At 45.0% G+C, this 113,700-nt stretch carries 128 protein-coding genes, 3 pseudogenes and 1 riboswitch (2 of these 132 running past the window's edge); of the genes and pseudogenes, 35 read left to right on the forward strand and 96 right to left on the reverse strand.

All coding sequences use genetic code 11. From position 1 onward, the window contains the following. Both metE and guaD read left to right on the forward strand, forming a co-directional pair. Positions 1-1,547, forward strand: the 3' portion of a protein-coding gene (gene metE, locus NZD81_RS08550) for a 5-methyltetrahydropteroyltriglutamate--homocysteine S-methyltransferase (protein ID WP_282374252.1). Its footprint begins 742 nt before the window's first position; the window shows 1,547 of its 2,289 coding nt (coding positions 743-2,289); its start codon lies off the left edge, out of view; the stop codon is at positions 1,545-1,547. Positions 1,548-1,720: 173 nt separating this feature from the next. Beyond that, positions 1,721-2,191 carry a guanine deaminase gene (gene guaD, locus NZD81_RS08555; protein ID WP_103748855.1) on the forward strand — a complete coding sequence of 157 codons (471 nt, stop codon included), beginning with the start codon at positions 1,721-1,723 and terminating at the stop codon, positions 2,189-2,191. 5 nt (positions 2,192-2,196) lie between these two features. Here guaD and NZD81_RS08560 read toward each other — a convergent pair whose 3' ends face one another. Both NZD81_RS08560 and ohrB read right to left on the reverse strand, forming a co-directional pair. Beyond that, positions 2,197-2,364, reverse strand: a complete 168-nt coding sequence (locus NZD81_RS08560; RefSeq protein WP_282374251.1) for a hypothetical protein — start codon at positions 2,362-2,364, stop codon at positions 2,197-2,199. Positions 2,365-2,514: 150 nt separating this feature from the next. Continuing rightward, positions 2,515-2,925, reverse strand: coding sequence for an organic hydroperoxide resistance protein OhrB (gene ohrB / locus NZD81_RS08565; protein WP_014663700.1), 411 nt, complete (start codon positions 2,923-2,925; stop codon positions 2,515-2,517). Between the two features lie 142 nt (positions 2,926-3,067). Between ohrB and ohrR the strand changes: the two genes are divergently transcribed. After that, positions 3,068-3,502 (forward strand): organic hydroperoxide resistance transcriptional regulator OhrR, encoded by a 435-nt coding sequence (gene ohrR / locus NZD81_RS08570; RefSeq protein WP_014663699.1) that lies wholly within the window; start codon positions 3,068-3,070, stop codon positions 3,500-3,502. Positions 3,503-3,542: 40 nt separating this feature from the next. On the opposite strand, the gene NZD81_RS08575 is transcribed toward ohrR, so the two are convergent. From NZD81_RS08575 to NZD81_RS08615, 9 genes are all read right to left on the reverse strand, one after another. After that, complete coding sequence (locus NZD81_RS08575; protein WP_014663698.1) at positions 3,543-3,968, reverse strand: organic hydroperoxide resistance protein; 426 nt, start codon at positions 3,966-3,968, stop codon at positions 3,543-3,545. 128 nt (positions 3,969-4,096) lie between these two features. Then, positions 4,097-5,344, reverse strand: a complete 1,248-nt coding sequence (proA, locus tag NZD81_RS08580; protein ID WP_282374250.1) for a glutamate-5-semialdehyde dehydrogenase — start codon at positions 5,342-5,344, stop codon at positions 4,097-4,099. An 11-nt stretch (positions 5,345-5,355) separates the two neighbouring features. Next, entirely contained in the window at positions 5,356-6,453 is a 1,098-nt protein-coding gene (gene proB / locus NZD81_RS08585) for a glutamate 5-kinase (protein WP_014663696.1), read from the reverse strand. A gap of 350 nt (positions 6,454-6,803) precedes the next feature. Continuing rightward, positions 6,804-7,706 (reverse strand): formyltetrahydrofolate deformylase, encoded by a 903-nt coding sequence (gene purU / locus NZD81_RS08590; protein WP_014663695.1) that lies wholly within the window; start codon positions 7,704-7,706, stop codon positions 6,804-6,806. A gap of 70 nt (positions 7,707-7,776) precedes the next feature. Continuing rightward, the gene (gene ykkD / locus NZD81_RS08595) at positions 7,777-8,094 is read right to left on the reverse strand and encodes a multidrug efflux SMR transporter subunit YkkD (RefSeq protein ID WP_014476583.1); all 318 of its coding nucleotides are present in this window, start codon (positions 8,092-8,094) and stop codon (positions 7,777-7,779) included. After that, positions 8,094-8,432, reverse strand: coding sequence for a multidrug efflux SMR transporter subunit YkkC (gene ykkC / locus NZD81_RS08600; RefSeq protein WP_014663694.1), 339 nt, complete (start codon positions 8,430-8,432; stop codon positions 8,094-8,096). The genes ykkD and ykkC overlap by 1 nt, the downstream gene beginning before the upstream one ends. A gap of 76 nt (positions 8,433-8,508) precedes the next feature. Continuing rightward, positions 8,509-8,620, reverse strand: a riboswitch (guanidine-I (ykkC/yxkD leader). Between the two features lie 32 nt (positions 8,621-8,652). Then, entirely contained in the window at positions 8,653-9,168 is a 516-nt protein-coding gene (locus NZD81_RS08605; RefSeq protein ID WP_040083338.1) for a GNAT family N-acetyltransferase, read from the reverse strand. Next, entirely contained in the window at positions 9,158-9,685 is a 528-nt protein-coding gene (locus tag NZD81_RS08610) for a DinB family protein (RefSeq protein ID WP_282374249.1), read from the reverse strand. The genes NZD81_RS08605 and NZD81_RS08610 overlap by 11 nt, the downstream gene beginning before the upstream one ends. A gap of 91 nt (positions 9,686-9,776) precedes the next feature. Continuing rightward, positions 9,777-10,508: a DUF421 domain-containing protein gene (locus NZD81_RS08615; protein ID WP_040083340.1), complete on the reverse strand. Its 732-nt coding sequence runs from the start codon at positions 10,506-10,508 to the stop codon at positions 9,777-9,779. A gap of 108 nt (positions 10,509-10,616) precedes the next feature. Between NZD81_RS08615 and NZD81_RS08620 the strand changes: the two are divergent. Then, positions 10,617-10,838 (forward strand): annotated as a pseudogene (locus NZD81_RS08620) (hypothetical protein). Between the two features lie 74 nt (positions 10,839-10,912). Here NZD81_RS08620 and hmpA read toward each other — a convergent pair. Together hmpA and NZD81_RS08630 are read right to left on the reverse strand one after the other, a co-directional pair. Further along, entirely contained in the window at positions 10,913-12,124 is a 1,212-nt protein-coding gene (gene hmpA, locus NZD81_RS08625; protein WP_345774690.1) for an NO-inducible flavohemoprotein, read from the reverse strand. 226 nt (positions 12,125-12,350) lie between these two features. Beyond that, positions 12,351-12,869: an acyl-CoA thioesterase gene (locus NZD81_RS08630; protein WP_003232595.1), complete on the reverse strand. Its 519-nt coding sequence runs from the start codon at positions 12,867-12,869 to the stop codon at positions 12,351-12,353. A gap of 159 nt (positions 12,870-13,028) precedes the next feature. On the opposite strand from NZD81_RS08630, the gene NZD81_RS08635 reads away from it, so the two are divergent. Together NZD81_RS08635 and pgl are read left to right on the forward strand one after the other, a co-directional pair. After that, positions 13,029-13,889 carry a dimethylarginine dimethylaminohydrolase family protein gene (locus NZD81_RS08635; RefSeq protein ID WP_069838906.1) on the forward strand — a complete coding sequence of 287 codons (861 nt, stop codon included), beginning with the start codon at positions 13,029-13,031 and terminating at the stop codon, positions 13,887-13,889. An 89-nt stretch (positions 13,890-13,978) separates the two neighbouring features. Further along, positions 13,979-15,028: a 6-phosphogluconolactonase gene (gene pgl, locus NZD81_RS08640; RefSeq protein WP_282374247.1), complete on the forward strand. Its 1,050-nt coding sequence runs from the start codon at positions 13,979-13,981 to the stop codon at positions 15,026-15,028. 35 nt (positions 15,029-15,063) lie between these two features. Here pgl and NZD81_RS08645 read toward each other — a convergent pair whose 3' ends face one another. From NZD81_RS08645 to proG, 10 genes are all read right to left on the reverse strand, one after another. Next, positions 15,064-16,053, reverse strand: coding sequence for an ABC transporter ATP-binding protein (locus NZD81_RS08645; RefSeq protein ID WP_136654606.1), 990 nt, complete (start codon positions 16,051-16,053; stop codon positions 15,064-15,066). Positions 16,054-16,065: 12 nt separating this feature from the next. After that, complete coding sequence (gene eepC, locus NZD81_RS08650; RefSeq protein WP_282374246.1) at positions 16,066-16,956, reverse strand: gamma-D-glutamyl-L-lysine dipeptidyl-peptidase; 891 nt, start codon at positions 16,954-16,956, stop codon at positions 16,066-16,068. Next, on the reverse strand, positions 16,953-18,053 hold the full coding sequence (gene ykfB / locus NZD81_RS08655) for an L-Ala-D/L-Glu epimerase (RefSeq protein WP_147771809.1): 1,101 nt from the start codon (positions 18,051-18,053) through the stop codon (positions 16,953-16,955). Before ykfB ends, eepC begins: the two co-directional genes overlap by 4 nt. Further along, positions 18,050-19,009 carry a S66 peptidase family protein gene (locus NZD81_RS08660; RefSeq protein WP_282374245.1) on the reverse strand — a complete coding sequence of 320 codons (960 nt, stop codon included), beginning with the start codon at positions 19,007-19,009 and terminating at the stop codon, positions 18,050-18,052. The genes ykfB and NZD81_RS08660 overlap by 4 nt, the downstream gene beginning before the upstream one ends. Positions 19,010-19,096: 87 nt before the next feature. Beyond that, the gene (dppE, locus tag NZD81_RS08665; RefSeq protein WP_282374339.1) at positions 19,097-20,746 is read right to left on the reverse strand and encodes a dipeptide ABC transporter substrate-binding protein DppE; all 1,650 of its coding nucleotides are present in this window, start codon (positions 20,744-20,746) and stop codon (positions 19,097-19,099) included. 2 nt (positions 20,747-20,748) lie between these two features. Further along, positions 20,749-21,756 carry a dipeptide ABC transporter ATP-binding subunit DppD gene (gene dppD, locus NZD81_RS08670; protein ID WP_289860099.1) on the reverse strand — a complete coding sequence of 336 codons (1,008 nt, stop codon included), beginning with the start codon at positions 21,754-21,756 and terminating at the stop codon, positions 20,749-20,751. Between the two features lie 4 nt (positions 21,757-21,760). Beyond that, the gene (dppC, locus tag NZD81_RS08675; RefSeq protein ID WP_014663678.1) at positions 21,761-22,723 is read right to left on the reverse strand and encodes a dipeptide ABC transporter permease DppC; all 963 of its coding nucleotides are present in this window, start codon (positions 22,721-22,723) and stop codon (positions 21,761-21,763) included. A 5-nt stretch (positions 22,724-22,728) separates the two neighbouring features. After that, positions 22,729-23,655, reverse strand: coding sequence for a dipeptide ABC transporter permease DppB (gene dppB / locus NZD81_RS08680; protein WP_014663677.1), 927 nt, complete (start codon positions 23,653-23,655; stop codon positions 22,729-22,731). Between the two features lie 16 nt (positions 23,656-23,671). After that, positions 23,672-24,496, reverse strand: coding sequence for a D-aminopeptidase DppA (gene dppA, locus NZD81_RS08685; RefSeq protein WP_040083350.1), 825 nt, complete (start codon positions 24,494-24,496; stop codon positions 23,672-23,674). 127 nt (positions 24,497-24,623) lie between these two features. Continuing rightward, a complete protein-coding gene (proG, locus tag NZD81_RS08690; protein WP_289860102.1) occupies positions 24,624-25,442 on the reverse strand; it encodes a pyrroline-5-carboxylate reductase ProG in 819 nt (272 codons plus the stop codon). 165 nt (positions 25,443-25,607) lie between these two features. Between proG and htrA the strand changes: the two genes are divergently transcribed. Beyond that, positions 25,608-26,978 carry a serine protease HtrA gene (gene htrA, locus NZD81_RS08695; protein ID WP_040083352.1) on the forward strand — a complete coding sequence of 457 codons (1,371 nt, stop codon included), beginning with the start codon at positions 25,608-25,610 and terminating at the stop codon, positions 26,976-26,978. A gap of 159 nt (positions 26,979-27,137) precedes the next feature. Beyond that, positions 27,138-27,314 (forward strand): hypothetical protein, encoded by a 177-nt coding sequence (locus tag NZD81_RS08700; protein ID WP_052438167.1) that lies wholly within the window; start codon positions 27,138-27,140, stop codon positions 27,312-27,314. A 182-nt stretch (positions 27,315-27,496) separates the two neighbouring features. On the opposite strand, the gene NZD81_RS08705 is transcribed toward NZD81_RS08700, so the two are convergent. From NZD81_RS08705 to NZD81_RS08720, 4 genes and pseudogenes are all read right to left on the reverse strand, one after another. After that, on the reverse strand, positions 27,497-28,468 hold the full coding sequence (locus NZD81_RS08705) for a glycosyltransferase family 2 protein (protein WP_095431466.1): 972 nt from the start codon (positions 28,466-28,468) through the stop codon (positions 27,497-27,499). Positions 28,469-28,479: 11 nt separating this feature from the next. Further along, on the reverse strand, positions 28,480-30,630 hold the full coding sequence (locus tag NZD81_RS08710; RefSeq protein ID WP_134975630.1) for a glycosyltransferase family 39 protein: 2,151 nt from the start codon (positions 30,628-30,630) through the stop codon (positions 28,480-28,482). Between the two features lie 7 nt (positions 30,631-30,637). After that, positions 30,638-30,783 (reverse strand): annotated as a pseudogene (locus tag NZD81_RS08715) (hypothetical protein). A gap of 84 nt (positions 30,784-30,867) precedes the next feature. Then, positions 30,868-31,818 carry a ring-cleaving dioxygenase gene (locus NZD81_RS08720; protein ID WP_134975631.1) on the reverse strand — a complete coding sequence of 317 codons (951 nt, stop codon included), beginning with the start codon at positions 31,816-31,818 and terminating at the stop codon, positions 30,868-30,870. A 387-nt stretch (positions 31,819-32,205) separates the two neighbouring features. On the opposite strand from NZD81_RS08720, the gene steT reads away from it, so the two are divergent. The 6 genes from steT (at position 32,206) to spoIISC (ending at position 36,679) form a co-directional block, all read left to right on the forward strand. Continuing rightward, entirely contained in the window at positions 32,206-33,522 is a 1,317-nt protein-coding gene (gene steT / locus NZD81_RS08725) for a serine/threonine exchanger (protein WP_014663668.1), read from the forward strand. A 276-nt stretch (positions 33,523-33,798) separates the two neighbouring features. Beyond that, complete coding sequence (locus NZD81_RS08730) at positions 33,799-34,416, forward strand: DUF47 domain-containing protein (RefSeq protein WP_003218470.1); 618 nt, start codon at positions 33,799-33,801, stop codon at positions 34,414-34,416. 12 nt (positions 34,417-34,428) lie between these two features. Beyond that, entirely contained in the window at positions 34,429-35,430 is a 1,002-nt protein-coding gene (locus tag NZD81_RS08735; protein WP_014663667.1) for an inorganic phosphate transporter, read from the forward strand. Positions 35,431-35,539: 109 nt separating this feature from the next. Further along, the gene (spoIISA, locus tag NZD81_RS08740) at positions 35,540-36,286 is read left to right on the forward strand and encodes a toxin-antitoxin-antitoxin system toxin SpoIISA (RefSeq protein ID WP_095431469.1); all 747 of its coding nucleotides are present in this window, start codon (positions 35,540-35,542) and stop codon (positions 36,284-36,286) included. Beyond that, on the forward strand, positions 36,286-36,456 hold the full coding sequence (spoIISB, locus tag NZD81_RS08745) for a three component toxin-antitoxin-antitoxin system antitoxin SpoIISB (protein ID WP_003239095.1): 171 nt from the start codon (positions 36,286-36,288) through the stop codon (positions 36,454-36,456). Before spoIISA ends, spoIISB begins: the two co-directional genes overlap by 1 nt. An 85-nt stretch (positions 36,457-36,541) precedes the next feature. Next, a complete protein-coding gene (gene spoIISC, locus NZD81_RS08750; RefSeq protein ID WP_136654612.1) occupies positions 36,542-36,679 on the forward strand; it encodes a three component toxin-antitoxin-antitoxin system antitoxin SpoIISC in 138 nt (45 codons plus the stop codon). Between the two features lie 37 nt (positions 36,680-36,716). Here the strand turns inward: spoIISC and NZD81_RS08755 are convergent, their stop codons facing one another. The 36 genes from NZD81_RS08755 to NZD81_RS08930 all read right to left on the reverse strand — a co-directional run bounded on the left by NZD81_RS08755 (position 36,717) and on the right by NZD81_RS08930 (position 64,148). Continuing rightward, the gene (locus tag NZD81_RS08755; protein WP_040083358.1) at positions 36,717-37,610 is read right to left on the reverse strand and encodes an N-acetylmuramoyl-L-alanine amidase; all 894 of its coding nucleotides are present in this window, start codon (positions 37,608-37,610) and stop codon (positions 36,717-36,719) included. A gap of 12 nt (positions 37,611-37,622) precedes the next feature. After that, a complete protein-coding gene (locus NZD81_RS08760; protein WP_003232653.1) occupies positions 37,623-37,886 on the reverse strand; it encodes a phage holin in 264 nt (87 codons plus the stop codon). A gap of 12 nt (positions 37,887-37,898) precedes the next feature. Continuing rightward, on the reverse strand, positions 37,899-38,168 hold the full coding sequence (locus NZD81_RS08765) for a hemolysin XhlA family protein (protein WP_003232655.1): 270 nt from the start codon (positions 38,166-38,168) through the stop codon (positions 37,899-37,901). 52 nt (positions 38,169-38,220) lie between these two features. Then, entirely contained in the window at positions 38,221-39,060 is an 840-nt protein-coding gene (xepA, locus tag NZD81_RS08770) for a phage-like element PBSX protein XepA (RefSeq protein ID WP_289860128.1), read from the reverse strand. Between the two features lie 44 nt (positions 39,061-39,104). Then, positions 39,105-39,269, reverse strand: coding sequence for an XkdX family protein (locus NZD81_RS08775; RefSeq protein WP_289860130.1), 165 nt, complete (start codon positions 39,267-39,269; stop codon positions 39,105-39,107). Continuing rightward, positions 39,266-39,595 carry an XkdW family protein gene (locus NZD81_RS08780; RefSeq protein ID WP_289860132.1) on the reverse strand — a complete coding sequence of 110 codons (330 nt, stop codon included), beginning with the start codon at positions 39,593-39,595 and terminating at the stop codon, positions 39,266-39,268. Before NZD81_RS08780 ends, NZD81_RS08775 begins: the two co-directional genes overlap by 4 nt. Before the next feature lie 11 nt (positions 39,596-39,606). Then, positions 39,607-41,670, reverse strand: coding sequence for a terminase (locus tag NZD81_RS08785; protein WP_289860133.1), 2,064 nt, complete (start codon positions 41,668-41,670; stop codon positions 39,607-39,609). Positions 41,671-41,672: 2 nt separating this feature from the next. Continuing rightward, positions 41,673-41,945 (reverse strand): hypothetical protein, encoded by a 273-nt coding sequence (locus tag NZD81_RS08790; RefSeq protein WP_289860134.1) that lies wholly within the window; start codon positions 41,943-41,945, stop codon positions 41,673-41,675. After that, a complete protein-coding gene (locus NZD81_RS08795) occupies positions 41,942-42,520 on the reverse strand; it encodes a YmfQ family protein (RefSeq protein ID WP_134975638.1) in 579 nt (192 codons plus the stop codon). Before NZD81_RS08795 ends, NZD81_RS08790 begins: the two co-directional genes overlap by 4 nt. Then, positions 42,504-43,550, reverse strand: coding sequence for a baseplate J/gp47 family protein (locus NZD81_RS08800; protein ID WP_015252271.1), 1,047 nt, complete (start codon positions 43,548-43,550; stop codon positions 42,504-42,506). Before NZD81_RS08800 ends, NZD81_RS08795 begins: the two co-directional genes overlap by 17 nt. Beyond that, positions 43,543-43,968 carry a DUF2634 domain-containing protein gene (locus NZD81_RS08805; protein WP_014663657.1) on the reverse strand — a complete coding sequence of 142 codons (426 nt, stop codon included), beginning with the start codon at positions 43,966-43,968 and terminating at the stop codon, positions 43,543-43,545. The genes NZD81_RS08800 and NZD81_RS08805 overlap by 8 nt, the downstream gene beginning before the upstream one ends. Before the next feature lie 57 nt (positions 43,969-44,025). After that, positions 44,026-44,292, reverse strand: coding sequence for a DUF2577 family protein (locus NZD81_RS08810; protein WP_040083365.1), 267 nt, complete (start codon positions 44,290-44,292; stop codon positions 44,026-44,028). Continuing rightward, complete coding sequence (locus tag NZD81_RS08815) at positions 44,292-45,269, reverse strand: XkdQ/YqbQ family protein (RefSeq protein WP_289860142.1); 978 nt, start codon at positions 45,267-45,269, stop codon at positions 44,292-44,294. Before NZD81_RS08815 ends, NZD81_RS08810 begins: the two co-directional genes overlap by 1 nt. Positions 45,270-45,284: 15 nt before the next feature. Beyond that, positions 45,285-45,944 (reverse strand): LysM peptidoglycan-binding domain-containing protein, encoded by a 660-nt coding sequence (locus NZD81_RS08820; RefSeq protein ID WP_014663654.1) that lies wholly within the window; start codon positions 45,942-45,944, stop codon positions 45,285-45,287. Then, complete coding sequence (locus tag NZD81_RS08825) at positions 45,937-50,349, reverse strand: transglycosylase SLT domain-containing protein (protein ID WP_483298464.1); 4,413 nt, start codon at positions 50,347-50,349, stop codon at positions 45,937-45,939. The genes NZD81_RS08820 and NZD81_RS08825 overlap by 8 nt, the downstream gene beginning before the upstream one ends. Before the next feature lie 681 nt (positions 50,350-51,030). Then, a complete protein-coding gene (locus NZD81_RS08830; RefSeq protein ID WP_003220596.1) occupies positions 51,031-51,171 on the reverse strand; it encodes a hypothetical protein in 141 nt (46 codons plus the stop codon). Positions 51,172-51,212: 41 nt separating this feature from the next. Continuing rightward, positions 51,213-51,659 carry a phage tail assembly chaperone gene (locus NZD81_RS08835; RefSeq protein WP_014663652.1) on the reverse strand — a complete coding sequence of 149 codons (447 nt, stop codon included), beginning with the start codon at positions 51,657-51,659 and terminating at the stop codon, positions 51,213-51,215. Positions 51,660-51,747: 88 nt separating this feature from the next. After that, positions 51,748-52,191 carry a phage tail tube protein gene (locus NZD81_RS08840; protein WP_003232677.1) on the reverse strand — a complete coding sequence of 148 codons (444 nt, stop codon included), beginning with the start codon at positions 52,189-52,191 and terminating at the stop codon, positions 51,748-51,750. Between the two features lies 1 nt (position 52,192). Beyond that, positions 52,193-53,593, reverse strand: coding sequence for a phage tail sheath family protein (locus tag NZD81_RS08845; protein ID WP_136654618.1), 1,401 nt, complete (start codon positions 53,591-53,593; stop codon positions 52,193-52,195). Beyond that, positions 53,590-53,808, reverse strand: a complete 219-nt coding sequence (locus NZD81_RS08850; RefSeq protein ID WP_289860154.1) for a YqzN/YkzM domain-containing protein — start codon at positions 53,806-53,808, stop codon at positions 53,590-53,592. Before NZD81_RS08850 ends, NZD81_RS08845 begins: the two co-directional genes overlap by 4 nt. Before the next feature lie 3 nt (positions 53,809-53,811). Beyond that, positions 53,812-54,252, reverse strand: a complete 441-nt coding sequence (locus NZD81_RS08855; protein WP_289860156.1) for a phage tail terminator family protein — start codon at positions 54,250-54,252, stop codon at positions 53,812-53,814. Positions 54,253-54,264: 12 nt separating this feature from the next. After that, positions 54,265-54,750, reverse strand: coding sequence for an HK97 gp10 family phage protein (locus NZD81_RS08860; protein ID WP_289860157.1), 486 nt, complete (start codon positions 54,748-54,750; stop codon positions 54,265-54,267). Next, the gene (locus NZD81_RS08865) at positions 54,747-55,103 is read right to left on the reverse strand and encodes a YqbH/XkdH family protein (RefSeq protein WP_289860160.1); all 357 of its coding nucleotides are present in this window, start codon (positions 55,101-55,103) and stop codon (positions 54,747-54,749) included. The genes NZD81_RS08860 and NZD81_RS08865 overlap by 4 nt, the downstream gene beginning before the upstream one ends. After that, positions 55,100-55,483: a protein YqbG gene (gene yqbG / locus NZD81_RS08870; protein ID WP_040083372.1), complete on the reverse strand. Its 384-nt coding sequence runs from the start codon at positions 55,481-55,483 to the stop codon at positions 55,100-55,102. The genes NZD81_RS08865 and yqbG overlap by 4 nt, the downstream gene beginning before the upstream one ends. 21 nt (positions 55,484-55,504) lie before the next feature. Beyond that, the gene (locus NZD81_RS08875; RefSeq protein WP_289860162.1) at positions 55,505-56,440 is read right to left on the reverse strand and encodes a phage major capsid protein; all 936 of its coding nucleotides are present in this window, start codon (positions 56,438-56,440) and stop codon (positions 55,505-55,507) included. 25 nt (positions 56,441-56,465) lie between these two features. Next, a complete protein-coding gene (locus NZD81_RS08880) occupies positions 56,466-57,293 on the reverse strand; it encodes an XkdF-like putative serine protease domain-containing protein (RefSeq protein WP_286314986.1) in 828 nt (275 codons plus the stop codon). A 19-nt stretch (positions 57,294-57,312) separates the two neighbouring features. After that, entirely contained in the window at positions 57,313-58,800 is a 1,488-nt protein-coding gene (locus NZD81_RS08885; RefSeq protein ID WP_286314985.1) for a phage portal protein, read from the reverse strand. A 3-nt stretch (positions 58,801-58,803) separates the two neighbouring features. After that, a complete protein-coding gene (locus NZD81_RS08890; protein WP_286314984.1) occupies positions 58,804-60,105 on the reverse strand; it encodes a PBSX family phage terminase large subunit in 1,302 nt (433 codons plus the stop codon). Beyond that, complete coding sequence (gene xtmA / locus NZD81_RS08895) at positions 60,102-60,899, reverse strand: phage terminase small subunit (protein WP_286314983.1); 798 nt, start codon at positions 60,897-60,899, stop codon at positions 60,102-60,104. Before xtmA ends, NZD81_RS08890 begins: the two co-directional genes overlap by 4 nt. Before the next feature lie 117 nt (positions 60,900-61,016). Further along, positions 61,017-61,526, reverse strand: coding sequence for a sigma-70 family RNA polymerase sigma factor (locus NZD81_RS08900; RefSeq protein ID WP_014663641.1), 510 nt, complete (start codon positions 61,524-61,526; stop codon positions 61,017-61,019). Positions 61,527-61,640: 114 nt separating this feature from the next. Then, entirely contained in the window at positions 61,641-61,847 is a 207-nt protein-coding gene (gene xtrA, locus NZD81_RS08905; protein WP_014663640.1) for a phage-like element PBSX protein XtrA, read from the reverse strand. Further along, positions 61,844-62,194, reverse strand: a complete 351-nt coding sequence (locus tag NZD81_RS08910; RefSeq protein WP_069149434.1) for a phage portal protein — start codon at positions 62,192-62,194, stop codon at positions 61,844-61,846. The genes xtrA and NZD81_RS08910 overlap by 4 nt, the downstream gene beginning before the upstream one ends. Before the next feature lie 84 nt (positions 62,195-62,278). Then, positions 62,279-62,446, reverse strand: a complete 168-nt coding sequence (locus NZD81_RS08915; RefSeq protein WP_014663637.1) for a hypothetical protein — start codon at positions 62,444-62,446, stop codon at positions 62,279-62,281. Continuing rightward, a complete protein-coding gene (locus tag NZD81_RS08920) occupies positions 62,446-63,246 on the reverse strand; it encodes an ATP-binding protein (RefSeq protein WP_282374224.1) in 801 nt (266 codons plus the stop codon). Before NZD81_RS08920 ends, NZD81_RS08915 begins: the two co-directional genes overlap by 1 nt. Further along, positions 63,146-63,982: a phage portal protein gene (locus NZD81_RS08925; protein ID WP_282374223.1), complete on the reverse strand. Its 837-nt coding sequence runs from the start codon at positions 63,980-63,982 to the stop codon at positions 63,146-63,148. Before NZD81_RS08925 ends, NZD81_RS08920 begins: the two co-directional genes overlap by 101 nt. After that, positions 63,969-64,148 carry a hypothetical protein gene (locus NZD81_RS08930; RefSeq protein WP_282374222.1) on the reverse strand — a complete coding sequence of 60 codons (180 nt, stop codon included), beginning with the start codon at positions 64,146-64,148 and terminating at the stop codon, positions 63,969-63,971. Before NZD81_RS08930 ends, NZD81_RS08925 begins: the two co-directional genes overlap by 14 nt. Before the next feature lie 178 nt (positions 64,149-64,326). On the opposite strand from NZD81_RS08930, the gene xre reads away from it, so the two are divergent. Further along, the gene (xre, locus tag NZD81_RS08935) at positions 64,327-64,665 is read left to right on the forward strand and encodes an HTH-type transcriptional regulator Xre (protein WP_014663633.1); all 339 of its coding nucleotides are present in this window, start codon (positions 64,327-64,329) and stop codon (positions 64,663-64,665) included. A 164-nt stretch (positions 64,666-64,829) separates the two neighbouring features. Further along, complete coding sequence (locus tag NZD81_RS08940; protein WP_041521305.1) at positions 64,830-65,426, forward strand: ImmA/IrrE family metallo-endopeptidase; 597 nt, start codon at positions 64,830-64,832, stop codon at positions 65,424-65,426. Between the two features lie 43 nt (positions 65,427-65,469). Here NZD81_RS08940 and NZD81_RS08945 read toward each other — a convergent pair whose 3' ends face one another. Next, positions 65,470-66,306 (reverse strand): manganese catalase, encoded by an 837-nt coding sequence (locus tag NZD81_RS08945; RefSeq protein ID WP_014663631.1) that lies wholly within the window; start codon positions 66,304-66,306, stop codon positions 65,470-65,472. A 76-nt stretch (positions 66,307-66,382) separates the two neighbouring features. After that, positions 66,383-66,985, reverse strand: a complete 603-nt coding sequence (locus NZD81_RS08950) for a poly-gamma-glutamate hydrolase family protein (RefSeq protein ID WP_040083381.1) — start codon at positions 66,983-66,985, stop codon at positions 66,383-66,385. A 104-nt stretch (positions 66,986-67,089) separates the two neighbouring features. Between NZD81_RS08950 and NZD81_RS08955 the strand changes: the two genes are divergently transcribed. Beyond that, on the forward strand, positions 67,090-67,467 hold the full coding sequence (locus NZD81_RS08955) for a PH domain-containing protein (RefSeq protein WP_014479546.1): 378 nt from the start codon (positions 67,090-67,092) through the stop codon (positions 67,465-67,467). A gap of 37 nt (positions 67,468-67,504) precedes the next feature. Here the strand turns inward: NZD81_RS08955 and NZD81_RS08960 are convergent, their stop codons facing one another. Next, positions 67,505-68,458: an N-acetylmuramoyl-L-alanine amidase gene (locus NZD81_RS08960; protein WP_282374221.1), complete on the reverse strand. Its 954-nt coding sequence runs from the start codon at positions 68,456-68,458 to the stop codon at positions 67,505-67,507. Between the two features lie 121 nt (positions 68,459-68,579). On the opposite strand from NZD81_RS08960, the gene NZD81_RS08965 reads away from it, so the two are divergent. Beyond that, positions 68,580-68,834: a YciI family protein gene (locus tag NZD81_RS08965; protein WP_136654632.1), complete on the forward strand. Its 255-nt coding sequence runs from the start codon at positions 68,580-68,582 to the stop codon at positions 68,832-68,834. Between the two features lie 30 nt (positions 68,835-68,864). Here NZD81_RS08965 and phrA read toward each other — a convergent pair whose 3' ends face one another. The 3 genes from phrA to yjoB all read right to left on the reverse strand — a co-directional run bounded on the left by phrA (position 68,865) and on the right by yjoB (position 71,541). Then, a complete protein-coding gene (gene phrA, locus NZD81_RS08970) occupies positions 68,865-68,999 on the reverse strand; it encodes a phosphatase RapA inhibitor PhrA (RefSeq protein WP_014663627.1) in 135 nt (44 codons plus the stop codon). Then, positions 68,989-70,125, reverse strand: coding sequence for a response regulator aspartate phosphatase RapA (gene rapA, locus NZD81_RS08975; RefSeq protein ID WP_134975775.1), 1,137 nt, complete (start codon positions 70,123-70,125; stop codon positions 68,989-68,991). The genes phrA and rapA overlap by 11 nt, the downstream gene beginning before the upstream one ends. A gap of 144 nt (positions 70,126-70,269) precedes the next feature. Continuing rightward, on the reverse strand, positions 70,270-71,541 hold the full coding sequence (gene yjoB, locus NZD81_RS08980) for an ATPase YjoB (protein ID WP_147771788.1): 1,272 nt from the start codon (positions 71,539-71,541) through the stop codon (positions 70,270-70,272). Between the two features lie 148 nt (positions 71,542-71,689). On the opposite strand from yjoB, the gene NZD81_RS08985 reads away from it, so the two are divergent. Next, positions 71,690-72,154 carry a DinB family protein gene (locus tag NZD81_RS08985; protein ID WP_040083385.1) on the forward strand — a complete coding sequence of 155 codons (465 nt, stop codon included), beginning with the start codon at positions 71,690-71,692 and terminating at the stop codon, positions 72,152-72,154. Positions 72,155-72,375: 221 nt separating this feature from the next. Continuing rightward, complete coding sequence (locus NZD81_RS08990) at positions 72,376-73,140, forward strand: sulfite exporter TauE/SafE family protein (RefSeq protein WP_282374220.1); 765 nt, start codon at positions 72,376-72,378, stop codon at positions 73,138-73,140. A 38-nt stretch (positions 73,141-73,178) separates the two neighbouring features. On the opposite strand, the gene NZD81_RS08995 is transcribed toward NZD81_RS08990, so the two are convergent. The 13 genes from NZD81_RS08995 to NZD81_RS09055 form a co-directional block, all read right to left on the reverse strand. Beyond that, a complete protein-coding gene (locus tag NZD81_RS08995) occupies positions 73,179-74,672 on the reverse strand; it encodes a UxaA family hydrolase (protein WP_282374219.1) in 1,494 nt (497 codons plus the stop codon). Beyond that, positions 74,669-76,111: a tagaturonate reductase gene (locus tag NZD81_RS09000; RefSeq protein ID WP_282374218.1), complete on the reverse strand. Its 1,443-nt coding sequence runs from the start codon at positions 76,109-76,111 to the stop codon at positions 74,669-74,671. Before NZD81_RS09000 ends, NZD81_RS08995 begins: the two co-directional genes overlap by 4 nt. Before the next feature lie 76 nt (positions 76,112-76,187). Beyond that, positions 76,188-77,189 (reverse strand): LacI family DNA-binding transcriptional regulator, encoded by a 1,002-nt coding sequence (locus NZD81_RS09005; RefSeq protein ID WP_282374217.1) that lies wholly within the window; start codon positions 77,187-77,189, stop codon positions 76,188-76,190. A gap of 87 nt (positions 77,190-77,276) precedes the next feature. After that, positions 77,277-78,545, reverse strand: a complete 1,269-nt coding sequence (locus NZD81_RS09010) for an MFS transporter (protein WP_282374216.1) — start codon at positions 78,543-78,545, stop codon at positions 77,277-77,279. Positions 78,546-78,592: 47 nt separating this feature from the next. Next, on the reverse strand, positions 78,593-79,429 hold the full coding sequence (locus NZD81_RS09015) for an SDR family oxidoreductase (RefSeq protein WP_282374215.1): 837 nt from the start codon (positions 79,427-79,429) through the stop codon (positions 78,593-78,595). Beyond that, positions 79,426-80,505, reverse strand: a complete 1,080-nt coding sequence (uxuA, locus tag NZD81_RS09020; RefSeq protein WP_069838948.1) for a mannonate dehydratase — start codon at positions 80,503-80,505, stop codon at positions 79,426-79,428. The genes NZD81_RS09015 and uxuA overlap by 4 nt, the downstream gene beginning before the upstream one ends. 24 nt (positions 80,506-80,529) lie before the next feature. After that, entirely contained in the window at positions 80,530-81,549 is a 1,020-nt protein-coding gene (locus NZD81_RS09025) for a zinc-binding alcohol dehydrogenase family protein (RefSeq protein ID WP_289860180.1), read from the reverse strand. Positions 81,550-81,554: 5 nt separating this feature from the next. Next, positions 81,555-82,568, reverse strand: coding sequence for an ureidoglycolate dehydrogenase (gene allD, locus NZD81_RS09030; protein ID WP_147771781.1), 1,014 nt, complete (start codon positions 82,566-82,568; stop codon positions 81,555-81,557). Between the two features lie 105 nt (positions 82,569-82,673). Continuing rightward, positions 82,674-84,053, reverse strand: a complete 1,380-nt coding sequence (locus NZD81_RS09035; protein WP_243571948.1) for an MFS transporter — start codon at positions 84,051-84,053, stop codon at positions 82,674-82,676. A 67-nt stretch (positions 84,054-84,120) separates the two neighbouring features. Then, complete coding sequence (gene uxaC, locus NZD81_RS09040) at positions 84,121-85,542, reverse strand: glucuronate isomerase (RefSeq protein WP_282374214.1); 1,422 nt, start codon at positions 85,540-85,542, stop codon at positions 84,121-84,123. 197 nt (positions 85,543-85,739) lie between these two features. After that, complete coding sequence (locus NZD81_RS09045) at positions 85,740-86,918, reverse strand: NAD(P)/FAD-dependent oxidoreductase (protein ID WP_014663611.1); 1,179 nt, start codon at positions 86,916-86,918, stop codon at positions 85,740-85,742. A 39-nt stretch (positions 86,919-86,957) separates the two neighbouring features. Beyond that, positions 86,958-87,380, reverse strand: a complete 423-nt coding sequence (locus NZD81_RS09050) for a DUF1641 domain-containing protein (protein ID WP_014663610.1) — start codon at positions 87,378-87,380, stop codon at positions 86,958-86,960. Between the two features lie 387 nt (positions 87,381-87,767). Beyond that, complete coding sequence (locus NZD81_RS09055; protein WP_040083395.1) at positions 87,768-88,265, reverse strand: cupin domain-containing protein; 498 nt, start codon at positions 88,263-88,265, stop codon at positions 87,768-87,770. 130 nt (positions 88,266-88,395) lie between these two features. On the opposite strand from NZD81_RS09055, the gene NZD81_RS09060 reads away from it, so the two are divergent. The 3 genes from NZD81_RS09060 (at position 88,396) to NZD81_RS09070 (ending at position 90,995) form a co-directional block, all read left to right on the forward strand. Beyond that, complete coding sequence (locus NZD81_RS09060; protein ID WP_040083396.1) at positions 88,396-89,370, forward strand: DMT family transporter; 975 nt, start codon at positions 88,396-88,398, stop codon at positions 89,368-89,370. A 120-nt stretch (positions 89,371-89,490) separates the two neighbouring features. After that, positions 89,491-90,243: an ABC transporter ATP-binding protein gene (locus NZD81_RS09065; protein ID WP_282374213.1), complete on the forward strand. Its 753-nt coding sequence runs from the start codon at positions 89,491-89,493 to the stop codon at positions 90,241-90,243. Next, entirely contained in the window at positions 90,243-90,995 is a 753-nt protein-coding gene (locus NZD81_RS09070; protein WP_040083398.1) for an ABC transporter permease, read from the forward strand. Before NZD81_RS09065 ends, NZD81_RS09070 begins: the two co-directional genes overlap by 1 nt. 45 nt (positions 90,996-91,040) lie before the next feature. Here the strand turns inward: NZD81_RS09070 and NZD81_RS09075 are convergent, their stop codons facing one another. Next, positions 91,041-91,853 (reverse strand): uroporphyrinogen-III synthase, encoded by an 813-nt coding sequence (locus NZD81_RS09075; protein WP_282374212.1) that lies wholly within the window; start codon positions 91,851-91,853, stop codon positions 91,041-91,043. A 171-nt stretch (positions 91,854-92,024) separates the two neighbouring features. Here NZD81_RS09075 and NZD81_RS09080 point away from each other — a divergent pair, with 171 nt between their 5' ends. After that, positions 92,025-92,213, forward strand: coding sequence for a DUF8096 family protein (locus NZD81_RS09080; protein WP_003232781.1), 189 nt, complete (start codon positions 92,025-92,027; stop codon positions 92,211-92,213). Between the two features lie 43 nt (positions 92,214-92,256). On the opposite strand, the gene NZD81_RS09085 is transcribed toward NZD81_RS09080, so the two are convergent. Both NZD81_RS09085 and yjiB read right to left on the reverse strand, forming a co-directional pair. Beyond that, positions 92,257-93,435, reverse strand: a complete 1,179-nt coding sequence (locus NZD81_RS09085; protein WP_014663604.1) for a glycosyltransferase — start codon at positions 93,433-93,435, stop codon at positions 92,257-92,259. Between the two features lie 22 nt (positions 93,436-93,457). Then, entirely contained in the window at positions 93,458-94,648 is a 1,191-nt protein-coding gene (yjiB, locus tag NZD81_RS09090) for a monooxygenase YjiB (protein WP_014663603.1), read from the reverse strand. Positions 94,649-95,038: 390 nt separating this feature from the next. Between yjiB and NZD81_RS09095 the strand changes: the two genes are divergently transcribed. Further along, positions 95,039-95,317 carry a hypothetical protein gene (locus NZD81_RS09095; RefSeq protein ID WP_014663602.1) on the forward strand — a complete coding sequence of 93 codons (279 nt, stop codon included), beginning with the start codon at positions 95,039-95,041 and terminating at the stop codon, positions 95,315-95,317. 30 nt (positions 95,318-95,347) lie between these two features. Here NZD81_RS09095 and NZD81_RS09100 read toward each other — a convergent pair whose 3' ends face one another. The 4 genes from NZD81_RS09100 to fdhF form a co-directional block, all read right to left on the reverse strand. After that, positions 95,348-95,974: an NUDIX hydrolase gene (locus NZD81_RS09100; protein WP_282374210.1), complete on the reverse strand. Its 627-nt coding sequence runs from the start codon at positions 95,972-95,974 to the stop codon at positions 95,348-95,350. Positions 95,975-96,046: 72 nt separating this feature from the next. After that, on the reverse strand, positions 96,047-96,691 hold the full coding sequence (locus tag NZD81_RS09105; protein WP_282374209.1) for a DUF4352 domain-containing protein: 645 nt from the start codon (positions 96,689-96,691) through the stop codon (positions 96,047-96,049). A 198-nt stretch (positions 96,692-96,889) separates the two neighbouring features. Further along, positions 96,890-97,450 (reverse strand): helical membrane plugin domain-containing protein, encoded by a 561-nt coding sequence (locus NZD81_RS09110; RefSeq protein ID WP_014663599.1) that lies wholly within the window; start codon positions 97,448-97,450, stop codon positions 96,890-96,892. Next, on the reverse strand, positions 97,443-100,400 hold the full coding sequence (gene fdhF, locus NZD81_RS09115) for a formate dehydrogenase subunit alpha (RefSeq protein ID WP_289860194.1): 2,958 nt from the start codon (positions 100,398-100,400) through the stop codon (positions 97,443-97,445). The genes NZD81_RS09110 and fdhF overlap by 8 nt, the downstream gene beginning before the upstream one ends. A gap of 145 nt (positions 100,401-100,545) precedes the next feature. Here fdhF and NZD81_RS09120 point away from each other — a divergent pair, with 145 nt between their 5' ends. Next, positions 100,546-101,121, forward strand: a complete 576-nt coding sequence (locus tag NZD81_RS09120; protein ID WP_289860195.1) for a YjgB family protein — start codon at positions 100,546-100,548, stop codon at positions 101,119-101,121. 101 nt (positions 101,122-101,222) lie between these two features. Continuing rightward, positions 101,223-101,621 carry a ribosomal maturation YjgA family protein gene (locus tag NZD81_RS09125; protein WP_134975757.1) on the forward strand — a complete coding sequence of 133 codons (399 nt, stop codon included), beginning with the start codon at positions 101,223-101,225 and terminating at the stop codon, positions 101,619-101,621. Positions 101,622-101,629: 8 nt separating this feature from the next. Here NZD81_RS09125 and NZD81_RS09130 read toward each other — a convergent pair whose 3' ends face one another. Then, on the reverse strand, positions 101,630-102,529 hold the full coding sequence (locus NZD81_RS09130; protein ID WP_147771772.1) for a DUF2268 domain-containing putative Zn-dependent protease: 900 nt from the start codon (positions 102,527-102,529) through the stop codon (positions 101,630-101,632). A gap of 125 nt (positions 102,530-102,654) precedes the next feature. Here NZD81_RS09130 and NZD81_RS09135 point away from each other — a divergent pair, with 125 nt between their 5' ends. Then, positions 102,655-102,822 carry a YjfB family protein gene (locus NZD81_RS09135; protein WP_069149408.1) on the forward strand — a complete coding sequence of 56 codons (168 nt, stop codon included), beginning with the start codon at positions 102,655-102,657 and terminating at the stop codon, positions 102,820-102,822. A 128-nt stretch (positions 102,823-102,950) separates the two neighbouring features. After that, positions 102,951-103,424: a YjfA family protein gene (locus NZD81_RS09140; protein WP_014663593.1), complete on the forward strand. Its 474-nt coding sequence runs from the start codon at positions 102,951-102,953 to the stop codon at positions 103,422-103,424. Positions 103,425-103,459: 35 nt separating this feature from the next. On the opposite strand, the gene pdaC is transcribed toward NZD81_RS09140, so the two are convergent. Further along, complete coding sequence (gene pdaC / locus NZD81_RS09145) at positions 103,460-104,866, reverse strand: peptidoglycan-N-acetylmuramic acid deacetylase PdaC (protein WP_289860202.1); 1,407 nt, start codon at positions 104,864-104,866, stop codon at positions 103,460-103,462. 253 nt (positions 104,867-105,119) lie between these two features. Between pdaC and cotT the strand changes: the two genes are divergently transcribed. The 4 genes and pseudogenes from cotT to NZD81_RS09165 all read left to right on the forward strand — a co-directional run bounded on the left by cotT (position 105,120) and on the right by NZD81_RS09165 (position 107,782). Further along, positions 105,120-105,365, forward strand: coding sequence for a spore coat protein CotT (gene cotT / locus NZD81_RS09150; protein ID WP_147771770.1), 246 nt, complete (start codon positions 105,120-105,122; stop codon positions 105,363-105,365). Positions 105,366-105,486: 121 nt separating this feature from the next. After that, positions 105,487-106,477: pseudogene (gene cyoE / locus NZD81_RS09155) on the forward strand (heme o synthase). 721 nt (positions 106,478-107,198) lie between these two features. Beyond that, positions 107,199-107,531 (forward strand): YjdJ family protein, encoded by a 333-nt coding sequence (locus NZD81_RS09160; protein WP_014663588.1) that lies wholly within the window; start codon positions 107,199-107,201, stop codon positions 107,529-107,531. Positions 107,532-107,587: 56 nt separating this feature from the next. Further along, positions 107,588-107,782 (forward strand): DUF4177 domain-containing protein, encoded by a 195-nt coding sequence (locus NZD81_RS09165; protein WP_003232825.1) that lies wholly within the window; start codon positions 107,588-107,590, stop codon positions 107,780-107,782. Between the two features lie 41 nt (positions 107,783-107,823). On the opposite strand, the gene ybaK is transcribed toward NZD81_RS09165, so the two are convergent. Beyond that, positions 107,824-108,303: a Cys-tRNA(Pro) deacylase gene (gene ybaK / locus NZD81_RS09170; protein ID WP_282374203.1), complete on the reverse strand. Its 480-nt coding sequence runs from the start codon at positions 108,301-108,303 to the stop codon at positions 107,824-107,826. A 229-nt stretch (positions 108,304-108,532) separates the two neighbouring features. Here ybaK and NZD81_RS09175 point away from each other — a divergent pair, with 229 nt between their 5' ends. Further along, positions 108,533-108,928, forward strand: coding sequence for a hypothetical protein (locus tag NZD81_RS09175; protein WP_069838970.1), 396 nt, complete (start codon positions 108,533-108,535; stop codon positions 108,926-108,928). A gap of 209 nt (positions 108,929-109,137) precedes the next feature. Continuing rightward, positions 109,138-109,644 (forward strand): GNAT family N-acetyltransferase, encoded by a 507-nt coding sequence (locus NZD81_RS09180; RefSeq protein ID WP_069149401.1) that lies wholly within the window; start codon positions 109,138-109,140, stop codon positions 109,642-109,644. 43 nt (positions 109,645-109,687) lie between these two features. Here the strand turns inward: NZD81_RS09180 and NZD81_RS09185 are convergent, their stop codons facing one another. The 4 genes from NZD81_RS09185 to manR all read right to left on the reverse strand — a co-directional run. Further along, positions 109,688-110,170: a YjdF family protein gene (locus tag NZD81_RS09185; protein ID WP_081483611.1), complete on the reverse strand. Its 483-nt coding sequence runs from the start codon at positions 110,168-110,170 to the stop codon at positions 109,688-109,690. A gap of 169 nt (positions 110,171-110,339) precedes the next feature. Further along, a complete protein-coding gene (gene manA, locus NZD81_RS09190) occupies positions 110,340-111,287 on the reverse strand; it encodes a mannose-6-phosphate isomerase, class I (RefSeq protein ID WP_282374202.1) in 948 nt (315 codons plus the stop codon). A gap of 15 nt (positions 111,288-111,302) precedes the next feature. Next, the gene (manP, locus tag NZD81_RS09195) at positions 111,303-113,261 is read right to left on the reverse strand and encodes a PTS mannose transporter subunit IIABC (protein ID WP_282374201.1); all 1,959 of its coding nucleotides are present in this window, start codon (positions 113,259-113,261) and stop codon (positions 111,303-111,305) included. A gap of 149 nt (positions 113,262-113,410) precedes the next feature. Then, positions 113,411-113,700, reverse strand: partial view of a mannose transport/utilization transcriptional regulator ManR gene (manR, locus tag NZD81_RS09200; protein WP_289860206.1) — the 3' end only. Its footprint extends 1,657 nt past the window's final position; the window shows 290 of its 1,947 coding nt (coding positions 1,658-1,947); its start codon lies off the right edge, out of view; its stop codon occupies positions 113,411-113,413.

Below are 113,700 nucleotides of genomic sequence, written 5' to 3' on the forward strand. Positions count from 1 at the left end.
AAGAGCTGATCTCTTACCCAGTTCAGGGAATTGGCCTTGATTTCGTTCACGATAAAGGGAGAAACCTGGAACAGCTTAAAACACATGGCTTTCCGACAGACAAAGTGCTGGCAGCCGGCGTTATCGACGGACGCAATATTTGGAAAGCAGATCTTGAAGAGCGTCTCGATGCCGTTCTTGATATTCTCAGCGTTGCAAAAGTTGATGAACTGTGGATTCAGCCTTCAAGCAGCCTGCTGCATGTTCCAGTAGCGAAACACCCCGATGAGCACTTGGAAACAGATCTATTGAACGGATTATCCTACGCAAAAGAAAAGCTGGCCGAGCTGACAGCTTTGAAAGAGGGATTAGTATCAGGAAAAGCGGCGATCAGCGAAGAGATTCAGCAGGCTAAGGCTGATATCCAGGCGCTTAAACAGTTTGCAACAGGCGCCAATTCTGAACAAAAGAAAGAGCTTGAGCAATTAACCGATAAAGACTTCAAGCGTCCTATTCCGTTTGAAGAACGTTTAGCCCTGCAAAATGAATCTCTCGGCCTTCCGCTTTTGCCGACGACAACGATCGGCAGCTTCCCGCAGTCTGCTGAAGTGCGGAGCGCGCGCCAAAAATGGCGGAAAGCTGAGTGGTCCGATGAACAGTATCAAAACTTTATCAATGCGGAAACAAAAAGATGGATTGATATTCAAGAAGAATTGGAGCTTGATGTCCTTGTTCACGGCGAATTTGAACGGACAGACATGGTCGAATACTTCGGTGAAAAGCTGGCCGGTTTCGCCTTCACTAAATACGCCTGGGTTCAATCATACGGATCACGCTGTGTCCGCCCGCCAGTCATTTACGGAGATGTTGAATTTATTGAACCGATGACAGTGAAAGACACAGTCTATGCACAGTCATTGACTTCCAAGCATGTGAAAGGAATGCTGACGGGACCTGTTACAATCTTAAACTGGTCTTTCCCTCGAAACGACATTTCGAGAAAAGAAATCGCCTTCCAAATCGGGCTTGCGCTTCGCAAAGAAGTTAAAGCGCTTGAAGACGCAGGCATCCAAATCATTCAGGTCGATGAACCAGCGCTGCGTGAAGGCCTTCCATTGAAAACCCGCGATTGGGATGAGTATTTGACTTGGGCGGCAGAAGCATTCAGATTAACCACTTCTTCCGTGAAAAACGAGACGCAGATTCATACACATATGTGCTACAGCAACTTCGAAGATATCGTTGATACGATCAATGATCTTGATGCCGATGTGATTACAATCGAACATAGCAGAAGCCACGGAGGATTTTTAGATTACTTAAAAGACCACCCGTATTTGAAAGGGCTTGGCCTTGGTGTATATGACATTCACAGCCCTCGTGTGCCGTCAACTGAAGAAATGTACAACATTATTGTTGAGGCGCTTGCCGTCTGTCCGACTGACCGCTTCTGGGTAAATCCGGACTGCGGATTGAAAACAAGACAGCAGGAAGAAACGGTTGCCGCATTGAAAAACATGGTTGAAGCCGCAAAACAGGCGAGAGCACAGCAGACACAGCTAGTATAATTTTTCAAAAACCATCTGCATTTAGCAGGTGGTTTTTTCTATAATACAGCCACAATCGGTTTCTCATTTTAGCAAATCCCCCAAATACTTTGTTTATTTTGCACTTATTTAAGAATGTTCTTTGCATTCTTTTCGGCTATACTAATAACACTCTATTGACAGGAGGGATTGGGATGAATCATGAAACGTTTTTAAAACGGGCTGTCACTCTCGCATGTGAAGGGGTGAATGCAGGTATCGGCGGGCCTTTTGGAGCTGTTATCGTGAAAGACGGAGCCATTATTGCAGAGGGCCAGAACAACGTCACAACAAACAATGATCCGACTGCCCACGCGGAAGTTACAGCTATTCGGAACGCCTGTAAGGTGTTAGGGGCATACCAGCTTGATGACTGCATTTTGTATACGAGCTGTGAACCATGCCCAATGTGCTTGGGCGCCATCTACTGGGCCCGGCCGAAAGCCGTTTTCTATGCAGCGGAGCATACAGACGCTGCCGAAGCCGGGTTTGATGATTCATTCATTTATGAAGAATTTGATAAACCCGCTGAAGAAAGAACAATTCCCTTTTATCAAGTGACTCTGACAGAGCATTTAGCCCCGTTTCAAGCATGGCGAGATCTTGCCAACAAGAAAGAATATTAAAAGGATCAGGCATGCACGGCCTGATTCTTGTTATTTCGCCAAGTAGCCTGCCCCAAAACAGCAGTCAAATACGCGCAATTCAGCACGGCAGACATCGCACCAGCCGCCCGCTTCACCTGTAACTTTTCAGGCTTCAAACGCTGTGATCGCTTCTCTGACATTTTATCAATCATCTGTGCCCCACCCCTATCCCGTTCCGCATCAATTCATCATGCATAAGTCTGAATCCATTTATAAGACATGTTTCAGACCTCGAGAAAAATCACGCCCACTCTGTTTGCTTCCACACAAAAAACATCCTGAGAGTCTCAGGATGCCGGTTATTATTTTAATTCTAGTTTCACATCAACATTTCCTCTGGTTGCCTTGGAGTAAGGGCAGAATTCATGAGCGGCGTTGACAAGCTCTTGTGCCTTTTCCCGGTCTAAATCTTTCGTGTTCACAACAAGTGTGACACCGATTTTAAAGCCGCCGTCGCTCTCATCCTTCATGAGGCTGACCTGCCCTTCAATCTCCGAATCAATTTCGATATTTTGCTCTTTGGCCACATGTTCGAGCGCGCCGCCGAAGCATGCAGCATACCCTGCCGCAAAGAGCTGTTCCGGATTGGTGCCGGTTTGTCCTTCTTTTTTCGCGTTTGGCATCACAATATCAAAATCAAGAACACCGTCATCTGACTTAATATGTCCTGCCCGTCCGCCTCGCGCGGTTACTTTTGCTGTAAATAATGCCATTTGTATTCAGCCTCCTTATTTATATCTAGTTGTTATATTTCCCTTTCTGATCTTTTTAAACATGCTATGTTTGCCGAGAATAGGAAAAGTGAAGTTTTTCAGATACAATAGAATCGAATGACAAAAAGAGTTGGTGAACAAAATGGAAAATAAATTTGATCATATGAAATTGGAGAATCAGCTTTGTTTTTTGCTATATGCGAGTTCGCGGGAAATGACAAAGCAATACAAGCCGCTGCTTGATAAGCTGAATGTAACATACCCTCAATATTTGGCTTTGCTTTTGTTATGGGAACATGAAACGCTTACTGTCAAAAAAATGGGCGAGCTGCTGTATTTAGATTCAGGGACACTTACTCCAATGCTTAAACGAATGGAACAACAGGGTTTGATTACGAGAAAAAGATCTGAAGAGGATGAGCGATCCGTGTTGGTCAGCCTGACAGAGGACGGAGCGTTATTAAAAGAAAAAGCGGTTGACATTCCAGAGACGATTCTAGGGCTCTCAAAGCTATCTGGAGAGGATCTAAAACAGTTAAAGTCCGCTCTATATACATTGTTGGAAACACTTCATTAAAAAAATTGAGGATGCCCTGTGCGGGGCATCCTCTTTTTATTTATTCAACAACTTCAAGCGTCACTTCAATATTTCCGGAGGTTGCTTTTGAATACGGGCAGACGCCGTGCGCTTTTTTCACAAGCGCCTCCAATTCTGATGCACTGACTCCTTCTCCTTTTACTTGCAGCGTCACACCCAGCTTATAGCCCTGGTCCGCTTCATCCTTTAACAGGCTGACATTCGCTGTAACCTCTGTCTCTACTTTTACCCGTTCTGTTCTTGCGACAAGCTGCAATGCACTGTCAAAGCAAGCTGCATAACCCGCTGCAAAGAGCTGCTCTGGATTTGTCGCTTTTTCTAATTTCTTTGCTCTTGGTGTTCCCGGCATTGCGACATCAAGCTCAAGAACGCGGTCTGATGAAATGACCTTTCCTTCTCTTCCTCCTACCGCTGAAACAGTTGCTGTAAATAATGGCTGACTCATTTTTTTATCCCCCTAATATCTTTTGTACAATTAAATTGTACACAACCTATTTTGTAATGTCAATTTTTTGCCGCATAAAAAAAGCTTATCCCGTAACGAGATAAGCTTCTGTATCAAATATTTCCCCGCTATTCGCGGATTTGCCCAGTTCCTTTAATGATGTATTTAGTAGAAGTCAGTGCAGGAAGCCCCATTGGCCCTCTTGCATGAAGCTTTTGCGTGCTGATGCCAATTTCGGCTCCATAGCCGAATTCAAAGCCATCAGTAAAACGGGTTGACGCGTTATGATAGACAGCGGCAGCATCGACAGCCGTTTGAAAATAAGCCGCGTTTTTGTCATTTTCAGTTAATATCGCTTCAGAATGATTGGTGCCGTATTGTTGGATATGCTTCACAGCTTCTTGGACGTTCTCAACCGTCTTTACGCTGAGGACAGGCGCTAAAAATTCAGTTTCCCAATCTTCTTTTGATGCTTGTTTGCTTGAAGGGTGAAGTTCACATACAAGTTCATCACCGTGAATTTCAACTCCCGCGTTTTCCAGCTGGGCCAGCAATTCTTTCCCGTGCTGTCTTGCCCATGCCTTGTGAATCAGCAATGATTCAATCGCGTTGCATACGGAAGGCCGCTGCGTTTTGGCATTTACGACAACCTTTTCTGCCATTTGCGGTTTAGCCGTTTCGTCGATGAATATATGGCAGTTTCCAGCTCCCGTTTCTAATACAGGAACTGTTGATTCTCTTACAACGAGATCAATCAGTTTCTTGCCTCCGCGCGGAATCAATACGTCTAAGCCATCATTTAACGTAAAGAGCTCTTTTGCTGTCTCTCTGCTCGTATCCTCAATCAGCTGCACAGCGTGAATCGGAAGCGCTGATTGCTCAAGTGCTCTGTGAATGACACTGACAAGCGCTTTGTTGCTGTGGATGGCTGAGGAGCTCCCCCGCAGAACAACCGCGTTCCCTGTCTTCAGGCAAAGGGTAGCCGCATCAACTGTGACGTTTGGCCTCGCCTCATAAATCATTCCTACGACACCAAGCGGCACACGGATTTTTTCAATAAACAGGCCGTTTTCTTTTTCAATCGTTTCAAGAGAGTCGCCGACCGGGTCCGCTAAGTCGATTAAGAGCTCCACCGCGTCCGCGATATCGCGTATACGTTTCTCATCCAGCGTGAGACGGTCAATGATGTCCGGTGTTAAACCATTCTCTTTTCCGTTCTCAATGTCTTTTGCATTCTCCGCCAAGAGAAAATCCAGTTCTTTACGGAGTCCGTTTGCAATGAGACTGAGCGCCTCATCCTTCTCGACTGTTGTTTTCATGATCATTTCGGCTGCTGCTTCTTTCGCCTGCTTCGCTTTTACAGAAACTTCACTCATTTTTCCGCCTCCTAGTCTTTTACATTGACCCAGTCATTCCTATGAATAACCTCAAACGTTTTCTCAAAATCAAGTTCGTCACTTCGTTTGCCTTTAGCCTCCATAATCTCCTCGGAGGAGTAATGAGTTTGGCCTTTGCCGATCACGCCGCCCGGTCCCCTGACTTCCACAACCGCCCCTTTCGGAAAACTTCCGTTAACGCCCACAACGCCAGCGGGCAGCAGACTGCTTCCGTTATGGATCATCGCCTCTTCGGCACCCGCATCAATGATGATTTCTCCAGATATCGGAGAGTGGAACTGAATCCACTGCCTCGTGTTGTTAACCGAAGACAGTTCTTTGTCTCCGATATAAGTGCCGTCTCCCCTCCCGTCTAAAATGTCCGCAAGTTTTTGCGCCCCGCTGCCTGTTCCAATGAACACTTTCACTCCCAGAGACAGCGCGGTTTGTGCGGCTAACAGCTTTGATTTCATTCCGCCGGTGCCGACCTTTGATCCGGCTGAACCTGCATATCCAAGCATTTCAGGTGTGATCTCCGGCAAATAATCAAATCGTTTCGCCTCAGGATTTTCATTCGGATTGGCATCATACAGTCCGTTGATGTCGGTGAGAATCATAAGCTGGTCTGCGTGAATCAATCCGCTGACTAATGCAGAAAGCATATCATTATCTCCGAAAGTCAATTCTTCAACAGATGTAGAATCGTTCTCGTTGATAATCGGAATGACGCCCCGTTCTAATAATTCCATTATCGTAGCATACGCGTTTCGATACCGTTCTCTTTTCGAAAAATCATTTCTCGTTAAAAGGATTTGTCCCGGAGTCAATGAGTATTGTTTAAATTGATTCATATATTGCTGCATTAACAGTGTTTGTCCGACCGCGGCTGCCGCCTGTTTTCCTTTGATGGTAACGGGACGGGACGGATAACCGAGGCTTGAAAACCCCGCCGCTACGGCTCCCGAGGTAATCAGGATCATTTCATGCCCCGCTTTTTTCAACACGGAAATGGCCTGAACATGCTCTCTGATTTTTGCCTCATCAATGCTCCCTTTGCTATTCGTGAGCGAACTGCTTCCTATTTTCACTACTATTCTTTGTTTTTTCATTTATTCTCCTCCGCGGCTCTTCTACAATAAAAAAACCCATTTCATCCTGATTCATAAGGACGAAATGGGTTTCCGTGGTACCACCTTGATTGAACGCGCTTGTGCACGCTCCGCTCTCCTGTAACGCCAGGTTATGCGCCTAGGTTTTCCCCCTAAGACTCCAAGGCAGGTTCGGCAGGTTTCATGCGGCAAAATGTTTCAGCGGGTCATTTTGCTCTCTGTCACAGAAAGGTCTGCTTACTAATCCTCTTCAACGCTCAATGATTTTTTTATATTATGCAAAGAAAAGAGACACTTGTCAAGGTTTTTTGTGATCAAAAATAGCCCGCATTGCGCGGGCATTTTGCGGTCTAGTTAAAGACGATTGTTTTATTTTCATGAACGATGACGCGGTCTTCCAAATGCCATTTCACAGCACGGGCAAGCACGCTGCGCTCAATTGTTCTTCCAATGTTTTTCAACGCTTCCGCATTATCGCGGTGGTCTACTCGCTCAATATCCTGTTCAATGATCGGCCCTTCATCAAGATCGTTTGTCACATAGTGAGATGTCGCACCGATCAGTTTCACGCCGCGCTCGTAGGCCCGTTTGTACGGATTCGCACCGATAAAAGCAGGCAGGAATGAATGGTGAATATTGATGATGCGATTCGGATGAGCCGAAACAAAATCAGGAGTTAGAATCTGCATATAGCGTGCGAGCACAATCACATCAATATCGTACTGCTCCAGCAGTTCAAGCTGCTTTTTTTCGACTTCCGCTCTGATGTCTTTGTTCGCTTTCATATAGTGGAATGGAATGTTCAGGCGCTCAACCAGCTCTCTCGCTTCCTCATGGTTACTGATGACAACAGCGATCTCAGCCATAAGGTTGCCGGTTTGCCATTCCCAAATCAGCTCATGCAGGCAGTGAAGCTCCTTTGAAACAAAGATGGCGACGCGCTTCAGCTCGCTTGCCAATGTTAAACTCCAAGTCATGTCGAATTTTTCCGCAACAGAGGCAAACGCCGCTTGAAGGGATTCTTTTTTCTCACGAATACCCGCACAGTCAAATTCGATTCTCAGAAAGAACCGCCCGCCTTCAGGGTCTGTCGTATATTGATTTGATTCTATAATATTAGCGCCGTGTTCAAATAAAAACGCGGAAACCGCGGAGACGATCCCCGGCTGATCGGGACAGCTGACCAAAAGGCGCCCTTTATCCTCATTTCCGTCACGGTAATCGTCCATCCGCTGAGTCATATATGATTTCATGAATAATCCCTCTTATCTTTGTAAGTCTAAACTATTTATCCATTATACTGAAGATTTGATAAAAATCAATTTATGACAAAATTTTTAAACCAACCGCTGAGCATAAAATCAACGCGATAAAGAAGATCCGTTTGGCGTCTTTTTGCTCCTTGTAAAAGAGGATGCCGACAAGCGCCCCGCCGGCGGTGCCAATCCCTGTCCAGACCGCGTAAGCCGTTCCCATCGGAATGGTTTCCATTGCGTACGACAGCAAGGAAAATGAAGCGGCAAAACCAACAATGATCAACAGCACCCATTTCACGCTTTTTTCCTTCGCATATTGATTCATAAGGGCCACGCCGGCCATTTCTAAACAGCCCGCGCACAGTAAACTGATCCAGTGCAGCATTATGCCCCTCCTCCTTTTTCCTCTGTCTCATCCTGTGTCACAAGCTTCAATCCGATGACACCGATTAAGAGCACGCCAATTAACAATAGCTTCGGCCATCCAATTGGTTCATGAAACAGAATAATTTCACTAAGTACCGTTCCCGCTGTGCCGAGTCCGGTAAAGACGGCGTATACAGTACCGACAGGCAGACTGTGAGTTGCTTTTATTAGAAGATAAAAGCTGAATATGATGCCGATGGCAGTGCCGCTCCATGTTAAGGCTGAGTCAGCGTGCTTTAAGCCTATCACCCAAACAACCTCGAAAACAGCGGCAAGCACGACCAATCCCCATTTCATTTGAGTCATTCCTTTCTATCTATTAAGATTCTCCGAAAACAAAAAAACCCCGGACAGTCGTCTCACATGAGATTGACTCTCCCGGGCTTTTTTCCCTCCGTGTGCATACGCGCTTCTATTTACGCGTATGTGTTTTCTCTCGGACCAGTCCATGTCCATTGACATGCGGAACCCTAGAAAACTTTACATGATATCATGATACTAAACTCAGCTCTATCTTTCAATTGTAAGATTTTCTTTCATAAACAGCGATCGGTTTATTCCATTTTCTGATCGTTTTGCTGTAATGCATGCCGATTTTCTCCGCTACCCGTATGGACGCTTTGTTACCCGGATCAATCAAAGCCGCCATTTTGCCGAACTGCCGCTCGTTAAAGCCATAGTCCAGACAGGCCCGAGCCGCTTCTTGTGCATAGCCGTTCCCCCAGTGGCGGCGGGCAAACATATAGCCAATTTCCATTACTGTTTGATTTTCGATCTGCTGTGGTACGATGCCGCATTGTCCCAAAAAATCCCCTGTCCGCTTATCTTCGGCGACCCACAGACTGACGCCGTACCCTTTTTCATTTCGTTTGTTCCAATTGATCCACTCGCGGGTTTGCCTCTTATCTTTTAAACCGGAGTAATATTTCATGACGTCAGGATCGTTAAAAAGTTCAAACAAATAAGCCTGATCCCGATCTTCCATACAGCGCAAACGAATTCGATCGGTTACAAGCTTCGTTTTAGCGCTCATATTTCGCCACATCCTGCTTCCATTCTTTTTTGAGGGCTTCAATATGTGCTTGATGATAGCGGCTATGATCTGACATATGCCAAATGCCCCACCGTATGGTCGCGGTGTCACCATCATAAGAAAGAGGCTGATGCAAATCATTTTCAGTTAAGGTGTAACATACCGATTTCAGCTCGTTTACCACATGCTGATGTCTTTTCAGGAGTTCATCTAATCCGGGTTGATTCTTCGGTTCAGGCAGCTGTCCGTTTTGATCTGTCATCGGGCCGTATGCCTGTTCAATATGATTCGGTATCCGATTCCCCTTGATCCGCCAGACCCATCTGATATCAACATTTGCGATATGGTGCAAAAGCTGAGCCGTGCTGTTTTTTGTTTGGCAGCGCCCCTTATAGTAAAGTTCACTGTGCGTCATGTGGCTTACGATAGAAGCCAGACGGAGACTGTTTTCTTCCACTGCGGAATATAGCAGACTGACCGTTGGTGCCATATCGTTTCTTATGAATAAGTCATTCATGTTCAGCTCCCCTCCTAACTAGGTACATTTGACACCAAACAAAAATTCCCTTTAAAAAAGAAAAAAGCTCTCATTGCAATAGAGAGCCATCTTAATTGTTATTTCCCGGTTTATATAAATAAGGATCATGCTGCGGTTCATTAGAGGTATTTAAATCAAGTGATATATCGCCGCGCGCATTCATCGTGCCAAGGGTGATTGAAGACAGCAGTTTCGGGCTGTACCCTTTTTCCTCAAGCTTCTCAAACAGCCAGGATCGGTTTTTTTGGAGATATTTCAAATTATGATCAAGGATTTCGCCGTCCAGTATGAGCGGAATCGGGATAAAATTCCGTTCAGCTTTCATATTCAAATCCCGCACCTGCACCGCTCTCGCTTCCTCTTTTGGGATGACGCTTACTTCTCCCGTTTCTTCAATGATGGCAAGATCAATGTCAGCCGGATCAGCATACCCCTTTTCCCTCAGCTTTCCGAGCAGTTCATTAACAGTCAGCCTTTCTTTACGGAGGCCGCGTTCATCAATATCCCCGTTTCGGATTAAGACAGTTGGGCTCACGACCAGGAGCCATCGCCATTTATTAGATAATGAGAGCTTGCTCATTATTAGATAAAGCACCAAAAAAGCGCCCGCATAATAAATTGACATCGGCAGCTTGGATGTTAGGATCGGCTCACTGATGATGGTTCCGATTGCGAAGGTCAAAAGCAGATCAAAATTGTTCATTTGTGACACAGCTTTTTTACCGGCAAGCCGAAACAAAATATATGCAATCGAAAATACGATAACTGGCTTCAGTAAAAATACCCATACCATCCATAACACCGATCTTTACCTCCATCCGCTGATCATATTGAGCCTATTGTGCCCAGTGGCAGACCCTCTATGCATGCCTTTTGTCCAATAGAAAGTGACACCGATTGGAGGCGCAATATGAAATATCAGAAGACGAATTCCCATTGGCCCTGCGATCTGCCATCGGCTCCCCAGCCCGCGAGCTATCAGCAACAGCAAACACTTGACAGGCTGGTCGGTTTAGAGTTAAGGATGGAGCAGCAGAGCGATTGAGGTAAACAATGAAGGCTGAGAACAATGCAAGAACAGCAAAACCGTGTATGCACAAACGGCGGCGGGTCAGTGATTGTCCGGATGTAAACCGGCGCTTGTCCGCCTTCTTCTCTCTCAATAAAAAACTCTTCTCTGAAAGGAGAAGAGTTTCATGTTTGTGTTTAAACGGACTGTGCCAAACTTAATTGCGGGCCGAATAGCTCGCAATGGATAGACTCCGGCGCTGATCCGAGCTCTGATACAAACTTATGCATTCCCGTAATAAACGACGGTGAACCGCAAATATAGTAATCCGCATCTGTGTTGGCAATCAGTTCTTTGAGGAATTGCTGATCAATCTGCCCTTCATGAAATTGAAGATCACCTGCACGGTCTTCCTCTGTCGGCTCGCGATACACAAATGCAGTTTTAACAGCAGAATGTTTTGCGGCTTCTTCTACCTCATGGCGCAAAGCGTGATATTCACTGTTTTTCGCCGCATGAATGAACAGAATTTGCCGTTCAGGCTGTTTGGAAACAGATGTTTTCAACATGCTGATCATTGGTGTAATGCCAACTCCGGCACTGATCAAAACGAGATCTTTCTGTGATGCAGGATCTAAAACAAAGTCCCCTGCCGGTGCGCTGATCTCTATTGAATCTCCCTCCTGAAGCCCATCATGTAGATAGGAAGACACGACACCATCTTTTTTTACTGAAATTCGATAATAGTCTTTTCCCGGCATATCAGACAGGCTGTATTGGCGGATATGCGTATATTCAGAATCAGGAATCCGAACTTTTAGGCTGATGTACTGCCCCGCTTGGAATTCAGGTAACGGCTTGCCGTCTTCTGATTTCAAATAGAAGGATGTAATTTCTTTGCTTTCCCGCTCTTTTTTCGCAATGACGAACGGCTTATACTCTTTCCAGCCGCCGGCTTGCTCTTCCGCCTGTTCATACATTTCTTTTTCAATTCCGATGAACACGTCAGCAATTACTCCGTACGCTTTCTCCCATGCCTGCATAATGTCAGGGGTTGCAGCATCTCCCAATACATCTTTAATGGCAATCAGCAAATATTTACCGACGATCGGGTAGTGTTCAGGCTTAATTCCAATACTGCGGTGCTTGTGGCCGATTTGTTTGACAACCGGAATAATATTTCCTAACTGATCAATATTTGCCGCAGCTGCAATAACGGCATTTGCCAATGCAGTTCGCTGTGTTTTTTTCTTTTGGTTTGTTTGGTTAAAAATGTTCAAAAGCTCTGGATGGTCTTGAAACATCCGATCGTAAAAACGGCCAGTGATTGTTTCTCCATGCTGTTGCAATACGGGTACAGTGCTTTTAATAATTTCGATTGTTTTGTTATCTAACATTGTATAAACAATCCTTTCGAAAAGATGTATTTATAATATATCTTTAAAATACATGATCTTACGAATAAAAGATATATCTAAAATGAATCTTTAATAAAGTTGTCACAAAATTATCAATTTAACATGACATTTGTTGCTTTTTTATAGAATCCCCTAGCAAAAACGGACTAACCATTGTAATAATCACCATTGAAAAGTACAAAAAAACCCAAAACAACTTATGTTTTGGGTTTAACGTTCACCAAGGCTTATCAGTTCCAAGCGCATTTGCAAGCGCCTGGCTGTGTTTCTTGCGGTTCTTTCGTTCATTAGCGCGCTGTACAGCTGTATTATGCAGCATGATTTCTTCTTCTGTTTCCGGTACAACTCTCGGTACAGGCACCGGCTTGCCATTTGAATCTAATGCGACAAATGTCAAAAAGGATGTGGCAGCGAGTTCCCGTTCGCCAGTCATCAAATGCTCCTTAATAACTTTCACAAATACTTCCATGGAAGATGTGCCGACCCATGTCACATACGACTCTAGGCAGACAGAATCCTTTTGCCCGATCGGTTTTAAAAAATCTACAGAATCCATTGAAGCTGTTACGGTTTCACGTCTGCAATGGCGCGCCGCAGAAATTGAGGCAATGTCATCGATGTAGCTCATTAATTTTCCGCCAAACAGCGTATTATGGTTGTTCGTATCAAGCGGGAACACCCTGCTGGTTTTTACAACCTTTGACTCTTTACAAAATCTTGTTTCCGGTGTTTCCATACCTTTCTCCCCTTTGATGTCTGATCTTTTAGCTAAATGCACTTATATTCTCCTATTAAACAATATTCTCTTCCATTTGTCTAAAATTTAAAATGGTTTAATGATTTTCATGATGAGGGAATAATAAATGTATTCTTCACACTTTAGGAGGAAAAACAAATGGACGTATCCATCCCGAAATCTCAGCACAAAACGGTATGCCGAACGGAATACGGCACACTTCAGAAAGTGGTTTTATGCAGACCTGAGCACATGACCATAAAAGATGTCATAAACGAAACACAAAAACATTTTGAAGATGACAATATTCATGTGAAAACCGCCAACGATCAGCATAGCCGCTTAGTGGAGGCACTCAGGTCACACAACGTTGAGGTCATCCTGTTGCCCGTTCGCGACGGACTCCCAGAACAGGTTTTTACTAGGGATATAGGGTTTGTCATCGGAGAAAAAGCCTTTCTGTCGAGCATGACTGAACCGATTCGCCAAGGAGAAGAAGCCGTTATAAAAGATTTTTTTCACAGCCAAGGTATCTCTTACACCCGTATGCTTGATACAAGCATTGAAGGCGGGGATGTCATTATCGATGGTGACACCGTATATGTCGGAATCAGCCAGCGCACCGACATTTCAGCCATCGGCCAGCTTGAAGAGGCACTTCCTGAGTACACGATCATTCCAGTAAAGCTGCATGAAAAATTTTTGCATTTGGACTGTGTTTTTAACATTGTATCTGAAAGCGAAGCGTTAATTTATCCTCAAGCACTTGAGCCAGAGGCAGCTGATATGCTGGCAAAACGTTATGACCTTATTGAAGTGCCCGAGGACGAACAATTTACGCTTGGCACCAACGTCCTTTCAATCGGGAGAAAAACGATCATCAGCCTCCCTGGCAACCAACATGTCAATCAAGAGCTATCAAAAAGAGGCTATCACATTATCGAAATTGACCTGTCAGAAATCATCAAATCAGGCGGCTCCTTCAGGTGCTGTACACTGCCGCTGATTCGCGGCGAATGAAGAATCTTCCCCTTTTTCATGTTTTGAACAGCTTATTTTATCAAGATACGTTAATATAGAGGTGACATCATTTTCAAGGGGGAAATCGCATGACAAAATACATAGGATATGTCGGAACATATACAAAAGGCGGAAGCGAAGGAATTTATTCATTTGAGCTTGATACTGAGAAAAAAGCACTCAGCGAGCCAAAGCTTGCCGCTAAGCTGGGCAACCCGACATATGTGACGTCGAATAAAAACAACACCATCCTTTATTCCATCGAAAAAGCAGACGGCCAAGGCGGAGTTGCTGCCTATCAAATCAATAAAAACAGCGGCGAGTTGACATTTCTGAATCATCAGTTAATTGATGGCCCTTCTCCATGCCACGTAAGTGTTGATGATCAAAATCAATTCGTACTGACTGCCAATTATCACAGCGGGAAGATACACGCGTTTCCGGTTCAGGAAGACGGCAGCTTGCAATCACCTGCTTCTGAAGCCGCTCACACAGGAAAAGGGCCGCACGAAAGACAAGAAAAACCGCATACACACTACGCAGGGTTCACACCTGAACACAATTATGTCGTAGCGGTTGATTTAGGTACAGATAAGCTGTACACCTATAAGCTGAAAGACGGCGTATTGGCTGAATCCGGAAGCCATTCCTTCGCTCCCGGTACAGGACCTCGCCATATCGCTTTTCATCCGAAAGAAAAATACGCTTATGTCATGACAGAATTAAGCAATGAAGTGATTGCGCTTGAATACAATCCGACAGCCGGTGAATTTAGAGAAATCCAGGTCGTTTCTGCCATCCCTGATGATTTTACGGATAACAGCCAGGGAAGTGCAATTCATGTCACACAGGACGGGCGCTTTGTTTACGTCGCAAACCGCGGCCATGACAGTATCGCCGTATTTGAAGTGAATCAATATTCAGGAGAGCTGGCTTTCATAGAAAGAATCTCGACAGAAGGAAACTGGCCTCGTGACTTTGTATTTGACCCAACGGAAGGGTTCCTCGTTGCCTCAAATGAAGAAACAGGCAGCCTTGTCCTGTTTGAAAGAGACAAAGAAACCGGCAGATTGACACTGCTTCCGTCAACTGTTTCTGTCCCTTACCCGGTTTGTGTGAAATTTTTACATCAAGCATAAAAGCAAAGACTGGCTCAGGAGCCAGTCTTTTTTGTCTATCTCACCTTTTCTCTCGTCTCAGCAGTTCGATACAAATGGCAAGCGACAAAGCGGCCGGGTTCGATTTCTTGAAGCTGGGGACGGGATTCCCCGCATTCAGGCATCGCCTCCGGGCAACGGGTCCGAAACACGCAGCCGCTCGGCGGATTGACTGGGCTCGGCAGCTCCCCTTTCAAGAGAATACGCTCACGCTTGTCCTCCAATTCGGGATCCGGAATCGGAATCGAGGATAAAAGCGCCTTTGTATAGGGATGTAGCGGTTCACGATACAAAGTGCCGCTCTCTGTAATTTCCATCATGTGCCCTAAGTACATGACACCGATCCTGTCACTGATATGCTTCACCATCGAAAGATCGTGGGCAATAAATAAAAATGTGAGCCCTTTTTCTTTTTGAAGCCGCTTCAGCAGATTGACCACCTGCGCTTGAACCGAGACATCAAGAGCAGAAATCGGTTCGTCCGCCACGATAAATTCAGGATTCAGCGACAGTGCTCTCGCAATCCCGATTCTCTGTCTTTGCCCGCCGCTGAATTCATGCGGATAACGGCTGCCAAAATCGGAGTGAAGCCCAACTGCCTCAAGGAGCTCGTCCACGACGAGAAGCCGCGCTTTATGGGTATTGTAGAGATTGTGAATCTCCATCGGCTCCAAAATAATTTCTCGAACGGTCATGCGCGGGTTCAATGAAGCATAGGGGTCCTGAAAAATCATCTGCAGTTTGCGGTTGAAGGCAAACTGCTCTTTTTCACTTAGTGCATGAAGATTTGTGCCGCGGTATACCACACTTCCTTCTGTTGGCTGATAGAGGCGCATCAGCACTCTCCCCAAGGTTGATTTACCGCACCCTGATTCCCCGACTAGCCCGAACGTTTCTCCTTCACGAATCTGAAAGGTAACCCCGTCGACGGCTTTGACTGTCCGCTTTTTCCCTGCGTCAAAATGCATTTTTAGCTTGCTGACCTCTAACAAAGGCAGTGGCGTCATTTGTCTCCCTCCTTATTCTGAAAAACAGCGGCGCACCGCACAAAGTTCTTTTTCATAGATTGTTTCTTTTAATGTAAGGATTTCGATTGATTTTCCCGTCTTTGGAGAATGAAGCATTTTCCCGCCGCCAACAGAGAGACCGACGTGATGAATCGCTCCTTTTCCTTCCTCATAAGCAAAAAACAGCAGGTCACCAGCCTTCATATCATCAAGCGGGACATCCTTCCCCCCCTTAGCCTGATCTCCCGCATCACGGGGGATGCGGTATCCATTGGCCTTAAATATACTGTACATAAACCCGGAGCAATCAAACCCAAACCCGCTGATCCCTCCCCACAGGTAGGGAAGGCCAAGAAAAAACGCCCCCGTTTGAATGATGTCTTCAGCAGTCCCTTTCTGTTCGCTGACAGGCACTGCATTACTTTGCTTCACAAACCTTTCCCCAAAAACGGTCGAAACCTTAAAATATCCGTTTTCTTCTGTAATGAGGGGGAGAACTGTCAAAAAGCTCAATTCGATCTCCTTTTCTCCATTGCTTTTGTACAAAAAGGCAGCAGGTTTGCTGATCATCACATCGTGTTGTGAATGGATGGGCGCAGATTTTTCCAGCTGGTTCTTTTTCATCCAGCCCGGGTATCCGCGCGGATCCTTTCGGGATGGCTGGCTAGGCACGATCACAGAAACCCATTCCCCCTGTTCTGCTGTCACAAGTACCTTTTCGCCAAAGAGAACTTGAGTTTGGATTACATTGTCTGTACATAATCCAAGCCGTTCATCATACGTCATGCGCTCCAGCCAGTCTCTGATCCTTACAGTCGGTTGAAGCATGAATTGATCAGACAGACGCGGTGAATCAGGCGCTGTCCAGATGTTGGCCACTGCTGATATGACGGTGTGCATCATTGCTCTGTTTCCCCTTTCAAAAGCGCAGCCCCGGTGATTCCGAGACCCGGTCTGCCAGGCATCGAAATCGTGCTGCCGCTGTATGTTATACCGCCTTTGATGACATCTGTTTTCAGCATCAGCGGCGCGTCAAAATCAAAGCGTGTGATGTTTCTTTTGCTTGCCGCAAAATGAGCCGCGGCCGTAATGCCCAGCTTTGTTTCGATCATGCTGCCGACCATGCACTCCACCCCGCAGGCCTCCGCTATGGCATTGATTTTCTCTGCTCCGCTGATGCCGCCCGCTTTCATCAATTTAATATTGATCAAGTCTGCGCTTCGGGTTTGCAGAATTTCGAATGCCTGCCGCGGTGTAAAAACACTTTCATCAGCCATAATCGGCGTATCTGTCGCATCTGTCACCCTTTTAAGCCCTGTGAGATCATCTTTATGAACAGGCTGCTCGACAAGCTCAATGCCAAGGCCCGCATCCTCCATTTTCCGAATCGCAGTTACAGCCTCCTTCGGCGTCCACCCCTGATTAGCGTCTAAACGCAGTTTCACAGCTGATCCGACACGTTTTCTGATTTCCTGGATGCGGGCGATATCTGTTGCGATATCATCTTTTCCGACCTTTATTTTCAGCGTTTGAAAGCCTTGTTTGAAATAATTCTCGGCATCCGCGGCCATCTCTTCAGGTGAGTTGACACTGACGGTATAATCTGTTTCAAGCGCATCCCGGTATCCGCCAAGCATTTGATAAAGCGGCAGTCCGCACATCTGCGCCCAGCCGTCGTATAGCGCCATTTCCACAGCAGCCTTCGCGCTCATATTTCCTGTAAGAAGATGCTGGATGTCGTGCAGAATAGCCTCATAGCCCGACAGGCTTTTTCCAAGCAATGCCGGCTTCAACACATGGTGGATGGCACTTTCAATGCTATCCATGCTGTCACCTGTAATCACGACCGTCGGCGGCGCTTCCCCCCATCCGATTGCGCCGCTGTCATAAGTGATCCTGACAATGACTGATTCAGCCGTATACACAGTGCGAAGCGCGGTTTTAAATGGCTTTGTCAGCGGAACGGCGATTCGGCTTGTTTCGATTCGAATGATTTTCATGTCTTCAGCGCCCCTTCTGAAACGCCTGCCTCTATTACGACTGTTTTTTCTGCTGTATTCATAGCAGCTTTCGCACCGATCGGAACGGCAATACTTGGCGAGCAGTGGCCGATTTTAAATCCTCTCAGAGCAGGCCTGCCCGCAGAAATAATATAGTCTTCCAGCACCTGCTCAAGTGAGAGAGACTTCTCTCGCTTCACCGGGACACAATTGTGAAAATCACAAACTAGAATTCCCGCCGCGTCCGTCAGCTTCCCCGCCATTTTCAACTGATTCAGCATTCGGTCGATTTGATAAGGCTCCTCGTCAATATCTTCAATAAACAGAAGCTTTCCTCTCGTATCAATTTCAAATGGCGTGCCCAGTGTAGACGTCAGCAAAGACAGATTTCCCCCGACAAGCTCGCCTTCCGCTTTTCCAGGAACAAGCGCGGTCAGCGGAGAAAGCTCTTCTGTATAGGTGAATTCCGTCTCCTGGAAGAGCTGCTTATATGACGCTTTTGTCAGCGGGTGAACGTCGTCAAGGCCAATATCCGTGCTGAGCATCGGGCCATGGAAAGTGACAAGACCTGTGTTTTGATGAATGGCAGTATGTAAAAACGTAATATCGCTGTACCCCCAAAAGATTTTAGGGTGTTTGCGGATCAAGCTGAAATCAATGCCCGCGGCGATACGTCCTGTCCCAAAACCCCCGCATGCGCACAACACTGCTTTTACCTCCTCGTCTCTGAACATCTCATGGAGATCCGCCAGCCGCTCATCATCCTGTCCCGCTAAATAACCGTGCTGGTTTTTCAGTGCCTTGCCCAGCTTCACCTGAAGACCGAGCTCTTCTAAAAATAAAAGCGCGGTGTCAAGTTTTTTAGGATCCGGCGGGCTTGCGGGCGCGATCACTCCGACTGTATCACCCTTTTTCAGCGCTTTCGGCTTGTGATTCAACGGAAACACTCCTTTCATTTTCTCTGCACCCTACGTATACGTGCAAGAAAGAGAAAAAATACCGCTCCTTCGCATAAAGAAGCAGTATTTCCTCAATCACCGCCATCAGTTTTTATCTGCCCATTTTAAATCGATATAGCCGACAGGGTGACGGACAATTCCCTTTACTTGTTCATTTTGCAGGTGAACCTGATTATAAAAATAAATTGGAATGATCGGCGCTTCATTGATGAGCAGCTTTTCAGCTTGATGCATAAGAGAGAAACGTTTGTTTTCATCGGCTTCATTTTTCGCCTTTTGGATCAGCTGATCGTATTCTTTATTGGCCCATCCTGTGCGGTTCATCGAATTTCCCGCTTGGAAGGCTTCCAGAAAACTGATAGGGTCCGCATAATCTGGTAAAAATGAGCTTTGAGAGAATTGGAATTTCAATGCTTTTTGATCCTCTAAAAATACGTTCCATTCCATATTGGCCAGCTTTACATCGACTCCAAGGGTATTTTTTATTTTTTGCTGGACAGCCTCGGCAATCTTTTTATGCTCCGGCTTTGTGCTGTAAGTAAGCGTGATCGCAGGAAGCTTATTATAGTTTTCTTCCTTCATCCCCTTTTCGAGCAGCTGCTTCGCTTTGCTTTCGTTAGGCGTGATCAGGTCTCCGCCCGCTTCACGGAAATCTTTGCCGTCGGGCTGCGTAAATCCAGGCGATACAAAGGCGCGCGCCGGTTTTTCATTATTTTTCGTGACGTACTTTACAATTTCGTCTTGATCCACAGCCATCGCAAAGGCTTTTCTGATGTTTTCATTTTGAAATGGCTCCATGTTCACATTAAACCGATAGAAATAGAGACCCGCCTGGTCAACAATATTGACGTTATCCTGATCCATCAGCTGGTCGCTTAACTCTGCAGGGACATAAGCAGTATCAAGTTCGCCTGATTGAAACATCTGATAATCTGTATTTCTGTCACTGACCATCGCCCATTTCACCTTATCAAGCTTTACGGTATCCTTATCCCAATACGTGTCGCTTTTCTCCATAGTGATGCTGTCATCATGCTTCCATTCCGTCAGCTTAAACGGACCGTTCCCAACAAAAGTATCCGCCTCAGCGAACCACTTTGGATTGTCTTTATCGACCTTTTCGTTTACTGGAAAATACGCTGGATTGGAGACGACGCTGAGAAAATATTTTTGCGGTGCTTCCAGCGTAACTTCAAGGGTTCGATCATCCTTTGCCGTCACCTTCACATCGTCTTTTTTCCCTTTCCCGCTGTTATACGCTTCGCCGCCTTCAATAAGATAGCCTAGGAATGCCGATGAAGCGCCTTTTTTCGGATCAAGCATCCGCTTCCACGCGTATTCGAAGTCTCCGGCTGTTACCGGATCTCCGTTTGTCCATTTCGCATTTTCTCGAATCGTAAACGTGTAGGTTTTTTTATCTTTTGATACAGACCACTTCTCCGCCATTGCCGGCTCGGGCTCATTCTCTTTGCCAAGACGCGTCAGCCCCTCCAAGATGTTATTTAACGGCTGCCATGACACATTATTGAAACCGATCGGCGGATCAAATGAAGTCGGTTCATTTTCGTTGTTTAAATAAAGCACCTTTTCTCCGCTGGTTTTTGCCTTATCATGACTGCCTTCTTTTCCGGCCTGTTCATTTGCTGTGCATCCCATCAGCGCAAACGAAAGTCCTAATGCAAGGCCCATACCCGATAGCTTTTTCACTCGTTTCATCCTCTTCCCCCTTTTCATGTTCAACCCTTCGCATCTCCTGACAGCACAGCATGCTCTGCTCGTTGATCCTGCAGCCAGCAGTTGACAGTATGCGAGTCAGATCTGATCGTCTGGGCCGGGTATACCCTGTCACACACAACCATCCTGTTCGGACAGCGGGCGGCAAACGGGCAGCCCGGCGGAGGCGAAAATAAATCCGGCGGCGTTCCGTCAATCGGAGTCAGCTCAGCGCCATCTAAATCCAGCCGCGGGACAGAGCCCAGCAAGCCTTTTGTATATGGGTGCTGCGGCTGATAAAAAATATCTTTTCTTGTGCCGATTTCCGCCATTTTCCCGGCATACATGACTGCGACTCTGTCAGCTACCTGGGCAACAACCCCTAAATCGTGCGTAATCAGAATGACAGACACATTCGTTTTTCTCTGAATCTCTTTAAACAGCTCTAAAATCTGGGCCTGAATGGTTACATCCAGGGCGGTGGTCGGTTCATCCGCAATTAAGATGTCAGGCTCGCAAATCAGCGCCATCGCAATGACAATCCGCTGTCTCATGCCGCCGCTGAATTGATGGGGATATTGCTTTAGGCGCTCTTCGGGATCTGGAATACCGACCAATGACAGCATGGAAAGCACCTCTTTCCGCACCGCTTTTTTGCCCATTTTTTTGTGGCGCAATAGCGCTTCCCCCAGCTGGTCGCCGACAGTCAGCGTCGGGTTTAACGCCGTCATCGGGTCTTGAAAAATCATAGAAATGTCGGCTCCCCTTATGCTTCTCATTTCTTTGTCAGAGAGACGGCAAAGGTCTTTGTTTTTAAATAGAATGCTGCCGTCTGTCACCTTCGCCGAATAAGGCGGAAGCAGGCCCATGATGCTTTGGGAGGTAACGCTTTTGCCGCAGCCGGATTCGCCGACGATCGCAAAGGTTTCTCCTTTATACAAATCAAAGCTCACCCCTCTGACCGCCTGAACCGTCCCGCCGTAAGTCGTAAAAGACACGTGCAGATTTTGGACTGACAGAACTTTTTCCATACAGCTACCTCCTCAGCTTAGGGTCAAGCGCATCCTGCAATCCGTCCCCCAGCACATTAAACGCATACATCGTCAGAGATATGAAAAAGGCCGGAAAAAACAGGCGCCACCAATGCCCAGATAAAATCGTAGGCAGGCCGTCATTCGCCATCACGCCCCAACTTGCAAACGGGGCCTGTATGCCGAGGCCGAGAAAGCTTAAAAATGATTCTGCGAATATAGCGGCAGGTACGGTTAATGTCATTTGTACGATGATCGCTCCCATAGTATTCGGCAGCAAATTCTTCCGTATGATGCGAAACGTTTTCGCGCCAAAGGTTTTCGAGGCGAGCACATATTCATAATTTTTAATCTGAAGCACCTGGCCTCTTACAATTCTCGCCATGCCGACCCATCCGGTCACAGTCAGCGCCACAATAATCGTGCCCAGTCCCGGCCCCATGAGCACCATCAGCAAAATGACAACAAGCAGGTACGGCAGCCCGTACAGCACTTCGATAATCCGCATCATAATGCTGTCAATCCTGCCGCCTTTATAGCCGGCAACGCCTCCGTAAATGACACCGATCACAAAATCAATCAGCGCTGCCATCACGCCGACAAATAACGAAATTCTCGCGCCATACCATGTTCGGGTAAACACATCCCGGCCGAGTTCATCGGTGCCGAACCAATGATCGGCTGAGGGCGGAAGATTTTGTTCGGTCAGCGATTGGCGTACGACACTATGAGGCGATATAAAGGGCCCGATAACTGCCATGACAAAAAGAAATAATAGAATAAAGAGTCCGGCCATCGCTAATTTATTTTTCTTCAGCCTCCTCCAGGCATCCTGCGTGTATGACAAACTCGGCCGCTTGACCGAATCGGCTTCCCGATTTTTTTCCTGATTTGAGACAAACCACTCATCCGGCACCTGAATGTGCTGTTCTGGCTGGCGTTCATCCGTTTGTACAGGGAGATTCACACGCTTCACCCTTTCTTATGCAGTTTAATGCGCGGGTCTAAGAGACCGTAGGCCAAGTCGACCAAAAACAGCATGATGATCAGAATGACGCTGTAAAAAACGGTCGTTCCCATAATCACGGGATAGTCCCGCTGATTAATGCTTTCCACAAAATATTTTCCCATTCCCGGAATGGCAAAGATTTTTTCAATGACAAAGCTTCCTGTTAAGATGCTGGCGACGAGTGTGCCCAGGACGGTAATGACGGGCATGAGTGCATTTCTGAGTGCGTGTTTCACAATAATTTTGAACGGGGAAAGCCCTTTTGCTTTTGCTGTGCGGATATAATCCTGAGTCAGAACTTCGACCATGCTTGACCGTGTCAGCCTGGCAATGATCGCCATTGGCCCTACAGCAAGCGCTGCGGTCGGAAGCACCATATGAATCGGGCTCGTCCATGTGGCAGCAGGAAATAGTTTGAGATTGACTGCAAATTGCTGGATGAGCAATGTTGCGAGAATAAAATTCGGGATGGAGATGCCAAGTACCGCAAGACTCATCGCAGCGTAGTCCAAAAAGCCATTACGGCGGAGCGCAGCGATTACGCCCAGTACCAGCCCAGAAATCACAGCAATGACAATCGCCGTCATTCCAAGCTCAAAGGAAACGGGAAATCCGCGTTCCAGCATGTCATTTACGCTGTCGGATGGTTTTTTTATTGAAGGTCCAAAATCGAATGTAATGATGGATTTTAGGTAGATGATGTATTGGAAAATGAGAGGATCGTCTAAGTGATAGTAGGCTTCGAGATTTTTTTGAACGGCTTCATTTGTGCCTCTCTCCTCGTTAAAAGGAGATCCGGGAATGACCTTCATGAGAACAAAAGTCAGGGTGGTAATCACCAAAATCGTAGCTGCCATTGCCCAAAAACGCTTTATCATGTATCGTGCCAAAGCCTAAAACACCCCTTTAGCAGAATGATGTCCGCATCGCAAGCTCAGTCATGACAAGCATCGCCTGATAGGCTTCAAGCATGTCCTTCGCCTGAAATTGAACGGTTGTGGTTCCCGTTTTGATTTCCGTTCCCGGCATCAGATTCGCCCATTCTGCCTGGCCGTAATTGGCGAATTCAATGCTCAGAACCGGCCTGTCAGGCGGTGTAAGCGGTTTGACCTTGTCCTTGTTTTGCAGGGCAAATGCGGTTTTTTCTGTCAACAGCCGTCCGGCTTTCGCAGGCGACAAGCACTTCACTGCAGATCTTGAAATCGTTTGTTTGACCGCGGCTGTCGTCACGTTTGGAATGAGCTCTTCCGCTTCCTTAGCCGCCCGGTCATCCCCGGCCACCATTAATACAGGGACATCATAATAACCGGCAACGTATGCATTTAGCCCAAGCTCACCGACAGGCCGATCGTTTATGTAAAAATGACGGACACCGAAAATCATGCTGTGTGACATGACACCGGGAGTCGAGGCTCTCGCATGATAACCAAGGAACAAAGCGCCTGTAAACGTATCATCCAGTCCCTCAACCATAGAAAATGGTTTGACGTCACCGGAAATCAAATCTGCTTCAGGGTGAAGCTTTTCAACCATCAGATTATTCATCTTCGAATGACTGTCATTGACCAGCACCTCGGTACACCCGCTGTTAAATGCTTCGGCAATACAGTAGTTTGCTTCTTCAGTCATAATGAGCCGCCCGCGTTCATAATTACGCTTGCCGGAATCCACAAAGGTATCGTCCGGAAGACCCGAAATACCTTCCATATCTACTGACAGGTACAATTTCATAAAGCTCCTCCTTTTTTACTAAATTATGAATATTCTAACAAATTATATTAAAAAAAGAGGAAAAATGCAATATAACTGGGGAAAATCTCGACCATTCAGTGATAAAAAAGAATCCTCTTGCAAGGATTCATGTCTGTTTTTCTGTCTGTTCTGTAAGCAGTTCATATTTTTTCAGCGTTCTTTCAAACACTTGATCAAAAACGTCCGGCACAGAGGCGCGTATCACCTCAGCTCCCTCTCCCGTTATTCCGCCTTTCGTTGCAACACGTTCCAGCGTTTCCTTGAAAGACATATTTTTTTCGATCAGCAGCTTACCAGTTCCGTATAGTGAATGAATCAGAAAATCAAAGGCTTCTTCTTTGGACAGGCTGCTGTTTCTGACGGCAGACAGTGCCAATTCTTCAAAGATTGCAGCTATGAATCCCGGTGCCGAGCTCGTTAAATTGCTGGCCGCATCAACATTTGATTCTTTGATTTCTCGTACACGGCTGAAAACCGATAACAATTCATTTAGATGCTCTTTCTTCTCCGCAGCCAGTGCTTCACTGTGAACGACAAGTGAGATGCCGGCTTCTGCTTCGGACGTAATGGCAGGAATAACGCGTGAGATACCCGCTTCTGTTTCCGCCTCCAAAAGACGCAGCGGCACACCGGCAGCTATGGATACGATGTGAGTATTTCTGTTCACATACGGGTGCAGACGGCGCATTGTTTCGATGACATGGAGCGGCGGGACGCATATCAAAATCAATTGGCATGTATTTGCCCAATTCTCCAGCGAATCAGCCGATACGTTTGGGTAATCTGACATGAGTACCTGCAGCCGCTCCCCCTTCGTTCTCGTTTCAATAAATAGTTCATTCTCTTTTATTTGTCCATGCTTTAACAGCTGTCTGGCGATCATATCCGCCATGCTGCCATAGCCAATCAATCCAATCTGTTCCATCGACTCAGTCCTTTCATATACAATAAGAAGTGTACCGTTTTCCGCACTTTTTCACAATTTCCCATAATCTTTTCATTTTTATCCCACAGTTTTTGTTTATGATAAACTCAAGTCATAAACCTATCATAAATAGTAATGTGAAAATAGAGAAACGGAGTGAACATAATGGATAACTATCGTGATGAAAACAGAACGGAAGGTAATGAGAATGAGGTCTTTTTAACAAAAGAGAACGATCAGAGCACCTCCTACTCAGCACGCAATGTCATTCATGATCAGGAGAAGAAAAAACGAGGGTTCGGATGGTTCAGGCCGTTGCTTGGCGGAGTGATCGGCGGCAGTCTCGCCCTTGGCATTTACACGTTTACACCGCTTGGCGACCATGATTCTCAGGACACTGCAAAACAATCATCCAGCCAGCAGCAAACGCAATCTGTTACTGCTAAAAGCACGTCCTCTGAATCTAAAAAAAGCTCATCAAGCTCAAGCAGCTCATCTGCATTCAAGAGCGAGGACTCTTCTAAAATCTCAGATATGGTAGAAGACCTTTCACCAGCAATAGTCGGCATTACAAATCTTCAGGCACAATCAAACAGCTCTTTGTTCGGCTCTGGCTCATCCAGTTCCAGCTCTGATTCCAGCGAAGACACAGAAAGCGGTTCAGGGTCTGGTGTCATTTTCAAAAAAGAGAATGGCAAGGCTTATATCATTACAAATAACCACGTCGTAGAAGGAGCATCTTCACTGAAGGTATCTTTATATGACGGCACTGAAGTGACAGCAAAGCTGGTAGGCAGTGACTCGTTAACTGATTTAGCTGTCCTCCAAATCAGTGAGGATCATGTCACAAAAGTGGCAAACTTCGGAAATTCATCTGATCTCAGAACAGGCGATACCGTTATTGCGATTGGGGACCCGCTTGGAAAAGACCTGTCCCGCACGGTAACACAAGGAATTGTAAGCGGCGTGGACAGGACGGTTTCAATGTCTACTTCAGCCGGCGAAACGAGCATTAACGTCATTCAGACAGACGCAGCAATTAACCCAGGTAACAGCGGCGGCCCTTTGTTAAATACAGACGGCAAAATTGTCGGCATTAACAGTATGAAAATCAGTGAGGATGATGTTGAGGGTATCGGATTTGCCATTCCAAGCAATGACGTAAAACCGATTGCTGAAGAATTGCTGTCGAAAGGGCAAATTGAACGTCCATATATCGGTGTCAGCATGCTTGATCTAGAACAAGTGCCGCAAAACTACCAAGAAGGCACACTCGGCCTGTTCGGCAGCCAGCTGAATAAAGGTGTTTACATCCGTGAGGTCGCTTCAGGCTCTCCTGCTGAAAAGGCTGGATTAAAAGCGGAGGATATTATCATCGGCCTAAAAGGTAAAGAAACCGATACAGGCAGTGAATTGCGCAATATCTTATATAAAGACGCAAAAATCGGTGATACCGTTGAAGTGAAAATTCTCAGAAACGGCAAAGAAATGACGAAAAAAATTAAACTCGATCAAAAAGAAGAGAAAACTTCGTAAGAGATAAAGCCTCAGGCCGCAAAATTCGGCCTGAGGCTTTTTTAATAGACAAAGACCTAACTGCTCTATGAAACTTTCTGGCGAGATATCCGTATATCATACAGACTGACATCGTTCGCATCAAGATGCTAGAAACATCGTTTGCTAGGAGGTATAAACATGAAAACCGCGGGATTGAGTATGATCTGCGCAGGATTAGCTTTTCTTTTGCTGAGCTTTCTGCTCTCTGAATCGACATTGGCATGGGGAGTTGTACTGGGTGCCAGTATTCTATTAAACGTCACTGGTACAGCAGTGATCATGCGTTTCTTAAAAGCCCCCCAATATAATAGCTGACATGCGGCAAAGCCTAAGACGAAAACGGTTAGGCTTTGCCGTTTTTCTTTCAGCGTGAGTGAACCGAAGTGCAAGCCCGAAATCTCTTCCGCCTTCTCTTATTCCATATATCTATTCGTATTTTTCACTTTGATCGGCAGAACATAAAAAACCCCTGTCCGTTAAGAACAGAGGTTTTAAGGTTATGACATGTGCTGGTCTCTATAGAGTCTTTTATTTTCAATCCCGTACGATTTCTGTACGATGTAAAGCGGCCGGTCTTTGGCTTCATCATAGATTCTGCCGATATATTCGCCGATCATGCCGAGAATCAGAAGGACAATGCCGCTGAACAGGAGCTGAATCACAATAAGTGATGACCAGCCGGTAATCGTGCTGTCTGTGAACAGCTTCAAATACAGTACGATAAACATATACAGAAATCCTGCGCCTGACATTAAGACCCCGACATAGCTTGCCAGCTTCAGCGGTTTATGTGAAAATGTTGTAATGCCGTCCATTGAAAGCTTCAGCATTTTCTTAAGCGGGTATTTCGTTTCTCCAGCAAGCCTTTCATCACGTACATACTCAACTGCCGTTTGTTTGAAGCCTACCCAGCTGACGAGTCCTCGGACAAAAGGGTTTTTTTCCTTTAATTTTTTCATTTCATCACAGACTTTTCTGTCCATGAGGCGGAAATCCCCGGTATCAATCGGGATATCAATATCTGTCATGCTGCTGAGAAGCCGGTAAAACATAGCTGCAGTCTGTTTTTTGAAAAAGGTTTCCCCTTTTCGTTTTGTACGTACGGCGTATACGACCTCATAGCCTTCCTTCCACTTTTCAATCATGTCTAAAATTAACTCAGGAGGGTCCTGCAAATCGGCGTCAATGACGGCGATGGCATTCCCCTGTGCATAATCCATACCCGCTGTAATCGCGATCTGGTGCCCAAAATTCCTTGAAAAGTCTATAATCTTTACTCTCGGATCGATCAGGCTGTACTCTCTTAAAATCTCAACACTGCGATCTTTGCTGCCATCATTGACGAAAAGCAGCTCGTAGTTTTCCTTCGTTTGATCCATGACCTCTTTTAAGCGCTGATAGGTTTCATGAATGACAAGCTCTTCGTTATACACAGGTACAACAATTGAATATTGAATATGTCTGCTCATGTTTTTTCCTCCTATTCATCAGCATTTAGTTCGTATAACGTTGCTGACTGGTTCATTCCGCCAGGTCCGCCGCCCATTTTGCCGGTTTGGCCTGAAGCCTTGCTGTTGCTTGATGTATCAGCTGCAGTATCTTCTTGATCAGAACTTGATTGCCATTTTTCTGATGCTACTTCTTTTCCATTTTTCTCAACCCATTCGACAATGTCATTGTTTCCGCCTTTCCCCATTCCTGAAGCCAAGAAGTATTTCACTTTTCCTTCTTTTACGAGCTTTTTAAATTGAGTCAGCGTGATCGCCGGGTCAGAACCGCTGTATCCGCCAATAGCCATGACAGCTTTTTTCGTTTTAATGATATATGGCGCCGCTGTGTTCGAATCGGTTGTGGCGAATAGGTATTCAGCTCCGGCGTTATTCTCCTCTAGATATTTGATCAGTTTTTCATTTACAGTCGCATCAGACATTCCCATGCCTTTTCCGCTCATTGATGCGAGCTGAGGGCCTGTTTCAGGCAGTGAACTGTTGCCACCGTACAATAGCGGTGTGCTTGCCCAATATATCGGCATCACCAGCAATGCGAGAAGAGCTGCAAGCGAAGTATAATAACTGATCGGTTTTTGGCGCTGTTTGAACAGCAGCAAAGCAATCGCTGACAACACGCCGATAACCCCTACCCCGATACTCCATCCAACACCGATTTGATCGTTGTAGTTTCTGAGAATAAACAATTCAAATCCAGTTGTCGCAATGATTGCGCCTGGCAGAAGCCATGATTTCCAGCCTGTCTGATTGCGGTACAGATGAACAAGGGCAACCCACCCCGCACCGACAAGAGCCGCAATCGGCGGTGCCAGCATGATGAGATAATAATGATGGAAAAATTCTGCGACACTGAAGAATCCGGCAATCGGTACAAGCCACGCTACCCAGAACACCGTTTCCTTCTGCTCTATAGATAATCTTCTTCTTTCTCTCGCGCCAGCGATCAGTAAGCCTGCGATTCCAAAAATCGCAAATGGCAGAAGCCAGCTGATTTGATCAGATAACTCTGTTTGGAAAAGCCGCAGTGGACCAGGTGTTCCCGTTCCAAACATCCCTGAACCTGATTGCATTTTTGAGCCGGTTCCTGTTCCGCCTTTCCCTCCGTCTCCGCCAGGTCCTCCTTGGCCGCCATCTCCGCCGCTTGGAGGGCCTCCTTGACCGCCGTTTGGCATTTCTCCTCCGCTTGGCATTTGGCCATTGGATGGAGGAGCCGTCATATTTCCATTTGAGGATTTGTCATCACTTGATGACTGATTAGGCGGTGCTTGAGTGTTATCAGAAGAAGACATTTCTTTTGAAGCGTCTTTGTTTGGCGCACCCTGGCCGCTGCCGGAATTTTGGCCTGTCAGCCGCTGGATTCCGTTATAACCAAAAGCCAATTCCAGCACAGAGTTGGTTTGGCTGCTTCCGATATAAGGCCGCTTGCTTGCAGGGATATTGTCAACAATGAGCGGCCACGATAACGAAACGGCTGCTAATACGGCTAACGCACTTACCAGCGAAATGATTTTTTTCTTCATCGTAGCGTTTGCCGCAATCAAATAGAATAATAAGAAAGCCGGTAAAATCATGTAAGCCTGCAGCATTTTTGTATTGAAACCTACTCCAACAACGAAAAACGCTGCTAACAGCCAGATCAGCTTTCCTTTTCTGATTGCTTTAAAGAGAAGCCATGTAGCAAGCAATAAGAAAAATACCAGTAATGCATCAACATTGTTTGTACGTGCTACAGCTACAGCAATCGGTGTACATGCCATGATGAAAGAGGCAATTCTTGCTGCCGTCTTACCGAATGTCGGTTTTATTAACAGATACATTAAAAGGACAGAACCTACACCAGCAAGTGCCTGAGGCAGGATGACGCTCCACCCGTGCATACCGAATATAAGTGCGCTGATGGTTTGTATCTGGAACGTAATAGGCGGTTTATCAACCGTTATAAACCCCGCCGCGTCGAATGAGGCATAGAAAAAATTATGAAAGCTTTGCATCATACTTGTGACTGCAGCGGTGTAATAAGGATTCACCGTATCATCATTCCAGATGTTATAGATATTTAAGAATGCAGATGCGAGCAAAATGAGGATGAGGACGATATCCAGCTCGCGTTTTTTCTTTTCCACGTGTTTTTCACTCCTTTTTGTCTAACTTGGAAATAGTGTAACAAGCAAATATGAATAAACTATTAATAAACAAAGACAATATTTTTGCCGAGGCCATTTCATGCCAATCATCCTAGATACAGCTGATCTCAAGCCATTTCTCCCAACCGTAATCTGATATTTCATTCCAATGGGTGATGCTGTTTTACCAAAATAAAAAAGCCCTCCGGCGGCGCCGGAAGGCAAATGAATCACAATTTATTGGATCGGTTTCAATTTCGCTTCAATTTCAGCTCTTCGATGCTCAAGATATGGCGGAAGAGCGATCGTTTGGCCAAGCTCATCAAGATTTTCATCTACCATAAAGCCCGGTCCGTCTGTTGATAATTCGAACAAAATGCCGTTCGGTTCTCTGAAATACAGCGCCTTGAAATAGTAGCGCTCAACAATGCCAGAATTGCTAAAGCCTTCCCGGCTGATGATCTGATGCCACCCGGCAAGTTCTTCTTCATCTCTTACCCGAAATGCGACGTGGTGAACACTTCCTTTACCTTGGCGCTCGCGCGGAAGATCGTTTCTTTCTATTAAATGGATTTCCGTTGCCGCACCGCCTTCACCTGATTCCAAAATAACAGCGGTTCCTTGTCCTCCAACTGGTTCACGGCTGATTTCTGTAAATCCAAGAATATTCGTCAGCACGTGTAAGGTTGGTTCGGCATATGGCACAGTCAGTTCAACCGGCCCTAATCCGCGAAACGAAAATTCTTCCGGAATGCCGCTCTGTTTAACAGGCAGGCCATATCCTTTTCCTTTCTCATCAGCAGTCAGCACAAGCCGCTGCCCTTCATGATCTTGGAATGCCAATATGTCACGTCCGGCTCTTTTTGAGATGCCGCTGTGCGCCACTTCGTGCTCTTCAAAACGTTCTTTCCAGTAATGCAGAGCTTCTGTACTTGGGACGCGCAACCCAATAGAAGAAATACTGTTTGTTCCCGCATGAAATGGTGCAATGCGGGGAATCTCGAAAAACGTCAGCTCAGTTCCCGGATTTGCCACTTCATCTCCGTAGAACAGATGATACATTGTTGGTTCATCCTGGTTGACGGATTTTTTGACGAGCTTTAATCCTAATACTTTCTTATAGAAATCCAAGTTTTTTTGTGCGTCGGCCGTTAATGCCGATACATGGTGAATGCCGTTGACTTTCATATGCTGTCCCTCCAGGTCATTTTATCTCGATTTCGAGATATCATATCATAGTTATCTATTTATTGTTCTAATAACAAGGTATTTTATTCGCAAGGGAAAGTCAACATATCAGCTTCACCGACGGTTCGTTCATTTTCTGACTTCTGCCTCTCCTCTGACCCGTCTAAAATTCCTCAGCAGAAAACACGAACTTTACAAAAAGAAATAATGCGATTCATTCGTTTATAGATTGTTAAACGAGGCGTTTCCACCGTTTTTTCAACTGCAAGAAAAGCAAATATCGAAAATCAGAAAATTTATTTTATTTCACTTTTCTAAAATAGGGTTTACAATATGAAAAAAAAGATTCTTCATCATGAAGCTTCAACACCATAGGAGGTTACGGACATGCATACTGAAGACAACGGTTTGAAAAAAGAGATAGGCCTCTTGTTTGCCCTTACTCTTGTCATCGGAACCATTATCGGCTCTGGTGTTTTTATGAAGCCCGGCGCTGTGCTTGCTTATTCAGGTGATTCAAAAACCGCGCTTTTCGCCTGGCTGTTAGGCGGGATTTTAACGTTGGCAGGCGGTTTGACAATCGCGGAAATCGGAACGCAGATTCCAAAAACCGGCGGGCTTTATACGTACCTTGAAGAAGTGTATGGCGAATTTTGGGGATTTTTGTGCGGCTGGGTGCAGATTATCATTTACGGTCCGGCGATTATAGCCGCGCTGGGCTTATATTTTGGCTCTTTAATGGCGAATCTTTTCGGCTGGGGATCTGGATTGTCAAAAGCAATCGGAATTATAGCAGTTCTCTTTTTATGCGTCATTAATATAATCGGTACAAAATACGGCGGCTTTGTCCAAACGCTGACAACGATCGGTAAACTGATTCCGATTGCATGCATCATCATCTTCGGCCTTTGGAAAGGTGATCAGCACATCTTCACAGCAGTAAACGAAAGTATTTCCGATATGAACTTCGGAGCGGCCATTTTGGCTACACTATTTGCGTACGACGGATGGATTCTTCTGGCCGCTCTAGGCGGAGAAATGAAAAATCCCGAAAAGCTGCTGCCACGCGCAATGACAGGCGGATTATTAATCGTAACAGCCATCTATATTTTCATTAACTTTGCATTGCTTCACATCCTGTCTGCGAACGAAATTGTCACACTTGGCGAAAATGCGACAAGCACTGCTGCCACCATGCTGTTCGGTTCAATTGGCGGAAAGCTGATCAGTGTCGGAATTATCGTCAGCATCTTTGGATGTTTAAATGGAAAAGTACTTTCTTTTCCGCGTGTTTCATTTGCAATGGCAGAACGCAAACAGCTTCCATTTGCTGATAAGCTTTCACATGTACACCCGACATTCCGCACACCATGGATCGCGATTTCCTTCCAGATTGCTTTGGCTTTGATTATGATGCTGATCAGCAACCCGGATAAGCTCTCTGAAATCTCTATTTTTATGATCTACATTTTTTATGTGATGGCCTTTTTTGCGGTGTTTATTCTCCGCAAGCGAACAAAGGGAGAAAAGCGCGCTTACAGTGTTCCGCTTTATCCATTCATGCCGATTTTGGCCATCGCAGGCTCCTTCTTTGTATTAGGCAGCACACTCATTACAGATACAATGAGCTGCGGATTATCCATCCTCATCGGCCTTGCCGGACTGCCTGTTTATTACTGGATGAAAAAACGAAAAGCAAGCTGATAAAACGGTTCCCTTGTTTAGGGAACCGTTTTTTGGTGAAACAGAAGATAAAAGTTGACAGGAAAAACACAACTTTTGATATACTTTTTACGTTAAGCAGAAAGATTTTGCAAACTTGGGTCGGTTTTTTGAATCGAAGTAGGTCAAAATAAGGGGACATGATTTGCAGAAAAAGTCAAGCCGTGTTTTTTTCGACTTTACCTGTTTTTTTTCGACAAAAGGCTATATAATAATTTGATGTGTGCATTGTCTCATTCAAACTATGGAGGGTTTTTAATGATAAGAAGAAAAAAAGATAAGTTCTCACTCCTTTTAACAGAAATTGCAAAGAACATAGACGAAACTGCCGAATATTTTGTGAATTTTAAGGTCACAAACCAAACGACGCTTAAAGAATTCGCAGATACGTTAAAGGAATATGAAACAAAAGGTGACAATCATGTTCATGTCATGATTAAAGAGCTTAACAAAGCGTTCATCACTCCTATTGAACGCGAAGATATCCTTCAGCTGACAAACAGCCTGGATGATGTGCTTGACGGAATCGAACATTTCTCTGCCATGATGGAGATTTTCTCAATTACCTCATCTGACGAGCATATCGATAAATTCAGCGGATACATCAGAGAATGTGCGAAAGAAATTTTAATTACAATTGAACTGCTGGCAGAAAACCGGTTAAAGGATATTCAGCCTCACGCTATCAAAATTAAAGAGTATGAGCACAGCTGTGACAACCTGCACAGAAAATCATTAAAGAATCTTTTCGGAAATGAAACAGATCCGATTAAAGTTATTCAATATCGTGAAATTTATGAAACGCTTGAAGAAATTGCCGACTCTTGCCAAAGTGTTGCCAATAATCTTGAAACCATCATTATGAAAAACGCGTAACGAGGGGTAAAAATGGATATTCTATTCATATTAACAATACTAATAGTCATTTGTGCTCTGGCGTTTGATTTCATCAATGGGTTTCATGATACGGCGAACGCTATTGCGACTTCGGTATCAACAAAAGCGCTGAAACCGCGCCATGCCATTATCATGGCGGCTGTAATGAATTTTATCGGAGCAATGACATTTACAGGTGTTGCCAAAACCATTACGAAAGACATTGTAGATCCTTATACTCTGGAAAATGGCTCTGTCGTAATTCTGGCCGCGCTAGTCGCTGCGATTGCCTGGAACCTTATCACATGGTACTACGGCATCCCAAGCAGCTCGTCCCATGCCATCATTGGAGCTATTGCCGGAGCAGCCGTTGCGGCAGCCGGATTTACTGCGTTAAATTATAAAGGCTTCATTAAAATCATTGAAGCATTGATCTTTTCACCGATTATCGCTTTTGTCCTTGGTTTTATTTTATACAGTATCGTCAAGCTGATTTTCAAAGACAGCAATTTGGCGAAAACAAACAAGCAATTCCGCAGAGTGCAGATTGTAACAGCTGCCCTGCAATCGTATACGCACGGAACAAACGATGCGCAAAAAGCAATGGGAATTATCACAATGGCTCTCATCACAGCGAATTTACATACTTCTTCTAACGATATTCCTACCTGGGTGCAATTCGCCTGCGCGACAGCCATGGGTCTAGGAACATCAATCGGCGGCTGGAAAATCATCAAAACCGTTGGCGGAAAGATTATGAAAATTCGCCCGGTAAACGGGGTTTCCGCTGACTTAACCGGGGCAGCCATTATTTTCGGCGCTACATTTATTCATTTGCCGGTCAGTACAACCCACGTCATTTCTTCATCAATTCTTGGCGTCGGTGCGTCACACCGGGTAAAAGGCGTAAACTGGGGTACGGCCAAGCGAATGCTCATTACATGGGTCATTACGCTTCCGATTTCAGCGACACTTGGTGCCATCGCCTACTTTATTTTAAATATGATTTTTTAATGTCACACCGCTTCTGTCAAAGGAGCGGTTTTTTTGATGGAAGAGGAAAACCATCCGGATCTCTCGAATACAATAAGCAGAACCTATTTCAGATGTGAGGGAGTCGAGTATGGTTTTATTCTTTCAGATCATGGTCTGGTGCATTGTGGCTGGACTGGGGTTATACGTGTATGCCACGTGGCGTTTCGAAGCGAAGGTCAAAGAAAAAATGTCCGCCATCCGGAAAACATGGTATTTGCTGTTTGTTCTGGGCGCTATGGTATACTGGACATATGAGCCCACTTCCCTATTTACCCACTGGGATCGGTATCTCATTGTCGCAGTCAGCTTTGCTTTGATTGATGCTTTCATCTTCTTAAGTGCATACGTCAAAAAACTGGCTGGCAGCGAGCTTGAAACAGACACAAGAGAAATTCTTGAAGAAAACAACGAAATGCTCCACATGTATCTCAATCGGCTGAAAACATACCAATACCTATTGAAAAACGAACCGATCCATGTTTATTATGGAAGTATAGATGCTTATGCTGAAGGCATTGATAAGCTGCTGAAAACCTATGCTGATAAAATGAACTTAACGGCTTCTCTTTGCCAATATTCGACACAGGCTGATAAAGACCGGTTAACCGAGCATATGGATGATCCGGCAGATGTACAAACACGGCTCGATCGAAAGGATGTTTATTACGACCAATACGGAAAAATGGTTCTCATCCCTTTTACCATCGAGACAAAGAACTATGTCATCAAGCTGACGTCTGACAGCATTGTCACGGAATTCGATTATTTGCTATTTACGTCATTAACAAGCATATATGATTTGGTGCTGCCAATTGAGGAGGAAGGTGAAGGATAATGGAACGTGCGTTTCAAAACGGATGCGAGCCCAGAGCGGCCAAACCGTTTAAAATCCTGAAAAAACGTTCAACCACCAGTGTCGCAAGCTATCAAGTCAGTCCGCACACAGCGAGAATCTTCAAAGAAAACGAACGGCTGATTGACGAGTATAAACGAAAAAAAGCATGATCACACTAAAAGGACAAGAGAAAACAGCTCTTGTCCTTATTCCTTTTCTTAATGGGTTACATATAATAAATACAAACAGAGGATAATGTCAGGTGATACAGTGAAAAAATTGGTGAGGCGTGTGAAGTTTGTTGATTACGGTAAGTTTGGGCTTTCCGGGTACTCGCTTCGGGTGAGGGAGCGCAGTGCAGGAATTTTAAAAAAGTTAAAGAAGAAAAAATAAATCCCGGAACCAGCTCCGGGATTTTTATGGTCTGTGATCAGCTTAATTGCGCTGCGATCTTGGCTTTCGTCGCAGGTCCGTAAATACCGTCAGCAGTCAGACCGTTAACAGACTGAAAACGTGCTACTGCGTCAGCTGTTTTCGGGCTGTAAATGCCGTCAATTCCGTTGTTGACAGCGCCTTTATCAGGGTAAAAATACAGAGCCGCAAGTGCTCGTTGCACCTGAAAGACGTGTTCTCCTGAGGTATAAGGTGTTGTCAATTGAATGATACCATCAGGGAGCGGATAGAGCTCTGGTTCTTCAGCGGACGATGGCGCACTTACAATTAATACTTGACCAACCTGAATAAGATTCGGGTCTTCGATATTGTTCCACTCTTGCAGCTGAGCAACCGTAACACCGAATGCTCTCGCTATCGATGTGAGTGTGTCACCTTGTTTCACGACGTAAGTTTGGCTGCCGCCTCCCCCAATTCCTGCTTTGAACGAATCCCACGTATCTAACAATTTTCGCGGACATTCCTTCCCTGACCAATACTTATGAGGGACGACATTGGCAAGACTGATATTATGTTCAGCCATTAATGTTTTGATGAGCCACTGGGCATTTGCTGTTGCTTTTGCAAAATCTCCATCAGCATTTTCGCAAATTTCAATACCGATAGAAGCCCGGTTGCCGCTGCCATTTCCGTCTCCCGCATGCCAGCCGTTTTCATTCAAAGGCAGATGCTGATAAATTTCTGTATCATCAACTGTAAAATGCCAGCTTGTCGTCGTATCAGGATTTTTCAAATAGCGGGCATGGGCCGCAGCATCCGCCCCTACTGCAGTATTCGCTGTATTGTGCACCGTAATGTAAAGCGGCGTCATTGCGTAGCCTGGACGGTTATTTGCGCCAACCGGAATAAAGTCTTGGATAATGTTAACCATTTTCATCTCTCCTTATTTTGTCAGATTATTGTCTCTTAACAAGTCGCGCTGCTTTTTCCCTTTTTCTGTTACATAGTTGTTTTTAAACCAAGCGGCAAGTGTCGTTCCAATTGTAAAGGCAATGGAACCGGCTGAATAAAGAGCGTCAGCGAGCTGATTGACCTGCTCCTCCTGAATGTCCAATGGTGATTTGCCGAGCATCAACATGGTCTGGTTGATTAAAGCAATTAAAAGAAGCACCGTCCTGATGACCGTGCCTTTGTCAAACGTGTTCATAAAAATCCCCCTTTAATGCTGCAGCAGGCTGTACATAATGGCGATGGCTCCGCCAATGATGCCTGTAGAAACTGCTGTAATGATGGCACCTGTGATGGTGCGTTTGATCCACGTTGTGTTTTCTTCAATTTTGTTTAATTTTTCGTTCAGCGTCATGATTTGCTGGTCTTGACGGTCAGACACGCGTTCTAATGCGGAAACCCTCTGCTCAAGCGCTTTGTGCTCGCCTTTCATGTCTGCTAAATCCTGCTGAAACACATTCACATCTGCCTCTTGCTGCATTACTTACTCCTCCTTCACATGCAGATCACCTCCCTTCCGAGGGCCAAAACTGTTATGAAACAGCGGTCCCTTTTACCGAAAGAGTACCGCCGGTGACACTGACGATCTCCATGATGATCTCCTTAAACCCTTTAATATCAAAGGCCCACGCCTCAGCTTTTCCTAATGTACTCAATGCAGAGCTGGCATCATCAGTTTTCACGCCTCTGATCGGTAGTTTCTGTCCTGACACCGATTTTCCCAAAAATTTGACTTCGCTCATTTCCGCTGTGCCGTATACTTCAACGAGTAAATGCCCGGCACCGTCAACAGGTAAAGCAGCACCCTCGCCGGCGGACTCTGCATTTTCATGAAAGACAAAGTCAAATGTTTTGCGGGCCTCCACTTTCAACCGTCCATCGTGTATTTGATTCTCCTGAAAGTCAATCTGCAAAGGCGCTTTTCCACTGACACGCACATCCATTTCTCCCGCACCGACTGATTGGTATAAGATAAACTCTGATTGTTGAAGATTCCCGTTCACATAGCGGAAGCGGTAATAGCGTTTAGAAAGGTATACCCAGTCCGTCGCTGTCAGGACACCTGCTGCGACATTAACGGATGCTGTCGTCATCCAAACATTGTTGTTGTCACTTTCTTCTATAAAGAGCGTACCTTCACGATCTGCATACGCCCAGCCCTTCACTTTCGAAATCAGAACTGCGCCAAGCCTGTCCTGCCCGAGCTGACTGTATGCCTCAGTTGCCTTTAAGGAAGCATTTGTTAAAATCTCCGCTGCACCCGACAAATTCGAAACAGGTGTCACAAAATCATTTTTTCCTCCTCGATAGGGCTTTACAGCTCCGGCTTTTCCAGTCTTATCGAGAGGAAATTCATATTGATACTTCACCATTTTCATCCTCCTTTGATTTAAAAAAAGGCAAAATAAAAAAGCCTTTACATGGCTTTACCGGTAATTTCTTTATACTGATCAGCTGTGACCAGCTTTTTGTTCACACCTTCTGCAAGATCCTCAATAGAACAGTCTTCATATGCTAAGGCCTGTTTCACCATATCCGTTGTCGCCCACTCATAATAGAGGGCAAGCACCCAATAATTCATTCAGCATGATCTCCTTTCAAAGAAAGTATGGAAAGCTTTATATCTGCCAGCTCGCTTCCCAACGTTTTGTTCAACTCTTCAAGCTGCTTGCGCGCCAGCTTCTCCTGCGACAACTCCTGAGCGAGGAGCTCCACCTGATCGGGCGGATCGTACGGCGGGTTTTTTTGCAGCTCCTCCCACCAGGATTCGAGTTCTTTTTGCGTTGGGATGGGCGCGCGCAGGTTCCATTTTTCAATATAAGAACCATTACCGTCATTCCTCAGCTCAAAATCCTTTCTCGGCACAGCGTCAGGGTATTTGTACATGATTGCGTCGTATAAGATCATAAAGGTACCTCCTAAACTCTCGGATAATTTCTTCCGCCAAGCTCCAGAACATCAAAATAATTGAGAACTCCATTCGAATCTGTAACATATCGTGTTATATCCCCGGAATAACCAACATAAACATAAATTTCAACATAATCTCCTGCATCAAGCGGAACTGTAACAGATCCAGTAACAGTTGCATTAAACTCATTATCACTGTTATTGGAAGGGGTAGGCATTCTAAATTGATTCATTAATTTAAACTTTGTGCCGTTTACATAAACATATAATTCAAAATTGGAGTATCGTTCAGTATTCTCTATATATAAACTAGCACTGACTAGATGCATTCCTGCATGGCTGGCTACAAACCTATTGTTTTTTGTATCAAACAATTTATGGCTATCTTTTATAATACGGTTATATTTAATTTTGTTATTTTCTCCTTTAATCAGAGCTTGACGCCCAGTAGTCCCAATATTAGCATGAGCAAATCCTGATATCTTTTGCCACGCAGTCCAGCCTGAATCTGCCCACCAATGGCGGATCCAAGTTCCTACATGATCATAACTTCCACTAGTTGTGTCTGCATTTCCATAGAAATACTGAGTAAAGCGATAATTACTATGCTTTTCATTTTTTACAAATCCATAAGTGAGCGGGTATCCTGTGGTGTTATTGGCCCCTATGTCCATAAAAGTGATTCCGTATTTGTAATCATTCCCGCTTATTCTCGCATCTTGGATTGCATTTGATCCTGTTAGAACAGTTAACTTTTGATTTGTATAATTTGTTTCAACAAAGTTTTTAGCATCAGCTAAAGCTTTATCTGCTTTATTTTGTGAACCTTCTGAATTCTCTAATATATACCATCCTGAATAATCAGTACCATTAACTGCTACCCTTGTATAAAGTGTTTTCGTAGAGATGCTAAACCAATCTTGACGTGTAGCCCATTTATTTGCAGAGGGGTAGATAATTAATAAACCTGTTCTGTTATCATTTAACGGAAATTGATTTTGCAAAACTGGATTTGCATTCATGTAATTAGTGTCTAAACGATAAGTGCCAGGCGGAAGATTTAAATCATTTGCATCGGTTATTGAATTTAATGGTCTAGTAATAAAGGCAGTGCTGTTAGTATAATCTTTTGATTGGTTTAAAGCAGTATCAGCTTTTTTTTGCGCACCATCAGGTGTCTCCTGCTTAACATTCTCAACATTTCCGAGACCCACTTGTTGTTTAGTAACTGAATGAGGATTAGTTTTATCATTTTTATGAAGATCTAATTCTGATTGAACTCTATCTATAAAATCTGTTGTTGCAATTTGTTTCCATCCTCTAAATTCTCCATCAGTGTGAACCATTCCAATCCACATCATGCTTCCCCAACTTTGGTAAGCTACTATTGTTTTCCTTCCTGAACCGCCTTCTACAATATCGTAGTTATACCAAGCTGCATCGCCTTCCACCGGGTTGTTTACAACTGACTGACCAACTGCACAATAAAATCCAGAAGATAATGTAAGAATATCTGTACCGTCTTGGAGTTGTATTCTTTTACCGTCGTCTCCAGTAAGTTTAATTAGTTGGGCAGCATTCCATTTGTTTCTTTCCTCTTCAGATACATGAACTTTAGAATTGCTTAAATGAGCATCAAAATCTGCTTGTGAGGCTTGTTTCACATTTTCGACATTCCCAAGTCCAACCTGTGCTTTTGTTACTTGGTTAGGATTATCTCTTCGTGCAGCAAAACTATCTGTATAGGCTTTTGCGTTGGCTTCGGCTTGATCTGCCTTAATTTGAGCTTCACCTGGTGTTTCTTTTGCGTTCCAGTTTTCACGCTCTGTCGATGTAACATGCCGCACCTGATCTTGCTCATGCTTGTCAAAATCCTTCTTAGCCGCCTGCTGTACATTATCAACATTCCCCAGCCCGATTTGCGCCTTTGTTGTGTTGTGGGGGTTGTTCATGTCGTTTTTGTGGGCGGCCAGGTCTGTGTGGGCGTCTTTTATGCCTTTTTCCCAGCGGTTGACGTCGTCTTCGTTGATGGGGTCGTCCGGAAGCCAGTCTGTTTTTTCTTCGTATGCCATGTTTACACCACCTCAAAAGTAAATCTGAAATCGAGTGTTCTGTTTTCGCTGACGTCCAGGTCAATCTTTCTCTCTGTGATCACATTGCCCTGCTCGTCAAAAATTTGGACCGTTTCGATATGCTTAATGTCTTCCTCACGCTTTGTCAGGACGGTGACTGTTGCTCCGACAATGTTGAGTTCTACTATTTCTGTTTTTTGGCCGTTGAGCAGCACGTGATCAATTCTGCTTTTCAGATCTGCCGCTGTACGTTCTCTGTATATGGTTGAAATCAAGTTAAAACCACCTCATTGTTGTTAAGGGTGACAGAATAACCGACCTTCAGCTCACTGGCTGTTCGGTATCTGCGGTGATTCAGGATGACTGTGTCTTTGATTTGTAGCGTCTCGTTTAATCCGCCTCTGAGCGTATACGCCAAGTGAGCAGGCTTCATGTTTTCTATCGCTTCGATCAGCTCATTCATGTGCTGAAGGTCATCAACATTGATATCCACGTTAAAGCGGTATTCACCGGGGAGCAGACGGACCTGTGAAGACGGGTTTTTCAAGAAACGATTCACCGCCTGTTCAATGGCCTTGTAAGTGATTGGCGGGATGTTCGACATTTTGGAAATGAGCCGCAATCGTCTGATCTCATCTGTGTCGCCTGATTCACGCGGGACGTTTAAAATCTTTTCCCAGCGGCTGAGCCCCCATGTCGCCGTCGGCACGAATAGCTGATCCGTCAGATCAAATATGCTGTTATTCTGTTTATCAAACTCAGGCGCTTCCGCTTTCAGCAGCTCAGCCATTTCTTTAAGGCTAGTGAGAAACGGCGGCAGATAAGCTCTCATGTCATCTTGTTTGCTCAATAATCTTCACCTGCCCAAGCTTAGGAATTTCCACGTCGCTCAGCACCAGATTTTCAGACGTGCCGTTGATTTGAATATTGGAATAGTCACTGACTGACGGTGAATTATAGACGATGTTGTTAATTTGAGAAAGACGGATGACGTTGTCTTCAAACGCCATTTTCTTAAAGAGATTTAAGACGCCTTCCTCAATTTCCGACTTCACTTCATCAATTGAGTGATTGATCTCAGGCAGCACTTCGGCAGAAATCTCAACTTCCTTCCAGACCGCGCTTTCCACTGTGACTACGGCTCCGATTGGCGCCTGTCCCTCTCCCTGCCCTGGTTCAGGGTCGATATAATCTTTCACTTTTTGAATTAAAATTTGAGAAGCGGGCTCAAGATTCGCATTCGTGACGACAATTTTGACCGTGCCTTCACCGTTCCAAAGCGGGAAGATCTTTGCCTTCCCCACACCGTCCACTTCTTCAGCCCACTCCTTATAATGCATTTTATTGGCACTGACGGCCTCACGCCGAACCCTTGTAAAATACCGTTCCCGCAGGCTGTCATCTCCTTCTTCCTCGCGTCCCGGAATTAGGATTTCTTTGACAATGGCCGTTTCTAAACCGGGAATGGTATCCAATGATAGTAAATTGCGCCCGGTCAGATTCGCATTTCCCGCTTCACCAGGTGTTTCACAGATGAGCGTCCCGTCTGCCGTATATTGAAAATAAAGATTATCGACGTAAAAGCGGGAGCCGACAGGAATAGTAACTCCAGATGTAAACTCTCCCGCTCTGACCGCCTTTGTCGCGGCTGTCCTTTCAATTCCCGCTTCCGCTGCACGCCTGTCTAAAAATTCGCCTTGTGCGGTATCAGAAAAAACTAGCTCAAGCACAGTATCCAGCCATATATAAGACTTCGCAAGCTCGGCCGCCGCCGGGGCTAACGCATTATAAATGACGCTGCCTTCTCTTGTGTCAATATCTGCGGAAATGCTGTTCAGCATACGCTCCATAATCGCTTCAAAAGTCTGATCTTCAAACATCTTCGCCAATCACCTCCTCAATCTCAAGCGTTCCTTCATCCGTCTCCACCACGAAGGACACATGAAAAGCGTCGCCTTGTTTTTCAATCTCAAAATCTGTTACAGCCGATATCCGGTCATCATAAACCAGCGCTTCTTCTATCAGTCTCGGAATCTCCATCTTTTTATAGGCATCAGTCGTCTCATGATCTGTCAGCACGTCCTGAAGCTCATTTCCGACATTATGGCTGTATACGGAATACGCGTAGCGTTCTGTCTGTAAGGCGATATAGACGAATTGCCTGATCGCTTCAAGCCCGGTAATCAGCTCATTCGTAATTCTTCCATTTTCAAAATCTATTTTGTACGTTTGCGAGGTTTCAATGACTTCGCTCTCATCTTCAAAATCCTCAAACTCTACTTCTGGTGTCAGGGCCATGATGCCCACTCCTTTTTACAAGCTAAATAAAAAAACGCTTCGATCGAAGCGGTTTGTCTATACTTTATCTAAAATAAAAAACGATTGACCGCCAGTCAGAGCCGCGGTCATGACGCGATCCCCCGGCTCGAGTGCATCGTCTCCTCCGGATTTCATCCGTTTTGGGATAATGATGGCGTCTTCCGGTATGATCAGTTTGCTGTTTTCTTTTAATTTGATTTCCACAGGAGAAATCGAAACGACCTCAGCCGGGAGCAGTTCCACCGGAGACTCAGCATCAACTGCGCCAACAGCCAACTGTTTTATAGCCTCACTTAATCTCATCAGGATACTCCTTCCGGCATCGTATTCTTTTCGACAACATCGATTGTCATCGTATGTTTCGTTCCTTTAAATTCATGCCGGTCCGTATCTACCCAATAGGTTTTCTTGATGCCGGCCTCCGGAATAGAAATATAGACGGGCAAGCCGCTCTGCACTTCCGGGATGCCCACTGCCTGAATATTTTTCAGTTCTTTTTTCACGCCCTTTTTTTCAGCTAGGCGTACATCTGCCCGCTGCTGAAGCTGTGCCTGGTTGATGTCATCTGTGACCGTTTCTGTATATTGAAGCACACCGTATTTATTTAAGCCTGAACTGTCCTTGGCAGAGGCTTTATATGTTTTATTGTCCTTCTGCCGGCGAAGCACCACCCGAGTAGCAGTGTCGTTTATAGAAGTGCTGTATTGGTAACCCGTAATATTGACACCCGTTTCAAGCACCCATACCTCTGAAGGATCTGGCCACGTACGCAGGCCGAGCTTTCCTTTTTCCGAATACAGCTGGTAATGTCGCCCTGTCTGGCTTTTCGTCTGTTTCAGCGCTTTTAATATGATGTCATACAATGTCGTATCATTTTTAATGACAAGACTTTTGATCGTGTGGCCTGTGTTTGCGATCGAGGCTGTCGGTATCTGAAAATCATTGGCAATCCTTCTGATGATCTGGTCGGCCCGCTGATTGGAAAACACGTACATATCCTGGTTTTTGACCAGGTACTGAAGCATATCATATGCGCTGAAGGCAAGCGTATGCTCGTCCGGGGTTCTTGCAAAAACAATGCCCCGAAAAAGCTCTTTTCCCTTCCATTTAAACAAGACCGTATCTCCTTCTGAGACACTGTAATACGTCTGGTCGCCCTGTTTGGTGACGATGGTCGCTTCAATGGAGCGCGGCGCCTGATAACGATGGCCTTCAAGCGATACGCTTTCTGCCACCAGCTCAAGCCACTCTGTGTCTTTAATGACGAACAGTTCTATCATCATACATCACCTGTTTCATTGCGGTATCTTTAACTTTTGGCCGGGAAATATCCAGTGGCCCGGCTGCCTGATGTTCCGTTTGCTTCGTTTGATCATTGCTGTTTTATTGGCGTTCCAAATTTTGCGCCATTGCGTGCTGTTCCCGTAAAATCTGCCGGCAATGTCCCACAGCGTGTCTCCCTTTTTCACTGTGTAGGTTTTCGGGGAAGCCTTCGACGGGCGTTTTGCCTTTGTTTTTTTCTTCCGCTTGATTTTTCGGGGGGAAGCGGTTTTGTATTCTTTTAGTACAATATCAAAATCCCTATCCCCTATCTCTTTGTCTCCTTCACTATATTTAAGGCTTTCAATGCTGCATGCCATATTGATTTTAGTTCCCGTAATTAAAAATTGAACAGGCTTTTTAGCCTTCATCCATTTTTCAATTTTCGCAATGGCATTTTCCGGAGACGGGAGATTTTGATATTCAGCTATCGGCGTATACTTTTTTGGAAAAAAAGAAGAAAATGAAATTTCTTTCGCTCCGGGTTCTTCAATAAACGTTAGTTCACCCAGTCCTGTTATCTTTACTGAGTCATTTTGTACACTATTCGCTATATCAATCGCTTCAGGAAGAACAGGGAATCGCAGCTTTTCTTTTCCCTGTGATATCCAAAATTCATAGACAGACTTAGTCAAAAGCCACGACCCCCTTTGTTCCAGTGTTAATGTCTTTTTGTAATTCATCAAGCAATGCCTGCTTGATTTTTGCTACCAAGCTATCAGCGTCCTGATCATTATGAAAATGCTGATCGCCGTTAAACTCAATCTTTATTTCTTTCGTTCCGGCTGTTTGTATCGTTTGCCGTGAACCGGATGTAACAGCTGAAACTTGTCCTGAAGAAAGCTCAGACTGCTGGGATTGAGACGGATCTGTCACTTCCATACCAAGAGCCTGTGCCGCTCTCTGAAGAAGGTAGCGACCGCGTATGCCCCGTTCCTCTGGGATGATCCATTCCCGCTTGTTTCCTTCACCGACACGGGCGATTTGTTCTTTTGTAATCAGTCCGCCGTTGGCATAACCGACATAAGGACCTCCATGCTTCATGCTTCTAATACCAGGTACATTGTCAATAGAGCCGTATCTGCTTTTGATGTAGCCGATTGCGGCAGCAGCGTTGTGAATCGGGTTTTTAATGTTACCCATACCCGGTGCTTTGTGGTCATTAAAGGTGCTTGGGATGGTCTGCATCAGCCCTTGTGACGGATGCCCCGCTTTAGCGTTGCTGTCCCATAGGTTGATTGCATTCGGGTTGCCTCCGGATTCATGCTGCGCAATCGTCATGAGTCCCGGCAGCCAGCTTATTGGTGTCTTTGTAGCCATGAGAGCAGCCATAATCCACTGTTTTACGTCCCCGCTCATCGTGCCCATTCCGGAATAGGCAGCCGCCAGTGATCCAGCTTGTTTTTCAGCATATTTCTTTACATCTACTGAGCCAAGGCCTTTGACAACACCAATTGAAGCAAAACGCCCCAAGCTCATCATAACGCGGGAAGGCGAATGGATATCTAGCTCCTCACGGAAAGCCTGCTCCACTCTCTTTGCCATATCCTTTGCAGCTTGTTTCACTTCACTGGATTTAGCATTCATGCCTGTCACAAAGTTTCCGATCAAACCGGAGCCCCAGCTGTTCGATGTGTCTTTTGACCGCAGGAACGGTTTGTCAACATGTGTACTCACATACTGTGCAGTTCCTGTTTGGGTTGAGTTTTGTCCTTGTGCAAAGCCTTTGACCATTCCTGTGCCCCATGAAGACGATTTGTTCACAGTGACTTGGTACGGCGTTTTAACTTTTGATTGCAAAAAGCCGTCTGTGCCGGTTGCTGTAACGTTTTGGCCCTTGGCATACCCGCTTACCATTTGTTTACCGTAATTTGGTGAAGCAGAAATCATTTGTGTAAATGGCGTATTGATGTTTTTCTTTTTCCAGTCCTCCATTTTGACAGGTTGGTTGCTTATTCCCTTGTCAAAGCCTTCCGAAAATTGCTGTCCGAGTGTGGATGCTTGGCCTGTAAGATTTGCAGTGTCCATTGCTGGAGAGGCAGATCCTGATAACGGACTGACAGCTGCTCCTCCTGAAACAGATACCGGACTTCCACCGGAAGACGAAGCGGCGCCCATGTCGTCTACGACTTGCATACCCAGCTTAGACGCCGCTTGTGAAAGAAGCATCTTCCCTCGGCCTCGGTTGTTATCGACCGGGATAACGAATTCCTTGCCGGCTTCACCGATCCACGAGATGGTTGGTTTGGTGATGTAGCCGCCTGTGGCCTTTTTATCCGGATCCTTCCCTTTATTCGGATCTCCGCCGCCGGTTACAAAATTAATCACTTTACTAGCTACGCCGCCAGCTTTATCCCAGATTTGCTTCACCCAGCTGAACGCTTTAGAAAAAGCATCTGAAATGGCTTCTCCAACCTTTGTAAGAGGTTCTTGAATATTCTTTTTAAACCAGCCGCTCAGACCCTTCCAAATGTTCTTGACTGTGTCTATCGCTTTTTTGAAAGCATCAGAAATTCCCTTGCCTACATCTGAGACTGTATTTTTGACCGGGTTCCAAACTGTATCCATGAACCATCCCGATACCGTACTGAAAACACTCTTAATCTTATTCCAAGCACCAGTCATTTTATCCCAGATTGTAGTTGCCGCTCCTATTACAGCAGATTTGACTGGCCCCCACACATTACTCATAAACCATGAAGCAACTATACTGAACACATTTTTAATTGTCGTCCATGCATTTACGATTTTAGACCATATTGCTGTTGCTACACCTACAACTGCTGATGAAACCGGCGTCCAGACATTGTCCATAAACCATGTTGATACAGTACTGAATATTGTTTGGATCGTTGTCCAAGCATTCACGATGTTGGACCATATGCTTGTTGCTACACCCACAACTGCGGTTGACACTGGCGTCCAGACATTATCCATAAACCATGTTGATACAGTTCCCCAAGTATCCTGAATGGCTGACCAGGCATTTTGCGCACCCTCTGTGATGCTGTTCCATGTATCTTCTAGAGCGCCGGCATCAATTGCCTTACCTAAACTTTCACCGCCGAAAGTGCCGGCAATTCCTCCTACAACTCCGCCAATAGCGGTTCCGACTCCAGGCACAACGCTTCCAATAGCCGCTCCTGCAGCGGCTCCGGCTAAACCTCCGCCGGCTGAACCTACCTTTTCACCGGCATTATCCTTATTGATTCCGGCTAGGTCTGTAAGAGACAATATTTCGCCTAATCCTGGTATTCCTTTTGCGGCTCCTTTTAAGCCCTTCAGTCCGCCCTTCAAACCTTTTGATTCTCCCAATGTTTTCAGAAGGCCTGAAAAACCTTTGCCTGATCCGCCTTTAGCTGCTTTTGCAGATTTAGGCGTACTCACAGGATTTGATTTATTGCCTTTGTTAGATGAACCGTTTCTATTTTTAACTTTTTTGCTTTTGCCTGTACTGATTCCGGCACAGCAGCATCCGCAAGCCCCGCCCCATTTGCCGCCTGACTTCTTCGATTTAGAACCTGACGCTTTTTGGTTCATAGAAGGTTTTTTAGTGCGGTTTGAGTTGCTTGAAGTTGAGTTATTTGTATTGGCTTTTGAGGCTTTTTGTTTGCCTTTGCTTCCGCTGGATTTGCCGCCAAGCAGTCCCCCAAAATCCAGATTCCCTAGTTTTTCAGCAATGCCTTTTATAATTTTTTCAAAAAACTCTCCCACTTTTTCAATAATTTTATCAGGGCTGAATTTCTCAAATTTCTTTGCGATTTTCGAGACAATATTATCAAAAAACTTTTCTGCTTTATTGGCGATTTTATCCGGATTCAGGAAATTAAATTTTTCTGAGATTTTATCAACAATATTTGTTACAAAGTCTTCCGCTTTATTAATAATGGCGTCTGGACTGAATTTGCTCACGACATCATCCACTTTTTTCATAAAGGAATCTGTAAACTTGTCAAGCTCGTTAAAAATGGTTTCCGGGCTGAATTTACTTACGACATCGTCCACTTTTTTCATAAAGGAATCTGTAAACTTGTCAAGCTCGTTAAAAATGGTTTCCGGGCTGAATTTGCTTACGATATCATCTACTTTTTTCATGAAGGAATCTGTAAATTTGTCCAGCTGCTTAAAAATAGCTTCTGGGCTGAATTTACTTGCGACTTCGTCTACTTTTTTCATAAATGAGCCTGTAAACTTATCCAATTGTTTAAAAATGGCTTCAGGACTGAATTTACTTGCGATTTCATCTACTTTCTTCATAAATGAGCCTGTAAACTTATCCAGCTGTTTTAGAATCGTTTCCGGGCTGAACTTTGTCGCAATCGCATCCACTTTGCCCATAAATGATGTGGTGAACTTATCCAGCTGTGCCAGAATTGTCTCCGGACTGAACTTCGTTGCGATTGCATCCACCTTACTCATGAACGATGTTGTGAACTTGTCAAGCTGTGCCAGAATTGTTTCTGGACTAAACTTTGTCGCAATTGCATCCACCTTGCTCATGAACGATGTTGTGAACTTGTCAAGCTGTGCCAAAATTGTCTCCGGGCTGAACTTCGTTGCGATTGCATCCACTTTGCTCATAAATGATGTGGTGAACTTATCCAGCTGAGCCAGAATCGTTTCTGGACTGAACTTTGTCGCAATTGCATCCACCTTGCTCATGAACGATGTTGTGAACTTGTCCAACTGTGCCAGAATTGTTTCTGGACTAAACTTTGTCGCAATTGCATCCACCTTGCTCATAAATGATGTTGTGAACTTGTCAAGCTGTGTCAGAATCGTCTCTGGACTGAATTTTGTCGCAATCGCATCCACTTTACTCATAAATGATGTTGTGAACTTATCCAGCTCTGTTAGAATTGTTTCCGGGCTGAATTTTGTGGCGATTTCATCCACCTTATTCATGAACGATGTTGTAAATTTATCCAGCTCTGTTAGGATTGTTTCCGGGCTGAATTTTGTGGCGATTTCATCCACTTTTTCCATGAATGATGCAGCAAATTTGTCCAGTGCTGTCAAAATCGTTTCCGGATCAAACATGCTTGCAATATCACCGGCATTTCCTCCGGCTGAAGAAGCTGCTTTATCCGGTGAACCTGAGCTTCCCATACTATCAATTCTTTTCTGCAAGGAATCCAGCTTATCTGACACCTTGTCATTAATAGCCAGCTCCAATTTGTTGTCTTTTCCTGTTAAGGCATCAATACCGGCTGAAATGCGACCGACTGTTTTCATGACGTGATCAATCACGCGTATTGTAACAGAGTAGCCATTTTGAAGTGCATTTTCCATATAACGCTGTATTTTTTGAACAGCCGGCGAAATTTGGTCTTCTGCACTCAGCATTATCGTAAATCCTTTAAATCCCGCAACGAGCTCTCTTAGTCGTTCAAATTTTTCTGTTGCTTGGTCACTGGCGCCAATTTTAATAGATACCGATGCCGGCAATCCCTGCAATTGAGTTTGAACCTTCTGAATGACAGTGCTGGCGTTATCCTCAGCTGAAATGGAAATCATTTGGGCGCCAAGCTTTTTCTTTAATGATTTTTGTATGCGGTCAATTGTCCTTAACACAGTTTTGCTTTCTTTTCGTATATTGATAGCTCTATTTCGCTGCGTCATTTTTCTATACTTTTCAAGCGCTCTAAATCCATTTTGTATCTTTCTTAGCTTTTTGCTTACCCGGTCTTCCAAGTCAAATCTTGCTGTCAGCTTTGCCAATTACGATGCCCCTCCTTTCTTTGCTTGTTTTTCAAGAAGATCAAGCTTATAGCCAATCAGTCCATACAACAGCGCCTTAAAATTGCGCGGCGCTTCATAAAGCGCTAATAAATCTGATGGGGAATAGTGAAGCTCGTGCATCGCATAGTAGAGATACACGGCTTCTTTATGCCCATCCTTGATTAGTTTTTTGCTTCTTCTTCCAGATCCTCTAATTCATCTTCAAATCCATTAATCTCAATCGCTTTGTTTAACCAGTTCGCGTATTCGCCTCCAACTGAGAGGACGCGTTTCGCAACTTCTACCGGGTCAGCCGTTTTGTAAGCTTCTCGAAGATCTTTTGAACGGAAGTCAGGGTAAACGGTTGATTCAACTGCGATTCGGGCATAAAAGCGCTGGCTGTCTAAATCTTTAACACGGCCTCTGCCTTTAACGTTTTTATACGTTGTTGTTTCTTTCTCTAATTCATCAATACGCTCCGTTGTGATCGCTTTAAAAATAAATGGCACGATGTTCCCTTTTTTATCAACAAAACGCTTTGAGATCGGCACTTTGATTTCTTCAGCTTCAATTGTTTTTCCCGGCATAAAAAAGGAAAGATCATATACGTTTTCGTTCTTCTCGCTCATGTAAAAAACTCCCTTGTCTTTTGATTGATTTCATCATGAAAAACAGACCTTTCTGAGAAAGATCTGCGTATGGCTATTTCAGTTTTGATTAAAACGTGTCAGAAAGCTTTTCAGGCACGTCAAAGTCTTCGAAGGTAAATGGAACTTCTTCCTCTAACGCTTCTGAATCGACATCAAGGCTTGCGATTTTGGCTGAGTCAAAGTTGACGTCATACAGCGTAACTCGCTCTGTGCCCCGGCCGGAGGATTGATCATCCAGCACGGCTTGGAGTGTGAAATAAGGGTCGCTGCCTTTTTTGACATAGTCCATCATCAATAGCACGAATTTCGATGTGACTTTGTAGAACGTCGCGGTCCCTGTTCCATTTGCCCCTGTTGTTTTATGGCCTGTCATGCGGCGGCCCATAATGTTGACTTCAGACTTGTTTTTCTCAACGTTTGCTTCAAATGTTTTGATGTGCGCCATTTCCTCACCATCGAGAAATAAGCGGCCTTCTTTTCCTGAGATTGTGTTTTGTGCTTTTAATGCCATATTAGTTTACCTCCACATTAAAGTAGAATTTTTCTGCTGCGTCGACAGGCTGTACAGCCAGGTCAATCAAGAAGCCGTCACGGTCTTCATTCATTGAAATTGTGATATCTTCATCGGAATCAAAGCCAGTGATGCCGCCCGCATCCTGAAGCGTTGTCATGTATTGCGTGATCATCGTTTTTACATACTGAAGGCCGTCTTCAGACGCCGGGATATCGCTCCCGCTGCCTTTTCTTGATTTAATTAAGGCTTTCAGCTCGCGTGTTAAATCATTATTCACAGCATCCAGGACACGAACGATTTTGTTTTTCGCAAATTTCTTGTTTTTCTCAGCTGTGAACGTCACGAGTGAGTTAATATCCTTTTCTACACTGACGGATTTATCGCGGGCGTCGAATGTGAATAAAAATTCGCCTTTGCCCAGACGTTCAACAATCGTGTCGTGGTCAAGGCGGTGTAACACATCAACGGCGCCTTCGTACTCTACAAATGTAAGTGATTGATTAAAGGTTGCTCCTGCACTCGCTCCAGCTACCCAAGCTGTTGCTTTGTCCGGTGTAACTTCCGTGCCATCTTCCAGCAGGACACCTTCTGTTACGTTGATGATGCCTTCGTAGTCACCGGCATAATTGGCTGTGACGCCTTGTACTTTTTGTCCTTGGCCGTCGCGCAGGCGTTTAATGAAAGCAGCAAATGTCGCCTTTAGCTGGTCCCCCTCCGCAACAGGCAGCGCAATCACATCAAAGCTCTCTGTTTCAGCCGCGGCTAAGAAATCTGTATAGTCGGAGTTGACAGGGGCTTTATCCGTACCTCCGGATAAACGGATTCCAGCGGTTGCATTCAGCGTTTCACCGGCAGTGTCTCCTTCTGATCCAGTGAGAGGAATCGTCGAAGAAAGATCGCCTGTTCCAGTAAAAGTGACATAGCCGTTAGCTTTTAATTCTTCAGCCTTTTTGACGGTCTGTTTGTCAACCTCTGATTCGTCCATATATGTTGTCACGTCGAAAGAATCAGCATCCAGCACATTTTGATTGATGCGGATGATCATATCATTACCTTTTGTTCCGCCATATACCGCAGTCGCTTTAACGCCTTCAGCAATATCAGCAGACGCTCGGACGCCTTCGGTTAGACGGTACATCAATACCGTTTTCGCATTTTTCTTCGCTTCACGCAGCAGCAATAAAGACGGGTCATCAATGCTGAGACCCACTTTTTTGTTTAGGTCTTCAACGCTTGAAATGGAGACGAACGTTTTCGCTTCGCCCCAGCTTGATGCGACCGGAAGTGCGACTGTTCCCCGTTCACTGAGTGATACCCGCTCCTGTGCCGTTGTTTTAAAGTTAAAATAAATGCCTGCACGTTCTTTTTCTTTGCCTGTTGTAAATGTTCCGCCATTCATGATGACATGACCTCCTTGGTTAGAAATGTTTGAATCAATTGATTGGCTTCTGATTTCGTCATACGTGTTTGATCCACGCCAAATAAAGCCCCCTGAAGAATATCCGGCTTAACACCGAACAGTTCCTTCGCGTGCTTAATCAAATCCGCTGTATCAAAAAGAGCTTCCCGTCTCTCCGTATGTACAGCCTTCTTCTGTTGTTTATTCTTTGTCACCGCTTATTTCACCCCGCTGTTCATGTCGATATCCTGTAAGACAGGCTGTTCTGTTTTGTGATAATAATATCGGCTGCTCCACCTGATCACCATGACCGCCTCGCCCCTGTCTCCTACCCTTGTCTCAATTCGTGTAACGCGAACCATATCCCCCGTCTTCTCGCCGGATTCACTGAGCAGCGGAACCATGTTTCTCGCTTCTCTGATGGCATCCCCGAGCCTGTCCGCTTCATCCAGCGCCTGAACGGAGTCATGATGAAACAGCTTCACATTGAGACTGTAGGTTTTTTTAAATGTGGAGACCGTATCTGTTTCTTCGAAAACAGATGGCGATGGGACATATAACGACGGCACCTGAAAGTGATCAGGAAGCTCGCGTTCATAAATGGGAACAGACCACTGGCTGTACAAAAATGCCATGATCGATCCTGTTTCACTGTTCATCCTGCTCCTCCTTTACAGCTTCTTCAGCCACTGGCGCAGTTTGCTTTCCAGCGATTTTTCAAACAGCTGTTCATATAAAAGCAGCGCATGATCCCAGTAGCCCGTGCCCGGGATCCATTTTCTCTTGAGCGCCATTCCTGTTGAAGCCGCGGGATCATAAATAAACTGCGAATCTTGAAAACGTCCCGGCACCCATCTCACATCTTGTTTTGACGTCCAATGGCCGTCATTCAGAAATGAGGCGTAATCAAGCTGTGTACCCACCTCAAGCGAAAGACCGCCGCTTTGCGCAATCCAGAGATTGTCCTTTGTGCCTCTTTCGAACGAGCGGAACAGTTTTTCTGTATTAACCGTTTGTGTGCTGATGAGCTCAGATTGGACGATCTCCAGAAAATCTTGCCCGCACTCCTCAAGCCACCGGGTCGCCTGTCGGGAAAAGCCGCCCGAAGCCGCTTCTATTAATGCCGCGTTTAGCTGTTTCAATCCCGCTATTTTCATAGGCTTTCATCCCTGACTGCGATGACTTCCCAATGATGATGTCTAATTCTTTTCGGCAGCTTTAGTATATATTGATGATTCTCCCAAATGATTTTATCGTTTACGCGGATATCCGCTGACAACGGAAAATGGACGAGAAAGCTGTGATATACAGTTTGATCCGGCTCCTCCTGAACCAGCTGCTGCGTTTTTTCGGTAAAATAACAAGGGACATCTTGTTCATCGGGTGTCTCCAGATATGAAGTCACCGGCTGCAGTCTGTCTGCCGGAATACCAAATCGGCCTGCAGACGGCGCTTGCGCTGCTTCATGATAAATGTCACAGCGATGAATAAGCATCTGCTGATAGCTCATAAAGACCTCACCTTCAGTCTGGAGGATTCAGGGACGTAGCCCGGCGTGATAAACTCTTCGAGCAAATGATATACCTCTGGCCGCTGAATTCCGCCTTCTCCGGAAACTGTGTAGGAATAATCCCCCATTTTCTCAGACTGATAGCTTGATGAGGCAGATTCATCGCTGTTGACAAGCGCAAAATACTGGGCAAGCTTTACTAAAGCCAACTTCACCTTACCGGGCAGCGGATCATACAAGCTATCTTCAAAGCGGTGGCCCGTGATGAGAGCCGCTTCTGCCTCCGCCTCGATGATATCCTGCGCCAGCAGTTCTTCAGGCCTGTTCTTCACCCGATCATAGACCGAATAGGAGGCTACGTCAGTCGGTTCAATGAGCATGAGCTGGCCACCCCGTTTCTATTATTCTTTTACGTTAATTAATTTCGCGCAGGCATCCTCTTCCTCGAACTTGCTGTCGAGCTTGGCTGTTAAGACAATAATGAATTTACGGGAACGGATGTCTTTGTCGACTTCAATTCGGATATTGCGGGAGAAGCCGAGAATGATATTTTTCGGATGTGTGAGAATGATATCAGAAGCGTCATATTGCGCGTCTCCCTCACCGACTGTGTACGGCTGAATATTGGATACCCCTTTGACCGGCACGCCGAATGCTGTTGACAAGCCGCCCTGAACAGCCTGGTCCCCAAGGTTTGTCTGGCGGTCCGCCACGCGGTCCTTCCATTCAACTTCTAAGCCATGTGACGTATAGAATCTGAATTCCTGAGGGATGCGCAAATATTTTGGCGGAACTGCTTTTAAGCCTTTTTTGAATGCCGCTCTGGACAGTTCTTCACCGTTCATGTCAACGATATGGGAAACCGCCTGTTTACGGATGCCGTCCAGCTGTGCCAGATATGGATCAGCTGATGCTGTATCGCCGTTTACAATCAGCTCCTCAATATCAACTGCTGCGCGCTCTGCTAAAATTTGCATGATTGTCTGCTGCAGGCCGTCTTTTTCAATATTGTTTTCGAGTGTGTCATACGTAATGTTAATTTCCGCAATGACTTCCTTCGTGTTTAGCTGGACCGTGCTTGTCGTTGGAACTGTCAGCTCGTCGTTTGACAATGCTTTTCCTTCTTGCGCAGCCCGCAGAATACGCTGGCCGAAGCCGATTTTCTCAAATTTTTGCGAGTCGTTTTCCATTTGAATCACACGGGATTCACTAAAGATGGTCGGCGTGTTTTGCACCATGCGGATAAAAGCCGATGCTTGCGCAGGGTTCATAAGCCCGCCGCTTTTTAAAGCAGAAAGCGACATTTCCGCTTTCCGAATGATCTCTTGATTTCTCAATTGATTTCCTCCTCCTTGACTGGTTTTACAGCAGTCCGCTCCAGATTGATTTTTTGACTTGCTCTGTATTGCCGCCCGTATCGTCCGCTGTCTGCTTAGACGCGCCACGCGCTTTTTCCAACGCCTCGATGCGCTCGATCAGCGGGGCAAGCATATCTTCAACGAGCTTTTTCAGACGCTCGTCATCACCCGTCTGCTCCGGCTTTTCCTCCGTGTCTGTGTTTTTTTCAATCCGCTCAAGCCGTTTGAGCAGAGGGTAAAGCGCATGCTCGAATGATTCTTTCATGTCTTCTTTTCTCATTTCTTCAGTCTCCTTCCCTGTTTTGTCAGCAAGCATTTGCTTGAATGCACTGAGGAATCCCGCTTTTTCAACCGGTTCTTCCTCATACACATCTGCAGTGCCTGCCATGCTGTAACCGGTGATGATTCCAGCCTTGATCTGTTCCCACACCTCGTCTGACGCTCTTGTCACGAGCACCCATGAGCCCTTTGTAATCCGCTTTGACCCGATCATAAAATCATCGGGCGCCACATAGGATTCGACCACGACGCCGGTTCCGCCCTCAAAGCTGTGATTGATATCAATCTCCCGTGCTTCAGCGAGAAAACCGTGCGCCGCTTTTTCAATTTCCTCGGCGGTCATAAAATCACCGTGGGCATCAGGAACATTAGGCTCATACACGATTCCGTACACAAGCTTTTGTTCATCCTGCTCACTTTTTGTAAACAGCCGAACCTTTTTTTCAAATGACGGAGGCCCGGCTGACTTCGTAAAGAAAAATTCAGTCTGGTTAGCCGCCTTGTCCACATAACTGACAAAGCTGATTTTGGCATTTCTTAATTCGCGCGCCACCTGCTTGATTCACCTCCCTTCAGGACGTTTTGATATCTTCGATGCTTTCTTTCAACTCCTGCATGAGCGCAGTCAGGTTTGTCTTTTCCGCATCCTGTCCTGCAGGCCGTTTATAAATGTCCTCCGGCCACTCCTCCAGTGTTTTGCCAAGCACCCGTCCGGCAAGGTCGCGTAAATCATTCGGCGAGACCGCTCCGGCTGTAATAAAAGGACCGAGCACCTTCGCAATCTCAAGCGGATCACGAAAGTCCGGTCCTTTTAATGTCAGCCTGACGTCATGGATATTCAGCTCCGGCAAAAGCAGCGTATTCAGTTTATTCACGAGCGTTTTTCGCTCCGGCTGAAAGACCTGCTCCTCCGTAATTTTTCTCGCCGTATCCGCTGTCGCCCGGTTGTATTCCTGGGCCTCGCCTGTATACAGCGGCGGGAGGCGGAACGCCGAGCGCAGCTTATTTCTGCTTTTTTCATCGTATTCAAGAAACAAGGCGTCGTTTTGCAGAATTTCGGCCAAGGATTTGATTTCCACGGAAACCGGCGTAATATCCTCGCCTCCGTGGAGATCCTTTTCTTTTGCGATTCCTTCCGCTTCGATCAGGAGAAATTTATGGGCGTTTTCAACGCCTTCAAGATCATTCATGTATTCCTGCAGCTCCCGGTAAGAAGCTTCTGACAGCATCCCGTTTTCCACTGTAATCGCAGCGGGGACGTGGCGCCCCTGCTTAAAATACATAAAATTGAGTTCTTCTGCTTTTCGGGCTCCGTATAAATTGACAATATTGCCGATCCAGCGGGGCACACCGTATACGCCGCTTCCGATTTTGAGATGAATGGCTTCATTCGCTTGATGCTTCTCTGCCAATGTGTTTACATATTCACCAGTGCGCATATCCATTTTTCGCGGATCGCCGTATTCTTTAAAAAATACTTTCTTTCCATTGATCATCTGCACATATTTTCGGAAGCGTTTTTGCCTTTTGATCCTTTTCATTTTCCCGTTTTCTTCATATATAAATGAGACCTCAACAGGCTCACCGGCTCCGCATACACGCATATATTTCACATCTAAATATTCGATGCCGGCCGGTTTTCCCGCCCCGTCGCGAAGCACTTCCATAAAGCCGTTGCCTGTTTTTTCTCTGTCTTCGATGGCATAGCCTAAAATCATTTCAGCTGATTCATCAAAGTGAAGACATTTATAAAAGGCTTCGAGTCTGGCCCAGTCTTTTTCCGCTCTTTTCTTTTTTGCCTGATCGACATCACTCGCATTGACATCAAATGTGTACTCAACATCGAAGCCAAAACCCGTAATATTCACTCTGTACGCATCAATGCATTGCTGCAGAATGGTCGAGTATTCGGCAATGGTTTTGAGCTCGAGGATATTATAGGGAGGAGCGATAATGTCCTCTCCGTACAGCTCAGAAAAGTCATCTTCATAGATTTGCTTTGTCTGAGGAGCGGAGGCATTGGCTTTAAATACAGTTGCTCTGACTGTTTGATTGTGCATGATTTATGACCTCCTCCTTTCTCGGTTCGGCCGGATTCGTTTGTGTGCTGTCTCTTTCATATCAGCAACCTCATAATCATCAAGTGCATACCAAATGGCAGAAAGCGTATGCGGGTCAATCGTGAATTCATCCTCTATCAGAGCCCCGTTTTTATCTTTAGCATACGTCAGCGTTTTGAGCTCATAGATGACATTTTCACAGCGGTCCGAACAGAAGATTTTTTTGAACCGTTTTACCTTTTTGGTATATTGAAGCCTCGAGCCGGGAAATTTTCTGGCTCCAACCATCCGAAAGCCCTGCTGGCGGAAATATTGGATGCTTTTCGGCTCAGCCGAGTCGGCTTTGATCAATTCCTGTGTATCGATAAACTCACGAAGCTCCTCAGCCGTCCTGTCATCTGTCATTTTGTTTTGATAATACTCCCAATAAATGTAGAGATATTTTTTTTCAGGATCGACAGCAAGCCGGACGACGGCATTATAGGATTCCTCGAATCCAAAATCCATGCCTGTACGAAAAATCGGCTTGCTGATGGCTGCGATACATTCATTTACTTGATCATGCGGGAGCACCTCGAACTGCGGCAGCACCCTGATCCCGTTGACGCCGAATCGTCCTTTGCGGGCAATCCGGTACAGGTCGGGATCATACTCTTTGAGTCCGTCAAGCTGTTTCACATAGCTTTCCGGGAGAAAAAGATTGTCGTTAGCGGTGGAATGGTGGTAATACGTATCACCCTTCACAATCGTCCGCTTTTCATAAAGCTCGCTGTCATCCAGCACAAACCGTTTATTGCGTTCATCTCGAAAAAAATGCCGGTACGTCCAATTGGAGGTGCCGACGGGATTGGTGGTACAGATCATATGAAGCTTCAGCTCAGGATGGCGAAGACGTCCGATTAATTCCTTGAACCCTTCATACTTCACCTCTGAACACTCTTCAATCCATATTAATGAAATGTTATGAACCGATTTTAATTTTGCCGGATTGTCCATGCCTTTGAACATGATCCGGCTACCATTTTGAAATCGCAGCTGCAGCGGGGAAGAAAGGGCTGCCACAGCTTTTGTCAGACCGAGCTCTTCAATCACCTCTTGAAACAAGGCGAAGGTCGAATCCCGATGGGTATCAAACACCTCGCGGATGACAAGGGCCGTCCGTTTTTCCTTCAGCAGCTTTAACACGATTTTCAATGCGGTATGATAGCTTTTGGATGAGCCGTAGCCGCCGACGAGAAACTGGTACGTCTGCTCCCAATTGAACACGTAATTTTCGAAATGAGGGTTGATTTCTTTTACAATCATGACTTGTCCTCTTTTCGTTTGATCATGATTTCAATCGGCTCTTGACTGTCATCTGTTTTTTCCGCTTTTTGTTTGGCAAGCTTCAATTTCTCATTTTCAATTTTTTGTTTAAATTGATCTGGAAACAAATCAAAATATAAGGATAGCTTCTCAAGCGCCTTCATTTTATCTGCAAGCTTGATGGCAATGCCTTCTTTGCCAAGCTTTGCTTCCGTCACGATGGTGCCGTCAACGAGCCCGGAGTCTTTGACATCGACAAAGCTGATTTCCTTCATAATGGGGTTATCATCTTCATCAAACAGCGGGCCCGATTTCCCGACAGCCTGGACCTCTTTTTTTCCAAAGGTCACATAGTCCGTAATATCTGCAAACGCGATCTTGATATAAACCTGAAGCACATCCATTGCTTCAATAAACATCTCGTTGACCATTTCTTTTTTTATGCGTCTGATTTCAGCAGCGACCTTTTCATTTTTTAAGAGCCGGCTCCCCGTCACATGAGCGCTGTCCGGAGAATAGCCCGCTTTGATTGCTGACTGCGTGGCATTGAAGCTTTTGACGTAATACAGGCAAAACAGCCGCTGGCGTTCATTTAATTCATCGTTGTCTATCCGGCGCTGTGTTTGTTCGTTTTTGGACGCAGAAAACAGGGCCTCTTTCCATTTGTCTTGTTTTTTCCAGAGGCCGATTGTTTTCGCGGAAACGCCGATGGTGTCCGCGATCGCCCGATTTGTGATCTTTCCTTGATGTTGTTGATAGATTGCTAATGCTTGTTCGCGCTGTTGTGTTTTCATGCTACGGCATCACCGCCACCTCCAGCATGGTTGTTTATTCATAAAAGCGGCTGATCGTGCCAGCCGCTTATGTGTCATGCTCTATTCACTTATAGGTGGCAAACGTATGACAAGCTTTCATGCAAGTGATCTATTCAATTCTTCCTGCTGTCTTTGCATCTTTCCAATCGCCCGTTTGATCGTCGTTTGCACTGTCGATTTTTTTACGCCGAGAAGATCAGCGATCCGTTCATAAGAAAAACATTCTACCTTGTGCAGCAAAAACATTTCTTTTTCTCTGTCCGTTAACAGGGCTAATGCTGCTTGAATTCTCTCTCTGTCTTCTTCTGATACCTGTCCGTCCGGCTCAAACATCATAGCGCTGGAAAATGATTCGATGATTCTCGGATCCTTAATCATGAGCCGCTGGTACGCATCACGCCGGTCAATCGCCCGTCTGATGCCGGGCTGTCTTCCTTTTTCAAGCCATTCTGTTACATATTCAAGATCAGTAATTATATTTCTGATAATTTTTTTATCCTTCAGCTCTTCAGCTGAGAGCACGGATTCATCTGCCTCAGCGAGCGGTTTATATTGTGTTCTTGTTTGTTTGAGCGTGCGTTTATATTCAAATAGTAAGTCTTGCATTCTATGATCCTCCTCATTATTGGCAATAAAAAACGGACACCAATCAACGCACAAATGCTGTGCAGTTGATCAGTGTCCGCAGGCTTTCCGTCTTGGACGTATTCTGTTTTCGCTTTAATTTAATTTGTAGCCGATTTCAAATTCCACACGGGCAAGGTCGCCCTTTCTTGTTTCAACGAGCGTTTTTCCATGCTCCGGCGCTTCTGCAATCCATGCTTCTTGCTTGATCCCGTCCACAATAATGACACGGATTTTTCCGTCTTCCAGCTGGCTCTCCAGCGTGATGGAATCAATATGCAGCAGTTTTTTAGGATGAATCATGTTTCTTTTCCTCCCTTTTTCGGTGCAGCGCTTGCTTCGGCTTTTTCTAACAGCTGAATGATGCGCTCCTTTGAATGAACAGAATTCCCCTTCAGAAAATCAAGAGCTGCTTTAGACGCTTCCAGCAATTCAGGCGCAGCGGCCATCAAAGCGGCATTGCTTTTTTGCGAATAAGAGCTGAGGTCAAATACAGCGGCAATCAGCCGGCCGTTTGAATACGGAAATCTTTCTTTTTCTTCTTCACTGTAAGCTGAATAAATATAGATTGGTTTTGTATCCCCGCACGGGACAGCATGCCACGGCGCAGGGCTTTTCTCTGTCTGTTTTGTTTTTTCCAACACTTTCACTTCCCGTCATCCTTATACCATTGTTCAATGTTTTTTTCTGATCGCTTTGCCCGAAACAGCAAAGCGATCAGGGCAGTCAGCTGTTTAATCACGGACATTCAGCCTCGCTTTTCCCGCTGTCAGCATTTGCTCCAGCTTTTGAATGACAGGCGTTAAATCAGTGCCGGACCGGCAGTTCGGACATGGATGAAAAACGACTCCAATCCCTGTATGCTCCACAATGACTTTCTTTGTCTGACAAAGCTTGCACATTATCTGACGCCCTCCAATCTATAGTTCAGCTCGTAGGCTGCCCCTTTGATAATCACTAAATAGTCACTGCACATTTCGTAGATTCTCGTGCCGAGCGCTTCATCGATCCGTACAAGTGCTTCAATTGTCAGCTCGCTCGAAAGCAAAATCGGTTTATGATTTAAGTAGCGGTAGTTGAGTACCGAATACATTTGCTCTAATTGCCAATCTGTAGCGCGGGGTTTGCCGTTAACCGGTTTAAACAGATCATCTATGAACAGCACATCCGCTTGCTTCATCCGGTTCAGCTTTGCTTCTAATAGGTCAAAGTCATTTTTCAGATCGGTAAAGCCCTCCACAAACGGAAAATAAATGACAGGCACATAGCAAGTTCTCATTAATTCATTGGCAGCGGCGGTCAAAAGGTGCGTTTTCCCTGAACCGGGCTGTCCTAGAAGGGCAATGCTGTTTTTCCGGCAATCCCTGATTTGTCCATAATCCGCCACATACTCTTTAGTACATTCAAACGCGTCTTTTATGGCCTGCGGTTTTCCCTCCGTGCGGAATTCCTTGAAGCCCAGCTGTCTGAAAGCGTGAGTAATCTCACTTGCCCCCAGCAGCCGCTTCACTTTCCGTTCTGCCATGCAGCTGCACATCGTCCAGACTTCCAGGCCATTCTGCATGACGAGATAGCCTCCCTGGTCCTTGCATCGTAGGCAATCATACCGGCCTGCGTCTAATTCGGCCGGTTTGTCCGCCAGTAATGGACGTCTCCCTCTTCTCAGCTCGTCTAAAATCTGTTCGATTGTTCGTTTTGTCATGTTTTTTCATCCTCTCATGCTGAATTGCAACATTCTTTTTGGCTTGCTGCGCGTTAAATCGGTCTTCAATGAATTTCGAGCAGTAGCGAAAGGCCTTGATTGTTTCTGAAGCGGAAGTCCGCCGGTTTTCAAAAGCTTGAAAGCATTCCTCAAGCCATTTGATTGTTTGCGTGACAGGAACGCCGATAGCAACAATGCGGGCGATGGCTTGATAATCTCTTGAGGAAGGATATACGGTGCGTCCTTCTTGAGCCGACCGTAATTCTGTAAACCGCTTCGCAATGTGATCCACTGCCTCATCAGCAGCAGTATATTTGTTTGTTTTATCTTTATCTGTGAGGTCGCTTGTGTCCGGTGTCTGCGGCGAAAATGACCGTTCTTTTATACTCCGGTGCACCATTTTGTCCGATCTGAAGGTGAATTTTTTGGAATGCTTGACCGAAATCACCAGTCCGTATGGCGCACGGACTGCCTTTATGTACTCATGGGTTTCGAGAAGCTCCAGCCACCTTCTGACGGTTTTTTCACTTACACCGAAGACTGCCGCCATTTCTCTCGCTTTTAATGGCTTATGGCCGAGTACGATGCCCCAGCTTACGCCGTCTTTTTCGATTTCTTTTGTTGTTGAGCTGATAAACCAGAGAAACAGCCATAGTGCCGGTCCGATTTTGTCATAATGTTCTGAATTCAATAGTCCTGAATACATCGGAAAAGGATAGCTTTTATCGTTTTTCATTGTACGCCGTTTCTCCTTTTAACATCATGTATGCTTGAAACTGCTCTTGCGTTTCAAAGTGGAACACCGGAAGGCCGCATGCCGTAAACGAAATGGTGCCGCCGGATTGTCCGAGATGGCGCTGATCTATGGGATTTTCACTAAAAACAATTTGGATTGGATACATGTGATCACTCTCCTGATCTGTTTTCTATACATTTCGTATCAACTGTTACCAAGTATAAACGATACAATCGGTATCATCAAGTTATTTTTGATACTTTTTTTATCATAACTTTATTTTGATACATATTGTATCTATAATCATAAGTAACTTAGGGAGTTTAAAAAAGAGAGGTCATAGTATGATAGGCGGCAGATTGAAAAGTCTCAGAGGGAAAAGGACACAGGAAGAAATCGCATCACACATCGGTGTGTCACGGGCACGATATTCCCACTATGAAAACGGGCGAAGCGAACCTGATTACGACACACTCCAAAAACTGGCTGATTACTTTCAAGTAACGACTGATTACTTATTAACGGGTAAAGACAAAAAATCCGACGACGATATGTTCTCAGATCCGGACCTGCAGCTTGCGTACCGTGATATGCAGGATTTTTCCCCAGAAAGCAAACAGCAGGCCATCGAATTTATCAACTATTTAAAAGAAAAAGAGAAAAACCGCAAGCCGAAAAATTAATAAATCGTTCTCTGTTCTCTAAAACATATTAAAAATAGACCGATATAAAGAAAAAATGTTTATTTTTTAAAGAAAAGGGAAAGATTTCTACACCACTTTCCAGTCCTATACGGGCTTTTCTTTCTCGCTAAAAACAGAACACACGTTCGAAAGGGAGTATTCAATTGGGCGATTACTTATCACATCTGGAGGAATACGTTAAAAATTTGTACAGCAGACTGGGTATCACATCCCCTCATCACATTGACATGCTGAAAATCGCAAAGGACCTGGATATTTGGGTGCATTTTGAGGATATGGGGAGCATGATGGTGAAATACGACGGCATGTACAGTATCGTATTGAACCAAAAAAAGTCACGGGAAGAGCAATGGGAGGATTTTGGCCATGAGCTGTGCCACGTGCTAAAGCATGCAGGCAATCACTTTCAGATGAACAAGCTCTTCAGAGAACTACAGGAATTTCAGGCGAATCAATTTATGTACCACTTCTGTGTGCCAACCTTTATGCTGTTGCAGATGGAACTGCCGCAATGGAGAAGCCAGGCACTCGCCACAATTGCGGCGGTATTCCGGGTAACAAAGGAATTTGCTGAAAAAAGGCTTGACATGTTTGAACGGCGTAAAGCAGGTATTCAATTTCAGAAGCGGCTCGCTTATTTATTAGCTCACAAGCGGCCAAATGCGTACGAGGAAAGCGATCAGCAGCACTTGCAAGTCGCAGAGGAAAAAGCGTTCTATCATGTCGGCAAAAACATCTGATCCAAAAGGGCTGGGGACATTTATCCTCAGCCCGGCAGAGATATTAATATTTTGACATCGGTGGAATGGTATTCTGCAGCCACATTGGCGCCGGTTTAAGATGAGGCGCAGATGCGAACGCAATCGGAGCCGGGATATACCTGAATTCACCCCGGCCGTCAAAGGCTTCCCCATGTGCCCATCTTCCTTGTGAGCTTTCATCCCCCCTGGAGAAGTTAAACAGATCATAGGAGACTTCCTGCTTTTCGAGCTCACGCGGAAACGTCGTCGGGACGACAATATCCCGTTCTCTTTCCTCCAGCTCTTTAATGGCCGCATACCACATATTTTGATGATAAGTATCCCTTGCAATCAAAAATGACAGCATATCTCTAACCCCTGGATCATCGGTCATGGCATAAAGCCGTGTCACCTGAAGGCGGCCTTGGGATTCCGCATTTAAGTTGGCGCGAAAATCTGCGAGCAAATTTCCGCTTGAAATAATATATTTGGCATTCCATGGATATCCTTCGCTGTCAGCCGCCATCGCGCCTAAGCCTGCGACAATCGCATGCTGCGGGTTCATTCCGGACAACACCGCTGCCACAGCAGGATCACTTTTATAAGCATTTTCCTGCACATCAGCCGGTGCATTGTCCAAAAGCCTGGAGATCATCGTCGCAAGCATTTCCACATGCCCGATCTCTTCTGTACCGACATCATAAAGCAAATCTTTATATTTCGCATCTGCACGGCAGTTAAAACCCTGAAACAAATATTGCATCATAACACTGATCTCACCGTATTGGCCGCCCAGCACCTCTTGGAGCTTTTTCGCATAAACCGGATCGGGATGAGCTGGCTTTGCTTGATATTGAAGCTCTTTTATATGATAAAACATGAATCATTCCTCCCTACACTTTCGCACAACCCCAGCGTATGAAGGAATGGGCCGACCGTGCAGGTCCCGTCTGGTTTTATTTATAAAAGCCAAGTTTGACGGCTTCCACATATCGATCAAACAAATCGTTTTGTATGTAGCTTTTATCACGGCACCCAAAATTGCAGAACAGCGCGTTTCTTTGTGCAGTGCTCACTTCCAATTGGAGCCCCATTTCTCTTTTCGTCCGATTGACAATATTGTTTGGATGTACACCTGCCAGCCGATCTTTCTCACTAGTGAGTTCGGCGCTGAAACCCGCTTCATTCAGACGCTCACAAATGAGCTTGGCTTTTTTGCGATCCGTCCCGCCAACCAATGTTTTTGGGATGTTTGGATCATAATACCCGTGAAACGCTAATGCGTAATCATGGGCATTCACTTTTTCTAAAGCCAGCGGCTCATCAAAACGAATGCTAGTGAGATGCAAAGAACGATTGTTTCGCTGTTTTACACCTTCAAACAAGTAAATGGAACATCGATCGGAAAATGCCCGCACCAGTTCACTGACACCAGGCTCAATTCTGCCGCCGTGGGGACCGAGGACGATAAGTTCACTTCCGTTTTTTTCCTCATAAATAATCCGGTACTCCGATTCAGAAGCAGAAAGGGCCGCAAAGCTGTCATACCGATCTTTCATTTTGAACGCCCTCCTTTTCCAGTCAGCATCAGTTTACTCTACTCTTCTATGAATGAAAACCTTTTTATAGTATGATTTGATAGAATACGGACAGGAGGTATATGATGGGATTTATTGATGGTTTACTAGGCAATGCGTCAACACTGTCAACGGCTGCTGTGAAAGAAGAGCTTGCTCATATTTTACTTGAGGGTGAGAAGGTTGAAGCCGCGTTTAAGCTGGTTCGCGATTTGATTGTCTTTACTGACAAGCGGCTTATTCTTGTAGATAAGCAGGGAATCACAGGCAAGAAAACGGAGTTTCAATCAATTCCGTACAAAAGCATTTCCAGATTCAGCGTGGAAACTGCCGGCCGCTTTGATCTTGATTCAGAGCTGAAAATTTGGATCTCTGGCGCGGAACTTCCCGCCGTCTCAAAGCAGTTTAAAAAAGATGAAAGCATTTATGATATTCAAAAGGTGCTTGCCGCAGTTTGTATGTAAGATGAGTGACGGAAGCTGTGAAGCTTCCGTCATTTCATTACAGCTTTTCCTCCAGCTTCGCTTTCGTCTTCGGACCGTAAATCCCATCAGCCGTTAAACCGCTGACAGACTGAAAACGTTTGACTGCATTAGCTGTTTTCGGGCCATAGACGCCGTCAACGCCGTGATTTTTCGCTCCTTTATCAGGATAAAAATAAAGGGCGGCTAAAGCGTTCTGCACCTGCTTCACTTTTGTCCCTTTCGTCAGGGGGCTTGTCACTTTCATCACTCCGGATGGGAGCAGATATGAGGATGCGGCATGGCTTTTAGAAGCAGATGCCGTCTGAGGCAGTTTGATCACTTGTCCGACTTTAATGTAATTCGGGTCAGTGATATGATTGATGCTTTGCAGCGTTTTTACACTGACTCCGTGGGATGCGGCAATCCCTGACAGTGTATCACCTTTTTTCACATGATATTCAGACGCCGAAGAAGTGACTGCTGCCTTTTTCGCTGATACGCTCCCGTTTAATTCCTTTTCAATTGCCGCCTTCACTTGGTCCCAGCGCCCCTCTGATAAAATGCGGTGCGGGCAGTACTTTCCGTTCCAGTCTTGATGCTTTCTCACCCGATCGATTCCCCAGCCGCGCTCCTTCAAAAGCTGTGCGACAAATGAAATCGCTAAGGCTTCAGCTGCCTCATACTTTGGACCTCCCGATTTGCTGTAGCAAATCTCAACGCCAATTGATTTGCGGTTCCCCGGACCGTTTGTGCCGTCACCTGTGTGCCAGGCGTTTCGGTCAAGCGGCAGACCTTGAATGACCTCTTTATCATCGACCGCAAAGTGAAAGCTTGTCGAGCTTGTGTTCCCGATCATATAGCTGATTTCATTGGCTGCTGACGCATCGTTTGCCGTGTTGTGGATGGTAATGTATTCAGCGGACATTGCATTCGGACACTTCAATGCGTATTTCGCCTCAGAAACCAAATTTTTCTTTACTGGAATGCTCACCTATCATCTCTCCTTTTCTTTTTTCATAAATAGGTGGCATTCGTAGGACGAAAAGCTCATATCATCTATCACTGCTATATGGTTAAATGTGTTAAACTGAATTTCAATGGGAGGGCTGAATATGCATACATACTTAATGCTCACAATGAGGACGGAGAAATTTAATCAGGAGCTTGTGGCTGGGCACTATGAATTTCTGGACCGCTTACAGTCAGAAAAGCGCTTAAAAATGTTTGGGCCATTCAGCGACGCCACAGGCGGAGCGTATGTCATCGAAGCAGATTCGCTGGAAGAGGCAGCGGAAATCGGGCATGCAGATCCGCTGGTGGCAAGCGGATCTTCTGAGCTGACGATAAAAGAATGGAAGCTGAAATAAAAAAGACCCCTAAGGGTCTTTTTTTATGCATCATGTTTGATTGCGTGCCGCAATATGAAATGTTTTCCCCTCTGTGTTTGCTGTGTCATCTGCATGAACCATCACCTGAGTAAAACTGAACCCGACCGCAACGAGCAACAAACCTGACATCCATTTAGATTTCATATAAACAATCTCCTCTCTGGATTTGTTTTTGTGCGTGCACCATTTTCTCATAAAATGAAAGTGCTTTTTCGGGCTGTCCGTTTTCTATATAGAATTGGGCAGCATCATGCGCCAGCTCTTCAATATAAGGATACAGCATATGTTCTTCAAGAAATTGAAAGGTATGTGAGACTGATTCTGTGTCAATGTTTTTTCCGTATAACGCATGTAAAAATTGAAAAAGCTCCACAAATAATTCATCATTGTATTGACGGGCGATTTCCAATCCTTCACGATACTTTTGTTTCGCTTCAGCGTCATTTTTTTGTTTATACAGAACTTGTGTTAAAGAGTAGATAGAATGCGGAAGATTATCGAACTTTTCCGACTTGCAAATAGAAACAGATTTCTCAAAGTATTCGGCTGCCTTTTGCAGTTCACCCATTTTCTCATAGCAGTTTCCGAGATTATATAGGGCGGAACTGATCAGGCGGGGATTGCCTTCTTTCTTTGCAAGATCTAAAGCCAGTTCTAAGTGGGGCAATGCTCTTTCTGGATACTGCATATCATCATAATTACCTGCAATAACGAATTCACATTGGATTCTGCGGACGGTGTACGTTTCATACATTTGGTATGTTTCTAATGCCTGAACGGCGTAGCTCATCGAAACATAGGTTTGTTTTAAATTGTAAAAAATCTCAGCCATTTTAAAAGCAAACTCGGCTTTCTCAATATCATCCGAGACGAGGGCAAGATTCTTTTCTGCCCGTTTATAATACATCATGGCACTGACAAACATCTTCTGCTTAAATTCATACATTCCTCGAAAAAAATTAAAGTAATATTCGAGAAGCCCTGTCAGCTTGTACTGATTCCCTTCGATGTCTTCTAATAATTCTGAAAACTCCAGCTGCGACGTGTCCTCTCCAAAAGGCTTAATGTAATCCAGCATGACACGATGCCTGAACTCCATTAAAGAATAATACAGCAGCAAATCTTGGTCTTCTTCCATATCCTCAATTTCTCTTTCTACTTCGAGCTTGACCCGTTCGGCTTCAGCGACGTGGAACTGCCGGATATGAGTATACCATTCATTAATTTTAAGCCCGACATAAGAGGACGGAATCGTCTGCTTCATCCTCAATTAATCCCCCCTTTTGAATTACCCGAGATATGTCATATTTTATCATATTTACAAGAAAAAGAAGAACGCAAAATAACCGCAATTGTCGAATTTCGGCTAACCGCAACAAAAAAGCGCGGGTTTTTCAAAAACCCGCGCTTTCTTTTAGTGAAAACCGACTTTGTTTCTTTCCATCCAGCTTCCCTGCCGGCTTTTTCTTTGCTCTCCTGTCATGTCTTTCACCATGGTTTCAATATGATGATTCCCTTCTTGGTGCCATTGAAGCGCTGAAGATACATATAATTCTCCCAGCTGTGCAAAGGAAAAGCCTTCTGTAAGCTTTGCGGCGTTTTTTATTTCTTCTTCACTCAAAAAGATGTCAAAGCCTCTCATTTTCATATATTCCAGCCTCAGCTCTTCATCCGGAAGCCCGATTTCATAGGCACGGTCAAATCGTCCTGCACGATTCATCAAACCTGGATCGATCTCTTCGGGATAGTTTGTCGTGCCGATGAGAAATAGCCCCTCTTTTGATGTCGCGCCGTCCAACGTATTGAGAAAAAAGGATCGCACATCTTCCGGCATCGAATCTATATCCTCGATGACGAGAACTGCAGGAGCGAGGCGTCTCGCTGCCTGAAAGACTTCTTCTATTGTCTCGCTCGACGTAAATTCAGTAATTTGCCAATAGGCAACAGGTGCATCGATACTGCCTGCGATCGACTTCACTAATGTCGTCTTTCCGTTTCCAGGAGGTCCATATAACAGAATGCCGCGCTTATAAGGGATGTCATACGTTTGATAAAACGATTTATCACTATGAAAAAACTGATCAATTGATCTGTATATCTCTTTTTTCAATAGCGGATTCATGATTACCTGACTCCGCTGAACCTCTCTGACAATGGCTTCCTGCTCTCTTGAAGTCCCTCCATCTCCATCCGTAAAAACGGTCACTTTCCGCTTGCTTTTTTCCCAGAGACGCGGTCTGACTCCCTCCAGAAATGCACGCATCTTTTCATCGTTAACCGCAAACAGACAATCGAAACTCATGATGCTCCCATCTTGAAAATAAGGAATTCTGGCAAAAGCAACTCCCTTTTCAGGATACGCGTATACACTGTTTCTTATAGACTTATGAACGGTATAATCCGGTTCTTTTTCATCTTCATCGTAAGCAAAGGTTTTCTTTTCAAGCTTTTCAAATATATATGCCACATGCTCAGGCTCCAATGAACCGCTGCGGACATCTTCTACAAGAAGCTCCCAGTATTCCGTGTTCGGGTCATCACTGGCATAGAGCTCATAGAATACACCGTATTGATCATAAAGCGTTTCTTCAATCCGTGTGATAAGGTAACCGAAAGTGCCGTAGCCCGCTGCAGCTCTTTCATTCTCTTTTTCTTCGTACTGATAAATGAAAGGTATGGTTGTCATGTTTATACTCCATTTCATATTTTGTGAACGTTATATATACGATTGACATAGCATTTTGTTTCATCCCACAGCATATTACTTGTGAATTCGTAACCGTTGATATAGGATTTCATTGCACCATTTATTTTTACATATGGAGGAGATCATAATGAGCCAATCCAATCAAATTGTCAGCCATTTTTTATCCCATCGAAACGTGACGAATGAGCTTGCTGAAAAAATCAGCAAAGACCATTACAGCTACAAACCGGCAGAAACATCAATGTCAGCGGAAGAATTGGTCAAACACATTCTTACGTCGTTCCACTTGTTCGCAAATGTCATTAAAGAAGGCAATGCTTCACCTTTTCAAAACAAGCAGGAAGAAACAGAAACTGATCTCAATGTTCTGGCAAAAACATATACGGACAAAACGGTCGCTATCCTTGAACAGCTGACTGAAGAACAGCTGGACAGAGAAATTGATCTGACATCCGCTTTCGGCAGAAAAGTCACTGGCCGCGCGCTGCTTCAGCTTGCAATGGAACATGAAATTCACCATAAAGGCAACCTGTTCGTTTATGTGCGGGAAATGGGCCACACAGAACTTCCTTTCTATCAGCAGCGCATGTAGCGTACGAAAAAAGATACCTGTTAAAAGGTATCTTTTTTTGTGCTTCCGCCTCACTTCCCGGCTTCGACCAGACACTCATTATAGGGCAAATGAATAAAGATATGGAGCATACCAAAATTTCAAACAGCTAACGTGCAAAAATTCAAAAAATTTAATTGATTAACGTGACCTAATCATATATAATCTGATAAAAATAGTCGGGTTTTCAGGAGGCCTTTATCATGAGTGTAAGCATCATATTGATGGGTTTGTTTGTCGGAGCCTTAGTCGGATTGACGGGTGTGGGCGGAGCCGCCCTATTGACTCCCCTTTTAATTGTGCTTGGAATTAACCCTTCCATCGCGGTCGGTACGGATCTTGTATATAACTCGATCACAAAGCTGTTTGGCGTTGCCTCCCATTGGCGGCAGAAAACGATTAACTTTCAATTGGTAAAATACTTAGCCATCGGCAGTATTCCGAGTGCCTCGCTAGCCATTGGCATCTTGCATTTGTTCCCCGCCTTTCACCAGCATCAGGAAGAAATTATTAAGCACGCTCTTGGCTATGTGTTAACGCTTGTTGCCATTTCAATCATCGTTCGTTTGTTTTTGGATAGAAAGCTTCGCCCGAACCGCTGGCAGCTGATGCCGCTCGAAAATAAGAGGGTGCTGACAATTCTTATTGGTGTTGTGTTTGGATTTATTGTTGGATTAACATCAATCGGTTCCGGGTCATTATTTGCAATTGCCATGATCTACTTATTCAACATGAAAGCATCACAGATTGTCGGAACCGATATCGCGCATGCTTTTCTTCTCGTTACGGCAGCAGGCATTTTGAACGCAAGCTTCGGAAGCGTGGATTACATGCTGGCAGCTAATCTGCTCATTGGTTCAATTCCCGGCGTGCTAATCGGAAGCCATCTTTCGCCTCGATTCTCCCCGCGTCCACTGCAATTTATTATGGCGTCCATTATTTTAGTCAGCGGTTTAAAATTGATTTAATGAAGAAGGCTATCCGCTTGAAGGATAGCCTTCTATTATTATAGCGTTACACCCGATTTAAAAATGGCGAGCTCTCTGAAATCATTTTTTTCATGGTTCACAAGCTGGCCGCTCGCCACCTCAATCATATAGTGGATAAACTCCCGCAGCACATATTCCTCATGAACATCATCCTCTGCTAAAAGGCCTGCGTTAAAATCAATCCAATGCGGCTTCGCCTCATACAGCTCGGTGTTTGTTGCTACCTTTACCGTCGGGACAAAGGTGCCAAACGGCGTGCCTCTCCCCGTTGTAAAGAGGACAATTTGGCAGCCGGCCGCCGCCAATGCGGAGGAAGCGATTAAATCATTGCCCGGCGCGCTCAAAAGCGTAAGCCCTTTTGTCTTGAGTACTTCCCCGTATTTCAAGACATCCGTGACAGGAGAAATCCCCGCTTTTTGCGTACAGCCCAGCGATTTATCCTCAAGTGTAGAAATGCCGCCCGCTTTGTTGCCCGGTGAAGGATTTTCATACACCGGCTGATCATGTTTGATAAAATATTGTTTAAAGTCGTTGATTAATTGGACTATCTTATGAAACACTTCTTCATTGGCAGCCCGCTGCATCAGGATGGTTTCCGCACCGAACATTTCCGGAACTTCCGTCAGCACCGTGCTCCCTCCCTGTGCAATGAGATAATCTGAAAAACGGCCAAGCAGCGGGTTTGCGGTTATGCCGGAAAAACCATCCGAACCTCCGCACTTCAGTCCGATCTTCAGTTCGGACAGCGGAATGTCTTCTCTCATATCCCCTTTGGCCGCTTCATGTATTTCCTTTAGCAAAGCAATGCCTGCCTCCATTTCGTCGGTCACCGACTGGGATTCGAGGAATTTCACTCGATTCAGATTTACATCCTGGAGTGCTTCCTTCATTTTTGCCAGTTCATTGTTTTCACACCCTAGCCCTAGCACCAAGACGCCGCCGGCATTTGGATGGCGAATGGCGTTCAGCAGGATTTGCTTCGTATTTTCGTGATCATCGCCAAGCTGCGAGCATCCGTATTGATGTTTCAGCACGAGTACGTTATCAAATGGAGCGATATCTCCCGTTTCTCTGACAAAACGCTGCAGCATTTTTTCTGCAATTCCATTGACGCAGCCGACAGTTGGCACAATCCACAATTCATTGCGTACACCCGCATCACCGTTTTCTCTTCTAAAGCCTTTAAATGTCCGGTTCTCATTAGAATACGGATTTTCATCAAATCTCGGTGTATAGCTGTATGATTGGATATCTGACAGGTTTGTTTTCGTATTATGGACATGAATATGCTCTCCGATCGAAATATCTTGTGATGCATGCCCAATTGGAAACCCGTATTTAATGATGCTGTCGTTTTCTTTAATAGACTGCAATGCAATCTTGTGGCCTCTTTTTATATCATCCTTTACTTCAATCGACACGCCGCCCGTATGCAGCCGCTCTCCCTTTTGGATATCACGCAGAGCAAGAAGGACATTATCTTGCTTATGAATCTTTATAAACGACTTCAACGTACCTCTCCCCTTTGTATGCAGTATTGTTCAAGAGCCCGCTGCATGCCCAGCTCATGAATATAATTCAAGTAATCAGCGACTCTCTCAGTCAGCTTCGGTATCTCATTGAGATCTGCCTCCCACAGCCGCTGTTCGCCTAACACTCTTGATGCAATCCGAAGCATGTCTTCATTCTCCTGGCTCCAAACCTCTTTGAACAATTGAAGAACTGCCGGATCATCCTGCAATGTCTCGTATCCCTGATAAAAATACAGAAGAGCGCTGAAAGAAAACACCAAGCGTTCAGGGAGCTGTCTCTTTTGTTCAGCATATTCCTTAAGAGTCGGCAGGTTTCTTGTTTTGAATTTGGAAACGGAGTTCAATGCAATGCTTTCCAGGTAATGCTTCATATACGGGTTTTTAAAACGGTTCAGCACATCGTCAGCATACTGAGAAAGACCTTCCATTTTTAAAACAGGAAGAATTTCGTCATTGATCAGCTCTCTAATAAACCGCCCCACTTCCGGATGCTCGACAGCATCCCTAACAGTTTTTAAGCCGTACAACAATGCCACTGGCGTCATTGCTGTGTGAGCGCCATTTAAAATTCTTACTTTTTTTGTCCGATACGGGGTGAGGTCGCTGACGATTTTTGTATTGAGCCCTGCAGCCACAAAGGGAATTTCTTTTCCAATCCAATCCGGCCCCTCGATAACCCATAAATAATACTGCTCTCCCACAACTATCAGTTCATCTTGATAGCCCAGTTCTGCCGTGATCTCATCAATGCTGTCGACCGGAAAACCCGGGACAATCCGGTCTACTAAACTATTACAAAATGTATTGGCCTCATGAATCCACTGTGTAAATCCTTCCTCCAGCTTCCACAGACGTGCATAATGAAGAACCGTTTCCTTCAGCTTTTCGCCGTTCTTCTCGATCAGCTCACATGGGATTAGGACACACCCTTTTGTCTGATCTCCTTTAAAAGCCTGATAGCGGAAGTAGAGAAATGCAGTTAATTTCCCAGGGAATGTTTTTGGCGGCCTATCCTCTAAACGATCTTTTTCATCACATACGATCCCGGCCTCCGTCGTGTTGGAGATGATAAACCGCAGCTCTTCGCTTGATGCCAATTCTTTGTATGCCTCATAATCAGAAAACAGGTCAATTCCCCGGCTGATTGAGTTGATAATCATATGCTCGTTTACCGCTTCTCCGTCTTTCATTCCTTGTAAAAAGAGCGTATATAGCCCATCTTGCTGATTTAATCGTTTGATTTTTTCTGAGCCTCTTGGCTGGACAACTGCCACGCTCCCATTAAAATCAGTGTGTTGATTCAATTGATCAATCTGCCAATCGACAAATCCCCGAAGAAAGTTTCCTTCTCCGAATTGGAGAATTTTTTCTGGATACTGAGTATAGTGATCGTACACATGTTTATTCAGCTTCTGCACCCTTATTGCCTCCCTCTTCTTTTATGCACACGTTAACATTTTTCTGTGTAAAGAATGCCCGCTGAAAAACGGGGCATTACGTTGTCAATCGTCTGACTGAATCACGCACGATGAATTCTGTGTTTTCCAAGACTTTCTCCGCTTTTGTTTCCGGCTCGCTGATCAGCGACAATAGTTTTTGCGCGCCGAGCACGCTGATTTTCTCCACTGGGCGCTTTACTGTTGAAAGCCTTGGCGTGATGTATTGTGAAAACCCAATATCATCAAACCCGATCACCGAAATATCATCAGGGACGCGCAGGCCCTTTGCGAATATCGCATTCATCGCTCCGATTGCCATGTCATCATTCGAACAAAAGACAGCGGTTGGAAGATTCGGCAGCGCCAGCAGCCGCTCCATCGCTTGAAAGCCGCTTTCCATATCGTACTGTCCTTTGACACTGTATTCATGCTTGATTGGAATATGATGTTGAATCAGTGCGGATAAGTAGCCTTCCTTTCGCTGCTGGGAGGATTTAAAGCCTTCCATCCCCTCGATGATGGCGATGTTTTGATGTCCGTTCTTAATAAAGTATTCTACAGCTTCCTGGGAGCCCTCCTTGTCATTGGATAAAATATTCGTGATGGTGCGGTCATCAATATCACGATTCAGCACAACAAGCGGAATGTTTTTTTCTCGTATATGGTAAATGAAAGAATTATCAATATCACTTTGGCTCATTAAAATGATGCCGTCATACCTCATCGGTGTAACGGAGTCATAGTTTTTCAGATCATCAATGCCGCGCACATAGAGATTGTAATCCTCACTTATGGCTTGATTGACGCCTTTGATTGTGTCTGCAAAGAAGCTGTGTGAAGTTCCGTTTGTGATGCTTGTAAAGAAAAGCCCGATCGTATGTGACTTTTGCATCGCCAAGCTTTTTGCGTTTACATTTGGTGTATAGTTCAGCTTCTCTGCAAGCTCTACTATTTTTTTCTTCGTATGCTCTTTGATGTAAGGGCTATTGTTGAGTGCTCTGGAAACGGTTGTGTGGGATACGTTAGCGAGTTTTGCGATATCTTTTATGGTTACCATCTAATTCCCTTCCTTATCATACCGGCTGCGATTATTTACTGTATATTGTATCATCAAACATACCGCCTCTCCCACTATATTTCCAGATTAATAAGACACCGGATTCTCAGCTTCTGTTCCTGTTGGTTTGCCGATGATCGGACGGACAAAACGAATTACAGCAAGTGACGCGAAGACAGCTAACCCTCCGGCAAGCAAAAACGCTCCAGAAAACGTGCCCGTTTGGTCAACAATAAAGCCGGTTAAAGCCGGGCCGACAATTCCTGCCGTGTTGGCGAGGAAATGCATGAAGCCGCCAACAGAACCGACATTGTTTTGATCAACCACATCTTGAATCACAGCCCAATAGATAGCACCTGTTAAATATAGAAAAAATACTGACAAAGCGACCAGTGTGACAGCGCCCGCAGTCGTTCCCACCAGCCCGGCAAAACCAATCAGGACAGCCGATGAAAACAAACACGTGACAAGCACAACCTTGCGTGAGAACAGCACGCCTTTTTGAGACGTTTTTTTGTACACATAGTCAGAAACAAATCCTCCTGCAGCAAGTCCGATAAAGCCTAAAACCCACGGTATGACCGTGATCACACTCATTGATTCGACACTTAAGCCCCGCTCTTCGACAAGATAGCTCGGAAACCACGTCAAAAAGAAGAAGAGGATGTAGTTGTAAGCGAAAAAAGCGAACGCCGTGAACAGGACCGTTTTTTGCTTCAGGTAAAAGGTGAGCGGAATTTTTTCTCCAGGAGACGTTTCTGATTTGATTGCCTGTGCTTCCTTCACCCTCTCTTGCGGCTTTTCTTTGACAAACTTGAACCAGAGCACTGCCCATATCAAACCAATGATCATAATGAGAACGAAGGATAGCTTCCAGCTGAACGCCACTGCAATCATGCCGACAATCGGACCGGAAATGGCTCCTCCAAGCGGGGTGCCGCTGTTGGTTACACCGATAACGGATGCCCGCTGGGTCGGCGGGAACCAGTTATTCACCATCTTGTTGATGGTCGCAGACAGCGGGCCTTCTCCCATTCCAAAAAGGATACGGATAATCAGCAGGCTGACAAAACCAAAAGCGAGGGCGACTGCTCCGCTAAACAGCGACCAAACGACCATCGCGACAAATAGGGTCAGTTTTGCCCCGTAGCGATCGGATGCCACGCCCCCAAGAAAGTTAAAAATGGCATAACCAACCGAAAAACTGCTGAAAATCAAGCCCATTTGCGTGGCTGACAATGTGAGATCATCCTGAATAAAAGGAGCTGCAATGGAAAGCGCTGAGCGATCCAGGTAATTAATCACCCCTGCCAGGAACAAAAAAAGGATAATGGGAAGCTTATCTTTTGAAAACATCTCAACCTCACCCCTATGTTGGTTCAGTTTCTGTTGCGCCGCTTTCGTTACACACCTGAATAAGCCATAAATCCTCCATCGACAGGAACGGTGATTCCGGTGACAAAACCCGAATAGGATTCATCCGCCAGCCAAAGAAGCGTGCCGAGCAAATCCTCCGGTTTTCCGAAGCGCTTCATCGGTGTTCCCGCGATAATTTTGTGAGATCGGCTGGTGAACGTTCCGTCTTGGTTAATCAGCAGATCATGATTTTGTTTTGTCAGAAAAAAGCCTGGGGCAATCGCATTGACCCGCAGCCCGGTTTCGGCAAAATGAACGGCCATCCACATCGTAAAGTTATTGATAGACGCCTTGGCAGCACTGTATGCCGGAACCTTCGTCATAGGTGAATAAGCACTCATGGAAGAAAGGTTGATAATCGCCGGTGAATCCGCCTTCAGCAGCTCTTTTCCAAACACTTGCGAGGCCAGAAACGCACTGGTGAAGTTAGTGGAGAAAACAGTTGAAAAGCCTCCCTCATCCATATCAAAAAAGGATTGGCCTTCTCCCGCTTCTTCATATGTCTCCACATCGGTTATCGCGTCAGGATGATTGCCGCCAGCCCCGTTAATTAACAGATCAACAGCGCCGAATCGGCCGAGGATGTCTTTCTTTGCCCGCTCCAGTGACTCCCTGTCCAGCACATCCGCTGCAACAGCGCATGCTGTGCCGCCCGCCGCCGTTATCTCCTTTACGACCGCCTGGCCTTTTTCAGCCGTCCGATTCAATATCGCCACCCTCATGCCATGACGGGCTAGCTCCCTGGCCATCGCAGAGCAAAGCACACCGCTGCCGCCAGTGATGACAACTGTTTTACCAGCAAGGTTCTCATGCAGCGGGATCATATGTCCACCTCTTTTTTCACCATTGCTTCATAGGCGTCCCACAGTCCGTTCAAATACATGATGCCAAGGGCACGATCGTATAAGCCATATCCCGGTCGGCATTGCTCACCCCAAAGATGGCGACCATGATCCGGTCTGACATATCCTTCGTAATCCTGCTTATGCAGTTCTTCCATCACGCCTTGAATGTTGATCGAACCATCCTTTGTTACATGCGATGTTTCAATAAAATCGCCATTCTCATAAATTTTCACATTGCGAATATGTGAAAACGGAGCAATGCCGGCATATGTCTTAGCGATCTCCACCATGTCGTTAGCGGGATTGGCTCCCATTGAACCTGTACAAAGGGTGATGCAATTAGACGGTGAATCTGATATCGCCCGCAGTTTCTTATAGCTTGCCTCCCCCGTGATAATGCGCGGCAGTCCAAAAATCGGCCATGGCGGGTCATCCGGATGAATGGCCATTTGAACACCGTGACTTTCTGCAACAGGAAGAATTTCCTGCAAAAAGAATGATAAATTGTCCCATAGCTGTTCTTCATCGATCGTTCTGTAGGCCGAAAAAAGCTCTTTGATCCGAGCCAATTTTTCGGGCTCCCACCCCGGCAGTGTCATGTCAGATGCTTGCTCCACCGTCCGAATCAGCTCTTGGGGCTCAAGGCTTTCCACCTTGGCCTTTTCAAAAAACAGAGCGGTTGATCCATCTTCCAGCGGCCGGAACATGTCCGTGCGTGTCCAATCAAAAACCGGCATAAAATTATAGCAGATCACTTTCACGCCAAATCCGGCAAGGTTACGGATCGTTTGTTTGTAGTTTTCAATATATCGGCCGCGTTCTTCGTTCCCGAGTTTAATCGCTTCGTGAACATTCACGCTCTCTACAACTTCAGCATGAAAACCATAGGATTGAATATATTCGGTCTCGGCTCTGATTTCTTCTTTTTCCCACACGTCGCCGACAGGCTTTTGATGAAGAGCCCAAACGATGCCTTTGACACCGGGAATTTGCTTCACGTGTTCAAGTGTGACTGTATCGTTTCCTCGGCCATACCATCGAAATGTCATATTCATGCTTTCACCTCCGGATTCAGTCGATTAATCAAACACGATGACGGCTTTCCGTACCTGATCTGGATGCTCCTTAATAAACTGAAATGCGTGATGGACATCATCCACTGAAAATGTATGGGTCACAAGCCCGTTATGCGCTAACCGGCCTTTATTCAAAAGCTCTACCACCTTGGGAAACTGATTGGTCTGCAATCTCGACCCGGTTATTGTGACTTCTTTTTTTGTAATCGGCAGCTGAGAAATCTGTGCCGCTCTTTCATCAAATCCAAGCACAACCACACGTCCCGCAGGTGAAACGGCCTCAACGGAAAGCGCAAAAGTCTCCGGCAGGCAAACTGCATCAATGACCACATTTGCTCCCTCATGCCCAGTCCATTCACGGACCCGCTCGGCAACATTTTCTGCTTGGACATTTACAACAGCATCGGCGCCGTTTTCTTTTGCAAACGCCAGCCGCTCGTTGTTCAAGTCAGTCATCATGACAGCAGCACCCGCCAGCTTTGCCATTTTTAACACACAGATCCCAATGGGCCCCGCTCCTTGGATCAGAACGGTATCACCTTTTTCCACCTGGCCTCTCCACACTGCCTGGGCCCCTATCGTATAAGGCTCGGCCATGACCGCTTCCTCCCAAGGCAAGTCCTTTGAAACCGCGTAAAGCTGCCTTTCCGGAAGCACAATATATTCCCGCATGCCCCCGTCTTCATGTACGCCAAACACGGAGAGCTTGGCACAAACATTCGGCCGCCCTTTGCGGCAGGCATAGCAAGTTCCGCAATAAGAAATCGGCTCAATTACCACATGGTCACCGGCTTTTAGGCTCTGTACATTCGCCCCAACTGCCTCCACTTGTCCCGTTACCTCGTGTCCGATGACTCTCGGGAGGGTAGCCAGCGGATTCGTCCCATGATAAATATGCATGTCTGATCCGCAAATCCCGACTCGCTTAACTTTTACGAGCACTTCATCACCCTTTGAAAGAACCGGCTTCTTTATCTCCTCTGTCACCAGATCATACGGTTTTCGCACTTGAACCGCTTTCATTTTTCTCACCTGCTTTTTAAGAATTCATACACACTCCGAGCAATTGATATTCCGTGTTCCTTATTTCTTTCTTCATGCAGCTGCTCGATCTCACCAGGCACAAACACTCTCTCGACTCCAGCAGCTGGAGGAGACTGCTGCAGTTCATGAAGCATGGCATCCATCTGCTCTAAAAACGTATCCCGGTCGGTAAAAAAGGAGGGATTGATCGCGCAAACGTAATGCCCCAGCTTTCTTTTTTGATCAAGGCCGCTGTACATTTTCGCAATATGAGGGCCAAAAGCCGCGCCAGCAAGCAATCCGGAAAACACATCCACCACAATCGATAGTCCATAGCCTTTCGGGCCTCCGAATGTTGAAAGTGAAACAACCTTGTCAGGATCCGTTACTGCTTCTCCGTTTTCATCGACTCCCCATCCTTCAGGAATTTCCTTGTCCTCTTCACGGGCCTGCAGAATCTTCCCGAAAGCCACTTTGGACGTCGCCATATCGAGGATAAGCGGTTTTTTATGCTTAGCCGGAACACCGTAAGCAATCGGATTTGTCCCTAAAAAAGGAGCCCTTCCTCCAAACGGGACAACGATACTGTCCGTATGCGTCATTGCCAATCCGATCAGTTTTTCGTCAGCCGCTTTTTGCACAAAATAGCTTAGCGCCCCGCAATGGCTGCTGTTGACGGCTGTGACCATGCCGACACCATTTTTCTTGGCCATGACAATTGCATGGTCCATTGCCATATCACAAATCACATGGCCGAATCCGTCATCACCATCCAGCACTCCGGTCACAGGCCCCGTTTCTTTAAAAACAGGCTGTGCCTCAGGGTTGATCCCTCCCGCTAAAAGCCTGTTCACATAGTGTTCTGTGCGCAGCACGCCATGCGAATGTACATTGCGCAAATCAGCGTGCACGAGGACATCTACTACTTTTTCAGCATCTCGTTCATTCAAACCGGCACCGGCAAGCTTTTTCCGAACGAGTCCCTTTGCTTCTTCAGCTGCAATTGTTATCGTTTTCAATTAAGTGCCTCCTTCCTTTTCAGTGCTTCCGGGCACCCATTAGTGAAAACCCCTACAAACACATTTTATTTACGGATTATTTCAAATATTCTTTATATTACATCGTCAGCTCTTTTGATGAAGATCCTGAACAATCTGAGCATGCTGCTGGTCTGTGAGTTTATAAAGAAAACCAATAATCATCATCGCCAATGCCAAAGCAATGGCCGGATACAGAAGCAAAAGCGCTTTGATGCCGATCAGTGCCTGTGCTGTCTGAACTGCATTCGGCACGTAGCCGATTATCCCCAAACCGATCCCCGAAAGAAACCCAGACAAAGACTGAGCTAGCTTTCTGGAAAAATTGAAAAGTGAATATGTCGTTGCTTCTTTCCGTTCACCGGATTTCCATTCGCCATAGTCGATAATATCGGAGACAAGAGCCCACGTGATGCCGTTTGGGATACTGATTCCGATAAAGGCGATACTGGCAAGAATGGTAAACACATAAACGTTAGATGGAAGCATAAAGTTGACCAGGTCCGCGGCCACACTGATGGCAAATCCAATCATTGCCGTTCGTTTCTTTCCAAACATCTTGACGAGCTTTGGAAGGAATACGACGCCCAAAAAGGAAGAACCAATAATGATGAAGTTCATATAAGCCATTAATTCAACATTGCCCAGGTTATATTGTGCGAAATAGACGAGCATGGCGGATTTGATGTTGTATGCGGAGATTGAAAAAATCGTCATTAGGACAAGGGTTAACAGCGGTTTATTTGTAATAAATGTTTTGACGACAGATGAGAATGTTAATTTTTCTTTAGGAGCTTCCGATATGACAACGCGCTCTTTGCAATTGCGGTAGCAAATATAAAACCAAAGCACACCGAGTAACGCGAACAAGCCCATGACCACGGGGTAGCCGACCTTCGGATTATCAAATTTGACGAGAAGCGGCATTACGGCCACACTTGTGATAAACAAGGCGCCAAGTGATCCGATTTGGCGGAACGTCGAAATGGAGGTTCGGTCCTCAGAATTTTGAGTCATTGCTGCTCCTAATGAGCCGTAGGGAATATTCACAAACGAATAGCCGATGCCCCAAATCATATAGGATGCATAGGCATAAATCAGTTTTCCGGTCGTTGATACATTTGGAGACAGAAAAATAAGAACAGTAAGCACCGCGAGCACGATGCTGCCGATTAATAAATAAGGCCTGAATTTCCCCCGTTTGCCGATGTTTTTGCGATAATCGATTGATGAGCCGACAATTGGATCTGTTATCGCCGCAAACAGCTTGCTGACTAAAAAAATGCCGCCGGCCATCGCAGCCGGAATTCCCGCTACATCAGTGAAATACTTCAATAAATAAATCTGGCCGAGATCAAACATAAAACCGTTGCCAAAATCACCAAAACCATAGGAGATTTTTTCCTTCAACGAAAGCCTTTTTTCCGTTTCGACCGACACAACCTTATTTGCCAGTTCAGTTCGCATGTTCCACCTCTGTGTCTTAAGAATTTTCGGGCAGTGGTCCGCTCAGTGATGCTGAGCGGACACTTTGTTACACGTTTGCTTTTTCTTCTTGAAATTGAAAGTAGTGTTTCGCATTGTCATAGCAAATTCCCTGAACGATGTTTCCCAGAAGCTCCATATCGCGCGGCACTTCGCCGTTTTCCACCCATTCCCCAATCAAATTGCAGACGATTCGCCTGAAATATTCGTGGCGCGTATACGAAAGAAAGCTTCTGGAATCGGTAAGCATGCCGATAAAACGGCTGAAAAGGCCAACGTTTGATAACGCTTTCATTTGGTCCAGCATTCCATCTTTAGTATCGTTAAACCACCAGGCTGTGCCGAATTGTATTTTTCCCGGGGTAATACCGTCCTGAAAACTGTTGATCATGCTGGCAATGACATAGTTATCATTGGGATTCAGTGAATATAAAATCGTTTTCGGCAGCTGGTTCTTCATCTCAACTGAGTTCAGCAGCTTGTATAAAGGCTTCGCAATTTCTTCATCGTTCATAGAATCATAGCCTGTATCAGGACCGAGCCTTTTCATCATTTTTGTATTCGTGTTTCTTAAAGCGTTGATATGAAACTGCATCGCCCAATCAAGCTCCGCATACAATCCGCAAAGAAACTGAAGCGTATATGTCTTAAATTTCTTCTCATCTTCATAAGAAACCTCTGTTCCTTGTAATCTGTCAGCAAAAATCCGTCCAGCTTCTTCTTTTGTCGTTTCGGCAAATACCATTGAATCTATCGCGTGATCAGACACTCTGCCGCCAGCTGAATGGAAGAATCGCACTCGTTTTTCCAACGCTTTTAAAAACTCATCATAGGTTGTAATGGATATGGCGGCGGCATCTTCAAGTGACTGCACCCAATCCGGAAAGCCTTCACGATTGATCTCAAGTCCTTTATCCGGCCGAAATCCAGGCAGCACGCTGACAGGAAAATCTTTGTCTTTTCTTAATAATAGATGGTATTCAAGAGAATCGACAGGGTCATCCGTTGTGCACACAACCTTTACATTTGATTTCATGATTAAATCCCTTGCACCGAAGCCTTCCCCTTGGAGCAGCTCATTTGTCCGTTTCCATATAGCCGGCCCGGAGTTCTCGTTTAAAATCTCATAAATGCCAAAAAAACGCTGCAATTCTAAGTGGGTCCAGTTATAGAGCGGATTTCCGATCGCCATCGGCACGGTTTTCGCCCAAGCCATAAATTTCTCCTCATCTGGCGCATCTCCGGTGATGTATGTCTCCTCAATTCCATTGGCTCTCATGATGCGCCATTTATAATGGTCACCATACAGCCAGGCTTCCGTGATGTTTTGAAATGTTTTATTTTCATAGATTTCTTTCGGGCTTAAGTGGCAGTGGTAATCAATAATCGGCATGTCTTTCGCATACTTGTGATAGAGGCTGACAGCGGTTTCATTTTTCAATAAAAAGTTTTCGCCCATGAAGGGTTCCATGTCCTCACCGTCTTTCATTCTATTTCAAAATGTTAACGTTAACATTTTGATTTGTTTTTATTTTACCTTTATATTCCTCTGGGATCAATCTCTTTTTTGAAAATGAAATGTTAACGCTGTCATAAACATAAAAAAAGACATTGCCAGAAAGCACTCGGAAAGGAATGCTTTTGGCAATGCCAGATTCATTAAAAGGATTAGTAAGCCAGGCTGAAAAGTCCTTTAATATGTGTCAAATATCGTACATTACTTGCTTCTTTCATCAAGGAAGCAGGAAGACCTTTAAGCGGTGTAGAATTAGCACCAATAATGGCAACCGCGTCTTTGCGTCCAAGGCTTGCAAGTGTACCAGAGTTAACTGGCTTGAATGTTTCAAGTGTTTTGCCTTCTAGGTAAGCGAATAGGTTGTAACCGATCAGCTCACCCATTTGCCATGCGATTTGTGCAGTTGGCGGGTATGGACGGCCGTCTGGTCCGAAGTAAACGGCGCTGTCTCCAGCAACGAATACATCTTCATGAGATGTAGATTGCAGGAAGTCGTTTACAGTCGCGCGTCCGCGGTTCACTTCTAGGCCTGATTCACCGACTAATGGGTTACCTTGTACGCCGCCAGTCCAAACAAATGTGTTGGCAACAACTTTAGATCCGTCTTTCAGATCAATTACGTTTCCTTCTACATTTGTAACAGGGAGACCTGTTAAGAACTCAACGCCGCGTTTTTCAAGGCTTGCAGTTGCACGCTCGATAAGATCATCCGGAAGAACAGGAAGGATCTTAGGACCAGCTTCAACAAGTTTTAATTTGATTTCTTTATGGTCTACGCCGTATTTTTTCGCAAGGTTCGGCATGATGTCAGCAAGCTCACCAACAAGCTCAACGCCTGTTAAGCCGCCTCCGCCGATAAGGATTGTTGCGTCTGCTTCGTTTTTCGTTTTAGAGTACTCGCGCACACGATCTTCAACATGCTGGAAGACTTTGTTCGCATCAGCAGCAGATTTCAACACCATGCTGTTTTCTTCAAGACCTGGGATGCCGAAATAAGCCGTTACAGAACCAAGACCTACAACAAGCGCATCGTAAGATAATGTAGAACCGTCACCAAGCGCAACTTCTTTTTTATCAACAGAGAAAGAGTTTACTTCCGCGATTTTAAGATCAATGTCTTTGCCTTTGAAAAGTTTTTCTAATGGCATAGCAACCGCTTTTTCAGACACGTTGCCTGCAGCAAGGCGGTGTAATTCCGTAATGATTTGGTGAGTTGGGTATTTGTTTACCACTGTCACGCGTGCTTGTTCTTTTGTGTAATGTTTGCGAACTGTTAGAGCAGAAAGAACTCCGCCATAACCAGCGCCTAGAATGACAATATGTTTTGACATCGTATATCCTCCGTCCTTTATATCAATTTGAATCTGAGATTATTTTTGGTTTTCGCGTTCGTTCATGACTTCAAGGTAGCTGTTAGCAAAACGGAACAGCTTTTGAGCTTGAGGATCTTTCAGCATACGCAGCAGGCCGAAAAGACCAATTGTTTCGTTGCTTGCTTCCGCGCGGTCTTTTGCTTCGATCGCAGTCGCAGCTACTTCTTTCGCTGTTTCTTTTACAGGCTCAAGAATTTCAGTGATCGCACCGACTGTGTCGTTTTTTAACACTTCGTCAGTCGCTACAGACTGAGCGAAATCATAAGACTTCGTTAAAATATTGACTAACTCAGTCAGCTTCGGAAGCTGGTCAACTAAAACAGTCAATGATTCTTGAACTTCTGGCTTTAATAGCTGATCAATAAGATCTTGCTGGCTTTGGCTGACAGACGCATTTGTTTGATCGATTGTTTCTGGCATATCCAATTCTCCTTTACTATAAGCAGTTTGCTGATTTGTTTGGAAAGGGTAGTGCCTCTCCCTGTCTCACGCTTTTAAGGCATAAGAATAAGGATTGTGAATTCGTGCACAATCATTTACAAAAATAAATGTTTACTACCCAGTTTTTCATCTTGCCATATTCAGTATTATTTTTATCAAAAAATAAACAATTGAATAAGTCAAAATCCTTTACTCTCTCTGAAAATAGCAAACACAAAAAACTCCAATTCGATTACCTTCTATATGATAACACTTTTTGAACAAAATTTGAACGTGAATTGCTTCGATTATGAAATTAATTTATATGGAGCTCATGTCATAACGTTTCTGTGACACTAGTTATTGACAATCCAGCAATTTCTTCCTTCACTTTACCCATATTTCCAATAAAGGCTCTCTTTTTCCTGTGATCGGATCATTCGCCGGCAACGCCGCCTTCTTTATCTGTTTGACCGCTTCCTCCCGCTCATCCGGCTTTCCCGTCTTCATATCATACTGAATGCCTCCGGGATAGGCGCCAAGGACAGTAAAATCGGGACTAGAGCTTAGCTTTTTATGACCGACTCCGGCTGGAATCACGACTGCATCGCCTGTTTTGAAAGGGATGACAGCTCCTTTTTCTCCCCCGAACTGAATGACAGCCTCTCCCCTAACCGCAATCAGGACTTCATGCGTATTGCTGTGATAATGATGGTATGGAAAAACACTTCCTAACCAGCTGTTTGACCAGCCATGCCGGGTGACGATCCGCTCTGCCTGGCTGGTATTCTTAATCGCGTTTTGATATACCACGAGCGGATACTCAGGGTGATTCGGAATCCTGCCGTCATCCGGAAAAAAATATGTCTGTGTCTTTGCTTCCATCAATTTCACCTCCCTTTTTTATGTTCCACACATAGCGGTTCGCAAAACATGATGTTTTTCTCACGATTCCATTGATCTGCATGATACCAAATAGTATAGTATAAAAAATAATGCCAGAATGAGGGATACCATGAAAGCTATTGTTATCGGAATTTTAGCTTCACTCTTTTTCGCCGTTACCTTTATATTAAACAGAGCGATGGAGTTATCTGGAGGCAGCTGGCTCTGGAGCTCTTCGCTGCGCTTTATTTTTATGGTGCCGTTTTTATGTGTGATTGTCATCATGAGAGGGACATTCACGCCTCTCGTACAAGAGATGCGGAAAAAGCCGTTCTTTTGGCTCAAATGGAGCTTTGTCGGCTTCGTGCTTTTTTACGCGCCGATCACATTTGCGGCTGCCTACGGTCCGGGATGGCTTATAGCCGGCACCTGGCAAATTACAATTGTAGCCGGTGTGCTCTTGTCTCCTTTGTTTTATGTCAAACAAGATATGCCGGGCGGTCCGCAGCTCGTTCGGCAAAAGATTCCTCTGGTTTCACTTGGCACTTCCGTGATCATCCTGATTGGAGCGGCTCTGATTCAGCTTCAGCATGCGGAATCGCTTTCAGGAAAGATGCTGCTTTTCAGTGTGCTGCCGGTTGTCATTGCGGCTTTTGCCTATCCGTTAGGAAACAGGAGAATGCTCGAGGAATACGGTGGCCGGCTTGATACATTTCAGCGCGTGCTTGGAATGACATTGGCAAGCCTTCCGTTCTGGCTTCTATTAGCAGCTTACGGTTGGTGGTCAGACGGCCTGCCGACAGCGGGGCAAACCGTTCAATCCTTTATCGTTGCCGTCAGCTCAGGCATCATTGCGACTGTTTTATTTTTCTGGGCCACTGATATGGTAAGAGACAATCCGCAAAAACTCGCAGCCGTTGAAGCCACTCAATCCGGTGAAGTAATTTTCGCGCTGCTTGGTGAAATTGTTCTTCTGTCAGGCGTTTTCCCATCTCTATTATCATTTGCCGGTTTGTTCATTATTATAGCGGGGATGGTATTACATACCTTCGCTTCACAGCCGAGAAAACCGAAAAAGAAAGCACAGTCAAACCTGACCGCGTAGCATTTGCAGGAGAATGGGTGAAAACCTGTTCTCCTTTATCTTTGCTACCAAAAGGCATCTGTTTCACGGTATAGTTAAATATAATATCTGCCTACTTATTATTGAAAGGTGATTATTGGAATGGAAGCAAATAATCAAACACAAAACATACCAGCGATCTCCTTCAGATCAGTCAGAAAAAGCTATAAACAAGATGGACAAACCTATGATGTACTGCGGGATGTCACCGGAGACATTCAACAGGGTGCAATCGTAGCCGTTTTAGGTCCTTCCGGCTCAGGCAAAAGCACCCTCCTTTCCTTGTGTAATTTAATGAGAACGCCTGACAGTGGCGAAGTCAATATATATGGAAAGGAAATCAGAGAATGGAATGTCAATGAGCTGAGACGAACGGCTGCCCTCGCGTTTCAGTCGGCCCCCGTGCTCAAAGGGACAGTGCGTGACAATCTAAGTCTGGTCCAAAGGCTGCATCAATCCCAGCTGTACGCTCCAGAAAAGCTGGCTTCTCTTGCAGGGCTTTCGCCAGAGCTGTTAGACAGAAGCGCCAGAGACTTATCGGGCGGACAACGGCAAAGGCTGTCACTGGCCAGAACGATTTCAAATCCTTCCTCCATATTATTGTTGGACGAAATCACGTCGGCCTTGGACCCGGCTTCTGCTCTTGAGATTGAAGAACTGATCAAACGTCAGCATCGAGAAAAAAAATGGACAGTCATGTGGGTCACTCATAATATGGAGCAGGCAAAACGAGTAGCCGATACCATTTGGTTTATGGCGGAGGGGCGGCTGCTTGAAATCGCTGAAACCGAAACATTTTTCTCCGCTCCGCAGCATGAAGCAGCCAAAGAGTTTTTGAAGGGAGGCACTCGGTAATGGATTACCTCTCTCTCTCTTTAACGATGATCTTTGTTTTGATCGCCTTGTTTTTATCAAAATCCTTTAAAGCCGGCGTAGAAAAAGATATGATCATTGCCACCATCCGCGCCGCGGTGCAGCTGCTTATCATCGGTTATGTTTTGTCTCTGATTTTTCGCGGAGACCACCCTGTTTTTATCCTGCTGATGGTGCTGTTAATGCTCGCGGTGGCGGCGCAAAATGTCATCAAACGAAAGAAAAATACAATTGGTTCGTTCTGGAGGGTGTTTGCCGCATTAGCGATTGTAGAAATTGTGACGCAGGGAATTCTGCTGTCTCTTCATATCATTCCGCTTACAGCACGATATGTCATTCCGATCAGCGGGATGGTCATCGGAAACTCGATGGTGCTTTCGAGTTTGTTTTTAAATCGGCTCAGCTCAGAAGTTGGCGTTCGCAAAGAAGAAATTCAATTAATATTGTCGCTTGGCGGCACACCGAAGCAATCCATACAGCGCATTCTTACTTCAGCGATGAAAATGAGTATGATCCCGACGCTGGAAAGCCAGAAAACACTGGGACTTGTCCAGCTTCCGGGCATGATGACAGGCCAGATTCTAGCCGGAGCGGACCCGATTCAGGCAGTGCGCTTTCAGCTCTTAATCGTGTTTACAACAATGGCCTCAGCCGCGCTGACTTGCGTAATCTTAAGCGTGCTGACATACCCGTCATTATTCACCGTTCATCAGCAGCTAAAGGAGAATGAATAACAGACAAAAGCCGCTTTTCCCTTGGAAAGCGGCTTTTTGTACTTGTTATTCCTTTTCTTCATAATATTTGGCCAGCTCAATAATCATCGCGCCCATCCGCTCAATCTCTGGCGCAAGCAGTCTCGTGATGCCTTCTTCCCGCAGCGCCTCAGCAGTCACTTTTCCGACAGCAGCTGCGATGGTGCGCTCTTCGAATACTGTCTTCACTTCATTGATATAGCCTCGCTCCCTGGCAAAATCAAACAGGGAACGAACCTGAATGGCCGTTGTAAAACAAACAGCGTCGATATCATTATTCATCAGCTCCCCGCATAACCGCTCCACCGTTTCCTCCTCCGGCGGAATGTGCTGATAAGGAAGAATCGGCAGGACAGACGCGCCCTTTTCTCTAAGAAATGCGATAAGGGCCGGCGCATTTTCTCCATGAAGCTGCACCATGACTTTTTTCCCTGAAAAGTCGTGAGGCTCCAAGGAACGGATTAAGCCTCTTGTTGTCCCATCTTCATCTGAAGCTTCCGGTGTGATCCCAAGCTTTTTCAGCGCAGACAGGGTTTTGTATCCCCGGCATGCCGCTTTTGCCTGGCGAATCGCCTGCAGAAACTCGTCTTTCAGACCGATTTTCTCTGCCATATCGAGCAGAGTTTCCGTGCCGATGCCTGTCGTGAAAATGACCCAGTCAGCTTTTTCCTCGACAAACGTTCGCAAGTCCGGTTCCACCTGCTTCTCCGCTAAGTAAACCGTGCCTTGGAGAGGCCTGATGACAGGTGTTCCGCCCTGTTTTTCAATGATCTTGCTGATTTCTTCCGTTTTTCGGGAGCCCCCGATTGCCACGCGCTTTCCATGTAACCCTTTTCCCATACCCGATTCCTCTCCTCTTTGTATAGGCTTTTTATGTATACAAGCTTAATAAAGCTATTTTGGCGCAAACCAAGGGAGAAATCAAGATAAACCCAAACCTCCAAAATCCATTGAATACGCCGGAAGCTTGCTGTAAGATAAACAACAGACACGTTTTGACGGAGGATCGACATGGAAACAAAAAAAGAAGAATATGAAACAAAAGGCTATGATACATCGATCGTTTACGAGTTCAATGAATATCCGGATGCCCGCAGCGGGCGCTGTGATAATTGTGATTACACACTGTTCAAAAGCTCTGTAAAAGGCGGAAAATTCCTTAGAGAATGCAGGAGATGCGGGATGAAAAAAAATATTTAAACAAAAAACCGAAATCGAATTGATGATTTCGGTTTTTTGTCGTTTACTGCGGTACAGCGGATTTTTTCATAAATGCTTCAATCTCAGCTGCCGCACGCTCCGCTCCGCCAGCTTCTTTGACATCCTTTTGCATATTCTTAACGCGGCTGAGCAGCTCTTGATCACCCGATACTGCCTGAACCGCTTCCTTCAGGCTGGAAACCGTCACTTCCTCTTTCGGCAAATAAACGCCGAGGCCTAAATCATCGACACGCTTAGCAGTAAGCTCCTGCTCATACATTTGCGGAATGACGACAAGCGGTACACCGGCATTCATCGCTTCCATCGTACTGTTCATCCCGCCATGGGAGATGAACAAATCAGCTTTCTCTAACACCTCAAGCTGGGGCACGCTTTGGCGAATGGTAAAGTGAGCAGGGATATCATCCAAGCTTTCTGGATCAATTGATTTTCCGACCGACATGACCACCTGCCATGAAGAATTCCGAAATGCCTCAATGCACATCTTGTAAAATTCCGGCCAGGCGTTAAACGCCGTTCCCAATGAAATCAGCATAAGCGGTTGATCGCCCTTTTTCATTTCCAAGCTTTCCTGTTCCGTCCGTTTTCCAAGAGATGGGCCGACAAAACAGAAACGGTCATCGAACGTCTCATGCTGTATTTGAAAAGATTTCGGCATAAAGACAATATTCAAGGCCTCCGGCACAGCTAATTGTTCAAAAGAAACAGCCGGCAACTGCTCTTTTTCCAAGTAAGCTTTGAATTCAGCCTCTGCTTCTTTTATTTTTTTCAGCATGTCTTCATTTCCTAACTGAAAGGATTCATTTTGGGCATATGACGAACAGAGCTTAATGACCGGAACATTAAACTTGTCAGCAAACAATTTTCCAGCCAGCGCGACAAAATCATAGATGATCAGATCAGGCTGATCATCCTTATATAACGCTTCAAGCTGCGGCAGAATGCTGAGTGATTCTTTCAAAAGACTGAGAGGCGCATCATACTTTTCCATCATCTCCCTGATTTGCTTAGGATCAATATTCAAGGATGTATGATAGATCAATGCTTCTCCACCCGCTTCCTGAACAGCGGGCGCAAACTCCTCAGTCGTCGCGTATGTGACACGATGCCCTTTCTCACAAAGCTTCTCTACTAAAGCAAGCGTAGGGTTGACATGACCGTACGCCGGGATATTGATCATCGAGATATGGTATTTTTTCATGAATCTCCAGTCTCCTTATCTATTACATTTTCACACGGAAGCTCTTTAATCCGTATATCACGCTGTTTTCAATCGGAGTGATACTGAGGCACTCCATATGAGGAAAAGCAGAAATCAAAGACGTTAAGGCGATATTTGCTTCAAGACGGGCAAGCGGCGCACCAAGACAAAAATGGATGCCATGGCCAAACGCGATATGCGGATTGGGATGGCGGCGGATATCAAACATGTGCGGTCTGTCAAACTTTGCTTCATCACGATTTGCCGATGCCACAAACGCCAAAACCATATCACCTTCTTTCATCAGGTGCCCCCCGATCTCCGTATCCCGCTTGGCAATGCGTCTCAAAACCGGGGCGGGCGCTCTGAAACGTAAGGCTTCCTCAACTGCCTGAGACATCAATTCAGGATGGCTGCGCAGTTCCTCGTAAACGCCTGGCGTTTCTAATATGCTGTACATCGCATTTGAAATCAGGTTTGTTGTGGTTTCATTTCCGGCCACGAGCAGCAGCGTGCAAAACGGAATCAGCTCTTCACCGGAAAGCTTCTCGCCTGTTTCCTCCGCTTCCACTAAAATAGAAATAATATCCTGTGCCGGTTTGTTTCGCTTTTCTTCTATGATGCCGGCAAAAAACGCGGCCAGTTCTTTCTCACATTTATCTCGTTCTTCCAAATAGGCTTTTTCCGCTTCTTCACTTTTATCCTTTGGTGTGCTGACCAGAAGATCAGACCATGCTTTAAACTGATCCATATGCTCTGAAGGCACTCCCAGCAGCTCAGATATCACAATAACCGGAAGCGGGTATGAAAAATCGTGAACAAGGTCAAACTCACTACGCCCCTGAAAACTTTGAATCAGTTCATCTGTGATTTCCTGAATTCTCGGTTCCCATTGCTTCATCACGCGCGGGGTGAAGGCTTTATTCACGACTGAACGGATTTTTGTATGCCTCGGCGGGTCCATGTTAATGATGGAATTTCCAATAGAGCTTGTCTGCTGCGGCATGTAACTGGAAAACAGCTCTTTATCCCCAATAACTTTTTTGACATCATCATAAAGAAAAACGCTCCACACTTGGTTTTCTTCATCAAAGGAAACAGGCGCATCTTTTCTCATCGATTCGTACCATGGGAACGGATGATAAGCATCCTGTTTGTTTTTCCCATTGAGCAGCGCTCGCTGCAAGGCTTGCCGGCGGTTTAACACATTCATGTATAGTCACTCCCCTTGAAAGAATTTAGCAATTGATGTGCCACTTCACCTCCCGCTTTCGTAAAGAGAGGGACTACCACATATAATCAAATTAATAACAGCAGGCAGGCGATCACGATGTTCGATGCAGGCATCATATATTCCCCCTCGAATTTCGTTCATCTTACCATAATCTTTCAATTTTTTTCTATTCTGCGCTGCTGTTTTGGCTCACAACGTGACCTTAGGCATAAGCACGCACATCCAATATGCATTCAATTGCACCGCTCCGCTCAAAAAACATCTCTGTTTTCAACCAAATGCACTAACTCCCAAAAATGACTTTCCCATTATGTAAAATAAACTGGTTCTATGATTAAATAGAAGGTAAAAGGTGAAGGAGAGAACAACATGGCAGCACAGACTGATTACAAAAAACTAGTTGTCGGCATCCTACTTTCACTGGCATTCGCACTGTTTGTGTTCTCTTTTTCTGAGAGACATGAAAAACCGCTTGTTGAGGGAAAAACGCAGGAAAACTGGCATACTGTCGTCGACAAAGCCTCTGTCGAGATTTATGGCAGCCGATTAGTTGAGGAAAACAAATTAAAGCAAAAACTCGGCCATAAAGAAGCCGATTCTATTTTGACCCTTCTGAAACTCGCCAACGAAAAACACATTACATTATAAAAAAGAAAGAGCCCGGAGGCTCTTTCTTTTTTAGTCGAATATCGTTTTCTTGTCCGGATGGCGCAAAAAGTCAAACAGCATGCCGAGCTGTGAAGGTGTGTTTCGTTTTGGAGAAAGCGGCGGGAGTCTGTCTTCCGAAAAAAAAGCGGCATGATTCGTTTCAATCCCTGATTCCCCCTGCCCGCCCGTTATACTGCATGCGATGAAGATTTTATAATAGTGATAAGGCTGAGGAGGATGAGAGTGTTTTTGGCTGTCCAGCACGGCTAGCAAACGAGACGGCTCTGTATCATACCCCGACTCTTCTTTGATTTCCTTGACCACGTTTTCAGCCGGTGATAAACCAATCTCGCAAAATCCGCCCGGGAGCGACCACAGCTCATCATGCTTCTCCCGAACAAGCAAAATCTGATTCTCTCGAAATACTGCGCCGCGCACATCCGCTTTCGGCGTCGGATAGCCGCTCTCCCTATTCCATAAATCAGTGATAACTTCCATGTCCGTCTGTGAGTAATCCGCCATCATTTCCGCGCTGAGCTTCATTAGCTCTTCGTACCTCTCCCTGTCATACACATCCTTGGAAAAAGCAAGCCCCGCCTGTGCGATCGCCCGAATCCGCTGTGCCCGTTCCAGCCATTTGGTTTGCACTTTTATCACTCTCCCCTTCACTTTATTTGTCACTATAAAAAAGCACGTTTTTTCCCTGATGAAAACGTGCTTTTTTTAATGCTATTTTTCTAATTTTATCAAATAATCTATATTGTATTTTGCGCTTTCTTCAATTCTATCACTTCTAGTATCTGTTAAAAAAGGGTTGTACACTAATGTGTAATTTTTCTGTTCTCCTTTGGGTATTACATAACTAACTACTCCTGTCACCTTTTTTCCTGACGCCAGATTCCCCCCTAAAAACATTTTTCCTTTATCCTCCAATGAAATGACTGAGCGAACTGATTTATTCTTCTTGTCTTTCAGATCTAATCCTAATCGGCTGTATTCCATTGAACCTTTTCCAACGTATTCTAGGGTCACTTCTATAATTAACCGCTCTTCATTACCTTTTAGTGTTTTTATTTTATCAGATTCTTTTCCACCCAAATCTCCATATTGGCCATTCTGTTCACGATTCACTTTATTCACCGTGAAATTAATATCATTTACTTTAATTGTTTCTCCTATTTTATGTATTTGATCATCTTTTTTGATCTTCGGCTCACCGCCTTTTTTCAATTCCTTATCAAGTTCCTTTTCAAGCTCTTCTTGCGATTTTTTCTCTTTCGGTTTTTCCTTCTCTGATGCATCGCTCGATTGGCTGCACGCGGAAAGTGAAAACCCAATCACCAGTACAAATAATAGTAATAAGACTTTTTTCATGATTGTTCCCCCATCTAAAGTAATCGATTTCCATTATAATCATATATCCCCTTTTCCTAACAGGTAAGAAAGTAACAATTATTTCTATCTCATTCATCACAATCTTACTTCTTCCTAGTTTTTGAATATTTTTTACTAGTCCATTAGACCTTTTCATCAAAAAAACCCGAGCTGGCTGAAGCCGGCTCGGACGGGAGGTCAATCTCGCTTATTCATTCCTCTTTTCTCTCGTGGTTCCTGATGATGTTTTTGATGCTCGGGGGGCTGCGTCGTGCGTTCCATCTCCTTTGTATCTTGTCCCATTCCTTTTAAAAAGGAAAAGAGCAGTGTAATTGATTTGTTGATTTCCGGGTCTTTGAGCGAGCGGATAATATCAAAATATCCTGTCTTTTCTTCGCTGTTTTTCTGTTCTACAGCGCTTGCCACACCCGCATTCACTTTTAAAATGAGAGGCTCCAGCTGTTTCACGTCCAGCATGCCGAGCGTCCCAAACAGAAGCAATAGATTTTTCAGCGTGTTGGCAGTTTCCTCTGTATCTGCTTTTTTCACCAGGATATCAAGAACTTTATCCCCTTGGCCAAAAAGGCCGCGGAGCAACGGCAGGACACCGCGCTCGTTCATATGGCCCAGCATATGCAATGTTTCGAGAATCGCTTCTTTGTGATCGACTAAGGCATCTTCAATTTCCCGCAAATCACGCTTTCGCTGATCCTCTTCGGTTACCTCGATTTTCTGAATTCGTTTAATCGCTTTAGCCATTATGGCCAATCCCCCTTTTCACTGCGTCGCCAGGGAAAATATAATCCTTCCGCGCCCATTTCTTTTGAACCTGCACACCGATTTGCGGCTGCGGATTGCCGTTGCGGTGATTGATCTTAGGCAGCGGATTGATTCCATCGCGCTTCAAAATTTCCATCTTGGCTGAGGTTTCTTTGTAAGCTGGCGTATCGGTATCCTTATCGGCATGGCTGCCTGTTAGCAGGTTGATCGCCGCTTCCCCTGAATCGTTCATTGGCAGATACACTTCCTTCCCTTTGACACGATCAGTCATCACACACTTCACTTTAACATTGCCAAAAGGCGATGTGAGTCTGACGAGGGTTCCGTCCTGAATCCCTCGTTCTGCCGCAAGCTCAGGAGAAATTTCTAAGAACACTTCCGGTGTTTTCTCCGAAATCCCTTTCGATTTGTAGGTGAGGTTCCCTTCGTGGAAATGCTCTAAGAGCCGTCCATTGTTGACGTGAATGTCATACTCCTCACCGAACTCCTCAGGCTCTGTCCACTGAACGGGGTAAAGAATAGCTTTTCCATCCGGGAAAGGGAAGCGATCCGTAAAGAGTAAAGGCGAATCCTTTCCATCAGCGCTTACAGGCCATTGCAGGGAATTGTAGCCTTCAAGGCGTTCATAGGTGACACCGGCATAAATTGGCGACAGCTTGGCTGCTTCCTCCATAATGTCTGCAGGGTGCTCATAGTGCCAGCCGGCGCCAAGCTTATTGGCTACCTCCATAATAATCTGCCAGTCAGGCTTTGATTCACCCAGCGGTTCAAACACCTGATACAGCCGCTGAATCCGGCGTTCTGTGTTTGTAAAGGTTCCTTCCTTTTCAAGGCTCGGGCTCGCAGGAAGAATCACATCAGCAAACTCGGCTGTACGTGAAAGAAAAATGTCCTGCACCACAAAGAAATCAAGCTTTTCATATGCGGCGTGCACATGATTGATATTAGAATCCACCAGACCCATTTCTTCACCTTTTACATACATCGCTTTCAGCTGGCCGGAATGGATTTTTTCGATCATTTCGTGGTTAGTCATACCCGGGTCCTTCGGCAGCGGCACACCCCACACCCGTTCGTATTTTTGGCGGACTTGTTCGTCCGTCACCTTTTCATAGCCCGGCAAGCTGTCAGGCATGCTTCCGAAATCGCTTGCTCCCTGCACATTGTTATGGCCACGCAGTGGGTAAGAACCTGCTCCCGGTTTTCCATAGTTTCCTGTCACAAGCAGCAGATTCGAGATCGCCGTGCTCGTGTCGCTTCCTCCAATATGCTGTGTCACGCCCATCGCCCACAATGCGCACACACTGTCAGCTTGCCCAATCATCTCGGCCATTTGGATAAGGGTTTCTCGATCAATCCCGGTTTTCTCCTCGGCATATTCAAGTGTGTACGGCGCCAGGCTTTTTACATATTCATCCCGTCCGTTCACTCTTTCCTGCAAAAAGCGCTCATCAGCTTTGCCGTTTTCAATTAAATATTTGGCGATCGCATTCAGCCAGACGATATCCGATCCGGCACGCGGCTGAACAAATAAATCGGAGCGCTCTGCCATTTCGTGTTTTCTGATATCCGCGACGATCACTTTCTGCCCTCTCAGCTTATGGGCCCGTTTAATGCGAGTGGACAAGACTGGATGCGACTCAGACGTGTTCGAACCAATAATCAAAACAAGGTCGGCTTGTGCGATATCTGTTATTGAGCCTGAATCACCGCCATAGCCGACTGTCCGAAACAGGCCGGCAGTCGCAGGAGATTGGCAATAGCGCGAGCAGTTGTCCACATTGTTTGTGCCAATGACTCCTCTGGCCAGCTTTTGCATGAGATAGGATTCCTCGTTCGTACATTTAGACGATGTAATAAAAGCAAGTGAATCCGGTCCAAACGCTTCTTTCAATTCCGTGAACTTGCTGGCGATCAGCGATAACGCCTCCTCCCACTCTGCTTCACGAAAATGCTCGCCTTCTCGGATCAGCGGCTTTGTCAGACGTTCTTCACTGTTGACGAAATCCCAGCCGAACTTTCCTTTCACACAAGTAGAAATGCCGTTGGCCGGCGCTTCCTCTTGGGGCTCGACTTTCAGAATGTCTCTGCCCTTTGTCCAGACATCAAAGCTGCAGCCGACGCCGCAATAGGTGCAGACTGTTTTCGTTTTTTTGATTCGTTCATCACGCATAGCGGATTCCATATCAGAAATAGCGAGAATTGAACCGTAGCCTGTCTCTACGCCTTTCGTGATCTCGATCATCGGACGCAGCGATTCGTTATTGATGCCTGTTAAATATCCGGCTTCCCCTTCCATTCCTTTTTCCATCATCGCGTTGCACGGACAGACCGTTGAACAATGGCCGCATGACACACATGACGACTCATTGATCGGCACGTCGTTATCCCAAATGACGCGCGGGCGTTTCCGCTCCCAGTCAATGGTCAGCGTTTCAGTGACCTGAACGTCCTGGCACGCTTCAACACAGCGTCCGCACAAAATACATTGATCTGGATCATACCGATAAAACGGATGGGATTCATCCTTATGGTATGGCTTGTGATCAAACGGAATGCTTTGGTGATTGATTTTCATTTCCTTCACCGTATTATGTATTTCGCATCCCCCATTGTTGTAATCGCAAACTGTGCAATAAAGCTCATGATTATATAAAATCTTGTCCATTCCGATGACCTGCGCTTTTTTTACGTCAGGTGAGAGCGTATCAATGACATCCCCATCCTTTAATTCAGCGGAGCACGACCTCTTCAGCTCACCATTGATGCTGACGATGCACGTATCACATGTTTCAATCGGCCCTAAGCTTGGATGATAGCAAACTTGCGGCACTTCAATCGAGCTGTTATTCAAAAGCTGCAGCACCGTCTGTTCCTCGGACGCTTCCATTTCAACGCCGTTTATTGTGATTTTTTTCTTGCCAGCCATCTCCATTCCCCTTTCTTGCTTTATATACCGAATTACCTATTTCAGTTCCCTTACAACAACTCAATAAAACATACAAAACGCACTCACATGTTTTGTTGCAAAAACCCGGGGAAACGGAATGGTAGATGAATAAGGAGGGATTAACATGAAAAAGACAATGTCTGCTATAACTGCGGCAGCAGCAGTAACAAGCTGTTTTACCGGCTTTGGGGCTGCGTCCTTTTCAGCACCGGCAAAGGCCGCAACTCAAACAAATACACTCTATGAAAACACAAACCAATCAGCCGCTGAGCTCGTCAAAAACCTTTACAACACCGCCTACAAAGGAGAAATGCCTCAGCAGGCGCAAGGCCTTACCATTAACAAAAGCACAAAAGGAGATGTCCATGCTGCGTTTGGGGAACCGGAAAGACCAGTCGGGGGAGACAATCGATTTGATTTATATCACTGGAATATGGGGCAGCCGGGCTACGGATTTTCCTATCATAAAGACATGACTATTTCAGAAATCCGCTATTTTGGAACCGGTGTGGAACGGCATCTGAATTTAGGCGGTGTTACGCCGGAAGTGCTGCAGAAGCAATTAGGCCCAGCGAATCGAGTGTTGACCGTCCCGTTTACCGATGAAATCGACTATGTATATGACACAGGCCGCTATGAACTTCATTTTGTAATAGGCACGGATCAGACAGCCGACCATGTAAACTTAAAAGCAAAATAAACACCCTACGCGGCTAATTCAGCCGCTTTTTTAGTGGACAAATAAAAGATATATTTCTTACAATACAGGGAGATGAAGCAGAGACGGGGTATCAATTCGCAATGAAGCGAAATCGATGGATATATGCAGCTTTCACCATACTGATCATGGGGCTCGGGCTTGGATCCAGAGCATTCGCCAGTGCTCTTCCTGATTCCCTCAATACTTATCTGGGAGACTCGCTGTGGGCCGCCATGATCTTTACGGGATGCGGTTTTCTATTTCGGAAGCTGAAGACAATGAAAACGGGCATTATCAGTCTTTCTTTCTGTTTTGCCATTGAATTCAGCCAGCTCTATCATGCTGAATGGATCGACCAGATTAGGGATACTTCTCTTGGCGGGCTTGTACTGGGGTACGGTTTTTTATGGAGCGATATCGAAGCATATACAATTGGAATTGCAGCCTGTGCCGCCATAGAACTGCTCGTTTTGGGAATCAAAAAGCGCCGCTGTATGTGACGCTTTTTTCATGTAGAAAACAGCCCGCATTGAGAAAGAATGGTCTTCGCATCCAAACGTGTGGCCTCGCTTATCGTGATATGATGTTGATTCATAAATGACTGAACGGCATGATATCCAACCGCATAACCTGCAAAAGCCGATAAACCTGCAGGCTTAAAACCTTGGTCTTTAGCAATTGGATCACCAAACATATAACGGCTGACTTCCGAAAAGCCTTTCATATCCAGCACCTCATTGATCACATCAATGGAATACTGCAAATCCTCATGATCAAAACGAGTTACCCAAGGCCCCAATCGTTCTGTGCCAAATAGCTCACGGGCGAATGATTCAGCCAATCCTTCAATCACAAGATAATCCCCGACACTTATAGAGCCATGATCAAAATCAGTATACGAAAACCGCACATTATGATGAAACTCATGAGCAATAATGGAAGGAATCCTTGGCAGGTTATAACTGTTCGGATGAATCCATACATGAATAAAGCCCGGTATCCCGCCAAACCCGCAGTAGCCTTTTTGCAGCTGAAGCTTATTTGGATCGGCGATATAAAGGCCGAATTTGATCTCCTCTGCATTCACCCGCAACTGTTCACGCTCAGCAAAAAGGATGCATTGTCGAAGTGCAGATTCCGCTGTCTCTAAAGCATGTGATTCCTTCAGTATTCGCAATGCTTTCTGCCCGATTTCAACATCACGGACATCCAAATAGCCAAGCATTTTCGCAGCCATCATCACATCATAGCCGTTTGGCTCCTTCGCTTTCAGCGGAACATGGATGGCGGTCCACATCTTTTTAAACGGCCTCATCATCGTATACCGAAATTCATCCTTTCTTTTTTGTTCTTCCATTAAAAACAGCTTTTCGTATTGCTCAAAGGTCTTTTCCATGACAAGATTCATCCTGATCCCTCCTTGTCAAAAACATACGGTATGCCGCAGCGTAAGGGTCAACAGGAGAAATTAAGCCATTTTTCACTGTAAAATCATACAAACCCGCCGATAGGTAAGGCATAGGAGGTGGAACCATGGATATTCCTGCTTTATCGGTTGCGATGAATCAAGCATCCCTTGCCCAGAATGTAAATATCGCTTTAACGAAAAAAATGCTGGACACCGCCCAGCAAAATGCTGATCAAACCTTAAAGATGATACAGCACCCGACTCTCGGACAAACCATTGATGTAAAAGCATAACCTCACACCAAAGGCGGCCAAGAACTCCATCCTCCCGGCCGCCTTTATTGTTCACAAAAAAGCATGCATGTTTTGATTGTTCCTCCGTATGATTTATTGTTTGCCATATTAAGGAGGTCATAAAGGATATGAAAAGACTATTTACGAAGGCTTCATTGGTGTTATTCGCAGTAGTATTTGTTTTTGCCGTCAAAGGTGTACCCGCCAATGCGGAAACCCATGCCTACGATGGAAAAAGCCCTTATTACAATGATTGTGCGTCCAGCGGCTCTACAAAAAAATCCTCAAACTTAGTGAATGCCAGCAATCAAGTCATTGGAGTAGTCGAACTTAAGTTCAGCAGTACATGTAAAACGGCTTGGGCAAAAATCACGATGAATAATACATTGACGTCAGGCTTTGAAGCAAATGCGGAGATTACCCGGAACACGGACGGAAAAAGATATAACTGTGATTCTGCAGGCGGCAACGGAAAAGCGGTCGCCGGCCAAAAATCTTGTTATACACCGATGGTATATGATTTAGATCCAAGGACTTCTTACGCTTTCGGCAAGTATTCAGGACCGAACTTGAATGTTTGGGCCACCACAGGCTCTTATTAAATAGAAAAAAGGCTGTCCGTACGGGCAGCCTTTTCCTACTGATTTGCTTCTCTTTGTTTTTTAACCTCTTCAAGCTGAGAAACTGTCACCAATTGATAACCTTGATCGGTGAGCTTTTTCATAATTTCATCGGCCGCATCAGCAGAGGTGCGGTAAATATCGTGAATCAAGATGGTTCTTCCATCTCCCGCCTGGCTCATGACACGGTCAACGATTGTTTTTTTGTTACGGTCTTTCCAATCTTCCGGGTCAACGTCCCATAATGCGACATCCATTTTCATTTGACTCCGCAGTTCATCATTAATGCCGCCGTATGGGGGTCTTACAAGCGTCGGGCGGTATCCGCTTATTTTTTCAATGATGTCTTGCGTGTCATTGATCTGCTTTAGCGCTTCTTTCACTGGAAGCCTTGTGAGAAGCGGGTGGCTCCACGAATGGTTCCCCACCTCATTTCCTTCTTTCAGCATTCTGATTAGCGTTTCCGGATAATATTGAACCCTGCTCCCCAAAACAAAAAACGTGGCATGCCCCTTATATTTCTTCAAGGAATCCAAAATCTGATTTGTTGTCGCAGGATTCGGCCCGTCATCGAAAGTAAGTGCAATGACTTTTTGATTTGGATCAACCGTTTCCTCTTTGGGTAAAGAAATCACTTCATGCTTCGGCTTTTGTTCTTTGATTTTATTTTTATTTTTTGCTTTATCAATATATTGTTCTTTCAGAATGTCTTTCAAAAGACTTTTCTTAATGGCAATTGATTGCTCTCCAAGATAGCCTGCTGCAACCTGATATGTATCAAAGTAAAGTTCAATATAATCTTCCTTGATGGCAAACCGGCTGAAGTTATCTTTTTTCGGAGCCGTCCCTTCCTTTAACAGCGCATCGTCCGCTGCAATGTCCTTATTCTTTTTCAGCTCGTGATAAGCGATTAACGAAAGCTTGTGTAAGTAGTCAGCGTCCTCTTTGAAAATATCATCAATGGAAAGAAACGCTTGTTTGCTAAAATCATAGTTAAACGTTTTTTTCACGGTTTGACCGTGTGCGCCCCCGATATATTTATATTCATTAAATACAATCGCCACTGTCTGTTTGGCATAATGGACAATTTTATAATCAACATTTAATTCGTTGCGCTTAGTCGTATGCTCTTGGTCAACGTTTTTTGTTTCCTTTTGAAATTGGCGAACCTCTTTTTCTGCGAATCTTTTTAATACCGAATCCATTTTTTTATTTTTGAAAACGGGATAGTTTACCGCGTAATTAAACGTTTTCCCGTCATTGACAAGCGTTGCGATCTCAACATTCCCATACTGAGAATCAGTTCTTACTTTATTCATGACCGTTTCTTTTTTCAACGAATGATTATGGAAAAAGCCAATAAGGCCCACCACAATTACAACTGCTATTAATACATGAAACCATTTGATTCTTTTTACTAACAACAAAAACTCCTTCTTTCGTAGCCATTTCGATTTATTCTTCATCAGTTAGAACTGTATCTATTCAGAAACACTCTTGTAATATTTCAGTAACATTTATTTCACATTTGTAATACTATGAGATTTAGAAGTTCATGTCAATCCTTTTTAAGGAATTTCATCATAAAATAAACCGGGTTTCATGAATGTACATACACCCAACTTAAGCATCAAGAATATGGTAAAAGGAATAAAAAAAGCTAGGGAGGTTTTCCTCTTGGATTATCCTTTGAATGAACAGATATTTGAACAAATGACACCTTATGATGAAAGACAGCCTTATTATTATCCGCGTCCGAGACCGCCATTTTATCCGCCTTATTATTATCCAAGACCGTATTATCCGTTCTACCCGTTTTATCCGCGTCCGCCTTACTATTACCCGCGCCCGCGGCCTTACTACCCTTGGTACGGTTACGGCGGGGGTTATGGCGGAGGATTCGGCGGCGGTTACGGATATTAAGCGTCGCTTGCTAAAATGGGGGCAGTCCAGCTCCCCATTTTTTTTATTAAAAATGACAATATCATGACAAATATAGGAAACAATTGTGATTCCATAGCCCTCTTGTTACGATAACTAAAGCATGCAGTTTTGGGGGAGGCGTCTATTTTTTGGGGAATACAAGAGATTCGGCAGCCATATCTGAAACGAAATACATAAAAGCTTCGAACCGGGTAACCATTTACGATTTTATCAAACTTGCAAAACCCGGCATTATCATATCAAACTCGATAGCAGCCTTTGGCGGATTTTGGATCGCGTTTGCAAGCGCAGAAAAACAATTAACCGGAATGGCTTTTTTGATGACAATGGTGACAGCAATGTTGGGAACCGCGTTTGTGATGGCTTCCGGCACTGTCTATAACAACTATTTTGATCGGCATATGGATGCAAAAATGGCACGCACTCGCAGCAGGGCCTCGGTCACAGGGAAAATGCCGCCAGCCATGATCCTAACATATGGCACTGTGTTAGGAATCGCAGGTCTAGCCATGCTTTATTCCCTCAATCCATTAACGGCCCTTCTCGGACTGGCCGCCTTTATTTTTTATGCGATCATCTATACAGTATGGGTGAAACGAACGTCTGTGTGGAGCACATTTGTCGGGAGCTTTCCTGGAGCTGCGCCGCCATTGATGGGGTATTGTGCCGTAACCGGAGATTTCAGTATGACAGCAGTGCTGTTGTACACGATTATGTTTTTGTGGCAGCCCCCGCATTTCTGGGCGATTGGGATAAGACGCAAAGAGGAATATCGTGCGGCTGGCGTTCCGCTTTTGCCAGTAGTCAAAGGCAATCATGTAACAAAAATAAAAATGATGCAATATATTGCCGTTCTGGTGCCGATCACGCTATTATTTCCTTTTTCTCTCGGCACTGGCTATATGAGCCCATTTTATTTCTTAGCCGCCTTGGTTCTTGGGGGCATATGGATCAAAAAAAGCATCAAGGGATTCAAAACAGACGATGACGTGAAGTGGGCGAAAGATATGTTTGTCTACTCGCTCATTTATTTTTGTTTGCTGTTCTTCATAATGATGATCGATTCATTTGTGATGTTTCTGATCAGATAATGCAAAAAGAGCCACACATTAATGTGACTCTTTTTTGTTTGGAAAGACAGCCTCTAATAGAAATGTCACAGCAAAAAACACTGCCATGCAAATCAAAAACCGTACGATTTCACTCAAAATCCAGCTATCAGCAATGCGCATGCCATCGGTTTCTCGGAGGGTTGCGCATATTGAAAAAATCATGAGTATGTTTTTTAGAGTCTCTTTGTTCATGAAATACCATCGCTTTCTTGAATAGGATGACTTAAAAGCAAAATAAATGATCAGGTCAGTCAGCCAAATATAAAACATGTCGCCATCGTTGCATGTTGATGTTTTTTTGCAGCCCATTGCAAAGTTCAGCAAAACAGATGAAAACCGTTCAGTGATTAAACAGATCTTTTGCGATAGACGAAGCGGAGAAAAGGCCGAACCGTCTGCTTCTGTACTTTCTCCTACTATCAATACGAACATTTAAAAATTCAGTAACAATTAGCAAAAAGACTGCCGTCCCCCAGCCTACTTTCGGGTTTCACTAAAGTTCATAAATAAAATCGCTAATATATGATTCTCCAATCCATAAACCCGAACGCTTTTTCCATCATCAGGTATTATAATCCAAACACAAATAAAAAAATAGACTTACGTTCGAGTTGCGTGAAAGAGAAATTGCAAGAATAACCCAGAGGGTGGTAATATATTGTTTGATTTTCCCATATTTAGATTTGGAGGTCACACAAAAGTGAAGGGAATATTTTTAGTTGTTCAGCTTGGATTTTCTATTATGGTATTTCTGTTTTTAGCCGCTGTTAATTGGTATCAAGGAAGCGAGCTTGTTTCAGATCGTTTTGATTGGAACTATACTGCTAAAATCTCAAAACTGCTTAATGGAATGGATACCGTCAGCAGCCACAAACAAATTTCACAGCTTGATTTTTTCATCTACTCCGCTAAACACTACCCTGTCATGAGTACGTTAATGATCATCTCTTTCTTATATGTTCTGGCCGCTCTTTTTTTACTTATATACTCAGTCAAATGCAATAAGCAAGAGATTCATGTTAATAATCCCTGAGGTTTTCGGAACTTCTTGCTCAATCTTCCGTATATCCTAATAGGAGGGATCAAATGATGAAAGAATATGAATTCGTAAGAGTTGAGCTGAGTACGATGAGAAGAAGGCCTAAAGAAGACTACCAGCAAATCATCCATGATTATGCGAAAAGAGGCTGGAGATTCGTTCAGATTTTCGCGCCCAGTATAGATGGGTATGGGGCAGCTGCTTATTTTGAAATCATATTTGAAAGGGATGCGGAAAAAGCTTAATCGATACGACTAAGCTTTTTCGTTTACCCTATATCTGCAATCTATACAATTTCTGCAAATTCGGCATCACATGATTTGGCTAAATCTTGCGGCGCCAACTTTATCTGCATACCGATTTTCCCTGCACTGACAATGATAAAATCAAGCGTTTCTGCAGATGTGTCAATATAGGTCGGGAACAATTTTTTCATGCCAATTGGTGAACAGCCGCCGCGAAGATAGCCAGTTACCGCTAATAGCTCTTTCATTGCAATCATCTCTATTTTCTTTTCCCCTGTCACTTTTGCTGCCTTTTTTACATCTAACTCTTCTGCTACAGGTACAACAAAGACATAATATTGATTAGTACCTGCTGCTGCCACCAATGTTTTATATACATACTCCAAAGGATAACCGATTTTCTCCGAAACAGAGATGCCATCTACAGGCTGGCCGTCTGTTTTATACCCTAATAACTCATAAGTAATGTTCTGCTGTTCAATTAGACGAACCGCATTTGTTTTTGCCATTTTTTTCGCCATCGTTTTCACCCGCTATCAAAATAAATGTAATCTTCTTTTTTGCAGTTAATATGTAAATTCTATCATCCTAACCTGCATTTTCAAGGTTACTAGCATTGAATCAACGAAAGGACAAATTGATTATACCGGACGCCTATAGCTCATTATTAATCAACTTGAAACAAAACAGGAATGAACAAATGACACCCACATACAATTTGTATGAATGTAAAAATAAGGAGTGGTTGCTTTGTATCATTACTTGTATGGTCCTGCGTTAATTCCTTACTCTTCACATACTCATACACCTCAAAGAAGTCCGGACTTTTCAGAAAGACAGCGAAGAAGAGAAATCACATTGACTGTAGACGGCATTATCCCCCCATCTTCCTCCGAGGATCTCGGCGACGGCTTTTATTCTTACGCATGGACGAACCAGCAGGTCATCAATCCAGGCGAATACCTAGTTTGTCATCTTGAAGGAAGGGATATCAATGTGGTAAATGGCGGGTTCACTCCGCGGGATACTGCTCCATTGTATGCGGTAGCAAGCTTTCCAAGACGAAGAAACCAATGGGTCATTATCATTCATAATCCTGTTCAAACCCAAAGAGCCCTATCGCTTTATTTGATTGCGAAAAGGTAATACAACATGTTATCAGAAACCCTGCATTCAGCACAGAAAAACGGGTAGGAACACTTTGACATCAGCATTTTCCTACCCATTTTGGTACTGGGCTAGCTCTCACCTATCAATCCCCCTCAAGTTCCTCATCTTTTTCTACTGCCAAGGTACCAGAGAAAATTATTATATGTTATCATGATTTCCAGTAAAAAGAAAAGAGGATTAGATATATGGTTCTCCTTGAAACGAATCGATTACGATTACAAACAATTGATATTCCCCTTCTCGACGCCGCGTCTAAACAAGATCATCAAGCGATCAAAGACTTAGGATATGAAACAAATGGTGAATGGCCAAATTATGATTTTTTTGAAGCGATACCTTATTTCCGTGAAATTTTAGTGAAAAACAATGGAACAAAAGGATTTGATTCATGGATTATTGTAAAGAAGGACAGTCATGAAATTGTTGGAGGAACTGGATTTTTAGGTGATCCAGACGAGAATGGCGTGATTGAAATCGGTTTTGCGACAAATAAAAGTCATCGCCGCAAAGGTTATTGTGTGGAAGCCTGCCAAGAACTAATAAACTGGGCATTAAGCCAAGAAGCAGTGAACCGGATTACCGCAAGATGTGAACATGATAATCTAGGATCACAAAAAACTTTGGAAAAGCTAGGGTTCACATTGAATCATAAATCAGAGGATTATATGCATTGGATATATGTTACAAAGTAGAGGCGTAATTACAAAAGCAGGCTCAGTGCCTGCTTTTGCTAGATTATTTACCTCTGTGCTTCTTTTTCGCTTTTTGCTTTTTGAGCATATACCTCTGCTCTTTTACATGTTCTCGTTGTTCTTTCGTTATTTGTTTTTTCTTTTGCTTTCTTGCATCAAGCTCTAGTTTTATTGCCTCTTGAGCTTTTGAAGTTACTCCGGCATTTTTCACTTCTTTTGAAACCTGACGCTGCAATCTTTTTGGATTGATCTTTTTCTGACGTCTGCCTTGTAAACGAACTCCTTCCTGCTCTGTTTGGGCCATCATATTCAAGAGTTGGTTATGAACAAACGCCAGCACTTCAGAATCCTTCGGCTCTTTGCCAAAAAGATGACGAAAGGCTCTTAGCTTTCCATTGTTCACAGTTTCAACAACGCCTACCCAAAACTGACCATCATAGTAAACCGTTAATTTCATAACGATTCCCTCCTCATAAAAGATACGAAAGAATGATGGACATCCCGAGGAGGGGAAGGTTACTGACATGATCAATCATGCATCCGGACTACCAACCGAATCGTGTTTTTTCATTCTTTACCATATACAGAAAATAGTGTAGCATTTCTTCTCCGACTATTAAACTCTTATTTGATTTAGATCATTGCTGGAGAATAGGCGTCTTCACTCGCAAATGTATTTCTCAAGCCCTGCCATGTTACAGATGGGAGACGATACATTCGGCATACCCTTCAAGTTTAAATTCTCCAAAACCATGAGGCAGCAACATATGATCTCCTTTTTTGAAGGGATAGACATATTCACCAGAGATCATACGGCCCTCCCCTTCAATCACACTGATAAGAAGGAATGGTTTTTGCTGCTTTAAGCTTGCTGATCCTGATAAGTTCCATTTCCCCACCGAAAAGTAAGCGCATTCAATCAATGTCGTTGTAAGCAAATCATCAATTTGTTCATGATGAACCGTTTGCCGCTCTGGAATAGACGGGACCCCTATGACTTCGATGCTCTTTTCCAGGTGAAGCTCGCGCAGCTTGCCTTCTTCATCTTTTCGGTCATAATCATATAATCTGTAGGTTGTGTCTGAATTCTGCTGCGTCTCTAAAGCAAGAATCCCTTTTCCAATCGCATGAACAGTGCCGCTTGGCACATAGAAAAAGTCCCCCGGCTTTACCTTTACTCGGCGCAAGAGTTCATCCCATTCTCCACGCTCTATCATGACAGTTAGTTCTTCCTTTGTTTTTGCATTGTGGCCGTAAATAATCTCTGCATCTTTTTCGCAATCAATAATGTACCAGCATTCAGTTTTTCCAAGCTCACCGTTTTCATGTATTTTGGCAAATTCATCATTGGGATGCACCTGAACAGATAAGTCCTGGTCAGCATCTAATATTTTTGTAAGCAGAGGAAAACGGTCCCCTTCAAGCTGTCCAAATAAATGTCTGTGATGTTCCCATAATTCGCTGAGCGTGAACCCCTTATACATTCCGTTTTGAACAACGCTTTGACCGTTTTGATGTGCGGCAAAAGCCCAGCACTCCCCTGTTCGTTGTGACGGAATGGTATAGCCAAAATCAGCTAAAGCGGTTCCGCCCCAAATTCTTTCTTTGAAAACAGGCTTGAAAAATAACGGTTCAATCGTCATGAAAATCCCCCCGCTTTATTCGATTTCTTCCAGCAGTTTGTATGCCTCTTCTGTTGTTTGCACGGAGAGCAGTCGCTTCCTATAATTGTCATCCATAAGCTTTCGAGATAGCATCTGCAATATTTTCAGATGCTGGTTCCCTCCGCTTTCTTTTGGTACAGCAATCATAAAGATTAATTTAGCTTCTGATCCATCCAGGCTGTTCCAGTCAACACCTGATCGTTTGATTCCAAAGGCAACACTTGGCTCCCTAACAGCCTCAGACTTTCCGTGCGGAATCGCGATATTCATGCCAATCGCCGTTGTTCCCTGTTGTTCACGACTCAAAATGGATTGTTTAAACCCGCTCTCTGAAAGCAGCGCACCTCTGCGGGACAATTTTTGAATCATTTCCTCAATGATGTCATCCCTGGTTTCACCCGATAAATTTGGTTCAATTAATTCCGGGCTGATAATGTCTGTCAATTTTTTTATCTCCGCCATCTCAGCTTTTGGGCTTTCGACTTGAATTGGCTGCTTTATTTCGTTTGCTGCCGCAGCTTCACTTGGCGCGGAGGGCGGCGCAGTTTCACTGAGCACAGGAGACGCCGTAATATCTTTTTTTAGTACATTGACGAACAGAGCGGTGACAAGGGAACCAGCAATCACAGCAATAAAAAACATCAAGACATGATCAACTGCGCCAAGCACTGCAACAATAGGTCCGCCGTGTGCCACTCTGTCTCCCACATTGCCAATCATGGCTATCACAGAACCTGTCATTGAGCCTGCCATAATACTTGGAATGACGCGCAGAGGGTCCTGCGCCGCAAATGGGATCGCTCCTTCAGTAATGCCGAAGAGCCCCATCGTAAATGCCGCTTTCCCCATTTCTCTTTGGGATGTCTCGAATTTTCTTTTTCCTAAAAACGTTGCAACACCAAGGCCAATCGGCGGGATACAAATGGCGACAGCAATTGGTCCCATAATTTCATAATTTCCTTCTCCAATCATTGCCGATCCAAACAGAAATGCGACCTTATTTACGGGACCGCCCATATCAAATGAGATCATCGCACCTAAAATCAATGCCAGAAGGATCGAGCTCGAGCCTTTCATTCCCGCCAGCCAAACCGTTAATGAGGTGAAAATTTGAGCTACAGGCGCACCGATCAAAAATACAAACGCTAAACCTACAATCAGAGATGCAAATACCGGAATAATAATAATCGGCATAATCGGTTGGATGGCTTTTGGCACCTTTACTTTTTTTATCCATAGTGCAGCATATCCGGCCAAAAATCCGGCAATGATTCCCCCAAGGAATCCGGCGCCGCTTGCGCTGTCATAAAAACTGCCAGTCGCCGCAATATATCCGCCGATCATCCCTGGCACAAGACCCGGTTTATCAGCGATGCTATAGGCGATATAGCCGGCTAAAATCGGAATCATAAATGAAAATGAAGCACTGCCGATCTGTTCAATCGTTTTCCAGAAGGAGTCATCCGGAATAACTAAGCCTTTAGGTGTTTTCTCCCCTCCAAGCGTTAATGCAACCGCTATCAATAATCCGCCGACGACAATGAAAGGAACCATAAATGAAACGCCGTTCATTAAATGACGGTAAATAGGATTTTGCTTCTTCTTCTGGTGATTGCCAGATTCCGATTTTGCAGCGGAACGATAGACCGGTATATCCCCGTTAAGAGCGGTTTGAATCAATTCTTCCGGTTTGCGGATGCCGTCCTGTACCCCGACAGATAGCAGTTTTTTGCCTATAAACCGGTCTTTGTTTACCGAGCGGTCTGCAGCAATAATGATTGCGTCCGCTTCGCGAATTTCCTCTTCGGTTAGCTTATTTTCGACACCAATTCCCCCCTGGGTCTCAACTTTGATGCTGACGCCCATTCTGTCTGCAGCTTTTTGCAGATTTTCCGCTGCCATATACGTATGGGCAATACCGTTCGGACAAGATGTAATCGCTAACAGTTTCATAGGAAACCTCCTTTAAAGTGTGAATAATAAGATCTTGTCTCAACTGTATACCGAAATCAGCACTTAAAAATCGCTTTTTTTACCATAGGTTCCGGAAATAAAGGCATTTTTCCCTATAACAAAAAAAAGCAAGGAATAATCCCTGCTTTTTAATAATCCAAATGAGATAAAAATGACATGACATTGGTTTCTTTCGTCAGCTTTTGGACAAAGGCCGGCTGCTCGCTAAGATATGAAAGCTCGCTAAACAGCTGCTTTGTCATGGTTTGATCCTCGTGTTTGACAGCCAGCATAAAGACAAGCGAAACTTTTTCATTTCCCCATTCAAGCGGCTCCTTTAATGTGGCAATCGCGATTGCTGATTGTTTAATAAATTTAGCGTTCGCATGAGGAATGGCAATGCCTGACCCAATGTTTGTCGCCGACATTTTTTCCCTCA

Source organism: Bacillus sp. B.PNR1 (genome assembly GCF_030386235.1).
In the GTDB taxonomy this organism is placed as follows: domain Bacteria; phylum Bacillota; class Bacilli; order Bacillales; family Bacillaceae; genus Bacillus; species Bacillus stercoris.

Bases quoted from the DNA above. Each gene is read 5' to 3' on its own strand.
- guaD (WP_103748855.1), top strand. From the start codon at position 1,721: ATGAATCATGAAACGTTTTTAAAACGGGCTGTCACTCTCGCATGTGAA.
- NZD81_RS08560 (WP_282374251.1), bottom strand. From the start codon at position 2,364: ATGATTGATAAAATGTCAGAGAAGCGATCACAGCGTTTGAAGCCTGAA.
- ohrB (WP_014663700.1), bottom strand. From the start codon at position 2,925: ATGGCATTATTTACAGCAAAAGTAACCGCGCGAGGCGGACGGGCAGGA.
- ohrR (WP_014663699.1), top strand. From the start codon at position 3,068: ATGGAAAATAAATTTGATCATATGAAATTGGAGAATCAGCTTTGTTTT.
- NZD81_RS08575 (WP_014663698.1), bottom strand. From the start codon at position 3,968: ATGAGTCAGCCATTATTTACAGCAACTGTTTCAGCGGTAGGAGGAAGA.
- proA (WP_282374250.1), bottom strand. From the start codon at position 5,344: ATGAGTGAAGTTTCTGTAAAAGCGAAGCAGGCGAAAGAAGCAGCAGCC.
- proB (WP_014663696.1), bottom strand. From the start codon at position 6,453: ATGAAAAAACAAAGAATAGTAGTGAAAATAGGAAGCAGTTCGCTCACG.
- purU (WP_014663695.1), bottom strand. From the start codon at position 7,706: ATGAAATCATATATGACTCAGCGGATGGACGATTACCGTGACGGAAAT.
- ykkD (WP_014476583.1), bottom strand. From the start codon at position 8,094: ATGCTGCACTGGATCAGTTTACTGTGCGCGGGCTGTTTAGAAATGGCC.
- ykkC (WP_014663694.1), bottom strand. From the start codon at position 8,432: ATGAAATGGGGATTGGTCGTGCTTGCCGCTGTTTTCGAGGTTGTTTGG.
- NZD81_RS08605 (WP_040083338.1), bottom strand. From the start codon at position 9,168: ATGAGCGCTAAAACGAAGCTTGTAACCGATCGAATTCGTTTGCGCTGT.
- NZD81_RS08610 (WP_282374249.1), bottom strand. From the start codon at position 9,685: ATGAATGACTTATTCATAAGAAACGATATGGCACCAACGGTCAGTCTG.
- NZD81_RS08630 (WP_003232595.1), bottom strand. From the start codon at position 12,869: ATGGAAACACCGGAAACAAGATTTTGTAAAGAGTCAAAGGTTGTAAAA.
- NZD81_RS08635 (WP_069838906.1), top strand. From the start codon at position 13,029: ATGGACGTATCCATCCCGAAATCTCAGCACAAAACGGTATGCCGAACG.
- pgl (WP_282374247.1), top strand. From the start codon at position 13,979: ATGACAAAATACATAGGATATGTCGGAACATATACAAAAGGCGGAAGC.
- NZD81_RS08645 (WP_136654606.1), bottom strand. From the start codon at position 16,053: ATGACGCCACTGCCTTTGTTAGAGGTCAGCAAGCTAAAAATGCATTTT.
- eepC (WP_282374246.1), bottom strand. From the start codon at position 16,956: ATGATGCACACCGTCATATCAGCAGTGGCCAACATCTGGACAGCGCCT.
- ykfB (WP_147771809.1), bottom strand. From the start codon at position 18,053: ATGAAAATCATTCGAATCGAAACAAGCCGAATCGCCGTTCCGCTGACA.
- NZD81_RS08660 (WP_282374245.1), bottom strand. From the start codon at position 19,009: ATGAAAGGAGTGTTTCCGTTGAATCACAAGCCGAAAGCGCTGAAAAAG.
- dppE (WP_282374339.1), bottom strand. From the start codon at position 20,746: ATGAAAAGGGGGAAGAGGATGAAACGAGTGAAAAAGCTATCGGGTATG.
- dppD (WP_289860099.1), bottom strand. From the start codon at position 21,756: ATGGAAAAAGTTCTGTCAGTCCAAAATCTGCACGTGTCTTTTACGACT.
- dppA (WP_040083350.1), bottom strand. From the start codon at position 24,496: ATGAAATTGTACCTGTCAGTAGATATGGAAGGTATTTCGGGTCTTCCG.
- proG (WP_289860102.1), bottom strand. From the start codon at position 25,442: ATGGAACAGATTGGATTGATTGGCTATGGCAGCATGGCGGATATGATC.
- htrA (WP_040083352.1), top strand. From the start codon at position 25,608: ATGGATAACTATCGTGATGAAAACAGAACGGAAGGTAATGAGAATGAG.
- NZD81_RS08700 (WP_052438167.1), top strand. From the start codon at position 27,138: ATGAAAACCGCGGGATTGAGTATGATCTGCGCAGGATTAGCTTTTCTT.
- NZD81_RS08705 (WP_095431466.1), bottom strand. From the start codon at position 28,468: ATGAGCAGACATATTCAATATTCAATTGTTGTACCTGTGTATAACGAA.
- NZD81_RS08720 (WP_134975631.1), bottom strand. From the start codon at position 31,818: ATGAAAGTCAACGGCATTCACCATGTATCGGCATTAACGGCCGACGCA.
- steT (WP_014663668.1), top strand. From the start codon at position 32,206: ATGCATACTGAAGACAACGGTTTGAAAAAAGAGATAGGCCTCTTGTTT.
- NZD81_RS08730 (WP_003218470.1), top strand. From the start codon at position 33,799: ATGATAAGAAGAAAAAAAGATAAGTTCTCACTCCTTTTAACAGAAATT.
- NZD81_RS08735 (WP_014663667.1), top strand. From the start codon at position 34,429: ATGGATATTCTATTCATATTAACAATACTAATAGTCATTTGTGCTCTG.
- spoIISA (WP_095431469.1), top strand. From the start codon at position 35,540: ATGGTTTTATTCTTTCAGATCATGGTCTGGTGCATTGTGGCTGGACTG.
- spoIISB (WP_003239095.1), top strand. From the start codon at position 36,286: ATGGAACGTGCGTTTCAAAACGGATGCGAGCCCAGAGCGGCCAAACCG.
- spoIISC (WP_136654612.1), top strand. From the start codon at position 36,542: ATGTCAGGTGATACAGTGAAAAAATTGGTGAGGCGTGTGAAGTTTGTT.
- NZD81_RS08755 (WP_040083358.1), bottom strand. From the start codon at position 37,610: ATGGTTAACATTATCCAAGACTTTATTCCGGTTGGCGCAAATAACCGT.
- NZD81_RS08760 (WP_003232653.1), bottom strand. From the start codon at position 37,886: ATGAACACGTTTGACAAAGGCACGGTCATCAGGACGGTGCTTCTTTTA.
- NZD81_RS08765 (WP_003232655.1), bottom strand. From the start codon at position 38,168: ATGCAGCAAGAGGCAGATGTGAATGTGTTTCAGCAGGATTTAGCAGAC.
- xepA (WP_289860128.1), bottom strand. From the start codon at position 39,060: ATGGTGAAGTATCAATATGAATTTCCTCTCGATAAGACTGGAAAAGCC.
- NZD81_RS08775 (WP_289860130.1), bottom strand. From the start codon at position 39,269: ATGAATTATTGGGTGCTTGCCCTCTATTATGAGTGGGCGACAACGGAT.
- NZD81_RS08780 (WP_289860132.1), bottom strand. From the start codon at position 39,595: ATGATCTTATACGACGCAATCATGTACAAATACCCTGACGCTGTGCCG.
- NZD81_RS08785 (WP_289860133.1), bottom strand. From the start codon at position 41,670: ATGGCATACGAAGAAAAAACAGACTGGCTTCCGGACGACCCCATCAAC.
- NZD81_RS08800 (WP_015252271.1), bottom strand. From the start codon at position 43,550: ATGTTTGAAGATCAGACTTTTGAAGCGATTATGGAGCGTATGCTGAAC.
- NZD81_RS08805 (WP_014663657.1), bottom strand. From the start codon at position 43,968: ATGGCCCTGACACCAGAAGTAGAGTTTGAGGATTTTGAAGATGAGAGC.
- NZD81_RS08810 (WP_040083365.1), bottom strand. From the start codon at position 44,292: ATGAGATTAAGTGAGGCTATAAAACAGTTGGCTGTTGGCGCAGTTGAT.
- NZD81_RS08815 (WP_289860142.1), bottom strand. From the start codon at position 45,269: ATGATAGAACTGTTCGTCATTAAAGACACAGAGTGGCTTGAGCTGGTG.
- NZD81_RS08825 (WP_483298464.1), bottom strand. From the start codon at position 50,349: ATGTTTGATCCGGAAACGATTTTGACAGCACTGGACAAATTTGCTGCA.
- NZD81_RS08830 (WP_003220596.1), bottom strand. From the start codon at position 51,171: ATGCACGAGCTTCACTATTCCCCATCAGATTTATTAGCGCTTTATGAA.
- NZD81_RS08835 (WP_014663652.1), bottom strand. From the start codon at position 51,659: ATGAGCGAGAAGAACGAAAACGTATATGATCTTTCCTTTTTTATGCCG.
- NZD81_RS08840 (WP_003232677.1), bottom strand. From the start codon at position 52,191: ATGGCATTAAAAGCACAAAACACAATCTCAGGAAAAGAAGGCCGCTTA.
- NZD81_RS08845 (WP_136654618.1), bottom strand. From the start codon at position 53,593: ATGAATGGCGGAACATTTACAACAGGCAAAGAAAAAGAACGTGCAGGC.
- NZD81_RS08855 (WP_289860156.1), bottom strand. From the start codon at position 54,252: ATGAACAGTGAAACAGGATCGATCATGGCATTTTTGTACAGCCAGTGG.
- NZD81_RS08860 (WP_289860157.1), bottom strand. From the start codon at position 54,750: ATGAAAATAGCGGGATTGAAACAGCTAAACGCGGCATTAATAGAAGCG.
- NZD81_RS08865 (WP_289860160.1), bottom strand. From the start codon at position 55,103: ATGAGCTATCAGCAGATGCTTATTCATCGCTGTGACATTTATCATGAA.
- yqbG (WP_040083372.1), bottom strand. From the start codon at position 55,483: ATGCTCATTGAACCGACTGACGTAGCCTCCTATTCGGTCTATGATCGG.
- NZD81_RS08885 (WP_286314985.1), bottom strand. From the start codon at position 58,800: ATGCACAATCAAACAGTCAGAGCAACTGTATTTAAAGCCAATGCCTCC.
- NZD81_RS08890 (WP_286314984.1), bottom strand. From the start codon at position 60,105: ATGATTGTAAAAGAAATCAACCCTCATTTCGAAAATTACGTGTTCAAT.
- xtmA (WP_286314983.1), bottom strand. From the start codon at position 60,899: ATGAAAACACAACAGCGCGAACAAGCATTAGCAATCTATCAACAACAT.
- NZD81_RS08900 (WP_014663641.1), bottom strand. From the start codon at position 61,526: ATGCAAGACTTACTATTTGAATATAAACGCACGCTCAAACAAACAAGA.
- xtrA (WP_014663640.1), bottom strand. From the start codon at position 61,847: ATGATTCATCCTAAAAAACTGCTGCATATTGATTCCATCACGCTGGAG.
- NZD81_RS08915 (WP_014663637.1), bottom strand. From the start codon at position 62,446: ATGTGCAAGCTTTGTCAGACAAAGAAAGTCATTGTGGAGCATACAGGG.
- NZD81_RS08920 (WP_282374224.1), bottom strand. From the start codon at position 63,246: ATGACAAAACGAACAATCGAACAGATTTTAGACGAGCTGAGAAGAGGG.
- NZD81_RS08925 (WP_282374223.1), bottom strand. From the start codon at position 63,982: ATGAAAAACGATAAAAGCTATCCTTTTCCGATGTATTCAGGACTATTG.
- NZD81_RS08930 (WP_282374222.1), bottom strand. From the start codon at position 64,148: ATGTATCCAATCCAAATTGTTTTTAGTGAAAATCCCATAGATCAGCGC.
- xre (WP_014663633.1), top strand. From the start codon at position 64,327: ATGATAGGCGGCAGATTGAAAAGTCTCAGAGGGAAAAGGACACAGGAA.
- NZD81_RS08945 (WP_014663631.1), bottom strand. From the start codon at position 66,306: ATGTTTTATCATATAAAAGAGCTTCAATATCAAGCAAAGCCAGCTCAT.
- NZD81_RS08950 (WP_040083381.1), bottom strand. From the start codon at position 66,985: ATGAAAGATCGGTATGACAGCTTTGCGGCCCTTTCTGCTTCTGAATCG.
- NZD81_RS08955 (WP_014479546.1), top strand. From the start codon at position 67,090: ATGGGATTTATTGATGGTTTACTAGGCAATGCGTCAACACTGTCAACG.
- NZD81_RS08965 (WP_136654632.1), top strand. From the start codon at position 68,580: ATGCATACATACTTAATGCTCACAATGAGGACGGAGAAATTTAATCAG.
- phrA (WP_014663627.1), bottom strand. From the start codon at position 68,999: ATGAAATCTAAATGGATGTCAGGTTTGTTGCTCGTTGCGGTCGGGTTC.
- yjoB (WP_147771788.1), bottom strand. From the start codon at position 71,541: ATGACAACCATACCTTTCATTTATCAGTACGAAGAAAAAGAGAATGAA.
- NZD81_RS08985 (WP_040083385.1), top strand. From the start codon at position 71,690: ATGAGCCAATCCAATCAAATTGTCAGCCATTTTTTATCCCATCGAAAC.
- NZD81_RS08990 (WP_282374220.1), top strand. From the start codon at position 72,376: ATGAGTGTAAGCATCATATTGATGGGTTTGTTTGTCGGAGCCTTAGTC.
- NZD81_RS09005 (WP_282374217.1), bottom strand. From the start codon at position 77,189: ATGGTAACCATAAAAGATATCGCAAAACTCGCTAACGTATCCCACACA.
- NZD81_RS09010 (WP_282374216.1), bottom strand. From the start codon at position 78,545: ATGTTTTCAAAAGATAAGCTTCCCATTATCCTTTTTTTGTTCCTGGCA.
- NZD81_RS09015 (WP_282374215.1), bottom strand. From the start codon at position 79,429: ATGATCCCGCTGCATGAGAACCTTGCTGGTAAAACAGTTGTCATCACT.
- uxuA (WP_069838948.1), bottom strand. From the start codon at position 80,505: ATGAATATGACATTTCGATGGTATGGCCGAGGAAACGATACAGTCACA.
- NZD81_RS09025 (WP_289860180.1), bottom strand. From the start codon at position 81,549: ATGAAAGCGGTTCAAGTGCGAAAACCGTATGATCTGGTGACAGAGGAG.
- NZD81_RS09035 (WP_243571948.1), bottom strand. From the start codon at position 84,053: ATGCGAACTGAACTGGCAAATAAGGTTGTGTCGGTCGAAACGGAAAAA.
- uxaC (WP_282374214.1), bottom strand. From the start codon at position 85,542: ATGGAACCCTTCATGGGCGAAAACTTTTTATTGAAAAATGAAACCGCT.
- NZD81_RS09045 (WP_014663611.1), bottom strand. From the start codon at position 86,918: ATGTCAAAACATATTGTCATTCTAGGCGCTGGTTATGGCGGAGTTCTT.
- NZD81_RS09050 (WP_014663610.1), bottom strand. From the start codon at position 87,380: ATGCCAGAAACAATCGATCAAACAAATGCGTCTGTCAGCCAAAGCCAG.
- NZD81_RS09055 (WP_040083395.1), bottom strand. From the start codon at position 88,265: ATGGAAGCAAAGACACAGACATATTTTTTTCCGGATGACGGCAGGATT.
- NZD81_RS09060 (WP_040083396.1), top strand. From the start codon at position 88,396: ATGAAAGCTATTGTTATCGGAATTTTAGCTTCACTCTTTTTCGCCGTT.
- NZD81_RS09065 (WP_282374213.1), top strand. From the start codon at position 89,491: ATGGAAGCAAATAATCAAACACAAAACATACCAGCGATCTCCTTCAGA.
- NZD81_RS09070 (WP_040083398.1), top strand. From the start codon at position 90,243: ATGGATTACCTCTCTCTCTCTTTAACGATGATCTTTGTTTTGATCGCC.
- NZD81_RS09075 (WP_282374212.1), bottom strand. From the start codon at position 91,853: ATGGGAAAAGGGTTACATGGAAAGCGCGTGGCAATCGGGGGCTCCCGA.
- NZD81_RS09080 (WP_003232781.1), top strand. From the start codon at position 92,025: ATGGAAACAAAAAAAGAAGAATATGAAACAAAAGGCTATGATACATCG.
- NZD81_RS09085 (WP_014663604.1), bottom strand. From the start codon at position 93,435: ATGAAAAAATACCATATCTCGATGATCAATATCCCGGCGTACGGTCAT.
- yjiB (WP_014663603.1), bottom strand. From the start codon at position 94,648: ATGAATGTGTTAAACCGCCGGCAAGCCTTGCAGCGAGCGCTGCTCAAT.
- NZD81_RS09095 (WP_014663602.1), top strand. From the start codon at position 95,039: ATGGCAGCACAGACTGATTACAAAAAACTAGTTGTCGGCATCCTACTT.
- NZD81_RS09105 (WP_282374209.1), bottom strand. From the start codon at position 96,691: ATGAAAAAAGTCTTATTACTATTATTTGTACTGGTGATTGGGTTTTCA.
- NZD81_RS09110 (WP_014663599.1), bottom strand. From the start codon at position 97,450: ATGGCTAAAGCGATTAAACGAATTCAGAAAATCGAGGTAACCGAAGAG.
- fdhF (WP_289860194.1), bottom strand. From the start codon at position 100,400: ATGGCTGGCAAGAAAAAAATCACAATAAACGGCGTTGAAATGGAAGCG.
- NZD81_RS09120 (WP_289860195.1), top strand. From the start codon at position 100,546: ATGAAAAAGACAATGTCTGCTATAACTGCGGCAGCAGCAGTAACAAGC.
- NZD81_RS09125 (WP_134975757.1), top strand. From the start codon at position 101,223: ATGAAGCGAAATCGATGGATATATGCAGCTTTCACCATACTGATCATG.
- NZD81_RS09130 (WP_147771772.1), bottom strand. From the start codon at position 102,529: ATGAATCTTGTCATGGAAAAGACCTTTGAGCAATACGAAAAGCTGTTT.
- NZD81_RS09135 (WP_069149408.1), top strand. From the start codon at position 102,655: ATGGATATTCCTGCTTTATCGGTTGCGATGAATCAAGCATCCCTTGCC.
- NZD81_RS09140 (WP_014663593.1), top strand. From the start codon at position 102,951: ATGAAAAGACTATTTACGAAGGCTTCATTGGTGTTATTCGCAGTAGTA.
- NZD81_RS09165 (WP_003232825.1), top strand. From the start codon at position 107,588: ATGAAAGAATATGAATTCGTAAGAGTTGAGCTGAGTACGATGAGAAGA.
- ybaK (WP_282374203.1), bottom strand. From the start codon at position 108,303: ATGGCGAAAAAAATGGCAAAAACAAATGCGGTTCGTCTAATTGAACAG.
- NZD81_RS09180 (WP_069149401.1), top strand. From the start codon at position 109,138: ATGGTTCTCCTTGAAACGAATCGATTACGATTACAAACAATTGATATT.
- NZD81_RS09185 (WP_081483611.1), bottom strand. From the start codon at position 110,170: ATGTCAGTAACCTTCCCCTCCTCGGGATGTCCATCATTCTTTCGTATC.
- manA (WP_282374202.1), bottom strand. From the start codon at position 111,287: ATGACGATTGAACCGTTATTTTTCAAGCCTGTTTTCAAAGAAAGAATT.
- manP (WP_282374201.1), bottom strand. From the start codon at position 113,261: ATGAAACTGTTAGCGATTACATCTTGTCCGAACGGTATTGCCCATACG.